92 protein-coding genes and 1 pseudogene (2 of these 93 cut by a window edge) are annotated in these 115,343 nt (G+C 34.7%); 41 read left to right on the top strand and 52 right to left on the bottom strand.

The annotated features are described in order from the left end of the window. The 8 genes from DKK79_RS05625 to DKK79_RS05590 all read left to right on the top strand — a co-directional run. Window positions 1-580, top strand: partial view of a LexA family transcriptional regulator gene (locus DKK79_RS05625; protein WP_181415238.1) — the 3' portion only. Its footprint begins 107 nt before the window's first position; only the last 580 of its 687 coding nucleotides appear in the window; its start codon lies beyond the left edge, outside the window; it ends in the stop codon at window positions 578-580. Window positions 581-802: 222 nt separating this feature from the next. Then, the gene (gene mnmA, locus DKK79_RS05620; RefSeq protein ID WP_110423207.1) at window positions 803-1,921 is read left to right on the top strand and encodes a tRNA 2-thiouridine(34) synthase MnmA; all 1,119 of its coding nucleotides are present in this window, start codon (window positions 803-805) and stop codon (window positions 1,919-1,921) included. 1 nt (window position 1,922) lies between these two features. Further along, window positions 1,923-2,561 (top strand): high frequency lysogenization protein HflD, encoded by a 639-nt coding sequence (gene hflD / locus DKK79_RS05615; RefSeq protein ID WP_181415237.1) that lies wholly within the window; start codon window positions 1,923-1,925, stop codon window positions 2,559-2,561. A gap of 41 nt (window positions 2,562-2,602) precedes the next feature. Then, entirely contained in the window at window positions 2,603-3,970 is a 1,368-nt protein-coding gene (purB, locus tag DKK79_RS05610) for an adenylosuccinate lyase (protein ID WP_110423205.1), read from the top strand. Between the two features lie 186 nt (window positions 3,971-4,156). Then, the gene (hemC, locus tag DKK79_RS05605; protein WP_110423204.1) at window positions 4,157-5,074 is read left to right on the top strand and encodes a hydroxymethylbilane synthase; all 918 of its coding nucleotides are present in this window, start codon (window positions 4,157-4,159) and stop codon (window positions 5,072-5,074) included. Further along, entirely contained in the window at window positions 5,074-5,814 is a 741-nt protein-coding gene (locus DKK79_RS05600; protein WP_110423203.1) for a uroporphyrinogen-III synthase, read from the top strand. The genes hemC and DKK79_RS05600 overlap by 1 nt, the downstream gene beginning before the upstream one ends. A 9-nt stretch (window positions 5,815-5,823) precedes the next feature. Further along, window positions 5,824-7,236 carry a uroporphyrinogen-III C-methyltransferase gene (locus tag DKK79_RS05595; protein WP_110423202.1) on the top strand — a complete coding sequence of 471 codons (1,413 nt, stop codon included), beginning with the start codon at window positions 5,824-5,826 and terminating at the stop codon, window positions 7,234-7,236. A gap of 11 nt (window positions 7,237-7,247) precedes the next feature. After that, window positions 7,248-8,147, top strand: a complete 900-nt coding sequence (locus tag DKK79_RS05590) for a heme biosynthesis HemY N-terminal domain-containing protein (RefSeq protein ID WP_110423201.1) — start codon at window positions 7,248-7,250, stop codon at window positions 8,145-8,147. A gap of 55 nt (window positions 8,148-8,202) precedes the next feature. Here the strand turns inward: DKK79_RS05590 and DKK79_RS05585 are convergent, their stop codons facing one another. Next, window positions 8,203-8,526: an AzlD domain-containing protein gene (locus DKK79_RS05585; RefSeq protein WP_110423200.1), complete on the bottom strand. Its 324-nt coding sequence runs from the start codon at window positions 8,524-8,526 to the stop codon at window positions 8,203-8,205. Beyond that, entirely contained in the window at window positions 8,523-9,218 is a 696-nt protein-coding gene (locus DKK79_RS05580) for an AzlC family ABC transporter permease (protein ID WP_110423199.1), read from the bottom strand. Before DKK79_RS05580 ends, DKK79_RS05585 begins: the two co-directional genes overlap by 4 nt. Before the next feature lie 228 nt (window positions 9,219-9,446). On the opposite strand from DKK79_RS05580, the gene gmk reads away from it, so the two are divergent. Continuing rightward, a complete protein-coding gene (gene gmk, locus DKK79_RS05575) occupies window positions 9,447-10,076 on the top strand; it encodes a guanylate kinase (protein WP_110423198.1) in 630 nt (209 codons plus the stop codon). Between the two features lie 56 nt (window positions 10,077-10,132). Here gmk and gloA read toward each other — a convergent pair whose 3' ends face one another. Both gloA and DKK79_RS05565 read right to left on the bottom strand, forming a co-directional pair. Further along, window positions 10,133-10,540 (bottom strand): lactoylglutathione lyase, encoded by a 408-nt coding sequence (gloA, locus tag DKK79_RS05570; protein ID WP_110423197.1) that lies wholly within the window; start codon window positions 10,538-10,540, stop codon window positions 10,133-10,135. 226 nt (window positions 10,541-10,766) lie between these two features. Beyond that, entirely contained in the window at window positions 10,767-11,243 is a 477-nt protein-coding gene (locus tag DKK79_RS05565; RefSeq protein ID WP_220019011.1) for a glycine zipper 2TM domain-containing protein, read from the bottom strand. A 374-nt stretch (window positions 11,244-11,617) separates the two neighbouring features. Between DKK79_RS05565 and DKK79_RS05560 the strand changes: the two genes are divergently transcribed. Both DKK79_RS05560 and pgm read left to right on the top strand, forming a co-directional pair. Continuing rightward, a complete protein-coding gene (locus DKK79_RS05560) occupies window positions 11,618-12,121 on the top strand; it encodes a replication initiation regulator SeqA (protein ID WP_110423195.1) in 504 nt (167 codons plus the stop codon). An 80-nt stretch (window positions 12,122-12,201) separates the two neighbouring features. Further along, window positions 12,202-13,839, top strand: coding sequence for a phosphoglucomutase (alpha-D-glucose-1,6-bisphosphate-dependent) (gene pgm / locus DKK79_RS05555; protein WP_110423194.1), 1,638 nt, complete (start codon window positions 12,202-12,204; stop codon window positions 13,837-13,839). Window positions 13,840-14,052: 213 nt separating this feature from the next. Here pgm and DKK79_RS05550 read toward each other — a convergent pair whose 3' ends face one another. Next, window positions 14,053-15,537 carry a hypothetical protein gene (locus DKK79_RS05550; protein WP_110423193.1) on the bottom strand — a complete coding sequence of 495 codons (1,485 nt, stop codon included), beginning with the start codon at window positions 15,535-15,537 and terminating at the stop codon, window positions 14,053-14,055. Window positions 15,538-16,069: 532 nt separating this feature from the next. On the opposite strand from DKK79_RS05550, the gene DKK79_RS05545 reads away from it, so the two are divergent. Then, window positions 16,070-16,999 (top strand): hypothetical protein, encoded by a 930-nt coding sequence (locus tag DKK79_RS05545; RefSeq protein ID WP_110423192.1) that lies wholly within the window; start codon window positions 16,070-16,072, stop codon window positions 16,997-16,999. A 514-nt stretch (window positions 17,000-17,513) separates the two neighbouring features. On the opposite strand, the gene DKK79_RS05540 is transcribed toward DKK79_RS05545, so the two are convergent. The 4 genes from DKK79_RS05540 to DKK79_RS05525 all read right to left on the bottom strand — a co-directional run bounded on the left by DKK79_RS05540 (window position 17,514) and on the right by DKK79_RS05525 (window position 22,282). Next, window positions 17,514-18,929 carry a hypothetical protein gene (locus tag DKK79_RS05540; RefSeq protein ID WP_110423191.1) on the bottom strand — a complete coding sequence of 472 codons (1,416 nt, stop codon included), beginning with the start codon at window positions 18,927-18,929 and terminating at the stop codon, window positions 17,514-17,516. A 630-nt stretch (window positions 18,930-19,559) separates the two neighbouring features. Beyond that, a complete protein-coding gene (gene guaB, locus DKK79_RS05535; protein ID WP_110423190.1) occupies window positions 19,560-21,023 on the bottom strand; it encodes an IMP dehydrogenase in 1,464 nt (487 codons plus the stop codon). Window positions 21,024-21,146: 123 nt separating this feature from the next. Then, window positions 21,147-21,857, bottom strand: a complete 711-nt coding sequence (gene ubiG, locus DKK79_RS05530; protein ID WP_110423189.1) for a bifunctional 2-polyprenyl-6-hydroxyphenol methylase/3-demethylubiquinol 3-O-methyltransferase UbiG — start codon at window positions 21,855-21,857, stop codon at window positions 21,147-21,149. A 215-nt stretch (window positions 21,858-22,072) separates the two neighbouring features. Continuing rightward, the gene (locus tag DKK79_RS05525; protein WP_110423188.1) at window positions 22,073-22,282 is read right to left on the bottom strand and encodes a hypothetical protein; all 210 of its coding nucleotides are present in this window, start codon (window positions 22,280-22,282) and stop codon (window positions 22,073-22,075) included. A gap of 579 nt (window positions 22,283-22,861) precedes the next feature. On the opposite strand from DKK79_RS05525, the gene DKK79_RS05520 reads away from it, so the two are divergent. The 9 genes from DKK79_RS05520 (at window position 22,862) to DKK79_RS05480 (ending at window position 34,706) form a co-directional block, all read left to right on the top strand. After that, window positions 22,862-24,235, top strand: a complete 1,374-nt coding sequence (locus DKK79_RS05520) for a sodium-dependent transporter (RefSeq protein WP_220019009.1) — start codon at window positions 22,862-22,864, stop codon at window positions 24,233-24,235. Between the two features lie 236 nt (window positions 24,236-24,471). Further along, window positions 24,472-26,346, top strand: a complete 1,875-nt coding sequence (htpG, locus tag DKK79_RS05515) for a molecular chaperone HtpG (RefSeq protein ID WP_110423187.1) — start codon at window positions 24,472-24,474, stop codon at window positions 26,344-26,346. Between the two features lie 200 nt (window positions 26,347-26,546). Further along, window positions 26,547-27,386 carry a BglG family transcription antiterminator LicT gene (gene licT / locus DKK79_RS05510; RefSeq protein ID WP_110423186.1) on the top strand — a complete coding sequence of 280 codons (840 nt, stop codon included), beginning with the start codon at window positions 26,547-26,549 and terminating at the stop codon, window positions 27,384-27,386. A 178-nt stretch (window positions 27,387-27,564) separates the two neighbouring features. After that, window positions 27,565-29,448, top strand: a complete 1,884-nt coding sequence (locus DKK79_RS05505; RefSeq protein ID WP_110423185.1) for a beta-glucoside-specific PTS transporter subunit IIABC — start codon at window positions 27,565-27,567, stop codon at window positions 29,446-29,448. 3 nt (window positions 29,449-29,451) lie between these two features. Next, entirely contained in the window at window positions 29,452-30,843 is a 1,392-nt protein-coding gene (locus DKK79_RS05500; RefSeq protein WP_110423184.1) for a glycoside hydrolase family 1 protein, read from the top strand. A gap of 82 nt (window positions 30,844-30,925) precedes the next feature. Further along, a complete protein-coding gene (locus DKK79_RS05495) occupies window positions 30,926-31,747 on the top strand; it encodes a histidine phosphatase family protein (RefSeq protein ID WP_110423183.1) in 822 nt (273 codons plus the stop codon). Window positions 31,748-31,923: 176 nt separating this feature from the next. Continuing rightward, window positions 31,924-33,279 carry an OprD family outer membrane porin gene (locus DKK79_RS05490; RefSeq protein WP_110423182.1) on the top strand — a complete coding sequence of 452 codons (1,356 nt, stop codon included), beginning with the start codon at window positions 31,924-31,926 and terminating at the stop codon, window positions 33,277-33,279. Window positions 33,280-33,291: 12 nt separating this feature from the next. Beyond that, window positions 33,292-34,056, top strand: a complete 765-nt coding sequence (locus DKK79_RS05485) for a histidine phosphatase family protein (protein WP_110423181.1) — start codon at window positions 33,292-33,294, stop codon at window positions 34,054-34,056. A gap of 113 nt (window positions 34,057-34,169) precedes the next feature. Then, complete coding sequence (locus DKK79_RS05480; RefSeq protein WP_110423180.1) at window positions 34,170-34,706, top strand: methylated-DNA--[protein]-cysteine S-methyltransferase; 537 nt, start codon at window positions 34,170-34,172, stop codon at window positions 34,704-34,706. A gap of 360 nt (window positions 34,707-35,066) precedes the next feature. On the opposite strand, the gene DKK79_RS05475 is transcribed toward DKK79_RS05480, so the two are convergent. The 10 genes from DKK79_RS05475 to ilvI all read right to left on the bottom strand — a co-directional run bounded on the left by DKK79_RS05475 (window position 35,067) and on the right by ilvI (window position 51,532). Next, window positions 35,067-36,311 (bottom strand): hypothetical protein, encoded by a 1,245-nt coding sequence (locus DKK79_RS05475; RefSeq protein ID WP_110423179.1) that lies wholly within the window; start codon window positions 36,309-36,311, stop codon window positions 35,067-35,069. 638 nt (window positions 36,312-36,949) lie between these two features. Then, entirely contained in the window at window positions 36,950-37,858 is a 909-nt protein-coding gene (locus DKK79_RS05470; RefSeq protein ID WP_110423178.1) for a lysine exporter LysO family protein, read from the bottom strand. A 110-nt stretch (window positions 37,859-37,968) separates the two neighbouring features. Next, the gene (locus DKK79_RS05465; RefSeq protein WP_110423177.1) at window positions 37,969-38,913 is read right to left on the bottom strand and encodes a VirK/YbjX family protein; all 945 of its coding nucleotides are present in this window, start codon (window positions 38,911-38,913) and stop codon (window positions 37,969-37,971) included. A gap of 213 nt (window positions 38,914-39,126) precedes the next feature. Beyond that, window positions 39,127-40,428 (bottom strand): phosphopyruvate hydratase, encoded by a 1,302-nt coding sequence (gene eno, locus DKK79_RS05460; protein WP_086358974.1) that lies wholly within the window; start codon window positions 40,426-40,428, stop codon window positions 39,127-39,129. 46 nt (window positions 40,429-40,474) lie between these two features. After that, the gene (gene pyrG, locus DKK79_RS05455) at window positions 40,475-42,112 is read right to left on the bottom strand and encodes a glutamine hydrolyzing CTP synthase (protein WP_110423176.1); all 1,638 of its coding nucleotides are present in this window, start codon (window positions 42,110-42,112) and stop codon (window positions 40,475-40,477) included. A 204-nt stretch (window positions 42,113-42,316) separates the two neighbouring features. After that, window positions 42,317-44,593 (bottom strand): IgaA/UmoB family intracellular growth attenuator, encoded by a 2,277-nt coding sequence (locus DKK79_RS05450; protein WP_110423175.1) that lies wholly within the window; start codon window positions 44,591-44,593, stop codon window positions 42,317-42,319. A 45-nt stretch (window positions 44,594-44,638) separates the two neighbouring features. Beyond that, entirely contained in the window at window positions 44,639-46,918 is a 2,280-nt protein-coding gene (locus DKK79_RS05445) for an IgaA/UmoB family intracellular growth attenuator (protein WP_110423174.1), read from the bottom strand. Between the two features lie 75 nt (window positions 46,919-46,993). Next, window positions 46,994-49,162, bottom strand: coding sequence for an IgaA/UmoB family intracellular growth attenuator (locus tag DKK79_RS05440; RefSeq protein ID WP_181415235.1), 2,169 nt, complete (start codon window positions 49,160-49,162; stop codon window positions 46,994-46,996). A gap of 157 nt (window positions 49,163-49,319) precedes the next feature. Next, window positions 49,320-49,814, bottom strand: a complete 495-nt coding sequence (gene ilvN / locus DKK79_RS05435) for an acetolactate synthase small subunit (protein WP_110423172.1) — start codon at window positions 49,812-49,814, stop codon at window positions 49,320-49,322. Then, window positions 49,814-51,532: an acetolactate synthase 3 large subunit gene (ilvI, locus tag DKK79_RS05430; protein WP_110423171.1), complete on the bottom strand. Its 1,719-nt coding sequence runs from the start codon at window positions 51,530-51,532 to the stop codon at window positions 49,814-49,816. The genes ilvN and ilvI overlap by 1 nt, the downstream gene beginning before the upstream one ends. A gap of 319 nt (window positions 51,533-51,851) precedes the next feature. Between ilvI and ygfZ the strand changes: the two genes are divergently transcribed. Further along, window positions 51,852-52,727: a tRNA-modifying protein YgfZ gene (gene ygfZ / locus DKK79_RS05425; protein WP_110423170.1), complete on the top strand. Its 876-nt coding sequence runs from the start codon at window positions 51,852-51,854 to the stop codon at window positions 52,725-52,727. 79 nt (window positions 52,728-52,806) lie between these two features. Here the strand turns inward: ygfZ and DKK79_RS05420 are convergent, their stop codons facing one another. From DKK79_RS05420 to ppdD, 5 genes are all read right to left on the bottom strand, one after another. Further along, window positions 52,807-53,973: a M20 aminoacylase family protein gene (locus DKK79_RS05420; RefSeq protein ID WP_110423169.1), complete on the bottom strand. Its 1,167-nt coding sequence runs from the start codon at window positions 53,971-53,973 to the stop codon at window positions 52,807-52,809. A 179-nt stretch (window positions 53,974-54,152) separates the two neighbouring features. Beyond that, the gene (locus DKK79_RS05415; RefSeq protein WP_110423168.1) at window positions 54,153-54,893 is read right to left on the bottom strand and encodes a prepilin peptidase; all 741 of its coding nucleotides are present in this window, start codon (window positions 54,891-54,893) and stop codon (window positions 54,153-54,155) included. Continuing rightward, entirely contained in the window at window positions 54,893-56,062 is a 1,170-nt protein-coding gene (gene hofC, locus DKK79_RS05410) for a protein transport protein HofC (RefSeq protein WP_110423167.1), read from the bottom strand. Before hofC ends, DKK79_RS05415 begins: the two co-directional genes overlap by 1 nt. 11 nt (window positions 56,063-56,073) lie before the next feature. Then, complete coding sequence (locus DKK79_RS05405; RefSeq protein ID WP_110423166.1) at window positions 56,074-57,183, bottom strand: ATPase, T2SS/T4P/T4SS family; 1,110 nt, start codon at window positions 57,181-57,183, stop codon at window positions 56,074-56,076. 27 nt (window positions 57,184-57,210) lie between these two features. Further along, window positions 57,211-57,642: a prepilin peptidase-dependent pilin gene (gene ppdD, locus DKK79_RS05400; RefSeq protein ID WP_110423165.1), complete on the bottom strand. Its 432-nt coding sequence runs from the start codon at window positions 57,640-57,642 to the stop codon at window positions 57,211-57,213. Between the two features lie 183 nt (window positions 57,643-57,825). Between ppdD and ampD the strand changes: the two are divergent. Both ampD and DKK79_RS14875 read left to right on the top strand, forming a co-directional pair. Continuing rightward, window positions 57,826-58,368, top strand: a pseudogene (gene ampD, locus DKK79_RS14880) (1,6-anhydro-N-acetylmuramyl-L-alanine amidase AmpD); the annotation flags it as partial. Window positions 58,369-58,383: 15 nt separating this feature from the next. After that, the gene (locus DKK79_RS14875) at window positions 58,384-58,692 is read left to right on the top strand and encodes a YqcC family protein (protein ID WP_375537972.1); all 309 of its coding nucleotides are present in this window, start codon (window positions 58,384-58,386) and stop codon (window positions 58,690-58,692) included. Window positions 58,693-58,754: 62 nt separating this feature from the next. On the opposite strand, the gene mltG is transcribed toward DKK79_RS14875, so the two are convergent. Both mltG and alr read right to left on the bottom strand, forming a co-directional pair. Next, the gene (mltG, locus tag DKK79_RS05390) at window positions 58,755-59,774 is read right to left on the bottom strand and encodes an endolytic transglycosylase MltG (protein ID WP_110423163.1); all 1,020 of its coding nucleotides are present in this window, start codon (window positions 59,772-59,774) and stop codon (window positions 58,755-58,757) included. Between the two features lie 2 nt (window positions 59,775-59,776). Continuing rightward, window positions 59,777-60,862 (bottom strand): alanine racemase, encoded by a 1,086-nt coding sequence (gene alr / locus DKK79_RS05385; RefSeq protein WP_110423162.1) that lies wholly within the window; start codon window positions 60,860-60,862, stop codon window positions 59,777-59,779. Between the two features lie 227 nt (window positions 60,863-61,089). Here alr and DKK79_RS05380 point away from each other — a divergent pair, with 227 nt between their 5' ends. Then, window positions 61,090-63,225: a TonB-dependent receptor plug domain-containing protein gene (locus DKK79_RS05380; RefSeq protein ID WP_110423161.1), complete on the top strand. Its 2,136-nt coding sequence runs from the start codon at window positions 61,090-61,092 to the stop codon at window positions 63,223-63,225. Between the two features lie 551 nt (window positions 63,226-63,776). On the opposite strand, the gene DKK79_RS05375 is transcribed toward DKK79_RS05380, so the two are convergent. Beyond that, entirely contained in the window at window positions 63,777-65,183 is a 1,407-nt protein-coding gene (locus tag DKK79_RS05375; RefSeq protein WP_110423160.1) for a hypothetical protein, read from the bottom strand. A 531-nt stretch (window positions 65,184-65,714) separates the two neighbouring features. Here DKK79_RS05375 and DKK79_RS05370 point away from each other — a divergent pair. The 3 genes from DKK79_RS05370 (at window position 65,715) to DKK79_RS05360 (ending at window position 67,486) form a co-directional block, all read left to right on the top strand. Beyond that, window positions 65,715-66,071, top strand: coding sequence for an ArsC family reductase (locus DKK79_RS05370; RefSeq protein WP_110423159.1), 357 nt, complete (start codon window positions 65,715-65,717; stop codon window positions 66,069-66,071). 13 nt (window positions 66,072-66,084) lie between these two features. Further along, entirely contained in the window at window positions 66,085-67,218 is a 1,134-nt protein-coding gene (gene dapE, locus DKK79_RS05365; protein WP_110423158.1) for a succinyl-diaminopimelate desuccinylase, read from the top strand. An 82-nt stretch (window positions 67,219-67,300) separates the two neighbouring features. After that, window positions 67,301-67,486 (top strand): YpfN family protein, encoded by a 186-nt coding sequence (locus DKK79_RS05360; protein WP_110423157.1) that lies wholly within the window; start codon window positions 67,301-67,303, stop codon window positions 67,484-67,486. A gap of 8 nt (window positions 67,487-67,494) precedes the next feature. Here DKK79_RS05360 and cysZ read toward each other — a convergent pair whose 3' ends face one another. The 8 genes from cysZ to DKK79_RS05320 all read right to left on the bottom strand — a co-directional run bounded on the left by cysZ (window position 67,495) and on the right by DKK79_RS05320 (window position 74,557). Continuing rightward, window positions 67,495-68,313 (bottom strand): sulfate transporter CysZ, encoded by an 819-nt coding sequence (gene cysZ / locus DKK79_RS05355; protein WP_110423156.1) that lies wholly within the window; start codon window positions 68,311-68,313, stop codon window positions 67,495-67,497. 81 nt (window positions 68,314-68,394) lie between these two features. After that, window positions 68,395-70,329 carry a GNAT family N-acetyltransferase gene (locus DKK79_RS05350; RefSeq protein WP_110423155.1) on the bottom strand — a complete coding sequence of 645 codons (1,935 nt, stop codon included), beginning with the start codon at window positions 70,327-70,329 and terminating at the stop codon, window positions 68,395-68,397. 3 nt (window positions 70,330-70,332) lie between these two features. Beyond that, window positions 70,333-70,788 carry a DUF441 domain-containing protein gene (locus tag DKK79_RS05345; RefSeq protein WP_110423154.1) on the bottom strand — a complete coding sequence of 152 codons (456 nt, stop codon included), beginning with the start codon at window positions 70,786-70,788 and terminating at the stop codon, window positions 70,333-70,335. Continuing rightward, the gene (gene purC / locus DKK79_RS05340) at window positions 70,788-71,498 is read right to left on the bottom strand and encodes a phosphoribosylaminoimidazolesuccinocarboxamide synthase (protein ID WP_110423153.1); all 711 of its coding nucleotides are present in this window, start codon (window positions 71,496-71,498) and stop codon (window positions 70,788-70,790) included. The genes DKK79_RS05345 and purC overlap by 1 nt, the downstream gene beginning before the upstream one ends. A 256-nt stretch (window positions 71,499-71,754) precedes the next feature. Further along, window positions 71,755-72,450 carry an outer membrane protein assembly factor BamC gene (gene bamC / locus DKK79_RS05335; protein ID WP_110423152.1) on the bottom strand — a complete coding sequence of 232 codons (696 nt, stop codon included), beginning with the start codon at window positions 72,448-72,450 and terminating at the stop codon, window positions 71,755-71,757. A 35-nt stretch (window positions 72,451-72,485) separates the two neighbouring features. Continuing rightward, window positions 72,486-73,364 (bottom strand): 4-hydroxy-tetrahydrodipicolinate synthase, encoded by an 879-nt coding sequence (dapA, locus tag DKK79_RS05330; protein WP_110423151.1) that lies wholly within the window; start codon window positions 73,362-73,364, stop codon window positions 72,486-72,488. Between the two features lie 96 nt (window positions 73,365-73,460). Further along, entirely contained in the window at window positions 73,461-74,219 is a 759-nt protein-coding gene (locus DKK79_RS05325) for a Nif3-like dinuclear metal center hexameric protein (RefSeq protein WP_110423150.1), read from the bottom strand. Between the two features lie 8 nt (window positions 74,220-74,227). Next, entirely contained in the window at window positions 74,228-74,557 is a 330-nt protein-coding gene (locus tag DKK79_RS05320; protein WP_258363434.1) for a helix-turn-helix domain-containing protein, read from the bottom strand. Between the two features lie 246 nt (window positions 74,558-74,803). On the opposite strand from DKK79_RS05320, the gene DKK79_RS05315 reads away from it, so the two are divergent. Then, the gene (locus DKK79_RS05315) at window positions 74,804-75,568 is read left to right on the top strand and encodes a tetratricopeptide repeat protein (RefSeq protein ID WP_110423149.1); all 765 of its coding nucleotides are present in this window, start codon (window positions 74,804-74,806) and stop codon (window positions 75,566-75,568) included. 106 nt (window positions 75,569-75,674) lie between these two features. Further along, window positions 75,675-76,322 carry a ribonuclease T gene (gene rnt, locus DKK79_RS05310; RefSeq protein ID WP_110423313.1) on the top strand — a complete coding sequence of 216 codons (648 nt, stop codon included), beginning with the start codon at window positions 75,675-75,677 and terminating at the stop codon, window positions 76,320-76,322. 62 nt (window positions 76,323-76,384) lie between these two features. On the opposite strand, the gene DKK79_RS05305 is transcribed toward rnt, so the two are convergent. The 6 genes from DKK79_RS05305 to DKK79_RS05280 form a co-directional block, all read right to left on the bottom strand. Next, the gene (locus tag DKK79_RS05305; RefSeq protein ID WP_110423312.1) at window positions 76,385-76,711 is read right to left on the bottom strand and encodes a Grx4 family monothiol glutaredoxin; all 327 of its coding nucleotides are present in this window, start codon (window positions 76,709-76,711) and stop codon (window positions 76,385-76,387) included. Window positions 76,712-77,023: 312 nt separating this feature from the next. Next, the gene (locus tag DKK79_RS05300) at window positions 77,024-78,190 is read right to left on the bottom strand and encodes a hypothetical protein (RefSeq protein WP_146211987.1); all 1,167 of its coding nucleotides are present in this window, start codon (window positions 78,188-78,190) and stop codon (window positions 77,024-77,026) included. Window positions 78,191-79,083: 893 nt separating this feature from the next. Next, entirely contained in the window at window positions 79,084-80,541 is a 1,458-nt protein-coding gene (locus DKK79_RS05295; protein ID WP_146211986.1) for a hypothetical protein, read from the bottom strand. A gap of 842 nt (window positions 80,542-81,383) precedes the next feature. Then, window positions 81,384-82,871, bottom strand: coding sequence for a hypothetical protein (locus DKK79_RS05290; RefSeq protein WP_110423146.1), 1,488 nt, complete (start codon window positions 82,869-82,871; stop codon window positions 81,384-81,386). A gap of 665 nt (window positions 82,872-83,536) precedes the next feature. Further along, window positions 83,537-84,847 (bottom strand): hypothetical protein, encoded by a 1,311-nt coding sequence (locus tag DKK79_RS05285; protein ID WP_110423145.1) that lies wholly within the window; start codon window positions 84,845-84,847, stop codon window positions 83,537-83,539. Window positions 84,848-85,642: 795 nt separating this feature from the next. Beyond that, entirely contained in the window at window positions 85,643-86,986 is a 1,344-nt protein-coding gene (locus DKK79_RS05280) for a hypothetical protein (RefSeq protein WP_146211985.1), read from the bottom strand. A gap of 935 nt (window positions 86,987-87,921) precedes the next feature. On the opposite strand from DKK79_RS05280, the gene DKK79_RS05275 reads away from it, so the two are divergent. Genes DKK79_RS05275 through DKK79_RS05255 form a run of 5 tightly spaced genes read left to right on the top strand, consistent with a single transcriptional unit; the run spans window position 87,922 to window position 92,986 of the window. Then, a complete protein-coding gene (locus tag DKK79_RS05275) occupies window positions 87,922-89,097 on the top strand; it encodes a pyridoxal phosphate-dependent aminotransferase (protein ID WP_110423143.1) in 1,176 nt (391 codons plus the stop codon). Continuing rightward, window positions 89,082-89,900, top strand: coding sequence for a MetQ/NlpA family ABC transporter substrate-binding protein (locus DKK79_RS05270; RefSeq protein WP_110423142.1), 819 nt, complete (start codon window positions 89,082-89,084; stop codon window positions 89,898-89,900). The genes DKK79_RS05275 and DKK79_RS05270 overlap by 16 nt, the downstream gene beginning before the upstream one ends. 2 nt (window positions 89,901-89,902) lie before the next feature. Further along, window positions 89,903-90,922 (top strand): methionine ABC transporter ATP-binding protein, encoded by a 1,020-nt coding sequence (locus DKK79_RS05265; protein WP_110423141.1) that lies wholly within the window; start codon window positions 89,903-89,905, stop codon window positions 90,920-90,922. After that, the gene (locus DKK79_RS05260) at window positions 90,922-91,593 is read left to right on the top strand and encodes a methionine ABC transporter permease (protein ID WP_375537964.1); all 672 of its coding nucleotides are present in this window, start codon (window positions 90,922-90,924) and stop codon (window positions 91,591-91,593) included. Before DKK79_RS05265 ends, DKK79_RS05260 begins: the two co-directional genes overlap by 1 nt. Window positions 91,594-91,606: 13 nt before the next feature. Then, the gene (locus DKK79_RS05255) at window positions 91,607-92,986 is read left to right on the top strand and encodes an FAD-binding oxidoreductase (RefSeq protein WP_110423140.1); all 1,380 of its coding nucleotides are present in this window, start codon (window positions 91,607-91,609) and stop codon (window positions 92,984-92,986) included. Window positions 92,987-93,139: 153 nt separating this feature from the next. Here DKK79_RS05255 and DKK79_RS05250 read toward each other — a convergent pair whose 3' ends face one another. Next, window positions 93,140-93,508: a nitrous oxide-stimulated promoter family protein gene (locus DKK79_RS05250; RefSeq protein ID WP_110423139.1), complete on the bottom strand. Its 369-nt coding sequence runs from the start codon at window positions 93,506-93,508 to the stop codon at window positions 93,140-93,142. A gap of 72 nt (window positions 93,509-93,580) precedes the next feature. Here DKK79_RS05250 and DKK79_RS05245 point away from each other — a divergent pair, with 72 nt between their 5' ends. Then, window positions 93,581-94,411, top strand: coding sequence for a shikimate 5-dehydrogenase (locus DKK79_RS05245; RefSeq protein WP_110423138.1), 831 nt, complete (start codon window positions 93,581-93,583; stop codon window positions 94,409-94,411). Window positions 94,412-94,890: 479 nt separating this feature from the next. Here the strand turns inward: DKK79_RS05245 and DKK79_RS05240 are convergent, their stop codons facing one another. Together DKK79_RS05240 and ycaO are read right to left on the bottom strand one after the other, a co-directional pair. Next, window positions 94,891-95,847: a carbohydrate kinase family protein gene (locus DKK79_RS05240; RefSeq protein ID WP_181415233.1), complete on the bottom strand. Its 957-nt coding sequence runs from the start codon at window positions 95,845-95,847 to the stop codon at window positions 94,891-94,893. Window positions 95,848-96,318: 471 nt separating this feature from the next. Continuing rightward, window positions 96,319-98,079 (bottom strand): 30S ribosomal protein S12 methylthiotransferase accessory factor YcaO, encoded by a 1,761-nt coding sequence (gene ycaO / locus DKK79_RS05235; RefSeq protein WP_110423136.1) that lies wholly within the window; start codon window positions 98,077-98,079, stop codon window positions 96,319-96,321. 125 nt (window positions 98,080-98,204) lie between these two features. Between ycaO and DKK79_RS05230 the strand changes: the two genes are divergently transcribed. After that, a complete protein-coding gene (locus DKK79_RS05230) occupies window positions 98,205-98,534 on the top strand; it encodes a DUF4282 domain-containing protein (protein ID WP_110423135.1) in 330 nt (109 codons plus the stop codon). 89 nt (window positions 98,535-98,623) lie between these two features. On the opposite strand, the gene tsaD is transcribed toward DKK79_RS05230, so the two are convergent. Genes tsaD through coaE form a run of 4 tightly spaced genes read right to left on the bottom strand, consistent with a single transcriptional unit; the run spans window position 98,624 to window position 101,222 of the window. Next, on the bottom strand, window positions 98,624-99,634 hold the full coding sequence (gene tsaD, locus DKK79_RS05225; protein ID WP_110423134.1) for a tRNA (adenosine(37)-N6)-threonylcarbamoyltransferase complex transferase subunit TsaD: 1,011 nt from the start codon (window positions 99,632-99,634) through the stop codon (window positions 98,624-98,626). Continuing rightward, window positions 99,634-99,852, bottom strand: coding sequence for a DNA gyrase inhibitor YacG (yacG, locus tag DKK79_RS05220; RefSeq protein WP_110423133.1), 219 nt, complete (start codon window positions 99,850-99,852; stop codon window positions 99,634-99,636). Before yacG ends, tsaD begins: the two co-directional genes overlap by 1 nt. Window positions 99,853-99,877: 25 nt before the next feature. Beyond that, window positions 99,878-100,615: a cell division protein ZapD gene (locus DKK79_RS05215; protein WP_110423132.1), complete on the bottom strand. Its 738-nt coding sequence runs from the start codon at window positions 100,613-100,615 to the stop codon at window positions 99,878-99,880. After that, window positions 100,608-101,222: a dephospho-CoA kinase gene (gene coaE / locus DKK79_RS05210; RefSeq protein ID WP_110423131.1), complete on the bottom strand. Its 615-nt coding sequence runs from the start codon at window positions 101,220-101,222 to the stop codon at window positions 100,608-100,610. Before coaE ends, DKK79_RS05215 begins: the two co-directional genes overlap by 8 nt. A gap of 315 nt (window positions 101,223-101,537) precedes the next feature. Between coaE and lexA the strand changes: the two genes are divergently transcribed. The 3 genes from lexA (at window position 101,538) to yccS (ending at window position 105,167) form a co-directional block, all read left to right on the top strand. After that, window positions 101,538-102,164 carry a transcriptional repressor LexA gene (lexA, locus tag DKK79_RS05205; RefSeq protein ID WP_110423130.1) on the top strand — a complete coding sequence of 209 codons (627 nt, stop codon included), beginning with the start codon at window positions 101,538-101,540 and terminating at the stop codon, window positions 102,162-102,164. A gap of 51 nt (window positions 102,165-102,215) precedes the next feature. Further along, entirely contained in the window at window positions 102,216-102,593 is a 378-nt protein-coding gene (locus DKK79_RS05200; RefSeq protein ID WP_110423129.1) for a hypothetical protein, read from the top strand. Between the two features lie 477 nt (window positions 102,594-103,070). After that, complete coding sequence (gene yccS / locus DKK79_RS05195; protein WP_220019007.1) at window positions 103,071-105,167, top strand: YccS family putative transporter; 2,097 nt, start codon at window positions 103,071-103,073, stop codon at window positions 105,165-105,167. A gap of 10 nt (window positions 105,168-105,177) precedes the next feature. On the opposite strand, the gene DKK79_RS05190 is transcribed toward yccS, so the two are convergent. Continuing rightward, window positions 105,178-105,633, bottom strand: a complete 456-nt coding sequence (locus DKK79_RS05190) for a hypothetical protein (RefSeq protein WP_110423127.1) — start codon at window positions 105,631-105,633, stop codon at window positions 105,178-105,180. Between the two features lie 229 nt (window positions 105,634-105,862). Between DKK79_RS05190 and DKK79_RS05185 the strand changes: the two genes are divergently transcribed. After that, window positions 105,863-110,503, top strand: coding sequence for a hypothetical protein (locus tag DKK79_RS05185; RefSeq protein ID WP_110423126.1), 4,641 nt, complete (start codon window positions 105,863-105,865; stop codon window positions 110,501-110,503). A 218-nt stretch (window positions 110,504-110,721) separates the two neighbouring features. On the opposite strand, the gene DKK79_RS05180 is transcribed toward DKK79_RS05185, so the two are convergent. The 3 genes in view from DKK79_RS05180 to DKK79_RS05170 are tightly spaced (at most 8 nt apart) and all read right to left on the bottom strand, a layout consistent with a single transcriptional unit that may run on beyond the window. Further along, entirely contained in the window at window positions 110,722-112,854 is a 2,133-nt protein-coding gene (locus DKK79_RS05180; RefSeq protein ID WP_110423125.1) for an SWIM zinc finger family protein, read from the bottom strand. After that, window positions 112,851-114,026, bottom strand: coding sequence for a VWA domain-containing protein (locus tag DKK79_RS05175; RefSeq protein ID WP_110423124.1), 1,176 nt, complete (start codon window positions 114,024-114,026; stop codon window positions 112,851-112,853). Before DKK79_RS05175 ends, DKK79_RS05180 begins: the two co-directional genes overlap by 4 nt. 8 nt (window positions 114,027-114,034) lie before the next feature. Continuing rightward, a protein-coding gene (locus tag DKK79_RS05170; RefSeq protein WP_110423123.1) for a DUF5682 family protein crosses the window boundary here: on the bottom strand, window positions 114,035-115,343 show its 3' portion. Its footprint extends 1,247 nt past the window's final position; only the last 1,309 of its 2,556 coding nucleotides appear in the window; its start codon lies beyond the right edge, outside the window; the stop codon is at window positions 114,035-114,037.

Here is a 115,343-nt window from a genome sequence, read left to right as displayed (position 1 = left end):
TTCTGGTAATGCTTTCGCCAAAAAAGTGGGTATGTCAGAAGCTGTCATCCGTGATTACTTATGTGGTAAAACCTATCCATCACTCAATCGACTTGCAATTATTGCGCAAAAATGTGATGTGCCAATTGAATGGTTAGCAACGGGTAAAGGAGGATGTAGATTAGCAGATGAAGGCTCTGGTCAAGTTTCTGTTCATATACCGTTTCATAATGTAAATGAAATCAATAAAGCATTTTCAGTTATAGAATCGATCCCCTTTGATCTAACCTTAATTAAACATCATAATTGTGAAACTGGTGATCTAGCGGCGGTTTGGGTTAAAGGCGATAGTATGGAACCAACCATATCCAATCAGGATATTGTTATTGTTAATAAAGCGAATTGTAAACCAACAGATGGCTTTCTTTATGCCGTACAATATGATGACCAGATATCTGTCAAACGTATTCAACATCAAGGTTCAAATCTAGTTTTAATTTCAGATAACCCGAAATACCCCAATATCATTGGAGATAAAAACGACTTACAAAACTTTAAAGTTATCGGTCATGTAATTTATTTACTAAAAAATCTTGATTAGAATAACTAACATCATTAATTTTTTTATTTCTTACTGCATTGATGGTAATCAATGTTCATTTCTATTGATAAATAATTCAGTTTTTTCTGCGAATTATTTATCAATTAACTCGCTATCAACAAATTTACGTCATCTATCCATATCAAAAACGGCATAACCTTATACTTTTTACCTCAGTTGTGTTAAAATTAACTTAATATTTAGTCCACTAATTTAGTTATTATGCCAAATGTAAACAGTCGAAAAAAAGTCGTTGTCGGCATGTCTGGCGGCGTAGACTCTTCCGTTTCTGCTTATTTATTACAACAACAAGGTTACGATGTTGTTGGTCTATTTATGAAAAATTGGGAAGAAGATGATACCGAAGAATATTGCTCTGCAGCAGTCGATCTCGCTGACGCAAAAGCCGTTTGTGACAAATTAAATATCAAATTATATACAATAAATTTTGCTGCTGAATATTGGGATAATGTATTTGAACATTTCTTAAGTGAATATAAAGCCGGACGTACGCCAAATCCGGATATCTTATGCAATAAAGAGATCAAATTTAAAGCTTTCCTAGAATTCGCAGCCGAGGATTTGAATGCCGATTATATTGCTACCGGTCATTATGTTCGTAAACGCGAAAACGGCAACAAAGTCGAATTACTACGCGGGATCGATAATAATAAAGATCAAAGTTATTTTTTATATACACTTAGTGAAGACCAAATTCGTCAAAGCTTGTTTCCTGTTGGAGAACTTGAAAAACCACAAGTAAGAAAAATTGCTGAAGAATTAGGCCTAATAACCGCAGATAAAAAAGACTCAACTGGTATCTGCTTTATTGGTGAACGAAAATTTAGTGACTTTTTAGCACGTTATTTACCTGCACAGCCTGGTGTCATTCGTACCGTAGAAGGAAAAGTTATTGGCCAACACCAAGGACTTATGTATCACACTTTAGGACAGCGAAAAGGATTAGGCATTGGTGGTTTAAAACAAGCCGATGACACTCCGTGGTACGTGGTTGATAAAGATATTAATAATAACGAATTAATTGTTGCTCAAGGACATGACCATCCTGCACTATATTCAGATGGTTTAATTGCCCAGCAACTGCATTGGGTTGATCGTAAAGTGGTGACTCAATCCTTCCATTGCACTGTCAAAACCCGCTATCGTCAGCAAGATATCCCTTGTTGTGTCACACCAATAAATGAAGATAAAATTGAAGTGAAGTTTGCCCAACCCGTTGCGGCAGTCACACCAGGACAATCAGCGGTATTTTATCAAGGTGAAGTTTGCCTAGGTGGCGGTATTATCGAGGAACGAATTAAAAGCGGTAAGGAGCATTAAAGTGAACAATAAATACCACCATATTGCGATAGCGCTTGCCGGTGTTACGCAAAGTGCGACACTTATACCCCAGCTTGCCAATACTGGGGTTTGTAATAGTACCCTTTATCAAATATCATTGAAAAGCATTTTTAATACATCACCAAAAACCACTGATGATGTGTATGATGGGATCAACAATATTAAAACGGGTTTAGAAACACTCATTTCCCTACTATCATCTTCTCAAAAACAGCAAGTTGAACTTATTCGATATCTTTTTGGCACGTTAAGTATTACGAGTAAACTATTAAAAAATAACCAAGCGCTAGACAAAATAGATCAACGTTTACAAAGAATTTCAGGTCTCTATTCTGCAATGAATGACGAAATAATAAGCGAACATGTTGATGACTTATCTTATTCATTAGCAGGAATCTATTCAGATATCATCAGTCCATTATCAACAAAAATCAAGGTGGTGGGTAAAGCTGAATATCTACAAAATACATTAGTTCAAGCTAAAGTTAGGGCTTCACTATTAGGTTGTGTTCGTTCAGCCATATTATGGTATCAAGTTGGTGGTAACCGCCTCCAGATTCTATTCAGTCGTAAACGGATAGATAATGCCGCACAAGAATTATTAAAAAAGATTAATTAATAACGTTATTAGATTTAAAAAATAACAATGGAGTAAAACCGATGGAATTATCTGCTCTAACCGCCCTATCACCAATTGATGGTCGTTATGGTGACAAAACAACAGAATTACGTCCCATTTTTAGTGAATATGGTTTATTAAAATACCGCGTTCAAGTTGAGGTTTGTTGGTTAAAAAAATTAGCTAGCCAAGCAGATATTCTAGAAGTTCCAGCTTTAAGTAATCAGGCTATCAATCACCTTAACCAAATTGTTGAGGACTTCAACGAACAAGATGCACAACGGATTAAAACAATCGAAAAAACGACAAATCATGATGTTAAAGCCGTTGAGTATTTTTTGAAAGAAAAAGTCAATAGCAACCAAGAATTACAAGCTATTAACGAGTTTATCCATTTTGCCTGCACATCAGAAGATATCAACAATTTATCTTATGCATTAATGTTAAAAACAGCTAAAGATACGGTAATCGTCCCTTATTGGAAAAAATTAATAGCTACTATTACCGCTCAAGCAAAAGCTTATCGTGATCTGCCCTTGCTATCGAGAACACATGGACAACCGGCTACTCCATCAACTATTGGTAAAGAGTTTGCCAATGTTGCCTATCGCCTAAATCGACAACTTAAACAATTAGAGTCAATCGAAATTCTTGGTAAAATTAATGGTGCTACAGGTAACTATAATGCTCATATGGTTGCTTATCCGAAAATAAATTGGCATAAATTTAGTGAAGAATTTGTTACTTCATTAGGTTTAAAATGGAATCCATACACTACACAAATCGAACCTCATGACTATATAGCTGAATATTTTGATTGTATTGCCAGATTTAATACCATCATGATCGATTTTGACCGTGACATTTGGGGATATATCGCATTAAATCACTTCAAACAAAAAACAGTCGCTGGTGAAATTGGCTCTTCAACTATGCCACACAAAGTTAATCCAATTGATTTTGAAAACTCAGAAGGTAATTTAGGTATAGCGAACGCCATTATGGGACACCTAGGTAGTAAATTACCTATTTCTCGTTGGCAACGTGATTTAACTGACTCAACTGTTTTAAGAAATCTAGGTGTCGGGATTGGTTATGCAATCATTGCGTATCAATCAACACTCAAAGGTTTAAATAAACTTGAAGTAAATTATGAATATTTACTTGAAGAACTTAATCGCAATTGGGAAGTGCTAGCCGAACCAATTCAAACCGTGATGCGTCGTTATGGTATAGAGAAACCATACGAGAAATTAAAAGAGCTCACTCGCGGTAAACGTGTTGATGCACAAGGAATGCAACAATTTATTGATTCCTTAGCGTTACCGGAACACGAAAAAGAGCGATTAAAACAATTAACACCAGCAAACTATATTGGATATGCCATTAATTTTGTCGATGAACTTTAAACTGTGATCTTTAAACCACGTTTTTAAAACAATGTTTTTTAAACAATGATCTCAAAAAAATAGTTTTCAAAGATTAATAAAACGTATTGATACCTAAAGTCATTAAAGTATTGGCTTTAGGTAAATCGATAAAGGCTTAATATAAAAAGTTAATACAATTGAAGCTTTGCAAGATAGGAAACCTCATTGAAAATCCGTATCGCAACAAGAAAAAGCCCTTTAGCACTTTGGCAAGCTAACTTTGTAAAAAAACAACTGATAGACATCCATAAAGATCTAACTGTTGAACTGATCCCGATGGTAACCAAAGGGGATGTGCTTTTAGATAGCCCTCTAGCGAAAATTGGTGGTAAAGGACTTTTTGTTAAACAATTAGAACAAGCTCTATTAGACAATAAAGCTGATATCGCGGTTCACTCAATTAAGGACATTCCTGCCCAATTTCCAGAAGGATTAATGCTAACCACCATCTGTCAACGTGACGACGTTCGTGACGCATTAATATCAAACCAATATCAAAGTTTGGACGGCTTACCACAAGGCGCCATTGTGGGCACTTCAAGTTTAAGACGCCAATGTCAAATACGCGCCAAATACCCACACTTAAAAATTGCCGATCTACGTGGGAATGTAGGTACACGATTAGCTAAATTAGATAATCGAGAATACGACGCCATTATCCTCGCTGCTGTTGGTTTAAAGCGTTTAGGATTACAAGAACGAATTAAACAATATATTACCACTGACTTAATTTTACCGGCAGTTGGGCAAGGAGCGATTGGTATTGAAACACGGTCAAATGATAATACGATTTTAAAATTACTTGCACCACTTGACGATAAAAACAGTCGAATATGTATTCAAGCAGAAAGAGCAATGAATCAAGCCTTACAAGGTGGTTGCCAAGTACCGATTGCCTGTTACAGTCAATTAACTAATGATTCATTAAGTTTAAATGGCTTAGTTGGCAATATTGATGGTAGCAAAATTATCAAAGTTACCGTAACAGGAACCGCAACTCAACCTGAAGCATTAGGTCAACAACTGGCATCAGCATTATTAGCCAAAGGGGCTGATAAAATATTAGCGGAACTAAATAACTGATGATTTATATTACTCGCCCTTCTCCCGAAGGGGATATTTTAACTCAGCAATTAAATCAAGCGAATATTCCAGCAACTCATCTCCCTTTTTTTAAAATCTCAGCTGGACAAGGACTAAATAATCTTCAACAAAAGCTCAACCAACTTACTGCATCTGATATCGTTATTGTGGTTTCGCCACAAGTTAGCCACATGATAAGCCGACATCTACCAAAACTAAGTTTTCCTAAGCATCTACGTTATTTTGCCATAGGCAAAAAATCGGCCGAATTATTTAGTCAGCAAAATGGTGTTCATATTGATTATCCAAGTGAAGAACATAGTGAAGGATTATTACCACTATTAACTGACCTACAAGGTCATTCGGTATTAATTCTCGGTGGAAATAATGGACGGCAACTGCTATCCCAAACATTAGCCGAAAAAGCAAACGTAACATCAGTTGAATGTTATTTTCGCCAACCAATTACTTACCCTGCCACAATATTAGCTAATAACATTGATCAACAAAACATACTGGTAACAAGCGTTGATCATCTATTACAACTTGACACTTACTGCCAAAACAAACATAAGTGTGAAGCCCAATTAATTGTAACCAGCCCTCGGATATTTGAAAAAGCTAAACAACTTAAATGGCATAAAATTTTACAAATTGTTAGTGCAAATAATCAATTTTTATTTAAAACAATATTAACTCTATGTCATAATGCAGACAATATTTCTCAAGAATCTAAATGAGGTTAGTTTATGCCATCAAGATATTATGGTGCCAATGCAACACTTTCCAACATCAGCACCACTTCATTTAGTCAAACGCCAATAAAAAACAGCAACAACGAAGCGAATAAGACGATGAACATAAATGAAAAAGAATCAATCAAAAAAACTTCTAGTCCTAAAAACGACTCCCAAGTTAAACAATCTGCTATGACTAATAAAGTAAAGACGCCAATATCAAAACTATCGCTACTAGCTATAGCATTGACAATTGGATTAACTGGATTGATGTATTATGAAGGACATAGGCAAATTGAAAATCAAAAGCAGACAATTTCAACCCTGCAAACTGAAATTGCCAATTTGAGACAAAATAATCAAGCCAGCGTAATTACTGACCTTCAAAATAAAATTAATGAAGCTGCCAATAAACAAAAACAAGATTTCTCATTATTAACCCAAAACATTGATCGTCAATTAAGCGAAAACCAAAAAGCTCAACAGCAACTTAGCCATCAGATAGACGATATCACTAAACTAAACGAACAGAGTTTAAATAATATTAATGAACGGTTATCCGCTTTAGACTCACCCAATAACAATGATTGGTTAATCGCACAAGCTAAATATCTGGTTAATTTAGCTGGCAGAAAGATTTGGAATGATCAAGATTACACCACTGCAAGCTTGTTACTTAAAAGCGCTGATGAAAGCCTTGTAGAAGCCAATGATTCTAGCTTACTAAAAGTTCGACAAGCTATTAGCAAAGATATCAATTCACTATCTAATGTCTCATCAATTGATACTGATGGTATCATTTTAAAACTACTTGGTTTAACTGAATCATTAACCGAATTACCGTTAGTTGGAAATTATAAAGATATCGATCTTGGTATGAATCAATATGACGATACTATTGCGAATAATGACCAAAATAACCACACCTCTCTCTCGGTAGATAATAGTGATATTAGCAATTCGACAAACAATTGGTCACATAATTTGTTAGCAAATGCTAAGGTCTTTATGGATAAATTCATTAAAATTGAAAAGTTAGCAGCTAAAGATAACTATTTTTCCGAATGTTTAGATAAGGCTGGTAGTGATGAAAAACAAATTGTTAAATGCCAAATCCTAAAAACACCACTTAGTGCTGAGCAATCATTCTACCTACGCGAAAATATTCGTTTCCGTTTATTAATTGCAGCGCAAGCTGTACCAAGACATCAGGAACTTATCTATCAACGAGCATTAAATGATGCGTCCATTTGGGTTAATGCATATTTTGATGGCAACGCTCCAACGGTAATCGCATTTCAAAATGAACTTGAAAATTTACAAAGCCAACCAATCACTAACCAAAATATCCCTGATAAACTCGATAGCATTACCGAACTTGAAAAATTAATGCAAACTCGCGTTAAATCGCTATCAGGTAAATAAGGAGAATAATAATGTTCAGAATACTCATTATATTCTTAGTATTAGTTGGTGGATTTATTCTTGGTCCATTACTTGAAGGTAATCAAGGTTCAGCGGTATTTGAAATTGCCAACTATCGCATTAGCATGTCTTTTAGCGCATTTTTCATATTGCAGCTAATTGGCTTACTTTGCCTTTATATACTCTATAAAATCTTAACTAAAATCTTTAACTCAAAAACATTCATCGGTAGCTGGTTAGGATTAAGTTCACCAAAAAAATCTTTTAAACGCATTGAGCAAGCACAATTTTATTTGTTAGAAGGTAATTATCACCAAGCGGCAAAATTATTTATGAAGAGTGCTAAAGGAGCTCAAAATACCACGTTATCCTACTTGCTTGCAGCTCAAACACAAATTGATGATGATCAATTAATTGCCGCAAATGAATCTTTAGAACATGCAGCAAAGCATTGTCAACCTAATGAATTATTTGCTTTTCAACTTGTACAAATTCGGTTGCAACTAAAAAACCATGAGTATGATAAAGCTAAAATCTCAATTGAAAAACTCTTAAATGAAAAACCACGCAATATTGAGGTATTAAAATTAGCTGACCAGCTATATTATGAAATTGAAGATTATCAAGCTGTTATAGATTTATTACCTACCTTGTACAAGACCAAGGCTTATTCTGATTCACAACTTGATCAATTTAAACAAGCAGCCTATATTGGTCGTATCAAACAGTTATCTACTGATATCGATCCACTTGCACTAATAAAATGGTGGAAACAACAACCCAAAGCTATCGTCAATAATCTAGCTAATCAAAAAGCTATGGTTAATTACCTAACACAATTAGGACAAACAGCGGAAGCTGAAGAGTTAAATAAAAACATAATGCGTTTAACTCAAAAAGAACGAACATAAAAAACAGGGCTACTGCCCTGTTTTTCTTTGCTATACATTAGTTTTTATATTTTAATTAGATAATAAAATATCGAATCAAAGCCATACAGCTCATGCCTGCAATGACTATCCACATCAAATTCCTTGTCAAAATTGCTACAATAATGGTTGGCACTGCTGCTATACAATATTCCAAATTAAAACTTGGAAATTCACCTTGCTTAACTATAAAAAGATTTTGTACAAATAACGCAGTTAAAATACAAATTGGTACATAGGATAAAAAGCGAATTACCACATCAGGCAATTGCAATTTTCTTACTAACAAAAACGGAATGATGCGTGGTAACCACGTCACTATGCCACTACCTAAAATAATCAGCAAACTATAAGTACTCATGCCTTACGCTCCACAATAATTCCCATAAAACAACCAGCAAAAGTACTAAATAAGATTGCCATTTCTGATGATACAAAACGCAATAAAAAAATTAACATAACAGTGACTGTCAACATGGCGATAATTCGATTTCTTATACTTTTTGTTTTATCGCCAATCAATTGCAAATATAACAAGCCAATAAACATCGCTACTAATGCATAATCCAAACCAAATTGCGCAGGATTTGGCAACCATTCACCAATTAATGCTCCTACTAAACAAGATAATATCCATGCAACATAGGCGGTAACATTTAAGCCATGCATCCAAGGCGGGGTAATTGGTGCTTTATTTGCAATAGCATTCATGGCAACAGCAAAACTTTCATCGGTTAATAAGCTGCCAATACCAATATTATTTATAAGCGAAAACCGCCGAAAAGCGGGGGCAGTTGCCATGCTCATCAAAAAATGGCGTGAATTAACCAAAAACACCGTAAATATAACAGCTGTAATTGGTGTCGCCACCATCATTAAACCAGTAATAATAAATTGCGATGCACCAGCATAAATAATAATCGACATTAATGTAACTTCTAAAACTGATAAATTTGAAGCTTTACCCACTACACCAGCTGCAATACCTATTCCGATATACCCCAATAAAGTAGGAACACATGCGCGTGCACCATCTTTAAATGTTAATGACATTTTCCCTTCCTTAACAAAACAAACACTATTTCCTATTTTGAATAATGGTAATAATAAAAACCAACCAATTTGATGATTTCTTTGTTTAAAAAAGATTAGAATACAAATAATAAAATCAACTTAAACAATAAGCCACATTCAATAAGCAAATTTTGCTATAATAGCGCTGAACAAGTTTATGTGACAATTAAAATCACTAATTATCTTACTAATACGGTAAAATTATTTATGTATACTGGCACTTTATTTATTATCTCGGCCCCAAGTGGTGCAGGAAAATCAAGCCTAATTCGAGCCTATTTATCGCAAACAGGTCACCATCCGGCCAAAGTTTCAATCTCACATACAACAAGAAAACCAAGACCTGGTGAAAAACAAGGTGAACATTACTACTTTGTTGAAAACAAGGAATTTGAATCACTTATAAAACAAAATGCCTTTGTCGAATATGCCCATGTTTTCGACCACTACTATGGTACATCCAAAAATGAAATTGAACGATCTTTGCAACAAGGAATTAATGTTTTTCTTGATATAGACTGGCAAGGCGCACAACAAGTAAGACAGCAGATGCCTGAGTCAAAAAGCATCTTCATCTTACCGCCATCACTAAAAGAATTAGAAAATAGATTAATCAAACGTGGCCAAGATGATGTTCAAGTAATTAGTAAAAGAATGCACAAAGCTCAATCTGAAATATCGCATTACAATGAATATGATTACATCATCATTAATGATGATTTTGATGAATCATTAACCGCATTAAATGCCATCATGATAACCGCAAGCCTGGAACTATCAAAACAAACGACGACACATAAACAATTGATTACAGATCTGCTTAGACCTGAATATTAATAAAGCTAAATTGATAAAAAAATATCGCCAAATAATGGCGATATCAACAAACCTAATTAGTTACCTAATGCTTTATCTGATTGGTTATTTTGAATTAACTCAAGTTTATAACCATCTGGATCTTCAACAAAAGCGATAATAGTCTTACCACCTTTAACTGGACCAGCATCACGCGTCACTCGACCACCAGCTTGACGAACGTTCTCACACATTTTAGCAACATCATCAACACCAATAGCAATATGACCAAAGGCGGTACCAAGATCATATTTATCTGTACCCCAATTATATGTCAATTCAATTACCGAACCTTCTGACTCATCACTATAACCTACAAAGGCGAGAGAATATTGATATTCAGGATTTTCACTAGTTCTAATTAACTTCATCCCCATCACGCGAGTATAAAAATCAATTGAACGTTTTAGATCACCAACCCGGATCATTGTATGTAAAATACGCATTGCTATATTGTTCCTTATTATAATTAAACATCCTATTCGAGTTTATCTATTTGTGATTAACCAAGCAAATTTTTATGCTGACAAAATAATCAATTAAGATCCATAGAATAATAAATTGGCAATAATATTAATGAGGTAGAGTTAACTAAAAAAAGCTTTCACTCATTATCGTAATAAGTGAAAGCAAATCAACAGGAGAATTTATAAAATAAATTGTATATCAGTATTAGTATCGAGGTGCAGCGTTTATACGTTGCCCGTTAGTGATTAATTTCACTTTTTGACCTGGATAAAACTGTTTAACATCGCCTTTTTGTACAATAACAATGTTAGAGCCATTTTCTTGTTTAATTTCTAATTCAACAGCTGCGGCTTGATTAGATTGGTTTTCAATAGCATCACCTAAAATAGCACCACCAATAGCGCCTGTTGCTGCGGCTAAGATTTGACCGGTACCATTACCAATCGTATTACCTAAAACTCCACCAATCACTGCGCCACCTAAAGGACCAGCAACATTACCATCTCTATTATTTGTGTTTGCTTGAATCTTAACAGCCCTTACACCCACAACTGTACCATAACTCACTTGCTGAACTTGTTTTGCTTGATCAGCGGTATAAACATCGCCAGAATAAATATCACTATTACTACATCCAGACAAAATTGCTGCAAGAATAGCTAATGTGACGATTTTTTTCATAATTAATTCCTCATATAATTGGGTATAAATTTTTATACCATGTTTAGCATAATATTCTTTTATAAAAACGACAATATCATTTTCATTATTTTAGCGATAGATAATACAATTTATTGCCAACTTAGGTTATACTCAGTTCAATACTTAATCTACCATACAATAAGTACATGAAACGGTTATTTTTTCCTTCAGTTTTATCAGTTATGATAACTGCCTCTAATGATGAAAATCAAAAACTGATGACTTAAAATGAAACCGTCATTCATCAATCAAAATAATTTTGATTGAATGACAAAGCATAAAAAAATTTAGATCTTGACGTTATCCCTAATGATAATTGTCAAGTCAAATAATTCAATAGGCAAAGTAACAAAATGAAAACTATCGAAATCGACGAAGAACTTTATCAATTTATTGCAGGTCAAACTAAACATATTGGTGAAGATGCCTCAAGTATTTTGCGACGTTTATTAAACTTCAACCAAACGGTACCAAATAAAACTAACCAAGCACCACACAAAGAACATCACTATTCTCTTTTTGATGATTTACTCCAAAGTGACACCTTTACTAATGAAAAATCTATCATCAGTCGCTTTATATTATTACTAGGTGCATTATACAACTACAATCCAGCGTTATTTTCAATTGCCGCAACATCACTACACGGCAGTAAACGACAATATCTAGCTAAGGACAAACAATCGTTAGAAACTTCTGGTAAAAACACCAAACCAAGAGAAATTATTGGTACTCCATATTGGGTTATCAGTAATACCAATACCGCTCGTAAATTACTAATTATCGAATCGATTATGAGTGACATGGGTATATCAGAAAACATGATTAATCAAGTAACTCTTGCTTTTTTACCATAAACTAAATGACAATTTCACCAACTAAAATGAACACAATTAACCAAATAAATAATAAGAAAATTGTGTAAGAGGAGTAAAAAATGGCCAAACCAAGTCGTGCAGGATTATTAGCGCAACCATCAGACCTAATTGATCTTGGAACTTTAAAAAACAATTACTACCAAATCAAACCAGATACTAACAATGTTAGCCAATTAGTTATTTTTGGTACATCAGGCCATCGTGGTAGCTCCAATAAAGGTACTTTCAACGAAGCTCATATTCTGGCTATTGCTCAAGCGGTAGCTGAATATCGAAAGTCAAATAACATCACTGGACCTTGTTTTATCGGTCAAGATACTCATGCCTTGTCTGAACTTGCTTTAAAAACAGTACTTGAAGTTTTTATTGCCAACGAACAAACGGTAGTTATCGCCAAAGATTGGGGGTACACACCAACACCAGTAATATCGCACGCCATCTTGACTTACAACGAAGGAAGACAATCTCGATTGGCTGATGGTATTGTGATTACGCCATCGCATAATCCACCTGAAGATGGCGGAATCAAATACAACCCTACTAACGGGGGGCCGGCGGATACCGACATCACCAAACAGATCGAAAATCGCGCGAACGAACTCCTCAAAACCAACCTAAATGATGTTAAACGCGTTACAATAGATAAAGCGCTCAAATCTGACTACCTGCATACCAAAGAATATGAAACTGATTATGTCAACGATTTACAAAACATCGTTAATCTATCACTGGTCCAATCATCAACACTAAAAATTGGCGTTGACCCTCTTGGAGGTGCATGTATCACCTATTGGCCTCGTATTGCCGAAAAATATGGCTTAAACCTTGAAATCGTCAACAATAAAATTGATCCAACCTTCAGTTTTATGCATCTAGACCATGACGAAGTGATCCGCATGGACTGCTCTAGTCGCTGGGCAATGGCTGGATTATTAAATCTAAAAGATAAATTCGATTTAGCCTTTGGTAACGATACCGACGCTGACCGCCATGGCGTTGTCACACCAACAGGATTAATGAATCCAAATGCCTATCTTTCAACTTGTGTTAACTATTTATTCCAAAATCGACCACAATGGCATAAAGATGTGGCAATAGGTAAAACGCTAGTTACCAGCTCAATGATCGACCGAGTAGCTAACAACTTAAATAAAAAATATCTTGAATATCCTGTCGGTTTTAAATGGTACGCTGATGGACTTTATCACGGTAAACTAGGCTTTGCTGGTGAAGAAAGCGCTGGCGGATCATTCTTAAGAACTAATGGCAAAGTTTGGGCAACTGACAAAGATGGTATCATTTTATGCCTATTAGCTGCTGAAATGACAGCAAAAACTGGCAAAAACCCACAAGAACAATATCAAGAGTTGGAGGCAAAATTTGGTGTTTCTTACTATGGTCGAATTCAAGCACCAGCCACATTTACTGAAAAACAGAAACTAGCCAAACTTGATGCAAACCAATTAACTACCGATAAACTAGCCGGTGAGGAAATTACCCAATGCTTAACTACTGCACCAGCGAATAACGCACCAATAGGCGGTTTAAAAGTTATCACGCAAAACGGTTGGTTTGCCGCTCGTCCGTCTGGTACCGAAGATGCCTATAAAATTTATGCCGAGAGTTTTATCAATAATGAACACTTAGCAACCTTACAGCAAGAAGCACAGCAAATTGTCGCTAAAGCCATAAAATAAAACCCCAAAAACAGGTAGGTTAAAGTAATTAACTTACCTGTTAAAAATATAACTAGGTAATGTAGTTTGAAATTTGATTGCTAATTTTTTTAACGTTAAAATTCCTTAATCAACAATTAATTGTTGTTCCATTTTGAGCCTGTACGCAACTTTTTTTAGTAGTTTTACTTTATTTTTTCTCATGATCTTAAACTAAAAAATCAGTTATAAAAACTATGGCCATACACAGAGCCCGAAAGTAGAATGATTCTGTTGGCTATGTATGTCCCCTCTATGTGAGTCGATAATAAACTGTGAACCTTGACTATTGGTATCACTAGTCCAATAATAGTAACGATCGTGGAAATTAGCTTCTGGATATAAGTACACGTATCCCCACTCCGAAAAAAAACCCCCACCAATTCGACGTTGATAATAGTTATCAGGAGATGCAGGCATAGCACCAACCGCATCTTGACAGAAAGATAAAGGATATTGGCTGATTCCCCTGCAAGAAGCGTTAGTTAAATCTTTTACCTTAGGTAACCGATAGCCAATATTGTCACACCATGAAGAAATACTACTATAATTATATTCATTGGTACCGCGATTAACCACCCATTGTTTTAACTGAAAACCATACTTGACAACCGCATCACCGTTACTATTCCTACCGACTAACTCAAAAGATTTAGGTAATTCAGCTTTAGATATTACTTTTATATTATTCGGTGCATTAGATTCCCATTGTTCTTTAGTAGCAAAAGGTCCTTTTAGGGTAACACGAAAGCTTGTGCCTGAAGAATCACCTGGCGTAGGGGTTATTATAGTAGTAATTTTACCTTCATCTATGCCCTCCCATGTTAAAGATCGAGCACCACCTATATCTAAATCAAAATATAAATTATTTGCTCCAATAGTCGGAAAATTCAAATTATAAGATGATGGATCAGTAGACTGAATAATAAATCCTTTATCTTCATTCCAAATATCACGAGAACCACCAAAGTCATGTTGTTCAAAGTAATTACCAAACACTAAAATAGGTTTAGCAAAACATACCTTTGGCGAATCCTTAGGGTTAATATAATAACTCTCACTACTACCGTTGAAATTACTATTATTAGGAATACCGTATAGAGTGTTTAGCGTTCCATTTGTACTTGTTAATGTCACTTTATAAGGCGCATTACAAATTGTTGGTACATCACTACGTGCAACAGCATTGTTATTTTTATCAACTATGGATAAACTTAGAGTGCCACTAGCTATAATACCATTTCTACCTTGACCATCTCCATCATCATCACCCCAATAATTATTAGGTTCCCCAATAATCAAATTTAGTGGTATTGAGTTGGTATTTGTTGGTACCAACATACCAATATCAGCGAAACTTTCGCCAATATTTGGCAAGACTATTGGTGTAATTGATGAATTATTTGTTGTCGGAGTAAAATTACTCCCATTTGATAAGGTAATCCAAAGCAAACCGTTAGTATCAGTCACACGGGTGCGACCATCGTCGAAGGTTAAATAAGGAGCACGACCATAAACAGGACTCGATGTTGACGATATTAACGCTTGACAAGAATAAGATGTTAGAAATAAAACAATAAAAATAACCAAAAACAAGTTATATCGAGTTACTAAACTTAGAATATTAAAACCGACTGAATTTAGAGCTCGATCTGAATTACATCGCATTTTTAAATACATATAGACAACCCTGCATAGCAAGTTTATGTTAGGTTTAATTACTCTATCTGATTGATTGATTAATTAATTGACTGATTGATCACTTTTCAACCATATTCGGGCAATTATAATTATTTGAGTCAACTAAGCAAATCATTTTTAAAATTTAAATTGTTAAATTTTGTAAATAATTAATGCTGAATAGTTTCAAAAAGCGCGTCTTTAATAATAATCAAATCATATGCGCAGGTTGTCATTTTTAAGTTAATTTTGCTTAAATTCAGTTGATTTTAAACTTCAAAAAAATTTTTTCTAAAATTTCCTTAATAAAACAAATTTAATTTATTTCTATAGCATCTGATAAAACAAAAATCACTTTCCAAATCAATCGTTATTGTGTATCTTGCATAGCAAAGGTAACCGCCAAAATAAATACTCTTTACATTAAAGAAAATAAAAATAATTGTGTATTATCTTTTTTACTAACAATCAGAATTACCCAACTATATAAATAATAATTATTACTTTTTCATTAAGTTAAATAGGAGAGATGATGAAAGACCTAAAAGTGCTTGCACTTGTATTAGTAGCCAGTTTAGCTTTGGCTGGATGTGAAGAAAAAAATCAAGAGTACTATTCAAAACATATTGATTCCGCTAAAGAAAAAATGGATGAGTGCAATAAAACTTTAGACAAAGCTGTGGAGGGAAATGATGAAAAATTGTTTATAAAAATAACACAAGACCCAGAATGTCTAGCGGCAAGTGGTGCTATTAAGGAAGATCAAATACAACAAGCAAAATTAGAACAAGAACGTAAAGAAGCAGAGCAAAAACAAGCTCTAGAAACCGAATTAACAACGATTAAAAACCAAATAGCTGGCAAATCATGGCAAGAGTCGATCAATGAATATTTGAAAGTTGAAGGGTGCAATGCCTTATTCTCAACTCCTTCTCCTAAATGTAAAGCTTGGAAAATAATCTATAATGAAAAAGTTGATGAAGGTAAAAAAGAGTTAATAAAATTACCATTTGAGGGTATTAAAGAGCAAATGGCTTCTTTATGTAAATTAGATAAACGACCAAATTCAAACTGTAACGTTGCTGAATTAGTTTTAGAAGAAAAAGCAAAAGAAGATTTAGCTAACGATGATATTCAAACAGTTGAAGCCAAAAAATCAATTTATTGTGCTGAAGATATCTCCTCTTCCAACGCCTGTAGAAAGAGTTGGGAAAACGCTTGGGATAGAGAAAGTGATAAACATGTAAAACTCTTCATTGAAAATGATGAGGAATTCATTAATACATTTAACTCATGTGCTGATAAAGTAACCGCCGTTGAAGCGCAAAAATTAGAATGGAGTCAAAAAAATAATTTAGAACGGCAAATTACCGAAACTTATCCTTGTTATCAAGCTAAAAAGGCTTACAGTAAAAGAGGAATGGGCTACTCCGTCAAATTTGAAAAGAAAATTGAAAAATAAATATATTCAAATTACCTTTTGGGATATTGTGCTTATTAGTCAAGAATATGATGAGCTAATTGGCTTAGAAGACCGAGTCGGATAAAGACGCGGTCTTTTTTTTATCACTCTCCGATTAAATCTTTCTCGACTTATAGATAAAAAACGCTCGCAGTCATATCAATAATCTATTGTATTAGTTTTGATATCGTTTTAGCACCGCCAGGGCGAATAATAGCAGCACTCGAATAAAAAAGCGTTGTTTAAAGGCTCATTGATAAACTTTGCTGCTTTCATTGAAATTATAAGCTATTTATGCAACCAATACATAGACGGAATATGGCCTAGAAACACTTTTCAAAAGTCGTTGATAAACTAATTCTGTTTTTCAGTGTTTATAACTAATACTAGTTGATTTCATGATACCCCCATGCCATTTCACCACAATTTCGTTAAAGATCAATTGTTTCTGTTATGGAATAACTTATTGGTTCAAACATCGATGACAATAAAGCACAACATAATTTAAAAAATATTATTTTTTACAAGCTATATACGCTAAATTATCTCCTGCGGAATCTCCCGGTGGACGAGGAGCTGGCAATAGCCCACCATCATGTAGATAAACAACAAAGTATTGTGTAGCAGAATTAGGATCTTTAGTAAAATAAGTCGTTGCATCCCACTCCCAGTTGGAATTTGGATAACTACGACGATTTATAAATCCCCATTCAGGATAAAGTCCTTGATTAATTGCCCGAGTAGAAAAATTCCATTTACCATCACGATTCCAATTAGGACCAACATTAGCTACAGGCGAGTTAGAATAATCTTTACGAGTCGGAAAGCCATCAATTCCTCCGCAAAATAGGTTAAATGCAGTCTGCCAATCATAACGCCCCGCACTCTGAGGTTCAATCCAAACGGAAGTTGGATTAAATTTATAATCAAAATATTTATTAGGAGATGATTTTAATGTAGCTCGGACAACGATATCACCATTACCTACTGGTGGTTTAGCTTTCAACAGAACATTACCTGTTTGATCAACTGTTGCTACATTACCAGGATTAACCGCTACACGATAAATATAATTATCTTGAGAATAATTCATTATTAATTGAAATTCTGCTCCAGGGAAACCTGTTGTAGGAAAGGGTTTATCTGAAACAATTGGTCTAGCTCTAAAACCTTTATCAACAATAAAATCTTCACTATAACCACCACCATGATTGGGATCTCGTTTTATTGGACCTGAATTCCATGGGTACATATTCCCTTGTGCATCACTACCACGCCATTGCGTTGAAGGATAAACTTTAATTGAATTTGGTTTAAGATAACATACATCACCTGTAGGTGCGATTTTATATATTTTAGTTATCTCTACTACCTCGCTTTCATTTGGGTTACCATATTCAGAATAAGTTTTTACTGAGGTTGTTATTGTCAACATTAACGGCATCGCATAACCACTTCCGCAGCCAATCATATGCTGTTTATCGCTATCGGGTATTTTTTCACCATTGTTATCAAACCAATTGTAAATCGTTTGTTCGACGACAAAGGGCATATTATTGCGAATACTATCGCCATCAGAATCAATATAATTAGACGAATTATCTAAATCATTTGCAGAATAGTCCTTAATAAGAAAATCACTAAATTTTGTTAAACCATCAAATTCATTAACACCTGTATCGCTTAAATTATGTGTGTTTGAGCTATAAAAAACACCATTTAAGCTAAAGCCATGTTTTTTTGCAGCTACTTCTATATCGACAACTTTCGGTTTACTACCAATAATGGTATTTACAGTATGTGCTGTGATTGCTTGGCTTTTTTGGCTAATAGCTAAAAAAACTAAGGTAAATAAAAGCAAAAAGATTAGTTTATTACTCAAATTAGCCGAATTTAAATGATTGGTTTGGCGGGTGGTAAATTGTTCCATGTTATAATACACAATGACAATTATGTCAATTAACTTAATGATTTATAAAATATTTTTATGATAAAATGATTGAATGCCAACCTGATTTTGAATAAAAAATAATTAATAAGTATAGTAATTGAAAAAATCTATGCAACAGCTTTTAAAATTTAAATTGTTAACTTTTGTAAATGTTATTATTAATATAAACTTTTAAAGTACGGATTTTAATCTTAGAAAAACATTCCTCAACTTTTTTGAAAAGTAACTGCCTACACGGCAGTGAACTATCAATACTTAGCAATCGTACCATATCCGATTTTCTAAAGTACCTACACGGCAGTGAACTACCGAAAAGCTGGTCGAGCTTGGTTTAGATTTTTCTAAAGTACCTACACGGCAGTGAACTAGAACACAGCATACTATAAACATTGTTGGCAAAAAGTAAAAGCGCATTTTTATTTGCAAAAACCCTTTTTTGGAGCAACCTTACATTCTTTTGATTTTTAATAGTTTTATTTTTTGTTAAAAAAAAGGGTTAACAATTAAGGAATGTTAGTTTTCCAAAACTTCGCTAATTAACATTTTATTGAATATTTTTCAAAAATAAAAAAAAGGATTGTTTTCAATCCCTTTTTTTATTTGTTGTTATTAGCCTGCCCGATAGTTAGGTGGCTCTTTGGTGATTAGAACATCATGAACATGGCTCTCTTTCATACCTGCGCCAGTAATACGGTAGAATTTCGATTTTGTGCGTAATTCATCGATAGTGCTACAACCTGTTAATCCCATACATGAGCGTAAGCCACCCATTTGTTGATGAATAATCTCTTTTAATAAGCCTTTATAAGCAATTCGGCCTTCAATCCCTTCAGGTACCAGTTTGTCAGCAGCATTATCAGATTGGAAGTAGCGATCTGATGATCCTTTTGCCATAGCACCAAGTGATCCCATACCACGATAAGATTTATAAGCACGACCTTGGAACAATTCGATTTCGCCCGGTGCCTCCTCTGTTCCAGCAAACATTGAGCCAACCATAACACAAGCTGCACCCGCTGCAATAGCTTTAGCAATATCGCCTGAAAAACGGATTCCACCGTCAGCAATAACTGGTATATTGTGTTGTTTCGCTACTTCGACAGCATCCATTATGGCGCTAATTTGCGGCACCCCTACCCCGGTTACGATACGAGTGGTACAAATAGAACCTGGACCAATACCCACTTTTACCGCACTAACACCCGCATCAATTAGTGCTTTAGCACCTTCTCCTGTAGCAACATTACCACCAATAATTTGTAGGTCTGGATAAGCTTGTCTCGCTTGGCGAATACGTTCAAGTACGCCTTCTGAATGGCCGTGAGATGAATCGATAAGTAAAACATCAACCCCTGCCTCAACCAAGGCGGCTATACGCTCTTCGTTACCGGCACCAGCACCAACAGCGGCACCTACCCGCAAACGGCCTTTTTCGTCTTTACATGCATTTGGTTTTTGTTCCGCTTTGTTATAATCTTTAACCGTTATCATGCCTTTTAAATGGAATCTGTCATCGACCACTAAAACCTTTTCAACACGATGTTCATGCATTTTTTTCAATACGCTTTCTCGTGATTCACCTTCTTTAACAGTAACTAAGCGCTCTTTCGGTGTCATCACAGCCGTCACAGACAATGATAAGTCGGTTGCAAAACGAACATCACGAGCCGTGATAATACCAACTAATTCTTGTGTTTCAGTCACAACTGGAAAGCCGGCAAAGCCATACTCTTTAGCTAGGTCGATCACTTGTTTAATAGTCGCCGTTGGTAGTACCGATACTGGGTCTTGCACAATGCCGCTTTCATGTTTTTTAACGCGCTTTACATGTTCAGCTTGAGCTTCAAGAGACATATTTTTATGGATAAAACCAATGCCACCTTCTTGAGCAAGAGCAATAGCAAGTTCGGCTTCGGTAACGGTATCCATTGCAGCAGATAACATTGGAATGTTTAATTTGATGGTTTGCGTCAGTTGAGTTGTAATATCAGCAGTATTGGGTAAAACAGTTGAATGGGCTGGAACTAATAAAACATCATCGAACGTGAGGGCTTCTTTAACTATACGAGACATGACAATATTCACCATTGAGTTGGATTGTTGATAAAATATTGCCGATGTATTCTACTCACTTTCAATATAAAAGACCAGTAGAATTTAATATTTATTTTTCAGGAGTTAACTATCGCACTCTTTTTAATCACTCGCGTTTTTTTCAGCCATTAAAATATAGTTCACATCAATATTACGGCCTAAACGAAATTGGTTACTAAGTAAATGATACTCCATCCCAATAATATCTTTAACGGCTAAATGCGCATGTTCGACCCAATCCATTAATTCAGAAGGACGAATAAAGCGATCAAAATCATGCGTGCCTTTTGGCACTAAGCGTGCAATATATTCCGCGCCATAAATCAGCATAAGTTTTGCTTTATTGTTGCGATTGATAGTGGATAGATAGAGTTGCCCGTTCGGTTTAAGCAGTTTGGCACAGGCATTAATAATAGAAAACGGATCAGGCACATGTTCTAACATCTCCATACAAGTAATCACATCATACTGTGCTAGATAGTGTTCTGCGTGTTGTTCAACAGTCTGTTTTTGGTAATTAATTAAAAGGCCATTTTGCTCAGCATGTAATTTTGCCACCATTAATGATTCTTCAGCAAGATCAATTGCAGTTACATTAGCCGCTAGTTTTGCAAGACTCTCTGACAAAATACCACCACCACAACCAACATCTAATACATTTTTTCCATTTAGATCACCGGATTGTTGTTTTATATAATCTACTCGTAATGGATTAATAATATGTAACGGTTTGCATTGACCATTAGGATCCCACCACTGGGCAGCAAGTTTAGCAAACTTATCTATTTCGTTTAAATCGATATTTTGTGTCATGATTATTTTTTATAAAGAAGTGAATTTTTTATGTAATATATGCGATGAACTGATGATTAGCAACATTACACAATTTTTAACAATGTGTTCTTCAATTTTTTTGAAACTAAAATCATAATTATTCAAAATTCATATAATTATCTTTCTACATTTTTATTTTTATCCACCGTCAGAATAACTATTGTTGAAGTACCTATTTGATTCTCTTTTGGAAGCTATTCAAATGACAAAGATACAAGATTAACAGATTTACAATCAAATAAAATTCCTGCACTTTCGTCTTCTATTTTTTTGCTGTAATCCACAACCATAATTTCTACATCTTTCTTTTTAGTAATAGGATCTGTTTGAGTTTTTATAGTCCATACAACAAGACGTGCTAGTTCATAATCGCTGAAAACAAAAAAAGAGCAAAAATCATCCATAAAATAAGTTTTATACCATCCTCCCTTAAATTCCTATTACTGATGGTAATAGATTATTTACAATTTTCGCTAAATAAATAATTTTTTATTAAAAATTTTATAATTCAGCCTACGACAGTGAACTTATGGTTGGATCCGTCCTCCCGATTCTATTTTTTCTAAACTACCTACACGGCAGTGAACTAGAACACAATATACTATAAATGTTGTTTGCCAAAAGGCATAGTGCATTTATTCTTTTGCCAACCCTTTTTTTAGTATATTTTCAACAATATGATTTTTGTAATCTTTATTTTCCCCGCAAAAAAGGGTTGTCACTAATATAAATTTAATCGCCCTAAAAGATATTTCTACTATTTTTATTGATTGTTTTTTACACTAAACCATTTCAAAACAGCATTCAACTCCACTTTAACGATTTAATTTTTTATTGACTATCGTTATAAATGATAATGTCTTCTTGTTTATAGACTTAATTCATGGCATGATTTAGCGCTTAATTTATCTAAAAATAGTTAGGCTTCGGCTGATGCTAGAAATTAAATATTTAATCAAAAAAACTCAAGGGAAAATATATTCATGAGTACAGGTACTATGAAGAAAAGTCATTCACAGTGGAGCTCTCGCATGGGATTTATGCTTGCAGCTGCTGGTTCTGCTGTGGGTTTAGGTAATATTTGGAAATTTCCATATATGGCAGGTGAGATGGGTGGTTCGGCATTTGTACTCACCTACTTACTATTTATGTTTGTAATTGGCTTGCCTATTTTAGTTTTAGAATGGTTAATTGGTCGCCGCGGACAAAAAAATCCAATCCATACTATGGAAGATGTTGCAGTATCAGAAGGTCGCTCAAAATTATGGCGTTGGGTTGGCATCATTGGGGTACTTGGCTCATTTTTAATTCTCTCGTTTTACAGTGTAATTGGTGGCTGGGCGACCGATTATATCTTTTTAGCTATTAATGGTACGTTTAATGGTGTGGATGGCGAAGCCACTGGACAAATCTTTAGTAGCTTCCTTAGTAATACCGATAGTTTATTAACTTGGCATACCGTATTTATGGCAGCCAATACCATCATTGTTGCAATGGGTGTAGGCGCTGGCTTAGAGCGTGCTTGTAAAGTAATGATGCCAGGTTTAGGGATTCTATTATTAATCTTAGTTGCTTATGCAGCAATCGTAAGTGGATCATCATTTGGCAAAGCATTTGATTTCTTATTCACACCAAACTGGTCTGCATTAAATGGCACAGCAATTTTAGCGGCCTTAGGCCATGCATTTTTTAGCTTGTCATTAGGTATGGGGATTATGATGGCTTATGGTTCTTATCTTGGGAAAGATGTGAACTTACTATCTACTGCTCGCACTGTGGTTATTTTAGACGTTATCGTTGCGATGTTATCAGGTATGGCTATCTTCCCATTAGTATTTGCTAATGGATTAGAAGCGGGTTCTGGTCCTGGCCTTATCTTTGTAACCTTACCAATTGCCTTTGGTAATATGGCTGCCGGTTCGATTTTAGGTTGCTTATTCTTTATCTTTCTAACTTTTGCCGCATTAACTTCGTCAATTTCACTACTTGAACCAACAGTTGAGCTTTTAGAAGAAAAAACTCACATGGGCCGTAAAACAGCAACAGTTGTCAGTAGTGTGTTAATTTGGGCTTTAGGTATCGCTTGTATTTTATCATTCAATGAATGGGCAGACGTTAAACTATTTGATAAAGGTATTTTTGACCTACTTGATTATCTAACCAGTAAAATTATGTTGCCTGTGACAGGATTAGGTACCGTTATCTTCGGTGCTTGGATGATGAATCAAAAAGTTATTCGTAAGGAACTTAACTTAAGCAACTTCTGGTTCGTCGTGTGGACTGTGTTAACTCGCGTCGTTATTCCGGTTGCCGTGGTTCTAATTTTAATTTGTGGATTTTTACCAGAAACTCGATAATTTAATTATCAGCAACAGCCCTGATAACTATCAGGGCTTTTTTTTGCATGATGAATTAAAAAATCAGCAATCAATTGTTTATAACAATATTGTCTCTTGAAATTGTTTTTTTTATTCCCATATAGCATTACAACAATTAATCAAAACATTATGTCAAAGTTAATCAATTAAAACTTAACTCATCGTTGCCGATGATTTTTAATTGAGTTTACTAAATATAGTTGAGGTATTAGTCAATGAGTAAGCAAGGAACTGAAACGCGTGGATTTCAATCCGAAGTTAAACAAATTCTGCATTTAATGATTCACTCTTTATATTCAAATAAAGAAATTTTTTTAAGAGAACTTATTTCAAACGCTTCTGATGCAGCCGACAAACTGCGTTTTAAAGCACTGGAAAATGCAGATTTATATGCGGGTGATGCTGAACTTGGTGTTCGTATTTCAACCGACAAAGAAGCCGGCACCTTAACCATTGCCGATAATGGTATTGGTATGACACGTGATGAAGTCATCGAAAATTTAGGGACGATCGCCAAATCAGGTACTAAAGCCTTTTTAGAATCAATCGGTAGTGATCAGGCTAAAGACAGTCAATTGATTGGTCAATTTGGGGTTGGCTTCTATTCTGCATTTATTGTAGCTGATAAGGTAACAGTAAAAACCCGTGCTGCTACAGCAAATGCTGATCAAGCTGTTATGTGGGAATCAGCAGGTGAAGGTGAATACACTATTTCTGATGCGGAAAAAGAAACTCGCGGTACTGAAATCACTTTACATTTAAAAGAGGATGAAAAAGAGTTTCTAGATGACTGGCGCCTACGTTCAATTATCAGCAAATATTCTGATCACATCTCATTACCAGTTGAAGTGCAAACCACTGACGAAGAGAGCAAAGAAGTTAAGTGGGAAAAAGTCAACAAAGCACAAGCACTTTGGACACGCAGTAAGTCAGAAGTAAGTGATGATGAGTATAAAGAGTTTTATAAACATATTTCACACGATTTTGCTGAGCCACTAAGCTGGAGTCACAATCGTGTTGAAGGTAAACAAGAGTACACTAGTTTGCTTTATATTCCATCTAAAGCACCTTGGGATATGTGGAATCGTGATAATAAACACGGTTTAAAACTATATGTGCAACGTGTGTTTATTATGGACGATGCTGAACAATTTATGCCGAATTATTTACGTTTTGTGAAAGGCCTAATTGATTCAAATGATTTACCATTAAACGTATCTCGCGAAATCTTACAAGATAACAAAGTCACGCAAAACCTACGTAATGCATGTACTAAACGTGTTTTACAAATGCTAGACAAACTTGCCAAAGATGATAAAGAACAATATCAACAATTTTGGAGTGAGTTTGGCCTAGTCTTAAAAGAAGGTTCTGGTGAAGACTATGCAAATCGTGAAGCGATTATGAAATTATTACGCTTTACAACCACGCAAAGCGATAGTGATGCACAAACCGTATCGCTAGAGGATTACCTCAGCCGTATGCAAGAAGGTCAAGAGAAGATCTATTATATTACTGCTGATAGCTACGGTGCAGCGAAAAATAGCCCTCACCTTGAGTTATTCCGTAAAAAAGGTATTGAGGTGTTATTGCTTTCTGATCGTATTGACGAATGGATGATGAGCAATCTAACTGAATTTGATGGCAAACAGTTCCAATCTATCAGTAAATCTGACGAATCAATCGAAAAGTTAGCCGATCAAAATAGTGATGAACAAAAACAAGTTGAAAAAGAGCTTGAACCATTTATTGAACGTGTCAAAAAAGTATTAGGCGACAAAGTTAAAGAAGTTAAATTAACCCATCGTTTAACTGATACACCTGCGATAGTGACTACTGCTGCTGATGAAATGTCAACCCAAATGGCTAAGCTATTTGCCGCAGCAGGACAAAAAGCCCCAGAAATCAAATATACGTTTGAAATTAATCCAGATCATCAACTGGTCAAACGTGTAGCTGATACTCAAGACGAAGCCGCATTTAGCGATTGGGTTGAATTACTATTAGATCAAGCTTTACTGGCTGAAAAAGGTTCGTTAAGTGATCCAAGCAAATTTATTCAAACTATGAATAAACTGCTTGCTCAATAATAAATTAAGTTATTCCGTTAACCCTAAACCCGATATGGCCTACCTGTCGGGTTTTTTTGTTTGTTTTTGATATTTTTTTTGAGATTAATCAATTTATTTTTTTCAAAATTATGAAGTTAATCACACTTTTTTATATTACTGCTTTCCATTTTGATTTAGCGATAGATAATAATCCAACCTTAAAATTCAGATAGAATCTAATGAAAGTTCATAAAATATTAAATAATAATGTTGTAGTGACTTTAGATCTCAAAGGAAATGAATTGATTGTTACTGGCCGAGGAGTTGGCTTTAAAAAACGGGAAGGTGACCTAATCGATCCTAAACTTATCGAAAAACAGTTCTCTTTGCATAATCAAGAAATACTGCCAAAATTTGCTGAACTGCTTTCTGAGATCCCGATCGAAGTTCATACCACATCTGATATTATTATCAATCATGCCAAGCAATTTTTAGGCAGTAAATTACAAGATAGTATCTATATTTCATTAACCGATCATATCTACTTTGCCATAGAGCGACATAAGCAAGGATTTGATATTCCAAATAACTTTATTTGGGAGATAAAAAAATTCTATCCCAAAGAGTACGAAATTGGGTTATATGCCTTAGATGTAATTAAAAAGCGTCTTGGTGTACAACTACACGAAGATGAAGCTGGATTTATTACGTTTCATATTGTGAATGCAGAGCTTAATGATACCATGCCAAATATCGTCAATATGACCAAAATCATGCGCGAAATTTTAAATATCGTTAAGTATCATTTTCGGTTTGAATATGACGAAAATAGCCTTTCCTATCAACGATTTGTGACACATTTAAAGTTTTTCGCGCATCGCATTCTAAGTCAAGGTAAACCTGTTCAGCAAGATTCCACATTGTACGAAATTATCCGCGAAAAATATGAACAAGCCTATTTTTGCACCAAACAGATAGATTTACATTTAATTCAACAATATCAACATCCGCTATCTGATGATGAAAGTTTATACTTAACTATTCACATCGAACGATTGAGAGCGGAACTAAAAAAATAATTATGTGATATAAGTCACAAAATAGCTAACATCTTATCAACAAGTTGGCTCTTTTTATGTTAATTTAATATCAAATTTTGGATTGTTATTGCATTCGTTAATTTTAACGATGCAAGCAAAACCTAAGCCTATGACTATTAGGCTTAGGTTTTTTTTTGCGCTTAAATAAGGATAAGCTATGAAAAATAAACAACTTGCCGAATCAATCATTGAACACATAGGTGGTAAAGACAACATCGTTAGTTTAGTGCACTGTGCGACTAGGCTTCGATTTGTATTAAAAGATGAATCGAAAGCAGACCCAGAAATTATAAAAAAACAAACAGGTGTTATAACTGTTGTTCAAAGCGGTGGGCAATTTCAAGTAGTAATTGGCAACAATGTTGCTGATGTATTTAATGTAATTATGGATATTACAAACCTTAATGAAAAATCGGTTACTGAAGCGACTGGTCCTAAAAAAGGGATTGTGTCACAGTTGATTGATTTAGTATCAAGCATTTTTATTCCGGTTTTAGTGGTACTGGTTGCAGGCGGTATTTTCAAAGGGATTATTGCATTATTACAAGTATGCAAAATTGTTCACGAACAGACGCCAACCTTTAACTTCTTATCAGGGATTGCTGATGCACCATTTTACTATTTACCGATTATTTTAGGTTTTTCTGCGGTTAAAAAATTCGGTGGTAACCCTTATGTTGGTATGGCTATAGGTGGTGCTTTAATCCATCCTGATATTGCTGATATGTTAGGAAAACAAGCCATTGAATTACAAACTGAATTTTTTAATATCCCAATTAAGTTAATTCAGTATAAATCATCTGTATTCCCTGTAATTTTAGCAGCATGGTTCTATTCACTACTTGAACGCAACTTTAACAAAATCATGCATGACTCATTTAAAAAATTCATTTCTCCACTATTAGGTATCATGATTACCGTACCATTAACTTTCGCACTTATTGGACCAGTAGTGGCATTTTTAAGTAATACTGTAGCTAGCGGGATTATTTACGTTTATGAACTTAATTCTGTTATTGCTGGTATGATTTTAGCTGGGCTTTGGCAAGTGATGGTGGTGTTTGGTATTCATTGGGGATTAGTTCCATTTGCAATAAACAATACTATAGTTTACCAACAAGATTTTATGTTACCAATCTTATTCCCTGCTGTATTTGCCCAAGTTGGAGCTGTATTAGCGGTTATGTTACGCAGTAAAGATCCACAAGTTAAAGCCTTAGCAAGTTCATCAGCACTATCAGGGGTATTTGGAGTAACAGAACCTGCCATCTATGGTATTAACTTACCATTAAAACGCCCATTTGTAATTGGATGTGTCTCAGCCATGGTTGGCGGTGGTATTATCGGTTATTTCAAATCTGTTATCTTCTCATTTAGCTTTACGAGTATATTTGCATTTTTACAAATGATTCCAAAAGATGGGTTAGATGATAAATTCTTTGCTGCCGTAATCGGTTCGATAGTCTCATTTGTCATAGCATTGATCGTAACTTACCTATTTGGTATCCCAAAAGAGGAAAAAGTTGACGATACTCTTCAAACGCAATCAGATACCCATGCTGCTAAAGTTAATAATATCATCACTATCTCAAGTCCAATGACGGGTAAACTTATTGACTTAAAAGAAGTGAATGACGCTACCTTTGCTAGTGGTTTAATGGGTAAAGGTGTCGCAATTGTTCCTACCGTTGGCGAAGCGGTAGCACCAGAAGATGGTGAAATCGTCTCATTATTTAGAACCAAACATGCAATCGGATTTCAAACAGATTCTGGAGCAGAAATGCTCATCCACATTGGTATCGATACTGTTAAATTAGATGGTCAACATTTTGAAGCGCATGTTGAAGCTGGTCAAAAAGTGAAAAAAGGTGAGCGACTTGTAAGCTTTGATATTGAAGCAATCAAACATGCAGGCTTTGAAGTCACCACTCCAATCATTATTACTAACAGTGATGACTATCTTGATGTGGAGTGCATCTTTAAACAAGATGATGTTCAACAAGGTGACGCATTATTAGCGTTAAGTGCAAACAAGGAGTAAAACATGGCAAATACTTTTCCAACTGATTTTTTATGGGGTGGCGCAATTGCCGCCAACCAAGTTGAAGGTGCATATTGTGAAGATGGCAAAGGTCTATCGACATCTGACTGCACGCCTAACGGCCTATTTGGTGACATCGTCGATCGCAATAAAGTCGATATTACCAGCATTAAAGATCGGGCTATCGACTTTTATCATCGTTATCCCGAAGACGTAGCACTATTTGCCGAAATGGGATTCACCTGTTTAAGAACATCTATCGCTTGGACTAGAATCTTCCCAAATGGTGATGAAGAACAACCAAATGAAAAAGGGCTAGCCTTTTATGACAAGCTGTTTGACGAAATGTTAAAACACAACATTACGCCACTTGTCACTTTATCGCATTACGAAATGCCCTACTATCTTGTAACTCAATATGGTGGTTGGGGAAATCGTAAAGTCATCGAATTTTTTACCCGCTATGCTAAAACCGTGTTTGAACGTTACAAAGATAAAGTGAAGTATTGGTTAACTTTTAATGAAATTAATATGTCACTACACGAACCATTCACCGGAGTTGGTTTAGCTCGTAATAGCAGTAAGGCTGATATTTACCAAGCGATTCATCATCAATTAGTCGCAAGTGGGCGAGCGGTAAAATTGTGTCATCAAATCATTCCTGATGCTAAAATTGGTAACATGTTACTTGGCGCTATCGCCTACCCGCTTACCCCAAAACCTGAAGATGTTTGGGCGACACATCTAGAAAATCATGGTTGGTTATTTTTTGGTGATGTACAGGCTCGCGGTTATTATCCAACCTACATGAATCGTTACTTTAAAGAGAACAATATTGAGTTAACGATAACCGATCAAGACCGTGACGATCTAAAAGAAACCATCGACTTTATCTCGTTTAGTTACTATATGAGTTGTTGTGGAACAGCAGACGATTCTCTTCGCCAAAAAGGTAATATTCTTGATATGGTACCAAACCCTCATCTAAAAGCATCTGAATGGGGCTGGCAGATCGACCCGATTGGCATTCGTTACCTTTTAAATCTACTTTACGAACGTTTTCAAAAACCGCTGTTTATTGTTGAAAACGGCTTAGGAGCTAAAGATAAACTTGAAACCGATGGTACAGTTAATGATGATTATCGTATTAATTATATGAACGATCACCTTGTACAAATTCGCGAAGCCATAAATGACGGTGTTGAAGTTATGGGATATACCAGTTGGGGGCCAATTGATCTCATTAGTGCGTCAAAAGCTGAAGTTACTAAACGATATGGTTTTATTTATGTGGATTTAAACCAAGATGGTTCTGGTACACTAAAGCGCTATAAAAAGAAAAGCTTCTATTGGTACCAGTCTGTTATTTCATCCAAAGGAGCGACATTAAAATAATAATGATGCAGGTAGGGTTTACGTGCCTTTACCTGCGACTTTATTCAGTATAACTATAACTTAATGCCACACGGGGCTAATGATGAAAAATAAAACCATTAAAACATTACTCACCACCAGTTTACTGGTATTAACAGCAATCTCTACTGGATGCAGTAGCCATCAACCAAGTAAGGCTGCTAATGCTAATAGTGATGATGCAATCACCATCTATTTTGTTAGACATGGTAAAACGCTATTTAATACCTATGATCGAGTTCAAGGCTGGGCGGATTCACCATTAACCGATCAAGGAATTAAAACTGCTCGCTATTTAGGCGAAGGATTTAAAGAGAAACAAATCGAATTTGATGCTTATTATACTAGTGATGCCGGTCGCCAACGTGAAACCATGCAAGTATTGTTAAAACAAAAAGGCGTGGAAGATTACAAAATCAATGAATTAAAAGGGTTAAGAGAAGTCTTTTATGGAGGATTTGAAGGTGGTAGCAATGCCAATATGGTATCGGCAGCGATGAAAACACTAGGTTATAAATCGGTTGATACCTTCTATAAAAGCTATGCACAGGGACAAATTCCAGTAGCAGAACTGACCAACGCTATTGCTAAAAGTGATTATAAACATGACGCGGAGAACTTCGTTCGCGTTAAACAACGAACACAATACGCATTGAATATGATCGTAAAAAATGCTCAGTATCGAAATCAAAAAAATATATTGGTGATTTCATCTGGGATGTCAATGCAAGCCATGATTTCAGATTTGACTGATAACGCTGAAAAAAATAAACCATTATCCAATGCTACTGTAATTAAAATTGTTTACCAAAATGGTAAATATAATGTCGTTGAAATTGGTAATATGGACTACGTTAATCAAGGAAAATCAGCACTAATTGATTAAATCATTTAACATAAAAATAAACTAATACCACAATAAAATCAGTTAAATAATAGGATTAGTCGAATAGGATTGTTACTGTTTTTGCAGGCAAAACCTAAATATCAACTCAAGCAATATTGTTTGGGTGGTATTTAGGTTTTTTTTTGGAGAATTTTTTTAAAGGATAGGAAATAACAATGAAAATAAAATATGTTTCATTAGCAGTACTTAACTTTATATGCTTTGTAGCGATGGCTGCAGATTCAAATTCGGCGAATGCAGAAAAAAGTCTTTCAGATAAAAGTTTTTTAGACCAAAACTTTTTTAAAGATACTAAATTTGAATTCTCAACACGTAACCATTGGAAGTATTTAAAGGAAAACGCATCCCAACCTAAAGAAGTTCACAGTGCATGGGGCCAAGCATTCACGTTTAACTATAAATCTGGTTATTGGTTAGATCTCCTCGGATTCGACTTTACATACGACAATGTTATCAAACTTGGCGCCAGTGATTACTTTGCTACTCGTAATTTACTTTATAATGATGGCAAAAAAGCAGATAAACATAATGCTCACGGTTTTAACAAATTTACGCAACGTTATGCTAAAGTAAAACTTGGTAATAAAGATATTAATTTTAATGGTAAAGCAGGTTGGCATAGTTTAAAAGATATGGGGATAATTAGTTCATCGCAACATTTAACCCGTAACAGTTATCTCGGCTATAGTGGAACACTTAAATACTCTAATTTGGCGTTATCACTAGCTTATATAGATAGTACTTTACCTCGTGAATCGGCTAAAAAAGTGCATTTTTATAGTTTAGATAGAAAGTATGTAATTGATAATATCAAAACTGCTGAAATCGCCTATAACGATAAAGTAATTAAACTTGACTACTCTTATGGTGTAGCAAAAGATTACATTAAACGTCATGCGATTGAGTTTTCTTATAAACCGATGGAAAAACTAAGCTTTGGCTCACAAATCTATGGCAGTACTGCTCTTAAAAATCATGACAAAATGAAAGCCAATGTTCGTGATTTTGATGATTCAGCGTGGCATTATGCAGCCGATGTTGAATGGAAAGAAGCTGACTGGAGCGCTAAATTCGGAATCGCTTATACTGATGCTAACCGTAAAGGAGCTATTGGTTTTTATGGACGACATTTAGGTAAAAATAATCGTGGTCGCTACAACGGTATGGCAGCAGCCGGAGCTGACTATATGCGTGATGGCGAAATCGTATTATCTAGCGTATTAGGTTACAACTTTTTTAAAGATAACACCACTGGGTTGTATCTAAACTATGGAGAATTTAACTATAAACACGAAACTCTAAAAAATGGCGAAATCAATGTGTTTAACATTTTTAAGCCAACAAGTGGCACATTTAAAAACCTTTCGATTTTGTCAAAATTTGGTTACGGTTGGTCTTATAAAACCATGAGCAGTAAAGACGTTACCCCTAAATTAAGGGACGGTAAAGCTCAACGTTCACCGACATTATCAGCAGAAACCGTTATTGATTATCGATTCAACTTGTTATAAAAGGACGAAACTATGAAGAAACTTATTAAACTTATTGGCTTAACCGCTATTCTTACAGCGTCAGTTGCGCAATCATTTGCTGCCGATGTGAATATCTATTTTACTCGTCACGGTAAAACTATGTTCAATAATGTACATCGTGCTCAAGGATGGTCAGACACCCCACTAACCAAACCTGGTATCGAAGTGGCAGAACAACTTGGTCGTGGTCTAAAAGGTATCGACTTTATTTCGGTATACTCGAGTGATTCAGGCCGAGCAAGACAAACTGCACGCATCGTGCTTGAATCTAAAGGTGAAACCAAATTTAACATCAACGAAATGGAAGGATTGCGTGAAACTTGTTTTGGTGATTTTGAAGGTGATCTTGATCCAAACATGTGGAATCCGGCAGCACAACACCTAGGTTATGAATCTGACAAAGCCCTAATGGCAGATTTAGCTAAAGGTAAAGTCACCCTAAAAAAAATGATGGATGCCATCAAAGCTGTTGAAAAATCAGGCGAAGCTGAGGACTACAATGCTGTTAAAACTCGTATGCAAGCATCACTAAAAGCGATTGCAAAGTCAGCTCAAGAAAAAGGTGGTGGTAATGTTCTTGTTGTTTCACACGGCATGGCAATCATGGCGATGGTTGAAGAAATGATGGACAAACCAATCACTAGCGGACTTGGTAACGCAAGCGTAACTAAAATTCGTTATACTGATGATGGTAAATTCATTGTTGAATCACTAGGCGACATGAGCTATGTCGAAAAAGGCAAAGCTAACAAATAACTTGCCTAAAAAGACTCATCTAGGTGAGTCTTTTCTTTATAACATCGCCATGTTTACCGTATAAAAATCCGCTATAATAAAACAGTTGATAATCGCCAAAGTAAGGATTTTTTATGTTCTACATCAGTCACTATTCCTCACCAATGGGAAAAATCACCCTCGCTAGTCAACACAATAAGTTAGTTGGTGTCTGGATTGAAGGACAAAAATATTTTGGTCAAATGCTAAACGCTAACAAAAAAGAAATGGCTAATTTAGCGATCTTTAACCAAACCAAACATTGGTTAGATGATTACTTTTCCGGTAAAAGACCCGCAATTAGCCAATTAACTTTGGCGCCACAAGGTAGTGAGTTTAGACATATGGTGTGGGACATATTGATAAAAATTCCTTACGGCGAGGTGACCACCTATGGTGATATTGCTAAACAGATAGGTTCAAAAATCAATAAACCCCGCATGTCTAGTCAAGCAGTAGGTGGCGCCGTCGGGCATAATCCACTATCTATAATTATTCCTTGTCACCGCGTAGTAGGAGCTAATGGTAATTTAACCGGTTATGCTGGAGGGATTGATAAAAAAATTTGGTTACTTAAACACGAGAAAGTTAAAATGCTTCATTTTGAATCCAAATGTAGCATCGCTATTTGATAGTAATCTAAATCCAATGCCATTAAAAATTTAAAAAAACTTACCTCTAGCTTTTTTCGGCTGAAAAAATGATGTAACTATCGTTAAAAATTCTTGATAATTTTCACTTGTTATAATTAATTATTAGATTTATAACATATGATTTAAAGCCAGAAATAAAATTTCAATCAAATTAACTAAATAACAACCTAGATCTTAAACTCACAAAGGTAGTTTCATAAAATAGCAATATCTCACCATATCGAGAGTATTGCATTAATTTTTAGAGATTTTAATATCAAATCATTACAGATATTGAGGACATTAGATAAATAATTTTGTAGATTATTATACTTAACGTCCTCATAAAGCTGATTAATTTTAGTTAACATCAACCATACAGACTATAAAATCAGGACAATGCTCACATCTTGAATCAACACCTAAATGCCCAGAACTTGCATCTACATCAACCCGTCTTGCTGGATTATTCGGATCGATGTCCTTAGTCCAATACCTATCGGTTGTAACCGAAGACCAACGTGATTCAGGATAAGCTTTTCGAATTGTATAACCCCACTCAGGTAATACGCCTTGACCGATAGCTCTTGTATAGCCATTATTCATAAGAAAATCCATGTTAAGTATAGCTGGGTTCATTGGAGCATTGGTTAAATCTTGGTATGACGGTAAATTGTCTTCGCTACATATAGTAATAGCATTATCCCATTGTGTCTTATAATCACCAGTTGGATATCTAGGATTATATGGATAAACCCAGATTCTTGTAGGATTAAAGGTATAATTAACTTTGAACGATGGTTCTAGCTTCGATTTTATTTGAACAGTTATTGAACCATTTGGTTTTCTTTCAAGAAGAACTTTGCCATTTTCATCAACTGATACACCTGTGGAATCACCAACAAATGAATATTCATAATCCGTTTGTGCACCACTAACCACTAAGTGAAATGAAGCACCAGGAAAACCTGTTGTCGGAAAACGTTCACCAGATGGATTAACTTTAAAACCATAATTAGGCACATAGTCTGAAGAATAACCCCCACCGACTGCACTCCTTCTTGATATTAAGGTGGTATTATTCCAACCTTTATGCTCATTCATATAATTAAAACTCAACCATTGAAATTGAGGAAATTTTTTTAATGAGTTTGGTGCTACATAGCATAATTCTGGATTCGAAGCTATTTTATACTTTACCAAAATATCGCTAAAATCTCCTTGACGAGGAACTCCATATTTTGAGTTAGGTTTTACACCAATATGAATTTTTAATTGCAAAGGCATTTTAAATCCACTACCACAGCCAATAATACTGCCATATTGACTCCTAGATATTTCTTCACCCTCCGCATCATACCATTCATAAGAAACATTAGAATTAAGCGTAAACGGCTCCACATCATCAGCAATATCCCCATTCTCATCAAAATAATTCAAAGATCTGTCTAAATTACTCATTAAATAAGAAGGTTGGATAACAAAATCACTTAATTGATAACTACCGTTAAATTTTTTTATCTGATCACTTATTATATTTCCTTTCTCTTGACTATAATATATTCCACCAACCGTAAAGCCTAATTTTTGCCATGATGTTCCCATAATAAATTCTGGTTTACTGGCGTGAATTATATTAGTCGTATGAACGGTAATAGCATACGCTGTAGAAAATAACGACAGAAAAATAGGAATTATAAGCACGAAAAAGATTTTATTTATATTAAAAAATAAAATATTAATTATTTTGAATATTGTTTTGTACATAAAGGATAACTAAGTAAACTAAAAAAAGAAATTAAAGAAAAGGCACAAAATATAGATTTGTAAATTAAATGATAATTTTTTTGACTAATTATCCTATGCAGGATTATAGAATATTGATTAGGATTTGATTTTAACATATCTTTGCTGCTCCATATCAGGCCTTAACAGTAAATCACAAATATATACAATAATATATATTTTTTATGAGATACTTTACCAGTAACTTTCCTAAGCTTCATCAACTTAAGCGAAATAGTATGTTAAATTAAAATAAAGTATTTGTATTTTTTTTAGTGTAAAGATTTGTTAACCCCATTGAATATAATGCATTTTTGCGTCATAACTATCACCATCATTTATTGAAAATAACTCTTTTTAATATCACAAAATTAGCAATTCTTTATAAAAATTTGAATTTTAATTTAATGTTTTAAATTATGATATATATTTTTTATATTAATACATTATAAATCTGGTTAAATCCCACCATAATTAAACAGTGTCATAAAAATCGGCATAATTAAGGTTAATAAAAAACCTTGAACGATTGCGGGGGGCACGATGCTGACGCCTGCACCTTTTTGTAACATGGGTAAAGTGAAATCCATTGAGGTAGCACCGCATAAACCTAATGCAGTGAGTTTGTAACGTTTAATTAAAGTTGGAATTAGAATGATAGCACATAACTCGCGTAAAATGTCATTTAGGAAGGTTGCGCTACCTATGATTGGCCCATGAGCTTCCGTCATGAGAATCCCTGACAATGAATACCAACCAAATCCCGATGACATTGCCAACCCCACTCGCATTGGCTGGGACATTATTAGTGCAGCGACAATGCCACCTAAAAACGTGCTTAGTATTACAATTACTGTGGTGGCTATCCCAACCTTGTTGAGTAGGATCTGTTTTAGTGAGATGTTGTTACTACGAAGTTGTATACCAATAAGGAGTAGTAAAAAGACCAAGACAACTTTAGTTATATCTTCACTATATTGCCAAATAACAAGTGGAAAAAGTCCAATAATAAAACCAGCAATTAGTGCAATACATACTTTTAGTGATTCTAAGATCATTTTGAGTCGTGACTCGTACGTTTGGACACTGTGAGTAGTGCGCCATGGTAAGAGCAAGTCAACTAGTGCTAAGAAGATGAAATTACCACCAAAGGTGCAGATAAAGATAATGCTGGTATAAAATAAGATGACTTTTAAGTTAGTGACAAGGTTATCGAGGTGAGCCAATTCGGTCCCCATTATAAACAAGATAAAATAAACCATCCAGCTTAGAACTTGGTTTATTTTGGCGATCCATTTTTGCTCTTTAAATCTAATCAAATAACCTAGACATAACGGTACTAAAGCAATAAGAATACCAAAATACATGTTCTATTCCTTACAAATATTTTTATTTTAAAATGTAAAACTTGGGTCTTTTATAGATCGCTTGCCATTTTGGGCAAGCAACTTTCTTATAAATACAGTAATTGATACAATTAAGTTAATGATGCTAATTGTGTTTCAATTTTATTCTGAAGTTCATCCAATAATGCATAACGGTTACGATACTCAGAACGTTTTTTACTGGCAATCTCTTCGATTGATTTTCGGTTGATTTGTGTTGGTAAGATAAATAACGATCTTTCGTCTTGTTTGCCGTCAATGGTTAACCAAAAATCATCATAGTCAGATAAGATTCTCTCTTGTCGACTGTTATAGCGCCAGTTGTTGTAGACATGAGTTTTATTACCTACAGCAATGATCTGCTCTAGTTGAAAAAAACGAGCAATGATTAATGCTGCTTCCATCACCACACGTTTAGGAAATAGACCATAACATTGTTTTGTTGCTTGTTGTACTCTAGTACGGGCCTCGTGATGACCGGTGCCTTGTAATCCTGCAATAAACAGTGTCGGTTTTTGTTGATGTTGAGTGATGGTGAAAGTTAACGTGGCTAAATCAATGCCATCATTGTCATAAAAATACAAACTTAGCTCGCCTTCACGTGCAAATTTGTTACGCGCTTGGATAGCTATTTTTATATTGGCTTCGTTTTTAGCTGTAACGCTTGCCAGTTCAAATGCTAAATCTGGGTTGTAGAAAGCTTTAGTCATGCTATCAGGACGATTAGCTAAAAAATCATAATGATAAGCCAGCGCCTCAAACCGTTCTTGTTGACTTAAACAAGAAGATAAATAAGGACGTTGTAATTTACACGGTAAATTGCTTTGGCATGATAGATAGTAGCCAAGTAGTGGATATTGTCTTAATTTATCCAATAATTTCAGCGTAATATGACTTAAAAATAAAGTTCTGAAAAAAAATTTATAACGATAAGTCGCTTTAAGCCAAAGTTCATTAAGCGGGAGTTTACCTGTACAAAGCCAGTTAAAAAGTTGCCATTTACTTTTAGGCTGGGACATATTCGTAATATTGTTCATAAGCAGAAAAATGTATTCGTAAATTTATAAAAAACTATATGTGGCTAAATTATCAAATATCAATTTGATATTAATATGAAATTTAGATGTTTTTAAGTAAGCTAATAAGAGTACAACACAACCTCAGTCAACGCAACCCTTGCGAGGCTATGTAATAAATAAAAAACGGTGAACTAGGTCACCGTTTTATTTATCGTTGAGTTAAAAAATCAATTATTGACCTTTAACTTCTTTTAAACCGTTAAATGGTGCTTTTGAACCTAAAGCTTCTTCGATACGGATTAATTGATTATATTTAGCAACACGGTCAGAACGGCTCATAGAACCAGTTTTAATTTGACCAGCAGCTAAACCAACAGCTAAATCAGCGATTGTTGAGTCTTCTGTTTCACCAGAACGGTGTGAAATTACTGCAGTGTAACCAGCGTCTTTCGCCATTTTAACTGCTGCGATAGATTCAGTTAATGTACCGATTTGGTTAACTTTAACTAGGATTGAATTAGCGATGCCTTTTTCAATACCTTGTTTAAAGATTTTAGTATTAGTTACAAATAGATCATCACCAACTAATTGGATTTTATGACCTAATGCTTTAGTTTGGTATGCCCAACCTTCCCAATCGCTTTCATCTAAACCGTCTTCAATTGACACGATTGGATATTGCTCAGTTAAGCCTTCTAAGTAATGAGTGAATTCTTGAGCAGTAAACTCTTTGTTGCCTTCACCTTTTAATACATATTTACCAGTTTCTTTGTTATAGAATTCAGAAGCGGCACAGTCCATCGCTAAAGTAATGTCTTTACCTAAAACGTAACCAGCTTTTTCAACTGCTTCTTTGATACAAGCTAATGCTTCAGCATTTGAATCTAGGTTAGGCGCAAAACCACCTTCGTCACCAACAGCAGTGTTCATGCCTTTAGCGTGAAGTACTTTTGCTAAGTTGTGGAATACTTCAGAACCCATACGGATTGCTTCACGTACAGTTTTAGCTCCAACTGGTTGAATCATAAATTCTTGAAGGTCGATGTTATTATCAGCATGTTCACCACCATTGATGATGTTCATCATTGGTAATGGCATAGAGTATTGACCTGGAGTACCATTAAGATCAGCAATATGTTGATAAAGAGGTACACCTTTAGCTGCTGCTGCTGCTTTAGCTGTCGCTAAAGATACGGCAAGAATTGAGTTAGCACCTAAGTTTGATTTGAAATCAGTACCATCTAAATCAAGCATGATTTGGTCGATTGCCGCTTGATCTAACGCATCTTTACCAACAACTGCTTTGGCGATTGGTCCATTAACGTTTTCAACAGCTTTAAGTACGCCCTTACCTAAAAAGCGAGATTTGTCACCATCGCGAAGTTCTAACGCTTCACGTGAACCAGTTGACGCACCTGATGGAACGATCGCAAGACCAACGAAACCACCTTCTAAATGAACTTCAGCTTCAACAGTTGGGTTACCACGAGAGTCGATGACTTCACGACCATGTACTTTAACGATTTTTGCCATGTTATTTTCCTCTATATGACAGATGTATACCTAATGTAAATATAAACTATTTTTGCTGCTGATCTTGATAATCTTTGGCAGCTTTAACAAAACTACTAAATAATGGGTGTCCATCTCGTGGCGTTGATGTAAATTCTGGATGAAATTGACAAGCAACAAACCAAGGATGATCTGGTATTTCAATAATTTCAACTAATTTTTTATCAGTTGATAACCCGGTCACTTTTAAACCAGCCTTGACAACTTCTGGTAATAAGTTGTTATTGACTTCATAACGGTGACGGTGACGTTCAGTTATCGACTCTTTTTTATACATTCCAGCAACTAGTGAATTTGGTTCTAAATGGCAGATTTGCGAACCTAAACGCATAGTGCCACCTAAATCACTATTTTCACTACGCTGAACAATTTGACCCGATTCGTCACTCCACTCAGTAATTAGAGCTATAACTGGGTTTGGACAATCTTTAACAAATTCCGTTGAATTAGCATCTTTAATACCTGCAACATTACGTGCATATTCAATTAATGCTACTTGTAAACCAAGGCAAATACCTAAATAAGGAATTTTGTTTTCGCGAGCATAACGTGCCGCCATAATTTTGCCTTCAACACCACGATAACCAAAGCCACCTGGGATTAATATTGCATCTAAACCTTGCAATATTTCGCTGCCGCGAGATTCAAGATCTTCTGAATCAATGTAACGGATATGAACGGTTAAACGATTTTTTAAACCACCATGTTTTAGTGCTTCATTCACTGATTTATAAGCATCTGGTAAAGCAATATATTTACCAACCATACCGATAGTTACTTCACCAACTGGGTTAGCTTCTTCGTAAATGACTTGTTCCCATTCAGATAGATCCGCTTCTTTACATTCAAGATGGAAGCGATTGCACACAAAAGTATCTAAATTTTGTGATTTTAATAGTGCAGGGATTTTGTAAATCGAATCAACATCTTTAAGTGAAATTACCGCACGTTCAGGGACATTACAAAATAGCGCAATTTTAGCTCTTTCGTTAGCAGGAATAGCCCGATCAGAACGACAAATTAATACGTCAGGTTGAATACCAATTGATAATAACTCTTTAACTGAGTGCTGTGTTGGTTTGGTTTTTACTTCACCTGATGAGGCAAGATAAGGCACTAATGTTAAGTGCATAAATAATGTATGTTCACGACCAACATCAACCGCTAATTGACGAATTGCTTCTAAAAATGGTAGTGATTCGATATCACCAACTGTACCACCTACTTCAACGATAGCTACGTCGTAACCTTTGGCACCATCAATAACTCTATCTTTAATGGCATTAGTGATATGAGGAATAACTTGGACTGTCGCGCCTAAATAGTCTCCACGACGTTCTTTGCGTAAAACGTCAGAATAAATACGTCCAGTTGTAAAGTTGTTTTTTCGGCTCATTTTAGTGCGGATAAAGCGCTCATAATGACCCAAATCGAGATCGGTTTCGGCACCGTCTTCAGTCACAAAAACTTCACCATGTTGAATTGGGCTCATTGTTCCCGGATCGACGTTGATATAGGGATCAAGTTTTAGCATGGTGACTTTTAAATTGCGGGCTTCTAAAATTGCAGCTAATGAGGCTGCGGCAATGCCTTTACCTAAAGAAGAAACGACACCGCCTGTAACAAAAATATAATTCGTGACCATTAATACCAGACCATTATTAATTTAATTGAACAATATTACATCAGTTCAAATGATAAAAACCCATGTAATATATGATGAATCAGACGGGAAGTTAGTATAACAGAATATGGCTTCTCTCACAATTGAATAATTATGTTTAATTGATAAGCTATTTATTTTATCACTAATATTCGGATAACCTAGCCTAATATTAATCCAAAACCATTAATTCCTATCTATAAAAATTTTATTATTATAATTACTAATAATTTTTTCTAATCGTAATTGATTCACAGCTTTTTTCCAAATAATTAAAATACTATTGATTAACGTAATCAAAATAACAAATATAAATACTAAATTGTTAATCAAAATAGGCGACGAAAATGAGAATAACTGATTTTTATCAATATTATACATGGGATTGGTTGAAATCGTTAATTTTGAAACTTTCCCATTATGATAACCTACATCAATTACTTTACCGATAATTTTCAAGTTTGCACTATCACCTGATAAAATACCATTATAGTAATCAAGTTTTTCTTCAAAATTTTTATTATTATACAAAATGTTATAACTTTTATCGTAAAGATAAATTGAGTTGGTTAATTGGATACTAAGGTTATTTTCATCATTTTGTAGCATTACCACTTTTGCTTCTGCATCTAACATAAATTGCTTAAGAACATTTTGTCGATATTGAGCAATTAATTGGGCAATATTTTTAGCCTCCGTTAAATTTTCGATTTTTTGAATATTGGATCGCAATTTTGCGTAAGCCACCACAGTAGACCAATCTTTGGCATCAATGTTGCTATCCTCTGGCAATAAATTAGTTAATCTATTTTTAATTTGATCACAAGGTTCAAGGTTTAAATAGTTGCAACTGTCATTAATGGTTAAAATAGCTTTGTTGATATTATAGATTTTTACTAATTTTGGAGCATATTTACTTTTCACATATTGCTTATTTTCGGGAAATTTCTTATATATCGGTTCATTTTCTAGGAGTTCATCTATAAGCACTTTATTTAAAGCGGTCAATACATCTGTTACAAAATCATTTTTTACTTTAATAATGTTTTCATAATAAATCGCTTGTATAGGTTGAGGCCATAAAGAAAAGCGATAAAGTTTACTACTATCTAATGGATTGATATTAACAAATATTTTATCACATTTAGGCGGATAATCTTGATAACTAAGCGTATTTTGAATATCGCATGAAACACTTGATAAATCGAGATTAACTAGATCCATAACCTGAATAGCCGATTTCTTTAACTTTGTTTTATCATCAATTTTCCAAATAGTGACTGGTGCGCTTAATTGCTGATAGCTAAAATCAAATTTTTCACCGGCATTGGTAAAACAGAAAATTAATATAACCAATATTAATCCTGTAATAGCCAATAAAACATTATGGGCGATAAATTTTGGTGCACCATAATTTTCCACTTCTTCACTTATTGATAAATAGTCGCCATAACTGAATAATTTTCGAGAATTAATTCCGACCTCCATATCAATTGGAGTGTCACTTTTATTTGATGTGAACATTCTCCAGTGTTCGGGAATATTAACATAAAAGTTTGATTTAATACCCAATTTTTGCGCTTTGATATGGTTGACATATTCAGTAGGTATTTCTCGTTTAATATGCGATGCTATCATAGCTAATATAAAGCATATGATTGAGAAAACTGCCAACAAAAACGATTGAAAATGCTCTAAAACCAATAACCCCATCACACCTAATATAAACAAATAAATCATTAATTTGCCGGAGTTACTTTGGTCTTCCATTGCAGTTTCAAATTGATTTCTCTCTCTTTTGTAAACAATCTCAAAAGGAGGTGCTTTTTCTGATTCTTCTGTTAGAATTTGGGTAATAGTTTCATTAGACTTTTCAGCGCTACTCAAACCGATAGGTTTCAAATTGCCTGTCTGCCAATAATCTTCAATTTGCCCCTCTTTTCGACCAGATAGATTTAGACCTGCTTCCAATAACTCACAAGTGTTTATTTTAACGACAATGGCATAACTTTTAGTAAACACAACTTCAGCAGTATTGATATAGTCAGACTTATTGCTAGGCAGTTCGCTATCAAAACTATCACGAAGCCCTAAAATACGGTAATACATACGGTAAGGAAAGAATAACCGAATATAACCCATCTTGTAATAGTAATTATTATTTTGTTTATCAGGATAATCTTTTTCAATATACGCTTTAATTCTCGTAACATCATAATTGATTAATGAACTTTCCCATTGATAAGGAGGTGGAATATGATCTTTATTATCAAGATAAGGTTGAAGAAGAAGAATTTCTTCTTCAGTTAACTGTCGGATAGCATTTTCACGAATAAAAGGATCAATTTCGGCTCGCTTTTTTTGGGAAAGTTTATCAAATTCTTTTTGAGTTAAGATACCTATGCGTAGCACCAAGAAAGCAACAGCTGGAATAACGATAAAACAGATAATGTTTGCTAACATACTATTGATATCTTTTTATTAAAACCTGTTAATAAAGATTAATACCTAAATTAATCTATCTTGATAATATTTAATAATTTCTTTAGAACGATTTCGATTAATTTTCGTTTTCTGAACTAGTTTTACAGCATTAATCGTGGCGATTAATATCGTCACAATAAACATAATAACATTAATAATAATCAACAAATTTGATGATAATTGTTGATTTTCGTCCAAATTATAATGATGATTTGCGTTCACTTTCAGACCAGAAATACTCGGTGTTTCAAGATTATGTCTATCAGAGTTTTCACTCTTTTGATTTAGAATATCACTCACCGAACCAACAATATTAATATTTGCAGGGATACTGTTGTTTAAAATAGCAAAATAATAATTAATATAACTATTTTCATCGAATCTCATCGATTTACTCAAAACCAATGGTGCCATGTCAACATAGCTTTGATTGGTTAATGTAATTTTCACACCTTTGTCAGATTGATATTTAGAAATGACATTCACCAATTCACTTTGAAGTTCTGATTTAAATGGTTCTACCGCCTGTTTGAGACTACGCATTCTGCGGGTTTCGACTATTTCACTAAAACCTGGATTTTTTGTAGACTCAACCAATAAATCATCCCATGTAATGTTTGCCTTGCTCCTATTGGTATCAAACAAATGAGTCAGATTGTATTTGACATTGTCACATTCTTTAACCGGTAAAATCTTACAAACCTTGTCAATATCAATTACCATTTGACCAATACTTTCTATTTTAGAAAATGAATTTTTAACATAACGTCCATCATTTGAACTGCGGTTAAGCATATCAACATATAGGCTTTGTACATTTTGAAAACGCAACATTTCTGTATCGACCACGTCATTAACAAATTTCGTATCAAAAATATGTTTTAATGAACCTTCGATGGCCATGACATTATTTTCTTTCAAAGCCATTGGTTCATTATTGATAAAGAAGTTATGACATTGATATTCTTCGTTCAAATCATTGACATCACATGATGTATTTTTGATGGTGATATTCACAATGTCACCCGGCTTGATATCACTATTTTTTAAAGTATTGAAATCTTTAATTTGCAGATTTTCTGATTGTTGACTGTAATATTGATAAGCAAAATAACCATTATTAACTGGATCAGTATAATAATAGAGAACAACAGATAGAATTCCTCCAATTACGAATAAAATCTTATTTCGTGAAACTAGCTTAGGTGGCCCAAATTGTTCTACTTCATTATTAATGGATAAAGTCTGACCATAGCGAAGTAATTTTTTATTATCATTACTGATGACCATTTCAGTCGCGGAATCTGAAGTCCCAGGGATAAAATTCAACCAATACTTAGGGTATTCTAAAACCATAAGATTACCTATCTCTATGGAACAAGTATTAGGATCTTTATCATAAATTTTTGCCTTAACGACAGATACTTGTTGTGGGTTTAAATAATGTTTAGGTTTATACCAAGCAAAAAAGGCAGCAGCACCAAGACAAATTAAGATTAAGATGGATATCTGATCATTTTCACCGAACCATGAGCGTATCAAGAAAACCGTTGCGATAATTAAGCAAAGCGATGTCAACAAACCAAGGCTATGTTTACGGCGAATAGCGGCTTCAAATTGAGTTTCTTCACGTTGATAAAGGAGTTTATAATAATTTTTTGACGCCTCTAAATAAGCTTCATTATTATCTAGATTTTTACTATTATCATAAATACTGAGTGATTCAACATTAGATGAGTTAATACCATCTTGACGATTGGAACTATTGTGTTCTTCAAAGAGTTCATTTTCAAAAATCTTTTCTTTGGATTCAGTTTGTTCTAAATCTCTGAATAAATATTCCTCATCTGGATTATAATTTTCGAACGCCGTTTTGATATCATAATCATTGACTTTAATAACAATCCCATAATATTTGGTAAATACAACTTCAAAAATATTTGATTCATCAATATGCATATCCATATTATATGGAAAGAATAATTCTATATTGTCGACATCATAATAATAGGCGATTTCATCTGTGTTGCTATAAAGACTTTTACGAGTACAAGCACCAAATACATACGATACTTTATTATCAACCAAGGAAGATTGGAATTTATAAGGATAAACCGCTAATCTACTAGTTAGAAAAGGTTGTAACAGTTCTAACTCTTCATCGGTTAAATCTCTTATTCGTTCACGATGTCTTATGTGATCGTTTAAAACGTTCTTATTGATACCACGATCACTTTTATAAAGTAACCAACTAATTAATCCAAAAATTAAAATACCTATTTTAAAGACTAGATACAAATCCATTGTTATTCCTTAAATCTGAAATATTCATTATTTTTTATAAAAATATTGAGTACTTAATATTCCCTTTACTAATAATTAGCCATAATAATGTACTACTCTATCGTCATAATATTTGGTGATTAGTTTAATACGACGTTGATTAAATATAATTTTATAAAGTAGTGTGACCCCATTAATTAATGCTACTGCGGCCATTGTAATGAACATAATAATATCAATAATGACTGGCGACGTTAATGAAAATAGTTTTTCTGAATCGACTTTATAATAATCTTTAACATTAAGCTTAAGTTGTGAAATGCTACCATCTTCGCGATAGTTAATATCGCCCACTAGTCCAATCAAATTAATTGCATCACTTGCATCAGTTTCATTAGTTAAAATTTTATAATAATAATCTAATGATAATTTCAAATCTTCCTTAGAAGATGCATTTTTAATACTATTTGATTGAGCTATTTTAATATAACTATTTTCTATTAATACAATTTCAACTCCTGAGCCATTAAATTGATAATTATAAACAATATTTTTTAATTCATTTAAAATATCTTTTTTAATCTTATCAATATATGGAGTAAGTTCTTTAATTTTTGATATTTCTATTGATTTTGAAAAATTTGGATTAAGTTCAGCTTCAGTTACTAATTTAGTCCATTCTGTTTCATCATAGCTTCCTTTATTAGTATATAATTGAATTAATTTATATTTAACCGATTCACATTCAATTTCAAGGATGTTACAAATTTTATCTATATCAATAACCATCTGCCCCATATTTTTCAAACTTAAATAAGATTCACCTTTATAAACTAACATTTGGAGCGTATTTTGATCTATCACTGCTTGAATGAATTTTTCATCAAATACTTTGTTTATAGTATTAAACGAAAGCATAAGTTGATTATCCTCATTTTCCAGTGGTTTATCCTTGATAGCCAAGTGATGACATTTAGTATCAATATTTTTATTTCTCTCTTTAATATCACATGAAATACCGTTGATAGAGATGTTAATAAGATCACCTCGCTTAATATCACTATTATTTAAGCTGGTTAGATCATTGATTTGCCAATTTTGTAATTGATGGCTGTAATATCGATAAGCTAAAAAACTATTGTTAATTGGATTAGAAAAAATATAGAAGACGATTGCTAACATTAACCCTACAAAAAATAACACGTTATTGCGAAATATAAATTTTGGTGGTCCGAATTGTTGTACTTCCCGATGAATTGATAAAATATTCCCACAACGCAGTAATGTATTAAGATAACCTCTGATGTCCATTTCGGTGGTTGTTTTTGATACTTCAGGTAGAAACCGTGACCAATACTTTGGATAACGTATATTCGTTTTATGATCGACAATTAAGGTGTGAGATTTAGAATTTTTATTGAAGGTATTAACTTTAATGATTTTCACTTGTTGTGGTTTTGATTTTAGCTTAGATTTATGCAAAGCAAAAAATGCAGCTACAACAAAACATATTATCACTTTGATCAGAGTAGATAATATTTGGTCATTTTCAGTTAACCATTCACGAATGAAGAGAATAGTTGCAAATAATAAACAAAGTGAAGTTAATATGCCATAGTTGCTTAGGTTGCGAGATTTTACTTCCAATGGTGTTTCTTCACGTGTAGACAAAGTTTTATAATCAACTTTTACGTCATTGTTTACTGAAGCGAAATCGGCGTTCTTAGAAGCTGTCTCTGATTTTGAAACATCAGTTGTTTTTATTCTATTAGGATCATAATTGTCGAAAGCAAACTGAATACCACAATTGTTGACATTAATTACATATGCATATGTGTCCGTAAAAACGACTTCAACAACATTATATGTTGAAAGATACATATCTAAATCATATGGAAAGAAAAGATCAATATTATCGATTTCATAGTAATAACACTTTTTGTTGTTTTCGGTGATTACTTTTCTACGAATATAAGCACCTTTTATTACCGATACTTTACAATCAATTAACGGTTGGGGTTTATAAGGCCGAACAGATATTTTATGGCTTGTGAAAGGTTCTAATAGTTTTAATTCTTCATTAGTTAAATCTCTATATGACTCACGATTTGCAATAAAATCTTTTATTTTTTTCTTATTTTTATTACGATTTTTGCGATCACTTCTTACAGCAAAATAACCAAAAATGAAAATGAGTATAAATATAAACACAATTACACTGGAGAAGATACTAAATATCGTGACAATCCAAAATAATGCATCCAACATTCTTTATTTCCCTATATTATTGCGAATGTTAAAAAATAGACAACTATATCATTTGTTTGATATTTATCCAATATTTTTTCAAAATTTATTTAATATTATTAAATGTTTATAAAAAAGGCGCTTAGTGCGCCTTTTGTTTTATTTAGAAGATTATTTATTTAACCGTTTTTTCGCTGCGAGATAAACCGATGATCCCTGAACGAACAATTTCAACTATATTGCAGGTTTCACGAATTGAAGCTAAGAATGACTCTAATTTTTCACTGGTACCTGACATTTGAACAATATAGTGAGTTGCTGTCACATCAACGATTGCGCCTCTAAAAATATCAGCACAACGTTTAACTTCATCTCGTGCATCAGCCGTTTTAGCGGCAACTCTAACTAACATAATTTCACGCTCAACATGTGGACCTTCGGTTAAATCGTTTACACGATAAACATTAACTAATTTATGTAACTGCTTTTGGATCTGTTCTAAAACATGTTCATCGCCTGAAGTTTGAATCGTCATGCGACTCATGGTTGGATCTTCAGTTTGTGCGGTTGTAATGGATTCGATGTTAAACCCACGTTGTGAAAATAAACCTATAATTCGTGACAATGCACCCGGTTCGTTCTCAGTTAAAATTGATAATATATAACGCATTAGGTTCTCTCCGTTTTACTTAACCACATTTCATTCATTGCTCCGCCGCGAATTTGCATTGGATATACATGTTCTGTGGCGTCGGTCATGAGATCAATAAAAACTAAACGATTTTTTATTGAAAGTGCTTCTTTAAGTTTTGGTTCAAGATCTTCACGCTTATCAATCCTCATGCCTACATGACCATAAGCTTCAGCAATTTTCGCAAAATCAGGTAAAGACTCCATATAAGATGAAGAATGACGGCCGGCATAAATCATATCTTGCCACTGTTTAACCATACCTAAAAAACGGTTGTTAAGATTTAAAACAATCACCGGCAAACCATATTGCAAAGCAGTTGAAAGTTCTTGAATATTCATCTGAATACTACCATCGCCTGTCACACACACCACATGCTTTTTAGGAAATGCAAGCTTAACACCCAATGCCGCAGGTAAGCCAAAGCCCATCGTGCCAAGACCACCAGAAGTAATAAAGTGACGTGGTTTGTCAAATGGATAATAGAGTGCGGTAAACATTTGATGTTGACCAACATCAGTAGCAATATAAGCATCACCTTTGGTCAACTTATATAAAACTTCAATCGCCTCTTGAGGTTTAATACTCTTGCCCTCATGACTATATGCTAGACATTTACGCGCACGCCAATGGTCGATCTGTTTCCACCAATCGATTATCGCATCTAAATCACGATCAACATTAAGTTCATCAAGTTGCGATAACATAGTTTCAAGCACTTTTTTCGCATCACCCACAACCGGAATAGCGGCCGATACCGTTTTCGAAATTGACGTTGGGTCGATATCAATATGAATAATTTTGGCTTTAGGACAATATTTTTCTACATTATTAGTGGTTCTATCATCAAAACGAGCACCAACGGCAAAAATCACGTCGGCATTATGCATAGTCATGTTTGCTTCATAGACACCATGCATACCTATCATACCTAAATATTTTTTATCGGTCCCTGGAAAGGCGCTGATTCCCATTAAGGTTGATGTAACAGGCAAATTTAATTTATCCGCTAAAGATTTAACTGCCTCACTAGCATTGGCACTAATTACCCCTCCACCAATATAGAGAACCGGTTTTTTAGCCGATAATAATGTAGTTAATGCTTTTTTGATTTGCCCTTTATGCCCTTGAATAGTCGGGTTGTAAGATCTCATCGTTACGGATTTTGGATAATTATAGTTATATTTATTGGCCGGATTAACGATATCTTTTGGCAAATCAATCACGACCGGGCCCGGCCGACCAGTTGATGCAATATAAAACGCTTTTTTAATCGTTTCAGGAATATCTTTGCTATCTTTTATAAGAAAGCTATGCTTAACAATCGGTCGAGAGATGCCAACCATATCACACTCTTGGAAGGCATCATTACCAATTAAATTACTAGCAACTTGGCCTGACAAAATAACTAATGGCACAGAATCCATATAAGCGGTGGCAATACCCGTAATGGTATTGGTTGCCCCCGGACCGGAGGTGACTAAAACTACGCCGACATCACCTGTTGATCGGGCATAACCATCAGCCATATGCACGGCAGCTTGTTCGTGACGAACCAAAATATGCTCAATTCCACCTAAAGTATGCATTGCATCATAAATATCAAGAACACTGCCTCCTGGGTAACCAAAAATTTGCTTAACTCCTTGATCAATCAAGGACTGAATGACCATTTCTGCGCCTGACAGTTTTGCCATGGTTATTGCCTCCATTTATAACTAATTTGTCATTATTAGTTCCATTTTGCATGAACTAATAGAGAAAATCAATAAAGTCAATAATCTAAGTTTTATTCTTCCTAATTTTGTTGGTTAATACTCTTTTTTTGCAAGAAATAACTTGTAAAACTTCATTTTATCTATTTTAATGCAATAATAAGGATAAATTAATTGGTGAGTTAATTGATTAATTTTGAATAATTAAAAGCTTTATCGCTTATGTTTTTTGCTCTTTTATAGCTTATATATGGTATTCATATTGTATTAGAGTACTTTATTTTAAAAAAAGGTGTTTTTGATGGCCAATTCTTATTGTAAACCAACTTCCTTATCTGATTGGCAATTAGTCAAAGTATCAGGTGTGGATAATCGTACATTTTTACAGGGACAAGTTACTGCTGATCTTAATCGTATTAATGAAAACTCAGCATCATTTGCCGCTCATTGTGATGCAAAAGGACGTATGTGGAGTAATTTTATATTATTTCAACGTCGTGAAGATTTTTTTTATATATTACGTAAAAGTGTTGCCGAAAGACAAATTACTGAATTAAAAAAATATGCTGTGTTTTCTAAAGTAACTATAGAACCCGTTCAAGATTTAAATATAATTGGTTTAGAAGATGAGGCAATTGATCCATTAGTGGTTTCAGCTCTCGGGGATAAAAATTGTATAACTATTGATGATGCGACTTATATTAAACTCACAGCTCCTAAACTGAGAATGATAAAAGTATCATCTGAACCGTTACCAAATGACTTACTACCATCTGAGCATTGGTTGAAACTTGAATTAGAAGCTGGTCACGCTATTATCGATGCACCTAATATCGATAGCTTGCTTCCACAGGCCTGTAATTTACAACATTTTAAAGCAATCAGTTTTGACAAAGGTTGTTATTGTGGGCAAGAGATGGTTGCCAGAGCACAATTCCGTGGTGCCAATAATCGCGGACTTTACCTATTAAAAGGTCACAGTAAGGTTTTACCGATAATCGGTGATAAGCTTGAATACGAATTAGATGGTAATTGGCGTGAAGGTGGTCAGGTTACTGCTGCATTAAAATTAAGTCAAAATGATGAAGTTTTTGTTCAGGTTGTATTAGCGAATGGTATTGATAGTGAAACGAGCTTTAGAGTAAAAGGTCAACCGGACAGCTTATTAAATTTATAATTTAGAATTAACCAATAATATTTATTTATTAAACAGGAATAATTTTATAATCATTCCTGTTTTCTTATACATTAAACTCCTAACACCCCAATTCTTGACTAACTATTTCAACAAAATATTCGGCACCTAGCGTAAGGATCTCATCATTAAAATTATACGAAGGATTATGCAGGTTAGCTCCGTCCCCTGCACCAATTTTAATATAAACCCCAGGTACTTTTTGTAACATAAAAGCAAAATCTTCTGATCCCATTGTGGGCGGTGAATCAATAATAATCTTATCATTGCCCACAAGTTTTTGCGCAACTTTTATTGCAATATCGGCTTGTTTAGGGTGATTGATGGTTGCCGGATAACGACGTTGATAATCAACTTCCGCTTTGGTACAAAATGTTAAAGCCGTTGCTGTTGAAATATGTTTGATTCGTTCTTCTGCTAAATTTTGATCTTCAACATTTAAAGCCCTAACTGTGCCTCGGATTACCGCGTGTTGAGGTAGCACATTCCAAGTATCACCACTATGAATTTGTGTCACACTAATAACTAACGAATCAGTTGGATTTAAATTGCGGCTGATAATAGTTTGTAAATTATTAACAATATGAGTAGCAGTTAAAATAGTATCTTTACCTAAATGCGGTGCAGCCGCATGCGCACCGACACCGGTGATTTTGATTTCAAACACATCATAAGATGCCATCACTGGACCATGATTAATCAAAAAATGGTTTAACTCTAAATTAGGTTGATTATGCATACCGTAAACGGCTTCAATCGGAAATTTGTCAAATAAACCATTTTCTACCATCACACGCCCCCCGCCTTCGTTCTCTTCAGCAGGTTGGAATATCGCCACTACCGTACCGTTAAAATCACGGTTGGCACTTAAATATTTTGCCGCACCTAATAATATAGCAGTATGACCATCATGTCCGCAGGCATGCATTTTACCGGATATTTTTGAACAGTAATCGATTTTATTTTCTTCAAAAATATCCAATGCATCAATATCTGCACGAAGGCCAATCGTGCGACCTTTAGTTTTACCATGAATCACTGCCACCACCCCTGTTGGAGCAAACTTGGTATATAGTTCGGTGATACCAAACGATTTTAACTTTTCAATAATAAACTGTGTAGTCTGTTTTTCTTCGAAGGCGGTTTCTGGGTAAGCATGAATATGATGACGCCATGCAATCATCTCATCTTTTAATGCAGCAATTTTTTTCTCGGTAGTATTAATCATTGATTATTCCTTACATTTAGCCATAAATCTAAAAGATTTTACTAGCACTATAATCTTACTTGTAACGAAATAAAAATAACTAATTATCCTAACGTTATCCTTTTTAGTTATAAGCAAAATAGTAAAATAAATTGATCAGCAATGAAAGAAATAAAGATTTGAATATCAATCGATTAAAACTATAATCTAGATTGGTAAATAATCAAATAGCCGGATATTAATAAAAACGGACCAAAAGCAATATGCTTTCGCGTTCTACATTTTGTCAAAATAATATAGAGTATGCCTAATAATGATGCCATAATTAATAATATCGGCATAGATTGGTAAGGTAACCAAGCCCCCAAAGCCGCAGCAAGTTTGATATCACCACCACCTAATCCAACTCTTTTAGTCAAACAAAAATAACCGACAGCCGGCAATTTAAGCATTAAATAACCGCAAAAAATTCCCATTAATGAATCAGCGATAGTCAATGAATTCAAATTTAAATACGACATTATCACCCCACCCCACATTAATGGTTGTGTAAAAAAATCAGGAAGTAAAAAATAACGAAAATCAATCTGAGCTAAAATCCAAAACCAAACAATAAGAAGCATCAACAAACCACTTTCAAAATTAAGTCCTCTGTCCAAATAGATTAATAAAAATAATACTGCTATAGTCAATTCCATAAATGGATAATAAAAAGCGATTTTATGCTGACAAAAATAACAACGTCTTCTCAATATGAACCATGACACCAGCGGAATTAACTGCCAAGCAGAAAGTGGCTGATGACAATTCGGGCAAGAAGAACGAGGAACAGAAATAGCTATTAGATAAGCAAAAAATGATTGCGAAGGTGAATAACGCGAATAAGCAACTGACAAAAAACTACCAACCACTAGTCCAATACAAAAAACCACGATTGCCATTAATGGATCACATCCGCCATTTGAAATATTGGTAAATACATCGCAATTACTAGGCCGCCAATGATCAAAGCCAAAAATAACATTAATAATGGCTCAAATACTTTTACTAAATTATCGGTTACAGTTTGATTTTGTTGTTGATAGTAGATAAATAAATTTTTAAGCATGACATCTAACGCCCCAGACTCCTCACCTACATGGATCAATTGTACACAAAGTTTAGGAAAATCGGACGATAACATGTGACTAAATGCATTACCTTGCTCAATACCATGAATAATTTTACTAATGATCTCTCGATAGTAAAAATTTCTTATACTATTTGCTGAAGCGATTAGTCCCGTTAATAGTGGAATCCCTGCTTGCTGAGTGATCGCTAGAGTATGAAAAATTTGCATTAAGTTTTGTGTCTGAATAACTTGACCAATCAGTGGCAGCATTAATTTCCGTCGATCAATAGCTAGCTTATAACGTTTTTTAAAAAAATGTTGGTAGAAAAAATAACTAAGCGCAACTATTAACAATACAATTAATCCACCTTGTTGAATCTTATGTGCAAGCTGAATAATCAATTGAGTAAAATAGGGTAATTGAGTATCAAAGCTTTGATAGATGTCGGCAAATTTTGGCAATACAATAAACATCATCACCATAATTACCATCATAGAAACGATCAATAAAAATAACGGATAGCGAATGGCCTTTTTAATCTGTTTTTGCAATTCTAATGTTTTTTCAAGATGTAGACTTAGCTGCTCAAAACTATGATCCAATTGCCCAGTTAATTCACCAACGGCTATTATTTCACAATAAAGTGCGGGAAATATCCAATGATGTTGTTTTAGAACTGCCGATAAAGATTCACCTTTAGTTATCTGTTGACGAATATCGGTCAATAAAAATTGCCATTGCGGTTTGGGTTGATCATCTATAAGTAATCTTAAACTATCAACAATTGATAAACCTGCCTTTAACATAGTGGCTAGTTGCTTAATAATTATCATTAACTCGCTAGACTTAAAACTTTTAGAGGTAATTACGCTACCCGCACGAATTTTAATCGCTATTTGGCCTTGCAATAATAGTTGTCTTTTAACATCTTGCTTTGATGTGGCAATAATCTTATTTGGATGAAAATTAATATCATACCAAAAATAGAGTCGCTTCATTTTCCATAACCTTACTTACCTAAAACCCGATTTAACTCAGCAAGCGTAGTAATACCTTGTTGCACTAATAGATAGCCGGCTTGCATTAAGTTGACTCTATTTTTCGGTGAGATTGGTTGATCATTTAAAATCTGCTGCTGCACTTCGGGCGTTATTATTAACAATTCATATAAGCCTATGCGCCCTAAATAACCACCGACACATTTTTCACACCCCATGGCAATAAAGTGTGGCGAGGGTTGATTATCAATTAAGGTGAGTTCACTAGCCACTACCTTACAATGTTGGCAAAGTTTACGTACTAAGCGTTGAGCAATAACCAACTTTAAACTGGAGGATAGAAGATAATTTTTAATCCCCATTTGATTTAATCGAACAATCGCTTCAACACTGGAGTTCGTATGTAAAGTTGATAATACCAAATGCCCTGTTTGTGCCGCTTGAATGGCGATTTCAGCAGTTTCATGATCACGAATTTCACCGATCATCATCACATCAGGATCTTGGCGCAACAAAGCGCGCAATATTACTGAAAAACTCAAACCTGCTTTAAGATTAATGGCCGTTTGATTGATACCCTCTAAAGGAATTTCGATGGGATCTTCAACACTACAAATATTACATTCCGTTTTATTTAAACGTTTTAAAGCACTATACAATGTCATGGTTTTGCCGCTACCAGTTGGCCCAGTAACCAAAATTAACCCTTGTGGATAATCCAATATCTGTTTGAACGTGATGAGATCTTGTTCGGTTAATCCTAAATCATCAATAGTCAGTTCGGATTCATGGTTATCCATAACCCGCAAAACTATTTTTTCACCGTTAATCACCGGCAATGTGGCAATTCGCATTGCATAGTTATTAATCACCAATTGACCATCTTGCGGCAAACGATATTCAGCAATATTTAGATTTGCCATAACTTTTAATCTGGCTGAAATCTGTTTGGCAAGAGTTAGTGGCGGCATTTGCATATTTTGTAATACACCATCAATTCGCATGCGGATTCGATAATTGTGTTGATAAGGCTCGAAATGAATATCAGAGGCCCGCTTTTCCAATGCGGACAACAATAATTTATCGACGCTTTCCACTATTTGATCTTCTTGAATAATCATCGCCTTTATTACCTAGTTTTACAAAAATTAAAATTTAAACACATCTTCACAAGCTTTATTTAAATTGACATCAACAGGATTAGTTACACAGGTACGGGACCAATCTACATTACCTAACGACGTATTTAACTTTGGAGTTAAAGTTGTAGTTAAGCTTGATAATGCACTTTTCCCAACTATTGTAATAACACCTTTATTGACAGAAATCGAAGCAACATAGTTGGTCGTTCTTGTGGTTGGTACACCATTAACCCCACTATCACATTCATTTAATGAACCTTGCTCAATAACACATATCTCAATCGCAGTTTTATACGCTGTCATCGACTGAAGCATATCAGTTAAAGCCGCCTTTTTGACATAACTTTGATAAGCTGGCAAACCGATAGCTGTTAAAATGGCGATTACCACAATGGCGATCATTAACTCAAAAAGTGTAAATCCATACTGCCTACGCATAAAAACCTCGAAAGATTAATCAAATGATGGATGGTATGACTTTATAGCAAATAGAAAAAATGAAATAATGATCAGATAAAAAGTGGAAACAAAAATACAAATTGATTATCACATTCAATATGGTATTAAGCAAAGTTGTGAACTAAATCACAACAACAGCAAATTTATACGCTTGGAGTAATTATGTCCGCAAAAATTATTGATGGTCGAATTAAAAATATTAAACAAGTCAAATCGCCCTATTATAATGATCGGCCAATTGATCAACCCATCTCGTTATTGGTTATTCATAACATTAGTCTACCACCTAATCAATATGGTGGGCCTTATGTTGAACAACTCTTCACTGGCAAGCTAGATCCAAATGAACATCCCTATTTTGCGGAAATTTGTCAACTACAAGTATCAAGCCATCTATTTATAAGACGTGATGGTGAAATTATTCAATTTGTACCGTTTAACAAACGCGCTTGGCATGCTGGTAAATCAGTATTTGAAGGTAAAGAAAATTGCAACGACTTCTCAATAGGTATTGAAATGGAAGGATGTGATAGTGATGACTTTACTGAGGCGCAATACCAACAACTCGCTAACGTAACAACCCTATTAAAACAAAGCTATCCAATCCAAAATATAACCGGACATAGTGATATTGCACCTGGTCGTAAAACCGATCCTGGTCCCTATTTCAATTGGCATTATTATCAAAGATTAGTTAACCAGCAAACGCAAATTAATGCCATGATCAACCAAATTAACTTAATTAAACACGAACTACAAAAACTCAACTTATGGCAACCATCACCACCTGCTGCGGAAGCTTTTTTAAGTGAACAACCATTTGCGCTCGACACAATGCAACCTCATGAATGGTTACAATGGATCTTTATTCCACGTATGCAAGCATTGATCGATGCAAAACGTGAAATACCAAAATTCGCCCTGCATCCTTATTTTGAAGAAGCATTTAAAGAAGTTCAAGAAATTGAGATAAATAAATTATTAATATTGATTAAACAGCTAGACGAATTAGCAACTAGTTGCCAATAGTTGAATAAAATTATTTTTTGAAAAAATAGCCACATCAAACATGTGGCTATCAGATAGCAAGGTTAATTACCTCTAGTCAATCGACGGTATTCCCTTACTGCTTGCTGATGCCCTTCATAGGTGCTACTAAATGTATGACCTCCTGAACCATTGGCAACAAAAAACAGATAATTAGTATCAGCCGGATGAGCTGCTGCTTCAAGTGAAGCTAAACTTGGCATAGAAATTGGTGTTGGTGGCAATCCTTCAATCACATACGTGTTATAAGGGTTATTTTTATCAGTTAAATCAATACGTCTAATCTTACCGGTATAATTATCACCTAACCCATAAATAATGGTTGGATCAGTTTGCAACTTCATATTTGATTTTAAACGATTGACAAAAACCGAAGCCACATTAGCTCGTTCTGAACTGACCGAGGTTTCTTTTTCAATAATGGAGGCAATAATTAATAATTCATAGGGAGATTTATAAGGCAGATCACTAGCTCGATTATCCCAGACTTTTTGTAAATTAGCCTTCATGGTCAAATGAGCACGTTTCAAAATATTGAAATCTGAACTATCTGCTGTATATTGATAAGTATCAGGTGAAAACCAACCTTCAAGCTCACCTTCAATTCCTAACAATTTAGCAATTTCATCATGTGACTTATCTGTCAGTGTTTGCTGAATATAAGGAGTATTACTTAGTACTTTAAACCAATCTTTAGCTCGTTTACCTTCAACGAATTGTACAAAAAATTTGCTATCTTTACCGGATACTAATAACTTTAAAAATTCCTCAACAGTCATATAAGGATGTAATTGATAAGTTCCAGCTTTGATCGAACCTAAAGAAGGATCTAACTTATACAAATATGGCAACAAATAAGCTTGTTGCATTAAATCATTTTCCTTAACCTGTTCAACTAATTGGTGTAAAGATGTCCCCTTTGCCAATACAAACATCTGATTATCAGCTGTAACATTCATATGTTGCTTCGAAAATTGTTGCAAATAATAATAACCAATACAAAACGAAACACAGAAAACTAAAACTAAGGGTAGTAACGTATACAAAAATAATTTTTTAATCATAACTAATCTTTATAACGAATTTTTGCGCGTGAAGTTAAGCGCGTTAATAACTCATAAGCACTAATTCCAGTGTGCTTGGCGATCTGTTCAACGGGCAATTCTTTGCCCCATAAAATAACTTCATCTCCGGGTTTGTCATGGCAATCATTGCCCAAATCGACCACAATCATATCCATAGAAACCCGACCAACAATCGGCACAAGACGATTATTAATACTCACAGGGGTATTTTCAGGAATACTGCGTGGATAACCATCACCATATCCCATCGCAACAACCCCTAACATAGTATCACGCTGGCTAGTCCACGTTTGGCCATAGCCAACAGTTTCGCCTTTTTTATGCTTACGGACTGAAATTAATTCAGACTTAAACGTCATTGCCGGATGTAGATCAGCAACTGCATCATCAAATGGAGAAACCCCATACAATGCAATACCAATTCGAACCATATCACGGTGAGAATCAGGCCAAGCAAGAATACCACCGGATGCCGCTATCGATTGCTGATAACCAATTAAATTACTATCGATTGAATTAATAAACTTATCAAATTGAGCTATTTGTTTATTGGTTTGAGATGAACTTAACTCATCAGCGTTACTAAAATGACTGATAATATTTATCGGTTGACGGATTGCTTTGCAGCTAGCTAACCGATTAAATTCGGATATAGCTTCATCAAAATGAAAACCTAAGCGGTGCATACCGGTATCAATTTTAAACCAAGCTACAATTTCATTAGGAAAAGGGATAGTATTTAAAACATCAATTTGCCAACTCGAATGGATAACCGGTTGCAAATTGAAATCAAGTAAATCATTAATATCATCATGAGGAAAAAAGCCTTCCAAAAGAACGATTGGACTGCGAATACCGACTTGGCGCAATGTAACTGCTTCAGAAACACGGGCAACGCCAAAACAATCAACTTTATCATCCAGTAATTGAGCAACGCCTTCCATACCATGACCATATGCATTAGCTTTAACAACTGCCATTAAAGTAACATCTGGTAATTTTTCTCTAAAAAACTCAATATTAGATAAGATTGATTTACGATTAACTTCTACTACAGCAATAGACATTTTACAAACCTAACTTATATATTAGATGTTTATTGTAAAATTTGTTATCAATAATGACAAATTTTTCTTTTACAAAAGATCTTCCCTAAAGCGAAAATTACCACAATTCTAATTAATTTAACTATTTACACACCTAATAATAATGATTATCATTAGCGTTAAATTTGCTAGCTAATAAAAAATGTAATAAAAAAGTTGTTCAAGATAAGATAGTATAGAGAACCATTATGGCAAAAAATCCCCTTAAACCAAACTATTATATAGCAATATTAACTCTCTGCTTTTCTGCAGATCTTTTGGCTGAAGAACGAAAAAGTAATCCACAAGATACCATCATCGTTACTGCTGACCGTAACGAAAAAAGCGTATGGGACAGTTCGATATCCGTTAACGCGGTCAATCGCGATGAAATTGAAAAACTTAATGGTGACTCGGTGGTCGAAGCACTACGTGACATTCCTGGGGTTGAAATTACCGATAACGCATTAGCCGGACGCAAGCAGATCATGATCCGTGGTGAAGCCCCTTCACGTATATTAATGTTGATTGACGGACAGGAAGTTACTTATCATCGTTCAGGACATGGTTCGAGCGCTGGAGTATTAATTGACATGGAATCCGTTGAACGCATAGAAGTCATTAAAGGGCCTCACTCTGTATTATTTGGTTCACAAGCTATTGGCGGTGTGGTTAATTTTATTACACGTAAAGGCAGTAAGGATGGGAAACCATTTAATGGTGATGCAAAACTAGTCTATAACCAGTCAACCGATGGTTTTACTGAAATGGGTACAGTTAACGGCACCATCGATGGAATATTCGATTACCGTATTAGTGGCACTTACTCTGAAAACAATGATCGCAAAGCTTATCAAGGTAAACTACATGATACTGATTTTGATAATAACAGCTTAAGTTCATGGTTTGGACTCAACCTTGATAAACACAAATTTGGTCTATCACTCGATCGTTACAAACTTAACACTAAAACTTATACCGACAAAGATGACAACTCACCAGAAGTAAAAGAGTTTTGGGTAAAAATACCTAAACTAAAACGTGAAAAGATCGGATTCTTTTATGATTATGATGTCGATGGTGACTTGTTGAAAAAACTGCATTATGATGCTTACGCCCAAAAACTAAATCGTCAATTTAGAAACCATGTTGTTGTATCACCGGCTCCGATTATGAAAGTAACCACCAACACGGCTACCAATGACGAACAAAAAACCTATGGTATGACATTCCAATCCGACATTGAACCACGTAAAGATATGAAGCTCATTACTGGTATACAATATCAACAAGATAATGTCGATCAAGACTCACACAATATTGTTATAGCAAAAATGCCTTCACCAAGAGCAAGCTATACCCAACACAAATACTTAACCAATAAATGGCAACAATCTAGTATCGCACTATTTGGCCAAAATGACTGGAATATCACCGATGATATTTCTTGGAATTTGGGTGCTCGGCAATATTGGGTCGAATCAAAACTAAAAAATGGCCACACTACTATCAACAAAATCCCGGCTATGGGTTCAGCAACCTCTAGCTATAAAATTGATGGTAAAAAGAAAGATCATGACAATAACTTTGTTATATCGTCAGGATTAACTTATTCAGGCATTGAAAACACTCAATTAAGGGCCTCTTTTGCCCAAGGATATGTTTACCCAACTCTTGCTCATCTTTATGCAGTTACCTCGGCGGCTTCACAAACCATCTATGGAAATTCTCATCTAAAAGCTGAAAAATCGAATAATTACGAAATTGGTTTGCGTTATAATAACAACAAATGGTTAGTTGATGGTGCTATCTATTATTCAGATGCAAAAGATTACATTACGCAAATGAACTGTAATGGCTCAGCAATTTGCGATGGTGCATCGGGACGTAATGTTACTTATTATGGTAATGCCAACAAAGCCAAGACCCATGGTTTAGAATTAAGTCTTGAATATCTCGACCTACCGATAAACCCTTATCTCAAAGGGAACTACCTAAGCCGTAAAATCGAAACCGAAACCTACAGAACACGAGACACCGGCAATCCCCGCTTTACAGGCAACGCTGGGATAAAACACACTGCTTATTTTGAAAAATTTGATATTGATTCTGACCTATTTATGCGATTTGCTACCAAAGCCACACAACGCAGTGATTCAGCCGTTTACCACTACAGTGGCTGGTCCACATTGAACTTATCAACTACTACGTCGTTTGGAGCTGATCGCCAGTACCATATTGGATTAGATCTCAACAATATCTTAAACAAAAACTATACCACAGCTTACGAATCCATTCCTGCGGCCAAGTTTCACGCAATCGTCAGCGCCAGCATGAAATTCTAGTAATTGCTATACTCGATTATATAAGAGAGTGAACTGGGGGTATCAAAAACCCTGGTTCACAGTTTTTTTACTATAAAAAACTTCAATCCAGAAAAAATAAACTCGCCCCAATTGGCGCGAATAGTTCACTCATTTTTTGACGATAAGATATTGTTTTAAGGTTGAAATTAGTGTTTTTTTCGCTTGAATCAATTGTTACCAAGAAGCCGAAATTGTCAACCCTTTAACCTCACAGGATAATTCGATAACATGTGATCCACTCAAATTATTAATCAATGGTTAGGAACCTAGTTTTGTTTGATTTTCCAAACAGACTGTTTTGTCAATAATAGGTGTGTAACAACTATCATAAGTTAAATACAATGCATCTAACAATAGTATTTGGATAACCATTGTTAGGTGAAATGGATATTTTTAATATAATGTAACCTTTATATCACTGAAACGCTCCAACCGATTATATATATCTACTAATGCAAAATCGGTTGGTTTTTATCAATTATCTTTTCTCTTATTACTCAAAACTGTTTTTTATATTTTACCAAGTTGATTTAGTTATAAGGATAGACACACACGCCTAGCGCATCGTTTTCTCGAGGGTAATCCCAACCAACGGTGCCATCAAGTGTGTAAACATCAAAGAATGCTGCTGGTTTATTAGGATCAGGGTTGGGTTCATCACCTATATCTCTAGTCCAATAGCCGTATTCGTAAAAGTTAACTTCTGTTCCGTAGAATTGGTTGTAACTCAAGTTTCCCCACTCCGAAAAAAAGCCTGCACCGATTATACGTTGAAAAAAATTACTGGTTGATGAAGGGGTAGCGCCTTTAACGCCTTCACAGAACCCAAGAGCTCCAGCTCCACTGCAAACTGAATTTGTTAAATCCTTAACTTGAGGAAGACGATAACCTATTTTTCTACACCAATTTGCCATCTTCTCATTATTTGCGTATATTCTGTTACGATTAACAAACCATTTTTTTAATACAAAACCGTATTTGACAATTGCAGGACCGCTATCATCGTATCTACCGACTAATTCAAATGTCTGTGGTAAATTAGGTTTGTCTATTTCACTACTAGGCTCATCGGCCTCCCATTGTGGTTTGGTAGCAGCTGGACCTTTTAGTGTAACTCGAACCATTGTAGCATTAACTATTTCACCATTACTATCAACATCGTATCCAGCTTTAACAGTAATACCCTCCCGTTTAACTTCTTGCCATTTCAATTGTTGAACACCACCTATATCTAAATAAAAATGCAGCTCATTAGCACTAGTAGTCGGAAAGTTTAATCTATAAGTAGCTTGTGGGATGTAACCTTTATCAGGATTCCACATGTCAACGGGACCGTTAAAATTATGAACATTCGAAACCCGAGGGTTATTAACTAAATTTGGTCTAACAAAACAGATCGATGGACTGGCTTTAGGACTGATATAATAAGTCACACTCCGTGTGCTAATATTAGTTCCATTGGGAACACCATACCTAGTTTTTAACAAAGCATTTGTATTACTCAATGTAACTTTATAAGGTGCGTTACAAATTTCTAATCTAGTGTTACGTGGCACAACCTGATTATTTTTATCAGTAATAACTAAATTTAAATCACCTGAAATTGTGAAGTCATCATCTCCGTCATCATCCTTCCAATAATTGTATGGTGCGCCAATGAGAGAACTTAATTTGACTGAGTTTGAACCAATTGGTACCGCCATATTAATATCTGCGAGAGTCTCCCCAAGATTAGGCAATTCAATGGGTATAGTTGATGAACTGTTTGTGACTGGAGTTATCTCTCTTCCGTTAGATAAAGTAATTTTGAAAAACTCATCATCTAAGCTAGTAACCTTAGTTTGACCATTGTCGAGTGTTAAATAAGGCGCATTACCATTAATGGTATTAAACGTTTGGGATATTAATGCTTGGCTACTGAATGAAAATGACAACATAAACGCCAAACTTAAAATGATCTGCCGAGATAAAAAAGATCTTAATGATGATATTAAAAGTTGATATAAAAATAAACTATTGTGGAATAGAGAACTATGATTACTAAAATTACGCCAATTTAAATCATAAATTGGATAGCGGTTGTGCAATGTTTGCTGTTTGCTGTTTGCTGTTGAAAATTATAGTGCATTTCGACGTTCCTGTCAAGTAACTTAATGATTAATTGAAGTTTTTTATATATTAAATAAATATTACTTGATTATTTCACTTAAGAGTGTGTAAAGAGTATAAGGACGGAAAAAGAACTGCGCAACCTTTTTATAATTTAAATTGTTAGCTTTTGTAAATTGTCTGGTTAATTTACGCTTCATTTAGTTCATTAAAGTTGATAATTTTGCGTTTAAAAACTAGTCTTCAATTTTTTTAATGAAAAAAGTCATCTATTTAAAAAAACTGGCTTTTGCCCTTTATTTGCTGTCTTATAGAATTAGCTGTTATAATCAATTTTTCTATTTTTTAGGAAGATAGTTATGTATATTATTTATGGGATTAAAAACTGTAATACCATGAAGAAAGCATTTACTTGGCTTGATGATCATCAGATTAGTTATCAATTTCATAATTATAAAACTGAAGGTTTGTCGGCTGAGTTGTTAAGTCGTTTATTAGAACTTGTTGATTGGCAAAGTTTGTTAAATACTCGCGGTACCACTTGGCGTAAACTTGATGAGGAAATACGCCATAAAATTGATAATCAAGATGCCGCTATGAAGATTATGTTAGCTAATCCGTCGATTTTAAAGCGTCCATTACTTGTTGATGGTAAACGGGCTCTATTGGGCTTTTCTGACGAGAGCTATTTGAAATTTATTAATCCTAAACCATAAGATCGAGATCACTATGACCGAACCTGTTATTGCATTAACCAAAGCATTGATTGCCGAAAGATCCATAAGCCCCGATGATAAAAACTGCCAAAAGATGATCATCGATCGTTTAAAACCGTTAGGCTTTGTGATTGAAGAGGTGAATATAGGTAAAACCAAAAATCTTTGGGCTTATCATGGTAACGGTAAAACTCTAATGTTTGCCGGTCATACAGATGTGGTGCCAGCCGGTGATGAAAGTAAATGGCGTTATCCGCCTTTTGAACCAACTATCGATGAAAATGGCGTACTTTATGGTCGTGGAGCGGCTGATATGAAAAGTGGTGTAGCGGCAATGGTTTGTGCCGCCGAGTCATTTGTCAAAAAATATCCTAATCATACAGGTCGAGTAGCGTTTTTACTAACTTCGGATGAAGAAGCTGAAGCGACTGATGGCACGGTTAAAGTGGTCGATTTACTAATTAAACGCCAAGAAAAGATCGATTATTGTATTGTCGGAGAACCTTCCAGCGATAGTGTACTGGGTGATCAAATCAAAAATGGTCGTCGTGGTTCTTTAACTGCAAATCTCGTGGTGCATGGCATTCAAGGCCATGTTGCTTATCCCCATCTTGCGGATAATCCAGTCCATAAGTTTGCCCCAGCTTTAAACGAGTTAGTAACCACCGAGTGGGATAATGGTAATGAGTATTTTCCTCAGACGACCATGCAAATAGCCAATATTAATGGTGGAACTGGTGCCGAAAATGTGGTTCCAGGTGATTTATCGGTACAGTTTAACTTTCGTTATAGTAGTGAATTGACAGATGAAATGATTAAAGCAAAAGTCAACGCGATTTTGCAAAAACATAATTTGAACTATACTTTGAAGTGGCGATTATCTGGTCAACCATTTTTAACCCCACAAGGGGAACTTACTGAGGCAGCAGCTAGTGCTATAAAAAACTTTACTCAACTTGATAGCAAATTATCTACCAGTGGAGGAACTTCTGACGGACGGTTTATTGCAAAATTAGGTTGTCAAGTGATTGAATTTGGCGTGTTAAATAAAACTATTCATAAAGTGAATGAAAATGTGAATTTCCAAGATGTCATTACATTACAAGCTATCTATATCGACATTTTAGAAAGATTGTTACTTGCTTAGTTGGTCGATTTTATTGTGATGAGGCGTAAATTGTAAAGACACGATATGTTAATTGCTAAAATCAACTTTTAAGGGGATTTAAATGGAGTGGCTTAAAGATTATTGGTGGGTAATTCTAATTATCTTAGTAGGAATCTTTATTAACACAATTAAAGCGCTGAATAAATTAAACTATAAACATTATTTGGATAAAAAGAAAGGAATTAAACCTATTCCTTATAATGATGATGAGGACGACGATTGGCCAAGTCGTCCTCAACAAAAATAATTTACCGTTTATTGATAATTATTTTTTCTTGCAAAGATAGTTTGATTTGAATAACGATCAACCCACATCGCTGTGGCACCACAAACCGCTATCGGCATAATAATCAGATTTAATAATGGTACCATGGTAAAAAAGCTGATTAAAATACCAAACAGTAAATTATCGAAGCGATCATACCTTAATATCTCACGCATACGTTTAAAAGGAATTTTGTGGTTATCAAAAACGTAATCAGCATATTGGATATTGATTTGCCAAGCTGTAAATAAAAACCACACAATCGGTGTTACCAATTGCCCGACCACAGGAATCAAATAACTAATCAAAATTGGGATAGCCCATAATAAGTAATAGCCAAACTTTTGTAGTTCACGTTTTAATATCCGTGGTAAGTCTTGTATCAAACTCATTAAAGAGACATCCGGCACCGCAACACCAGTTAATTTTGCTTCCACCTGTTCAGCAAGCAAACCATTAAATGGGGCCGCGATAATGTTAGCAACGGTACTAAAGAAGTAACAGAATAAGATGACTAAAGTTAAAATCACGATACCACTTATTATATACCCCAACCAATGTAACCAACTCGGTATGAATGATAATCCCCAATCAGTCAGACCAGTAATCGATACAAAAAACCAATAAAATAGTGCTGACATAATAACAATATTAGCTAATAACGGTAAAAACACAAAACGTCTTAAACCTGGACTAAAAGCTAAAGACCATCCTTTTATAAAGTAATCAATACTTGATTTAGGTTTTTGGTTGTTATCAGAGGTGGAATATTGATGTTGTGATTGGTGTTCTAACTTAGGTGTTGTCACAATGAGTTCCTCTTACTTAATATTGATGTCATTTTAACCATAGATTAAATCAGACAACAACTTACTTTTTTTAATCAAAAATCAATCAATTTGGCATACTGTTTGATAATTTTTAAGCCACATTTTTACCTCTTGTTTAATGGCTAGCTGTAGTTCATTTCTACCTGTTAATTGATATTGTTTAATCAATGACCGTTCACTATTTTTGTTTTGCAATAATGCAGCTAATAATGGCATTGGTATTTTACTATTATTTTCGTTATGTTTCAGTAAACGACAAAGTGAAGGGTACGATGCTTCAAATGGTCGATGGTAATGACAAAATCCTTGTAAGTCTTGGTAATCTTGCGGTGTTAATGCTTGCTGCTCATCAACGGTTACTAACTCACTAATCGGTAAATCAATAATAACATTAAGCCAATAACCATTTCTCATTAAATTTTGCGCTAAACGTTGAGATAGTTCATGACCTTGCTGGGAAATAGGCTTTATCATTATCACAGAATGGCTACCTGAACTGGCTTGTTTATGGCTAGCAATATGTACTAAGGTAAAACCACAAATACGCCAAAATTGATAATTTGCTTCATTGTAAGCAAAACTTACTGAGACAAAATCATTATTCTGTCTCTTTGCTTGTTGATAGATCTGCGCTACTAAATTTTTTGCAATTTGTTGGCGTCGATAAGGTTCAATTACAGCAATACGATTAATTCTAACCGATTTTAATTTAGCCGCTAATTTGTCACCTGCATGTGCAACTAATGATTGTGCAACAAGATTACCTTTAGGTCGGCGTAATCCTTTCCATACAGCATCAATTAATTCTTCTGACAAACTACCTTCATCAATGGTAACAGCCGCAGCAACTAGTTGCTCAGCCCTTTTTGCTTGCCAAACCAATAAGTTCTCTGCATCAAATAATCGTCTTAAATCCACTAAGGTTGTTTGATAATGTGCTATTTTTAATAAATAATAGACTGATTTAAGTGTGTCTATATCTTTTTTTTCAATAAGAGAATAACTAATATTGTGCCCATTAGTTTGCGATTTTATATTTTCATCAATTATACCATTAAGTACTAATTTATCACATAGTTGCTCAAGCTGATCATTCTCTTGCCAGCGAATAGGTGAACTCAGATAAAATCGCTTCACGATATAGTTGTCCAATAATTTTAATAAAAAACCTTGGCCTGTTCCTTCATAACCTTCGACTGTAGTGGTTAACAAAATTTTAGTTTGTTTAGTTAATGCTATTTGTAATAGTTGCTCTAACATTGGCAATGGAATCATTGCCGCTTCATCAATAATTAACCATTGAGGAAATGCATAATCGTCCATTGTGATTAATTGATCAGGAGCATAAAACGGCGAGCTTGGTTTAGCAAAGCGATAAAAAGTTGTTAACGCATTTTTATTTGGTGCAGTAACCCAGCAATCATGATGATGAGTAAACTGACCTGCTAAAGCTGATTTACCTCGCCCACGTTTGGCAACAATTAAATTTAAACGATTATCGCTTTGTAATAGTTGGGTCAAGACCCCCTGCTGTTGAGTTAAATCGCTTTGCGTATCATTCAATGAGGTAAACATTGGTGGTTTTTCTGTAGCAAATTCTGAAAAAGTTTGTTGCAGATGACAGACAAAATTGGGCACAGCAATCGGCATAGCGGATTCATTCCAACGCAAACTATCTTGGTCAACCCAATGAGTAAAATCACTGGGTAAAAATAATATTAGCACACTACCTTTAACTAAAGTTCCCACTAACATCGCAAAAGCTTCTAGATTAAAGCTTTCGGTAGCGTCAAAGATAGCATGCTTAAATTCTTGTCCAAGTAATGATTTAGTTTGATTGGGTTGAATGTGATTTCTAATTGCTACGGGCAAATTGACTTGTTTCGTAATCGCAAGCCAATCTCCCGGGTGCTGTTGAATGATTGGACTAATTTGATGAAATAAATGGGTATGTGAACCATTTAATACCCAAAGTTTTCTGGTGTTATTTGTCATTAATTAACTTTTTCCAATCAATAGCGATAAAATCCCCGCTGCAATCAACGGACCGACCGGTATCCCTTTGAAAAAAGCCACACCAATCAACGTACCAATAATTAAGCCATTTATTATGGTTGGATGAGCGCCAATTAATGATACACCGCGTGTCCCAAGCCAAGAAACTAAAATCCCAACTAAAATAGCTAGCAATGATTGCCAAGTAGTGAATGATTTTAAAATATCAGTAATATTTAATGAACCATCAGCCAATGGCACCATCATTGCCGCCGTTAAGATAACAATACCAATGGTTAATCCATATTGATTTAAGAACGGAAAATAGCTTGCTAGTGGCGTTAATTTAAATAACAACAGTAACAAAACGGCAAAAGTCACTGTGTTATTATGCGTGATATAACACAGTGCAGCTAAACCTAATAAAACAAAGAAAGATATATCAAATTGGGCAAACATTAAAGCGGAACACCAATACGTTTGGCAACCTCTTCGTAAGCCTCAATCACACCACCTAGACCTTGGCGGAAGCGATCTTTATCCATTTTTTTCAGGGTTTGTTTTTCCCATAAACGGCATCCATCCGGTGAAAACTCATCACCTAAGGTGATTTCCCCCTTAAATAGACCGAACTCTAATTTATAATCAACTAGAATTAATCCGGCTTTATCAAATAGTTCGGTTAAAACGCTATTGATTTTAAAGCTTAGTGCCTTCATGGTAGCTAACTGTTCATCAGTTGCCCAGCCAAAGGCTTTACAATGTGATTCATTAACCATTGGGTCATGCAAAGCATCATTTTTTAAAAAAAGTTCAAATGTCGCTGGATTGAGTATTTTACCTTCTTCAACTCCCAAACGTTTAACTAATGAGCCCGCAGCACGGTTACGCACTACACATTCAACCGGCACCATTTCAAGTTTTTTTACTAATACTTCATTGTCTGACAATAAGGCCTCAACTTGGGTGGGAATGCCTGCTTCACGCAACTTAGTCATAATAAAATAGTTAAATTTATTATTTACCATTCCTTTGCGATCTAATTGTTCAATGCGCAGTCCATCAAACGCCGAGGTATCATTACGAAACTCCAGAATCAATAGATCAGGATTGTCAGTGGTGTAAACAGTTTTTGCTTTACCACGATAAAGCTCAGCCAACTTTTTCATGTTTATAACCTTATATCAATTTACCAATAAATAATTAAGGAGCTATACGCCCCCTTAATTTCAAATCTAGTTTTGTTACCTTGCTATTTCAATCTTAAGCTAAGATACCTAAAATTAATCCGCTATTAGGTTAAAATAGACTAGATAACAGCTGCGTTTTAATTCGTTTAAATGAAAAATTATTCAATCATTAACCTACCGACATTTACTGATTCTACCTTTAAGGTTTTATTTTATATCGATATGGATTTAATCATTAATCATTTTTTTTATTTTCATCTGTACTGTCTTTAACCGGCACTGTCCATAGCGATTCAGGAGCGACATCATTCATTATGTGATTAAATAATCCAACCACATAACGCTGGACCTCAATTGGTTGTGACATAAGATTTTCACCACCACGAGTTAATGCACTTAACACAATAGTGATAGTTTCAGCATTGCCATGCATTTGGCGTGTCACGACAAAAGAGGCATTGACTGGTTGTTGTTCATCTTTACGAGTAATAATCGCATCATTGATTTTAATGGTTGTACTATCGCTCGAACTCACCAAAATGTTCTGTTTGTTTAAAGTATTCGGAATATTATTCCAAATACCATAACTGACTGGCACATTAAAGGTGACCGTACCATTTTTATAAAGTACAAAAGCATCTGGTATAGTAGAAATAGTTAAAACGGGAGGACGAATATCTAGCTGTTTACCAACGGCACCTTCAACATTATTATTAATAACATAATATTCACCCACCTCTTGTGGTACGGAAACGCCTTCAGGAATAATTAACGATTTTAAAGCGGGTGCATTGAGATAATCCTCATTGCTATCAACCTCGCGTTTATAACGTTGATCGTTACTACATCCAACAAGAAACATAGAAGTAATAACCGATAAAACAGCTATTTTCTTTAAGGTTTTGCTTTTCAATTCAGTTTTATTCAACATAGATTTCTGCTTTTTAATTAAGGTTATAGTCAATATTAAAGTAATTTAGCATCTTTCAATGCTTGCTCAACCACTGGGATAGATGCGTCACTTAATTGCACTAGCGGTAAACGGATAGTACCATTAGCCATTAAACCTAAGCGAGTACACGCCCATTTAGCTGGCGTTGGATTAGGTTCTATAAATAAATGGGTATGTAGTGCCATTAGAGAATCGTTCAAATTTCTTGCTTGTTGGATTTGGTTATTAAACGCCAATTCACAAACGGTTGCGACTTGTTTTGCCGCTACATTAGCTGTGACCGAAATAACACCGTCACCACCTAAAATAATAAAGTCCAAGAAAGTTGCATCATCTCCACTTAATAACTTAAAGTCATCGCCAACTAATTTACGTGTCTTATAAACACGAGATAAATCACCTGTTGCATCTTTTAGTGCAATAATATTTTTAATTTTAGCTAATCGTCCTACCGTTTCAGGTTTAATGTCACTACATGTACGACCAGGAACATTATAAATAATTTGTGGTAACGGTGAGCTTTCGGCAATAGCTTTGAAATGTTGGTATAAACCTTCCTGAGTTGGTTTATTATAATAAGGCGCTACGGTTAAACAGCCAACCACACCAATATTTTCAACTTGACGCGTCAATTCAATTGCCTCTTTGGTGGCATTTGAACCGGTACCAGCAATAATATCGATTCGACCTTCTGCATAATCGATAGTGCGCTTAATAACATCAATATGTTCATTATGATCGAGCGTTGCTGATTCGCCAGTAGTTCCCACAGATACAATGGCAGAAGTGCCGTTTGCAATATGATATTCGACCAATTTTTTTAAGCTTACATGGTCGACATTTCCTTTCGAATCCATTGGAGTAACAAGTGCGACCAAACTTCCTGTAAACATAAAGTGACCTCTCATATTTTTGATTGTAATAACAACTTAAAGATTAAAAAAACTGCGAATAAGTATGCGATATTTCTTATTTAAATTCAACTTTTGTTATGCAGGATTATCAATATCCACAAAAATAATTTGTAAGTCATAGTGGTTAGCTAACCATTCACCTAATCTTTTAATGCCATAGCGTTCAGTTGCATGATGACCGGCGGCATAAAAATTAATGCCATATTCTCGTGCAATATGAATTGTACGTTCAGATACTTCACCGGTAAAAAAAGCATCCACACCTTGTTGAGCGGCTGATTCAATAAAATCTTGCCCACCGCCACTACACCATGCCACTCGATTAATCACCTCTGGTGCATTATCTCCACAAAATAAAACGGAACTACGGCCATTATGGAGTTTTTGTTCAAGTTGTTGTTTAAATTCAAGCGCAGTTAAAGGACTATTGAGCGTCCCTTTAAAAAGTAGATCGGTAATATCCTCACGCGCATCAACCGTAATATCAAACATGTTCCCAAGTAACACATTATTGCCCAATACTGGATGACCATCTAACGGAAGATGGTAACTATATAAATTAATATCGTGACTGAGTAACGTCTTCATTCGATTATATTTAATACCAGTGATAGTTTCAGGCTCGTTCTTCCAAAAATAACCATGATGAACCAAAACCGCATCAGCACTAAGCTCGACCGCTTTATCTAACAACAATTGACAAGCCGTTACCCCAGTAACAATTTTCTTAATTTCCGGTCGACCTTGAACTTGTAAACCATTAGGCGCATAGTCACGATATCGCGACACTTGTAATTCGTTATTGATAATCTGTTGAAGTTCTAATTGATGCATAATAGCCTCTATGCGAATTGAGTATCAGTTTTATTGATTTCCCGAAGTACTTCAGGATGAGTATTTGCAATTTTAATCAATACTTTTGCTGGTCCCTGAGGTTCACGCCTTCCCTGTTCCCAGCCTTGTAGCGTTTTTTTAGATATACCGAGTAAGTTGGCAAACTCTGATTGGCTCATACCTGTTTTTTGTCTAGCTTCGGCGGCGGAGGTTAATTTAACTCTAGCGGTTTTACCATTTTGACCAGTTAACATCTTATCCACTAAAACACTTAGACGTTTGCCGAGTTTTTCATCAGTACAAATACCATTTTCCTGGAGTTTTCTATTTTGCGTCATAGTTAAATTCCTTCTATATTAAGAGTGTCATCTAACGTATTTGGTAAATATGAGCTTCTCAAGAATCAGATCATTGTACCTCATTGACGTATAACCTCAACTATTATTCAGCGATGCGAATAATATATTATGATTAATCAAACTTCGAGAATTAACTTACTTACAATTTAAGATTTATTTTAACCGAATTAAATGATAAATTGTCGCATCTTTAAACAGTAACATTGATTAAAAAAGAGAATTATTGTGCCTATTTTTGGAATTGGTTTAAGTACGCTTTTTGCGGTATTTTTTGCGATTCATGCGATAAAAAACAATCAGGATCGTTATTGGATATACCTTTTATTTATGTTCCCAATTGTTGGGTGTCTTGCTTATTTCGTTGTTTGCTACTTACCTGATATTCGGGCAACCCGCACTGGTTATGAAATTGAATCATTGTTACGAAAGGCTATCGATCCACAACGTGAACTACGCGAAGCGCAGAATAAATATGACTTGTCACCAACCGTCGATGCCCAGATTCGCTTAGCGAAAGCGCTGGTCGACAACAATCGTGCTAATGAGGCCCTAGCCTTTTATCAACAAGCATTATCCGGCATTTATAAAACCGCACCAGACATCTTGTTGCAATTTGCTAACGCTTTATATCAAGATAAACAATTCAACAAAGCCAAAGAAACACTCGACTACCTTCGCGAAACCAACCCCAACTACTATTCGGATGAAGGTCATCTACTTTACACTAAAATTCTGGTTTCGCTCAATCAAATCGAGCAAGCCAAAGAGGAGTTTGAAGCACTTATTGATTACTATCCAAGCTTTGAAGCTATCTCTTACTATTTGCAAACACTGATTGATTGGAATGAGATTAATAAAGCAAATCAAGTTTTACAAATTATCGATCACCGCTTAAAGCATTTACCTAAACATGCTAAAAAACTTAACAATCAATGGATTAGAGAGATTAATCAATCACGACAAAAATTGAGTTCAATTGATCGTCAATAATTTATTGATAACGGATTTAATCTATGTTTAATGTTTTAAATTGATTCTAGTCGAAATAGCTAAAAACTGGCATAATATCATTAATTTTCGTAAAAATAAGACAACTATTGTGCCGAACGCTAAATTATGTGAACGTTTTCGTGGATTTTATCCAGTCGTTATTGATATTGAAACTTCGGGCTTCGATCCCCAGCAAAATGCAATTTTAGAAATTGCCGCCATCACTTTAAAAATGGATGAGGATGGTTTTTTATTGCCGGATCAAACCTTACAATTTAACGTCAATCCTTTTGAAAACGCCATTTTAGAACCAACCGCTTTAGCCTTTAACGGCATTGACCCTGATAACCCTTTACGTGATGCCGTTGATGAAAAAGTTGCATTAGAAGCAATATTCAAAGTGGTTAGAACCAGCATTAAAGAAAATGAGTGTACCCGAGCGGTGATTGTTGCCCATAATGCCCATTTCGATCACCGTTTTTTAATGGCTGCATCAGAGCGAGCGGGGATTAAACGTAATCCTTTTCACCCTTTTGCCACTTTTGATACAGCTTCACTTTGTGGATTAGTATTTGGTCAAACCGTTCTTGCCAAAGCCTGTGAAGCAGCACAAATTCCCTTTGATCATAAACAAGCTCATAGCGCTTTATATGACACCGAAAAAACCGCGATTCTATTTTGTGAAATCGTGAATCGTTTTAGACGATTAGGAGGTTGGCCATTAGCGGTTGATGAGTCGGAAAATGAAGAATAGTAAGATTCCATATCAAGAAATAAAAAAGAGAGCTTGAATGCTCTCTTTTTTTGCATCATCAATTATGATTTATGCTTTTCAGCTGTCTCTTTAATTAATGTTTGTAATTCACCAGCTTGGAACATCTCAAGCATAATATCACAACCACCAATCAACTCGCCTTCAACCCAAAGTTGTGGAAAGGTTGGCCAATTAGCAAATTTTGGCAATTCAGCACGAATATCCGGATTTTGTAAAATATCAACATACGCAAACGGCACACCACATTGCGATAACACCTGCACCGCTTGAGCAGAAAAACCACAACTTGGTAATTTTGGCGACCCTTTCATATACAGTAGAATTGGATTTTCAGCAATTTGCCGTTTAATCTTATCAAGCGTTGTCAATTCAGTTGTCATTAGGTTGATTCCTTAATATACGATAAAAATAAAGACGCTATTTTAGCGTAGAACTATTGCAAGTTATATAGATTTCAACTTTCACTCTAATAGATAAATATAACTTAATGGGCATTTTTTTATTGAGGACTAATTTTAACAAAATGATAGCTAAAAAAACGAATTGTTCAAATTTTTAACGCTAAAACCTTTTCTTAAATATTAACCATCTCAAATCAACGGTCACATCAGTTTTTCATATTGTTACTGTTGTTTAACTAATTATTAGTGTTTATTTCTATAGTTCTTTTTTGACCAAAACTAAGGTACAGTACAAAGACCTCGGAGTAGTATATCGCTGGAATGCGAATTGATATGACCATTATTTGAGTGAACGGAAAAATACCCTCCCATATTTGAAGGATCAATCGTCCAGTAGTTATGATTGTCTTGTTGATTACCATTATAATAGTCCATATAACCCCACTCGGCGAAGAATCCTGCAGCGATTATACGTTGATAATTATTACCGTTTGACGGTGGAGTAGCGCCAACCGAACTCTGACAAGAAGGGCTGCTCCATGGTCCAGCACAAATCGAATTAGTTAAATCTTTAACATGAGGAAGCCGGTAGCCTATATTGTTACACCAGGATAAGGTACTATCATAAGTGTAATAGTTATGATCACCACGATTAACATACCACTGTTTTAATTGAAAACCATATTTAACCACCACATTCCCGTTGCTATCTCTACCTACTAACTCAAACGTTTGTGGTAGTACAGGTTTGGCAACTCGTCCTGGTGTATTTGAGTTAAATTGTGAATCTTTAGCGGCTGGTCCCGTTAATGTCACGGTAACTCGTGAACCCGTAGAATCAGGTGTTATCTCAGCGTTGATACCTTCATGTTCAACCTTATCCCATCTTAAAGGTCTAGCCCCACCTATATCCAACTCAAAATACAATTTATTCATTCCTGCGGTAGGAAAATTCATAGCATAAGATGATAATGTTGTAGACTGAGGAATAAAACCTTTATTAATGTTCCACATTGAAGATGGCCCACGAAAATCAATACCACTAATTTCGGTATTTGAACCATAAGCTAATTGTGGTCTGACAAAACAAATTTTTGGTTCTATCTTAGGATTAATGTAATACGTTGCATGACTACCCGTAAAAAGACTCCGATTAGGAATACCATATTGAGTTGTTAATTCACCACTGGTACTAATTAATGCTAGTTTATATGGTGCTCTACAGATATCCAAAGCTGCATTACGCAATACTGTTTGGTTATCCTTATCAGTGATAGTTAAACTTAAATTACCGGTTGCTGAAATACCCAGAAGGTCATGACCATCACCATCATCATCTCCCCCAAAATTATATGGCGAACCTATCACTGAATTTAATGCGATCGAATCATTATCAATCGGAATATACATATTAACATTAGCTAATGTTTCACCCAGATTTGGCAAAATTATTGGTTTGATTGACGAATTATTATTGGCTGTATATTTTCTTCCATCAGATAAACTGATACTTAATAAATAGTTGGTATTATTAACTCGAGTTTAACCGCCATCGAAGGTGAAATAAGGTGCATTTCCTTGAATAATATTCGTTGTATAAGCCGATAAAGCTTGGCAACTAATTGAAAACGATAGGAATAGCAGTGGTGCTACAGCTAAATAAATCCTTGAAAATAAAGATAAAGTATAAGGGATATTTAAAAATCGATGAAAAAACGGACTATAGGAGAATTTTAAACATTGGTCACCTGAATTAGCTAACTTTATAATATAGGTTAGACAGGTTGTGTGTTGTGTGTTGTGTGTTTAGAATTATAAATCATTCCGACGTTCCTGTCAATTAACTTTATGTTTAATTTGCATTTTATAACTCTGACGGGCTAAATTGTAGCCGTTCAATTCCTTTAAAAGGTTAAAATAGTATAAAGACCAAAAAATATCCCCGCAACATTTTTAATCTTTTTATTATCTATTTTTGTAAAAAAGATCATTGAATTAACCGCATATCGAAACATAATATACTGAGGCTAAACAAAAAAATAACGCCTGTATTCTCGCCACAAATAGTCACTCTTAATGATAAAATTTATAATTAAAAAAACGCACCTTAGTTTAATTATTAACTATTTTGATAATTTAGTGACTGACTTTGATAATTTCGAGGAGAATTATAAAGTACAAAAATCCCTTTCCTTAGCTGGTTTGTTAGCACAAACATCGCACCTCAATAATACCCCCCTGTTGGGGTAGATAATTAAATTGTTCTACAACATCGCCGTAATCCAGCATTCGGATATTGAATTTATGAATTAATTATAATACTTAACTCATTTAGTTTTTTAGTCAGTAGGAATAGGTGCATGATCTGTTACGCAAAATGCCGTTCTTAGGAAAATGTTAGGAGCATATCCATAAATGCCGCCACCTTGATGGCCTACAAGAAAACCATAGGTTATATTGTTATATTCAACTATTCTCCTCGTCCAATAGCCTGCATTTGGATCAATACTTTCATCATATTTCGATATTATTCCCCATTCAGCTAAAAGACCCCCGCCGATTTTACGGTGGTAATTATTACCTAATGAGAGAGGTTTAATACCAGATTGGGCTCGGCAACTACCATCATTAGTTGAACCGATTGTATCCGAGCAATACGCGTTAGTTAAATCCGTAATATCTGAAAGTTTATATCCTACTTTTTCACACCATGATTTTTGTGCAAGAGCAAATGCAACTCCAGGTACAGGATTAGGATTATTATCCTCATCAGCTAGGTCAGACATAAGTTGATCATCTTCCGCACTTCGTTTCTTATCTCCTCGATAAACGAACCACCGCTGCAAATTAAAACCATACTTGACGACTTCTCTATTATTACTGTCACGACCAATTAACTCAAATACCTTAGGTAAAGATGGCTTCTTGATGATAACACCTGGCTCCGGATCTCTTATTTGTGAATAAGTCGCAGAAGGTCCAGTTAGGGTGACACGAACACTGTTTTTTGTTGAATTGTTCATAGTAGCAGTAATTCCATCATGAGAAACATTTTCCCAAATTAAGGCCTTATCATTACCAGCAATAATCAAATCAAAATATAAATTATTAGCGCCAGTAGTCGGGAAGTTTTTATTATATGTTGACTGTATGAAAAAGCCATTATTAGGATCCCATTCATTTTCGTTAGGCAAACCAGCATAGGGGCCTTTACCTAACTCTAAATTTGGTCTCGCAAAACAGATTGAAGGTGTTGGCTTAGGATTAATATAATAAGTCACATTACTTGCGGCAAAATCAATACTTTTAGGAACACCATAACTCGTTTCTAATTTACCTTCTGTATTAGTTAATTTAACTCTATAAGGTGCATTACAAATCGTTGGAACGGTATTACGTGATATAATTTGATTATTTTTATCAACAATAGACAAACTTAAACTACCGGTGGCTGTTATACCATTAAGGCCTTGACCATCACCATCATCATCACGCCAATAATTATAAGGTGCGCTAATAAGAGAATTCAATTCAACTGAATCCGAGTCAGCTGGTATCACCATACCAATATCAGCAAAACTCTGACCAAAATTAGGTAAAACGATAGGATTTGTTTGACTTGAAGTATTGGTTGCAGGGGTATATTTATCCCCATTAGAAAGGGAGATTTCAAGTAGACCATCGGCATTTATTACTGGCGTACGACCATCGTCAAAAGTTAAATATGGTGCACTACCATTAATTACATTCGTAGTTTTAGACGTTAATGCATGGCTAGAATAGGCAGTTATTATCAAACAACTAAACATTATCCCCAGAAAGAATCGATATAAGGATTTCGATAAAACCCTAGTAATTCTGCGCAATTTAGATAAAAAATTATTTTTGACGAGAAATAAAAGTTGGGAACTTAATTTTAACGAATTTAAATTATAGGTTGGCCATGTTGGGTGTTGGGTGTTGGGTGTTTAAAATTATAAACCATTTTGATGCTCTCTGTCAATTAACATTCTGTTTAATTTATATTTTATAATTCTAATAGACTAAAATATAGCCGATAATTACCTTTAAAGTTCCGCGATAGTATAAAGATCGAAGAAAACCTCCGCAATCTATTTTCATCGATTAATTGTTAACTTTCGTAAAGATGATCATTTAATTATCTAAAATGACAACCTCTAATGTTTATTGTAACTGAGGAATAAGCGCTTTACCTCTTCTTACAAACTTAAAGGATTCAACAATAAAAAGTTTTATTTTAGTGAAAAATAGTTGTTTTTATGCGTATATAAAAAAATCTTGGTTTTTGGGTTGGGTTTTTGGTCAGTTTTAGAACTATAAACAGTGTATTCTTCAACTTTAAGTTGCTTTATTTAATTCTTCAGTTTCGATGAAGTTTTAATAATTTAATCTCTAGAATGATAAATTTCCTCTGTTACTTATATACGTTTACTGTAAAAAACACCATCCTCAAATATATAAATCCGCCCAATTAGAACGGATGGCTGATTTGCGTTAATGTCATAAAATCGCTATTTATCACCCATTTCGTCAACACCATTGCCTTCGCTAGGAGAATCCTAACTTTACTTTTGCTTGTTCCCAACCAGACCAAAGCTTAAGATCTAAAAAATAAGGGTTAAGGATAAACGCAAATTACGCCAGTGGGAAAAGTACTCCAATTCACCGATCCTTCGTACGTAACTATATAAATGCTAGAATAACTGGATTTATCAGCCGTCCAATTGTAAGTCTCATTGAAGTTAGTACCAGGGTAAATACTTATTACACCCCACTCGGGGATGAACCCTGCACCAATACTACGTTGAAAATAATTACCTGATGATGCAGGTGTACCACCAACAGCACCATCAAAACTCGCGTTAGTTAAGTCTTTTACATTAGGCAGCCGATAATCCCCAATTTTTGTACACCACGATGTTGCATCAACATACTCGTATGATTTGTTACCTCGACTGACGAACCACTGTTTTAAAACAAAACCATACTTGAGGACTTCGTTATTATTATTGTCAAGGCCAACTAACTCAAATACCTGAGGTAAAGATGGCTTAACTATATTGCTCGGATTACTTGAACCCCATTGAGTTTCATCAGTAGAAGGACCTGTCAGGGTGACTCGAACGCTAGTATTTGTTGAATTGGATATCGTCGCCTTAATATCACCATTAGGTGAAACTTCTTTCCAAGTTAAAGGTTGAACAACACCGCCTAAATCTAAATCGAAAGATAAATTATTAGCACCTGTAGTCGGAAAGTTTAAACCATAATTTGATGAAACAAATGACTGAGGCAAAAAACCCTTTCCGGCATACCAATCAGAACCAGCATAAATACCCCAACTGGTACTCGAGTAGGGTTTAACAAAACAAATCTTTGGTGCTGCCTTAGGATTAATATAATAACTGATATTACTTGCGCTAAAATGACTTTCATTTGGTACACCATAACGGGTTTTTAGTGTACCTTCACTATTAGATAAGGTTAATTTATAAGGGGCATTACAAATTGTTAGCACGGTATTACGTGATACAGTCTGATTATTTTTATCAACAATGGATAAGCTTAAACTACCAGTAACAGTTATACCATTAATCCCCTGACCATCGCCATCATCATCCCCCCAATAATTATAGGGAGGGCCAATAAGTGAACTTAATGCAATAGAATCTGTATTCGTTGGCACTAACATACCAATATCCAGAAAACTCTGACCGGCAACAGGTAACTCAATAGGATTGTTATTTAAATTAGGGGTTGCGGGCGTGAATGTTCTACCATCAGAAAGGGATATCCCGAATAGCGCTTCGGTATTAGTCACCCGGGTTTGACCACCGTCGAAAGTTAAATAAGGTGCTGAACCATGAATAATATTGGTCGTCTTAACGGTTAATGCATGATTAGAAAAAGAAATAGAAAGTAAAACAACCACGGTTAACGCGAAAACAATCTGCTGAGATAAAAAAACTAAACCAACAAATTTTGAAAAATTTTGTCGTGTTTGCTGAAAAAATAAATGGTAGTAAGTTAATAAACTATCTAAGCTTAACTTTAACGAATTTAAATTATAAGTTTGGCAGATTGAAGGGGGGTGACTACAATACATATTGACATTCCTGTCAATTAACTTAATGATTAATTGACGATTTTAAACTAACTTGGTATGAAATTATCCATTCATATAAATATGTTATAAAAGTATAGTGATTGAAAAAAACGATGCAACTTATTTTGACTGTTTAATTGTTAACTTTTGTAAAGTTCAATGAAAAATTATAATTCAAAACCAAAGTGTTAACGATAAAAACACCAACAAATTAAAAATTTGGCCCCTCAATTTTTAGCTCTATTTTGAGTTGTTTTACTATTTTTTGCTATTTTTATCAATTAAGAACATTTTAATCATTGAGCATTTTAAGTTCAAAAAACCGCTCCTCGTATTTTAGTTTATTTAATTTCAAATGCTTGTTAGTTTTAGCGGTTTTGTGGCTATTTCTATATAACGTTTACAACCGAGTAAAGAGGATTTGCGCGAACCATCTTTACCAATACCCTCAGCAACCATGCAAGTGATTACGATGTGGCTACCTTCTGTCTTCGTTCGCTCTTAACGCATCGGTTGTGATTTGTTCCTGACAAACTACAGCCTTGTCAAACTTCCCTGTTTGCCATGCTAACCTTACTCAGTTGTCAGCACTTTGCTAATATCGCACCACTAAATCGCTTTTTTCATATACCTAACTCTACAACCCCAGAGCTAAGAACTAAGTCCTAAGGATAGGTGCAAAGCCCGCTTTCGGTCGAATTATTGTGTGACATCCAAGCATCTGACCCAGCAACGGTGAACATGTAATCATTATACGATACATCACTCGTCCAATAATGATAGTTATGGAAGTTGGCACCCGTGTAACGCCTCATGTCCCCCCACTCTGTGAAGAACCCGGCGCCAATTCGACGCTGGTAATGATTATCAGGTGACGATGGTGTAGCACCAACAGCATTTTTACAAGCGCCATATTCTTCCTGACAAGTCGCGTTAGTTAAATCCTTTACCTTAGGCAGCCGATAATCACCAATTTTTGTACACCACGATGTTGTACTTGAATTAGAGTAAAAACTAGTACCACGGTTGACGAACCACTGCTTTAATACAAAACCATACTTGACGATGACATTACCTCGGCCATCAGGACTATCACGACCAACTAACTCAAATACCTGTGGCAAAGATAGCCTACCGATACGAGTTGGATTATCTGAATTCCATTGCGAAGCGTCAGTAACAGCCGGACCAGTTAAAGTGACACGAACACTAGTTTGGGTTGGAGATGTCATCGTCGCCGTAATACCACCATGCGAAACGGGCTCCCAATATAAGTCCTGATTATTTCCACCTATATCTAAATCAAAATATAAATCATGCGCCCCCGTAGTCGGAAAGTTTAAACCATAAGACGACGGCATAACTGACTGAGGAAGAAACCCCTTATCAGGGTCCCATATGTTAGCAGGACCAGCATAATCATCTGTACCGTATCTGACGACAGGTTTTGCAAAACAAATTACTGGCGTTGCCTTTGGATTAATATAATAAGTGACATTACTTGCACTAAAAGGACTTTCGTTAGGTACACCATAACGTGTTTTTAATGAACCTTCACTATTAGATAGAGTTAATTTATAAGGGGCATTACAAATTGTTAGCACGGTATTGCGTGATACGGGCTGATTATTTCTATCAACAATGGATAAGTTTAAACTACCAGTAGCAGTAATACCATCAACTCCTTGACCATCACCATCATCATCACCCCAATAATTATAGGGAGGGCCAATAAGTGAACTTAATGCAATAGAATCGGTATTAGTTGGCACTAACATACCAATATCCAAAAAACTCTGACCGACAACAGGTAACACGATAGGATTTTTATTTGAATTATTAGTTGCGGGAGTGAATGCGCTACCATCAGAAAGGGATATTCCAAGTAGCGCTTCGGTATTAGTCACCCGGATTTGACCACCATCGAAGGTTAAATATGGAGCGTTGCCATTAATTATATTCGTAGTTTTAGACATCAAGGCGCAACAAGAATAGGAAGCTATTAGTAATAAGCCGAACGTTAAAAGGAACTGGCAGAAAAAAGAGGAACGACACAGGGATCGCGATGAAATCACCGGAATTTCGCGCAATTTCGATAAAAAACAAGACTCGGTAAAAAATAAACGGTAGGAACTTAACTTTAACGAAATTAAATTATAGGTTATCCATGTTGCGTGTTGCGTGTTGCGTGTGTAAAATTATAATGCATTTTGACAATCCAGTCAAGTAATATGTTGATTTATTTGTTTTTATACTCATCATTTAGGTTTTACCCGTTTACATTAAACGGTACCAAAAGTATAGTGAGTGAAAAAACACCATGCAACATTTTTTTATTTTTAATTGTTAACTTTCGTAAAGAACATAATAAACAATTTATGGATTAAAACTTTTCATGAAAATAAATTAAGTGGTAACGGTTTCTTTAAAACGGTATCCTTAATACAACAACTATTTCAAATAACCAACAATAAACAATTGACGTTAAATACATTTATTTTCGTTTTATAAACAAATAATATTTTTGTAAAATCATCAAGTAGTCAATACCATCCGCGGATATTTATGGATTAAAAATATTTACAAAAAACTATTCCTCAAAAATAAATTAATCCACTTAGAGCTGATAATTTACATTAACGTCACGAAACCTGTTTAGTCGCCCACTTCATCAACTACTCCGTTTTTGCAAGGTAATTATTCTTTAGTGAACTGACGCAATTTTTCAAGTTCATACTGCGTCTGCCTTAATATTAAGCATTAAGAATTAATTAAGGATAAACACAAATCCCATGGTCGCTGGATGTATAGCGAGCTGCATTACCACGGTTCGAGCTAACTACAAACTGGTGATTACTCGTACTTTGCACATCACTCGTCCAATAAGCATAATAATTGAATTCAGCAGAGTCGTAATAAGACACGGATCCCCACTCTGCAAAGAATCCCCCACCAATGCGACGCTGGTAATAATTATTAGGTGATGAAGGTGTTGCACCAACTACACCTTCACACCAATAACCTGAATTCGCTCCTTGACAAGACGTATTAGTTAGATCCTTAACATTAGGCATGCGGTATTTAATATTAGCACACCAAGATGATATATTAGGATAATCAAATTCCTGATGACCACGATTAACGAACCACTGTTTTAACTCAAATCCATATTTGACGATGGCATTACCATGACTATCACGACCAACTAATTCAAATACCTGAGGTAAAGATGGTCTGTCGATTTCACCTGGATTATCTGCTGGCCATTGCAATGGCTTCGCTACTGGGCCGGTTAAGGTAACTCGAACGCTGGAATTAGTTGAATTGGTCATAGTTGCCATAATACCACCGTGAGAAACAGGTGCCCAAGATAAGGCCTGATTAATACCACCTATTTCTAAATCAAAATACAAATTATTAGCACCCGTAGTCGGAAAATTTAGATCGTAAGATGAAGGTATAACCGACTGCGGAAGAAACCCCTTATCAGGATTCCACATAGAACCCGGACCGGCATAATAATCACTTCCATTAATTAAAATTGGTCTAGCAAAGCAGACCGAAGGCGATTCCTTAGGATTAATATAATAACTGACATTACCTGCCGTAAAACGACTTTCATTAGGTACCCCATAACGTGTTTTTAATATCCCTTCAGTATTTAATAAGGTTAATTTATAAGGCGCATTACAGATAGCCAGTACTTCATTACGAGTAACAGCTTGATTATTTTTATCAACAATGGATAAGCTTAAACTACCCGTAGCGGTAATACCATTCCCCCCTTGACCATCGCCATCGTCGTCACCCCAATAATTATAAGGTGTGTCAATAAGTGAACTTAATGCGACAGAATCTGTATTTGTTGGCACTAACATAGCAATATCCGCAAAGCTCTGACCGGCATTAGGTAAAACGATAGGATTGACTAAACTTGAATTATTGCTTGTGGGCGTATATTTATCACCATTCGAAAGGGATATCCCAAGCAAACCGTCAGTATTTGTTATTCGGGTGCGACCATTGTCAAAAGTTAAATATGGCGAATTGCCATTAATTATATTCGTAGTTTTAGAAGTTAAAGCAAGGCTTGAATAGGAAGTTATTAATAACAAGCACAATGAAAACCCTAAAAAGATCTGCTGAGATAAAAAGGAATGATGCCTGAATGCCAATGAATTTCGCGGAATTCCATGAAATTTCGATAAAAATTTGATTGGAGCAAAAAATAAAAATTGCGAGCTTAACTTTAACAAATTTAAATTATAGGTTGTCCATGTTGTGTGTTGTGTGTTGTGTGTTTAAAATTGTAATGCATTTCGACAGCCCTGTCAAGTAATTTTTTGATTTATTTAGACTTTATACTTGTTATTTAAATTTCAACCGTTGGCATTAAAGGGTTAAAAAAGTATAGTGACTGAAAAAATACTATGCAACATTTTTTTATTTTTATTTGTTAACTTTCGTAAAGAACTGACAAAAGGATGGGAATAACTAACCTTTTTATAAACAGAATTCTCTTTACCATTATCAAGATTTCCTTCAGAAAAAATAATGAGTTAAATAAACTAAACAACCTATTCTATAAGTTATAAAAATAAACTGATCCCAAAAAACCAAATAGGATAAAAACGAATAACCAGAAAATGAACCTATACCAATGATTTTTAGATAATAGATAGAAAGATTTTATTAATAAGCTCTCCCTTCCCTGAATGAGTTGTAGAGTATAAGTTGATGTCATATTTTATCGTGGACATGAATGCTGATGTTATTACCTTTAATTTAAATTAGATAAAAGTGGCAAAATAGGCTTATCGGTTTGTAATATTATAACTTTTATTATTAGGTTATTTAACATTGCTGGCATTAAATAAACCGTTTCCATTTAATTTTATTCTATGAAAAAGTGTAGATGTACCATATCTAACTTTTAACTTAACTGAGTTATAAGAAAAAAGTATAACGATATATAAATATATTATTTAACGGTTTAATAAAGATTTTATATTATAATTTTCGACCTCATAATTTTAATATATAAAAAACAATGCATAAACTAGCCAATCGACTCGATCACTTTTCAGATTCGGTTATCCGTCGGATGACTCGGATCGCTAACCAATATCAAGCTATCAATTTGTCACAAGGATTTCCCGATTTTGATCCACCTAAACCGTTAATCGATGCGTTAAAACAAGCTGCTGATTACGGCCCTCATCAGTATGAAATCACTTGGGGCTCGGCTGAGTTTCGGCGTTTGTTAGCTAAAAAGCAACAAAAATTAATGCAGATTGATATCAATCCCGATGAGAATGTGTTGGTAACATGCGGTAGTACCGAGGCGATGATGTGCGCGGTGATGACGGTTTGTAATCCGAAAGATAAAGTTATCATTTTTTCACCGTTTTATGAAAATTACGGCGCTGATGCTATTTTGTCAGATGCGACGCCAATCTATGTGCCACTCATTCCACCTACCTTTGAATTTGATAAGCAACAACTTCGTGAAGCGTTTGAGCAAGGGGCAAAGGCGCTAATTCTATGTAATCCTAGCAATCCTTGTGGCAAGGTGTTCACTAAGAGTGAGCTTGAATATATTAGCCAATTAGCGATTGAATTTGATGCCTATATTATTACCGATGAAGTTTACGAACATATGGTTTATGCTCCACATCAACATCTTTACTTAGCCAACTTTGCCAACATGCAAGAGCGCACTATTTGCTGTAGCTCGTTGTCTAAAACCTATTCGATCACTGGTTGGCGACTTGGTTATATTATTGCTGATAAAAGAATTATTGATGGTTGTAAGATGATCCACGACTTTCTAACCGTTGGTGCAGCTGCGCCATTGCAAAAAGCGGCTTGTGCCGGGTTAGCATTAGGGGATGACTATTATCAACAATTAACTGAAACCTATACCGCTAAACGTCGTCTATTTTTAAAAGGATTAGATGACTTGGGGCTTGCTTATTATGAGCCACAAGGGGCTTATTATGTTTTAGTGGATATTTCGGCGTTAAATCCATTTAAGACTGATTTTGAATTTTGTGAATGGTTAATTAAAGAAGTCGGCGTAGCGGCAGTGCCGGGGTCGGCCTTTTTTAAACATCCCGAATATCGTTATATTCGCTTCCATTTTGCTAAACAAGAACCGACGCTAATTGTAGCTTTAGAAAGACTCTCCAAACTCAAGGAAAAATTATCATGTTTAAAAAATTAATTGTGGCAAGTTTAGCCATTTTAACTTCACTGTTGGTATTAACTGGTTGTGACAGTGCTAAAAAAGAGAATCAAATTACTGTTGGCGTTGCCGCTGGTCCTTATGGTGATATGTTTAAACAAGCTATCGCCCCAGGTTTAGAGAAGAAAGGCTACCACATTGAAATTCGTGAATTTAGCGATTATGTTCAACCAAATTTAGCGCTAGCTAATAAAGATATCGACGTTAATTTGTTTCAACATTTGACTTATCTTAATAACTTCAAACAAGCTCGCAATTTAGACATTATTGCGATTGGCTTTGTTCCGACTGCTGGCGCCGGTATTTATTCAAACAAAATTACTGACTTTTCACAATTAAAACAAGGCGATCAAGTGACCATCTCTAGCGATGTAACCAACGAAGCTCGTGCTTTACGTATTTTGGAAGCTGCGGGACTAATTAAACTTGATGCAAATGTAGATAAAAATAACTTAACACCTAAAGATATTATTGAAAATCCTTATGGGTTAGAGATAGTGCCAATTGAAGCACCACAAACACCACGCTCTTTAGATAATGTTGCATTATCAGTCGTTAACGGTAATTATGCCATAGGTGCTGGTTTAGATCTTTCTAAAGCGCTTTATCATGAAGTATTAGATAAGGATCATAAAAATGTTATTGCCATTCGTGCTGAATCAAAAGATAGCTTAGGTAAAGACATTATTGAGGTGCTGCAATCACCTGAATTTGATCAAGTGATTAATGATAAAAATGGTATTTTCTATACCTTCCAAAAACCTGATTATCAGTTATTTTAATTATGCAAACTAATCCGTTAATTCAAGTAAAAAATGTTTCGGTAAAATTTACAGCCAAAGAGCAAGTAGTTGAAGCAGTTAAAAAGGTCTCATTTGATGTGAATCAAGGCGAGATATTCGGTATTATTGGCTCAAGCGGTGCAGGTAAAAGTACGTTAGTAAGAACACTGAATCGACTTGCTGAACCTTCTTGCGGACAAGTGATTATCAATGGTGTTGATATTCAAACCTTACGCGGTCGTGAATTACAGGCGTTTCGGTTTCATGTTGGCATGATTTTTCAAAACTTCAATTTGGCATCATCGAAAACTGTCTATGAAAATATTGCCTTTGTGCTTAAAGCTGCCGGTAAAAAAGGCGATGCTGTTAAAAACAGAGTCAACGAATTGCTTGCTTTAGTCGGATTAAGTGATAAAGCTAATGCCTATCCTGCCGAACTCAGTGGTGGGCAAAAGCAGCGAGTCGGCATTGCCAGAGCGCTAGCTAATGACGCAAAAATTCTATTGTGTGACGAAGCAACCAGTGCATTAGATCCCACCACTACTAGCGCAATACTTGATCTACTAAAGCAGCTTAATCAAGAATTTGGATTAACCATTGTGCTAATTACCCATGAAATTGATGTGGTTAAAAAAATCTGTCATCGGGTTGCAGTGATGTCGCAAGGTGAAATTGTCGAAATGAATAGCACCTTCAACCTTTTTGCCTGTCCGAAACAACCGTTCACGCAACAATTTCTCAATATTGATGAAAACACCCATTTACCGGATATTATCAAACAAAACGTTAAAGGCAAATTGGTCCGTTTACGTTACATTAACGAAAACACCACCCAACCAATACTGTATCAATCTGCTATTGAAACGCAGGTTGCATTTAATATTTTGCATGGTTTTATTGAATACTTCGACAACCAAGCTTTAGGTAATTTAGTGATTGAGCTTATTGGTCAACCAGCAAATATTGAAAATCTGATAACTAAATTGGCTGATCAAGAAGTCATTATTGAGGAAATAAATTAATGATAAAGCTCACCATTGCCGAAATAGCGCAAATGTTATGGAAAGCCGCTTACGAGACATTCATTATGGTAAGTTGGTCATTATTAGCTGGTTTAATATTTGGTACATTAATCGGTTTAGTGCTGTTTTTAATGTCGAATCAATTCTTCTTCAAAAATAAAATCATCAATAGTATTGCTAATTTTATTGTCAACGCGACTCGTTCCATTCCCTTTTTAATATTAATGGTGACAGTACTGCCTTTAGGGGCATTATTGGTCGATACCGCAGTTGGTCCTAAAGCAGTGATCTTACCGCTTTCGATTGCGGCTATCGCCTTTTATGCCCGATTAGCGGAAAACGCTTTTAGCCAAATTGACAAAGGGGTAATTGAGGCAGCGGTAGCCAGTGGAGCATCACATATACGAATTATATTTGGCATTTTGTTTCCTGAGGCGATGGCACAATTAATTCGTCATGCAACTGTCACCACCATCTCACTTATCAGCTTTAGCTCAATGGCAGGCGTTGTTGGTGGTGGTGGCATTGGTGACTTAGCCATCAGTTATGGTTATCAACGTTATGTGACCGAAGTGCTCATTTTATGCGTTGTTATTCTTATTTTTATTGTAATGGTGATTCAATACCTTGGTGACAAGTTAGCCAACCACTTTGATAAAAGCTATAAATAGTCGGTAATTCAACATGAACAAACTAACAGATATTATTAAAGACCCCGAACGTGTCGTCTTACAAAATGCCATCCCACCATCACACCTGACTGATGGTTTACAGCTAAAATACGGTCAGGCGGATATTTTAGTCTACCCCAAAACCACTGCCGAAGTGGTTGAGGTGGTTAAATTTGCAAATGCAAACAATCTGAATATTACTACTCGTGGCGCGGGGACTAACTTGGTTGGATCTACCATTCCTAATGGCGGTATTATTCTTGATTTATCATTGATGACTAATATTGTTGAGCTAGATAAGCAAACTTTTACCGTTACCGTACAACCTGGTATTTTGCTGCAAGATCTGCAACAGTTTGTCGAACAACATGACCTATTTTATCCGCCCGATCCTGGCGCGAAAACCGCTACTGTTGGCGGAAATATCAGTACCAATGCTGGTGGAATGCGAGCAGTAAAATATGGTGTGACCCGTGATTATGTGCAAGCCCTAGAAGTGGTAATGGCTGATGGGAGAGTGTTAACTATTGGCAGCAAAAATGTTAAGGACAATACCGGACTTGCCTTAAAACATCTGTTTATTGGTAGTGAAGGCACTTTAGGTATTATCACTCAATGTACACTAAAACTGATAGCCAAACCGAAAGTATCGCAAACGTTTATTGTCGGTTTTAATACGATTGAACAAGCCATTGCCAATATTACCACCGTATTAAATACCCTAACCCCAACAGCGTTAGAATTTGTCGAGCGTAAAGTGGCACAATGGGGGGAGCACTACTCGGGTTTTCAATTTCCACTACCTAATAGCCAAGCTTATTTGATTATTATGCTTGATGGTGCCGATCTGCAAACCATTGAACAACAACGCCAGCAATTATTAGCGAATTTAGGCGATTGTGACTTTTTTGTTGCCGAAGATCGTGAACAAACCAATCAAATTTGGACGATTCGCGGATCATTAGTTCGTGCAGTTGAAGCAGTAACCCAGCAAGATCCAATTGATATTGTGGTACCAATAAGTCGTATTGCCGATTTTATTAACTTCACCAAACAGCTCGAACTACAAACAAAAGTACGCATGTTAGCCTTTGGCCATGCGGGTGATGGGAATATTCATCTGTGTATTTTGCGTGATAACCGTGATGAATGCCAGTGGCAAAACGATCTGCAACAAGTCCATCAATTACTGTATCAAAAATGCTTGGAACTTGGTGGCTTACCTTCAGCCGAACATGGTATTGGTACAGCAAAAGTTAGTTATTACAACGACGCCATTCCCGAAACAAATCGCCAACTTATGCGAGCCATCAAACAGCAGTTTGATCCTAAAAACTTGCTGAACAATCAGGTCTATACAACTATTATTAAGTATAGCTATGATTTAATATAACTATGATTTAATCTAATTAACATCATTATCCCAATCATGAAGCTTGAGATGGTGATGTAAATTAGAATTATAACGATTTTAATCGTGAGAATAGTCTATAAACAGAGCTAAGAACTGATTATATATAAGCATCCTTCGATATTTGTCTCAATTTTATTTCGTTTTAAATGAATGCTTTTCTCGAAATCTCTTCAAGATAGTTTTTAAGTTTTTATAGAGATGTTTAACCGCCATTATTGGGTGATGGATCATCATTCTTGGGCCTGCGTGACGCATGACTTGTTTGATTTTTTGTTTGTAGTCTCTGCGATAGCAATGTTTTGGGCAGAGTTCGCAAGTGGTTTTTTGTTCGCCAAATCGGCACATAGTTAAGCGTTGCATGGCATATTGCAACAACTCATTACACTCGTCACAAAGCTGATTTTTCAGAGTATGATGTTTCTGGCGGCAATAAAGGGCTATCATCACTCTTACTGTGGTTTTTTCTTGAGTAATTTTGGGACCAGTGTTATTTGCAACCATAATTTGATAAAGTTAAATTTAAAAAATGTTAGAATACTAAATTAGTTAATATAATCACAAGGATTTTGTTTAATGGCAAGAATTATCAATAAAGATACTACCGTTTGTATGTCACTTTCAACTAGACCTAGTAATTTTGGAACTCGTTTCCATAATTTTTTATATGAAAAGTTAGATTTGAATTATCTTTATAAAGCATTTACCACCAATAATTTAAAAGATGCAATTTATGGTATCAAAGCATTGTCAATTCGTGGTTGTGCTATTTCAATGCCTTATAAGCAAGCTTGTATCGAATTTATTGATGAATTAGATGTCTCAGTACAATCTATTCAAGCGGTCAATACCATTGTTAATACCGACCACTATCTGAAAGCCTATAACACTGATTATATTGCTGTTGAGAAGCTGATTAAAGCCAATCATATTAATAACAATACACCATTTGTTTTAAAAGGTAGCGGTGGGATGGCAAATGCTGTAATTGGTGCTTTTTATGATGCTGGTTTTAAGCATGGAATTGTCTGTGCGCGAAATCAGCAGAAAGGCCAAGCTTTAGCTGAGCGTTATCATTACAAATGGCTCAAGGATGAATCAACCATTACTCCTGAACAAGCAAAATTAATTATTAATGTTACCCCAATTGGTATGCAAGGTGGTATTGAGGCTGACCAGCTATCGTTTAGTGAAGCAATGATTAACCAAGCGGATATTATATTTGATGTAGTCGCCCTACCGGTTGAGACACCACTGATAAAATATGCCAAAAAGTTAAATAAAACGATTATTTCCGGTGCAGATGTTGCTGTGTTACAAGCGGTTGAGCAATTTATTTTGTATACTGGCGTGACGCCTAGTGATGAACTCATCAAACAAGCTGGTGAGTTTGCCAGACAAGGTTAGTCGTAATGAGAAATTATTGAGAACTTACCTATACTGTGGGATGCATCAGTCGCTACGTTGTAACTAAATACTGTTGATCAATAGCGATTAGTGTCATCCAACTATTTGTAATAACATCGAAAATCAAAACCGAACGGAGGAAGATGCTAGTAGTAATACAGTGGACAGGTTATCGCACTCATAAACCATTTAGACTGGAAAATTTGTTAATATGATCTAGTCAAACTAGCTTTAACAAGATATATCTTTGATCAATCCCACTAGTTCGAGAGGAAGTCGTTCCCCCTCTTCAACTAGACATCGTTACCGTTTAGAAATAATCATGAAAAGTAAAAACCATCCAAAAACAACCAACTAAAATGCCATTTAATAACAAAAAATCAAGGGAAAATATTTAAATGAAAATATAGGAATGTTTTTTTGGCGTTTATATCGCCTAAATAAAAATAATATAGGCTGTTAATATACTATCTTAAAAATTAAAAATACTGATTAAATTTATTACTGAACCTTTTACCTACACGATTTATATCAACCAAGGTTGGCATTGCGTTCCGCCCTCTTTTTTGCGGATTGGTTGCGGCGAGCGAAAGGTTGGCAAATAATATAGTTTTTTCTAAAGACCAACCATAACTGATTCCATATGCAAAAGCACCTTGAAAAATAGCGACATCAATCAAGTAATCAAATGATTGATTCTCAAAACCAGGGATGATGACCACTTGTTGGCGATTAAGATATGCACAGCCTTTTGTGTCCAAGCGAATAATGACTTTACCATTGGTTAAATTGCGTAATCTTTTAAGTGCATTTTTAATCTCTTCTTGATGGCTAAAGCTTTTTAATTTTAAAAATGCACTAGCAAATTTTTCCGTCACAATAAAATAATCTGCATGTTGCGCTAAGTATAGGCTAGAATCAGATAGATTATCTATACACATAATCACTTTAGTTTTAGGTAAACGCTCGATGAGATATTCACTTAATTCTGCTTCATATCCATCAACTAAGATAACAATATCGTGTTTAATACCACTTATGGTTTGCATAAAATGGTTAAGTTTATTTTTTTCTGCCATGGTTAAATTAGGTGGTGTAGTTAATCGATGAGATATCACACTATGTGTTCCTGCTTTCTCATCAATGGTGATAGCTTCTAAAGGGGTAACCATTTTTTCAGAAAAGATAAATTGTTCAGTATTGACACCAACATCGGTAAGTTCTAACACAATCTGATTACCATAATTATCGTTGTTTAAATGACTAATATGATAAATCGTCTCTCCCCAAAGGGCTAATAAATAAGCCGCATTAGCACATGCCCCACCACCACTACGCTCAATATTATCAGATGATATTGAACCACTTTGTTCTAAATTAGGTGAAGTAACACAAACTAAATCTAAACAAGCAAAACCTACGGTAAGAATTGTCATCATTTAGCCTCGATAAAAAAGTTAATAAACAATACTAAAAGTTGAAAATGATCTGATCTAGCTTTTATGATATAGCGCTTTATGATTTAACTTTGTTCGACTTGATTATGTTTTTGCTAATTATGCTAGCGATAAAAAATGATAGAGAAAAAATGAAAAGCAACAAGAAAACTAGACTTATTGCTTTAAGTAATAAAACGATGCCTCACAGGACTTTATTATGTTCAAAAACTATAATTTGATTTATCAGTTATAGAATAATCCAATTAAGGATTGTTTTTATATTAAGCGAATTATATAAACTTGATAAGCACAAAACCTAAATTTTGTGATACATATCTCAAATATATTTTTTTATTACTAAATATCAAACCAAAATCGTTACTAGATAATCACTAATAACGATTCAAGACAATTATTGCTGATAACTTTTTTTTTTATCTCATTTTATGTTCATAATAAGGTATCATGTTACATAGTTTGTTGTAATTTATGATAAACCGCTAGAAGTTTTTGGTGCATAACAAATTGATCCATTGGATTTTTATCATATTCAGCATTCTTCAACTCAGTTAGACCGAAAAATTGTTTTTTAGCGGTTGCATATTGCCACATATCATCAACACAGTCTTTTCCATACATTTTATTAAATGCCTTTTGGTAATCAGTAAATTGGTTCTCTCCGCGTTCAATAATAAAATTGACTAAAGTTTGTAAACAACGATAAGCGTGATTACGTTCAGGTGTGAAAATAGATTCGTTCATTTCAACTGTCCAGTCAATCCACAATTTTGCTTGCGGTAAATCAGCCGCAGCTAACGCTAACATGGCTTTTAACTCACCAATTCTTAAGGTTAACCACGCATTATCTTTACCCGTTGCAATGCCAAGCAATTCACGAACTCTCGCAAAATCATCTAAACCTTCATCATCAAACTGTTCAATAATCGCCAGTAATTGTTTTGCCGTGTGTTTTTGTTGAGGTAGCGATAGGATCAGTTCACGCAGATGGATCGCCATATTATTATTAGCGATTAATAGATCTTCCGGCGGATAGATTTCTGACATGCCGACAGCTAAAATACGGCACGCATAAACACCAAGATGCTGGTAATCCATGATAAGCACTTCGATTTGATGATGCTCAAAAATAGCCATTAAATTAGCAAATTCCTGTTCGGTTGTGCCCGAAAAATCCCAATCTACAAATTCATAATCCGATTTTTCATTGAACAGATCCCACGAGATTAAGCCACTTGAATCAATAAAATGGGTTTCTAAGTTACTTAAATCCGCCACATCATCATTATCGAAACTTGGCGGTGAAAACACATCCAGATCTTTAAGACTTCGACCTTGCAGTAACTCGGTAACTGTTCGTTCAAGTGCAACGCCAAAATTAGGATGTGCACCGAAAGAGGCATAACAAGTACCATTTTGTGGATTAAATAACACTACACAGATAACTGGAAATTCGCCGCCTAAAGAAGCATCAAAGCAGTAAATGGGAAAACCTTGTTTTTCCAGTGCATCAATTGCTGCTAACACAGTTGGATAGCGATTGAGTACTTCGTCAGGAATGGTTGGCAGGCTGATTGCTTCGGAGATGATCTTATTTTTAGTGTAACGCTCAAATATTTCTGATAAGCCTTGAACGCGCGCTTCGTTAGGCGTGTTACCTGCAGACATTCCATTAGAGGCATATAAGTTAGCAATTAAATTAACCGGTACATAAATAGTTTTACCATCGGATTGTTGCACAAATGGTAATGCACAAATTCCACGTTCGCCATTACTTGATTGTAGATCGATTAAATCGGTCGCGGTTAATTCGTTATCCGGATCATAAAATTTCATTAATTTTGGTGATAACAACCCTTTTGGCAAGCTGTTATCTTTCGGAATTGCAAACCATTTTTCAGATGGATAGTGAACAAATTCACCATTAGCCGCTTTTTCACCTAAATAAAAATCTGAAAAAAAATAATTAGTTGAAAGTCGTTCAAAATACTCACCAAGTGCCGATGCTAACGCTGCTTTTTTGCTAGCACCTTTTCCATTGGCAAAACAGAGTGGACATTGGGTATTTTGGATATGTACCGACCAAACATTAGGCACGGGGTTGAGCCATGAAGCCTCTTTGACGGCTAAATCATATTTATCTAGTTGTTGATGAAAATAGTTAATGGAATCTTCTAATGCGGCATCTTTACCGGGAATAAATGTTTTCATATTGAATTTAAGGAAACCTTTGTTGAAATTAGCGTTGATTTATTGATTCAATTGTTATTAAATGTATCGTTTTTTTTCGTAAAGTAAAAGTAATTAAATTATTAATTTTTAATTAAGGAAATAAAATGAAAAATATAATCGATACGGATGGCCTTTCTTTTAAGGACTTATTCTTTTTTAACAAGATGATTACGCCGAAAATTATTACCATTGTCTATTGGATAAGCTTAATTCTTATCGCTATTTCAGGTCTGGTTATAATCTTCTCTAGTCTTTTTTTGTTTAGATATAGCTTTGGTACTGGCCTAATGGGCATCATAAGTGGCATCCTAACAATTATTGTAGGTTCAGTGTTTACTCGTATTGGATATGAGTTAATTTCTATTTTATTCAATATTAACAAAAATATCGAAAAACTTGCTTCAAACAAATCTATTGATAATAAAAACCCATGATTCAAAACAATGTAGGTGGGGAATTTTCCCCACTAATAAAGTGTAATAAGTTCAATCATTGAGTTATTAAGTTAGAAATTATCCCTCGTTTACAACTCACTTAACGGCCACCTTGGTTTAACCTCAATAGCAAGATCTGCAAATTGTGATGCTTTAAGATGAATCATACCCGCATATGCAATCATCGCACCATTATCAGTACAAAATTCCAATCGAGGATAATAAACCTGTCCTTTTCGTTCAGCCATTAATTGAGTTAGTTTACCACGCAAAGTCTTATTGGCACTAACACCACCGGCAATGACTAAGCGATTAAAACCAGTTTGATCTAATGCACGACGTGATTTAATTAACAAAGTATCGACTAATGCATCTTCAAATGCCCTTGCTATATCGGCTTTAGTTTGTTCATCAAGATCCTGCTTTTGCTGATTAATAGTATTAGCCGCAGCAGTCTTCAGACCGGAAAAACTAAAGTCTAACCCTGGTCTATCGGTCATCGGTCTTGGGAAATGAAAGCGTTTTACATTCCCTCGTTCAGCGAGTTTGGATAATTTTGCGCCGCCGGGATAATCTAATCCCAATAATTTTGCAGTTTTATCGAACGCTTCACCTGCGGCATCATCAATTGATTCACCCAGAAGCGCATATTCGCCAATACCTGTAACTTTAATTAATTGGGTATGCCCCCCAGAAACCAGTAAAGCAATAAAAGGAAACGCTGGTGGATTATCTTCCAACATCGGTGCCAATAAATGACCTTCCATATGATGTACTGCAACTGCAGGCACCCCCCATGCATAAGCCAATGAACGCCCGATTGAGGCTCCAACCATCAGGGCCCCGATTAAACCAGGTCCAGCGGTATAAGCTACACCATCAATATCACTTGCCTTTAAATTTGCTTGTGTTAGCGCAGCTTCAATCAATGGTACAGTTTTACGTATATGATCGCGCGAAGCCAATTCAGGCACAACACCGCCATAATCAGCATGTAATTTAATTTGTGAATAGAGTTGATTTGCGATAAGTCCTTGCTTGTCATCATAAATGGCAACGCCAGTTTCGTCGCAAGAGGTTTCAATGCCTAAAATCTTCATTAATGTTTACTCATTAGATCGGAAATTTCGTCCTCGCTCCAAAGATCTTGTTCAGTCAGTTCTTTATCAGCAATACGATGCTCTTCCGTCGCCCAATCACCTAAATCAATGAGTTGACAACGTTTACAACAAAATGGGCGATATGGGCTTTTTTCGGACCACTCAACATCTTTGTGACAGGCAGGACACTTTACAATTGTAATGGTATTGTTATTCATTTGAACATTCTTAAATAATAGTTAGCTAACAACATGCAAGTTCAAATTCTATTGCATCGTTATTGGTATAGTCGCCAGCATGAAGCGGTAAAAAACGAATACTATAACGAGACATATGACCAGAAACTTGTGGATACGTATTTTTATCTAAAGCAACACGAATCCGAATCAAATTTACCTCGCCATTCGTTTCTTGAAAAAAGTTATTGGTATAAATAAAGGAATGAAACTCCCCTAACTGCCTAATAAACTGTAAACATGTTTTTAAAAGTTCATCAAGCAAAGCAAAATTCTGTAACCATTTATCAACTTGTTTATTACGTACTTCTTGAGGTTGATTCAACCATAAGTGGAACAAAGGCAAATCAAAACTACAACAGCCGCCGGGTATCATTAAACGTTGCCGTATTGCCGTAATAAAACGGTCATCTTTCAAAACTTGACCTAAGCGTAAATTTGAATCAAATTGAGTTAAGTAAAGATCATATCTTTCAATCATCTCATTAAGTAACTCTTTATTAACGCCATCAAGTTCGATCCAAGATAAAAGTTTTTGTTTTTGGACTTCAAGTTCTTTAAGTAAATCGCCCTTAATATCATTACGTTCAATAATTTCTAACAATTCTGATAATAAATGAAAAAACAATAACGCATTAGTTTGTTGAAAATGGCGATTTAAATATAACTGATTAAGTAAGAACTCAATACGTAACCAAGTACGCATTCTTTCATTTAATGGATGTTCAAAAATAATATTATTCATAGCTATTCTTAACTTTTGAGTTATGTAAATATTGCTTGTGTAAATGATCAATTTGAACTGTTAATGCTGCTAAATTACCATCATTAACAATAATATCATCTGCAAATGGCAAACGATCGGTTAAAGATACTTGTGTTTCTATCATTCTTTTTGCTAATGACTCACTGATTCCATCTCGATTAATTAAGCGCTCTAATTGTAACTCTTCCGGTGTATTTATTAGCAAAATCCGATTTGCCAATTGTTGTAAATTATTTTCAATTAATAATGGCACTACCCAAATCACATAAGGTGCTGTCTGCTCGGCAAACTGTCTTTGCGTCTCTTGTGCAATAATGGGATGCAATAAATTATTTAACCATAATCTTTCGTGATCATTATTAAAAATAATTTCCCTCAACTGACTGCGATCCAACTCACCGTTTGTTAACAAGATTTCTTGACTAAAATGCTTAACTATTTGCGTCAAAGCAGGGGTTCCTATTGCAACCACTTGACGAGCAATCACATCAGCGTCAATAATTGGCACACCTAATTGAGCAAATAGATTGGCGATGGTACTTTTACCACTAGCAATACCACCACTAAGTGCAACAATATAAGACATAATCTAAATTCCAACTAAAGACAACTGATGAAGATTATAACATACAACTTCACAACAGAATATATAACAATCTATCCTTAAAATAATGTTATCAATAGCCCTAAGGCTGATCAGACAATTTAATCACCAAACTCAATTATTATTGAGATAGCACTTTTATAAAAAATATCATCTCATTTTGCGATATAACTCGTAAATCTAATCTTTTTTTGTAATTTTTAACATCAATTAACAAAAAAATCAGATAAAACAGTTGTTTTGTTTATTTAGCTGTATATAATCACATGTATCTGTATATAAAAACAGGAATTGATTATGAGACCATTAACCGAACGTCAGCAACAGATCTATGATTTAATTAAAGAAAACATTCAAACTACCGGAATGCCACCTACTCGAGCGGAAATAGCTCAAAAATTAGGATTTCGATCAGCCAATGCTGCTGAAGAACATCTTAAAGCATTAGCTAAAAAAGGGGCGATTGAAATGATAGCCGGATCATCACGAGGTATTCGTTTATTATTGGAACAACCTGAAAACTTATCGGAATTTGAAGGAATCCCACTTATTGGTAAAGTTGCCGCTGGATCACCAATCTTGGCACAAGAACATATTGAAAGTCATTACCAAATGTCGCCTGCACTATTTAAACCACAAGCTGACTTTTTATTAAGAGTCCAAGGTATGTCAATGAAAGACATTGGTATTTTAGATGGTGATTTGCTTGCTGTACACAAAACCCAAGATGTAAAAAATGGCCAAGTGGTTGTGGCACGCATTGATGATGAAGTCACGGTTAAACGATTATCACAAAAGGGTCGACATGTAAAACTTCTTGCTGAAAACCCTGAATTTGCACCAATCGATATCGATTTAGAGCAACAAAGTTTTGCTATTGAAGGTATTGCTGTTGGTATTATTCGTAATGGTTCGTGGATGTAATCCTAAAGTTAGTATAAAATACCTACTAATTGTTGCTTAGGAGATAACAATATGTGGTTATTTTGGTTATATGAATTTTTAGGATTCGTCGGAGTTATTTTATTAGTTTTCGCTTACTGTCGTATCCGAAAACAAGGTTTTTGGTCTTTTTTGTGGCACAATTTAAAATGGATTTCCATTGGCGTTGTGAGCGTTTGGTTATTAATTGCACTTATTTGTCGAAATGACTTATACAACGCGGCAAAATGTTATTTCCGCGGTGAAAGTATGCATGCAAACACCAAATATTCTATTTTTTGGAGCGAATGTCAAATCGAAACCTCTAATGGCAACTACTTACCAATTGATCGCACGCGTGCGTTACCAGGTGCAAAAGATAATGGTAGTCATGATGGTGGCGTTCCTGCTGATGATTTAATCATTAACTGATCGTTTTTAAATATAAACACAGGCAATGCAGTGCATTGTCTATGTTTATTTGCAACCTCTCAATTGGCTTTTTTTGCTTCGCTTTAATCTTATTAACTAGTATAAACGAAGTAACGTTTTTTATTTGAATTATAAACTTTTGTAAAAATTATCGCGAAGTTTTACTGTGAAATTAAGGTTTTAAATATGACAACAATCAATTTTTAAACATCCAATAATTTAAAATAGAACATACAAATAAATTTATGAAGGTAATAAAAACAGTAATAAATATAAAATAAGATTTAAATAATTAATTGTTGTTTCATAATTCAATCATAAATTAAAGATATCATTATTAGCTGATAAAAAAGAAAGAAGCTTTGTTTGATTTAAAGATTATAGTATTCTTATCTTAATTATATTAATTCACTTCGAACACTCAATAACGTGCATTCTTTTATCATATCTTTACGCAAAGTGTTTTATAGCAGTAATTTGCTATTTAGTATTCGTATGCTAATGAGCTTAACTGGCTCGACGCTAGTACCATGGTATTTTGGTTCGGTCTCGTTGGTAATTCCGCTTACTTTAGGTGTGGTTGCCGCTGGATTGACTGAAATTGATACTCGTTTGTTGAGTCGCTGTATTAATATTTTGCTTACACTAGTTTGCTTTGCGATTGCAACGTTTTCCGTTGAGTTATTGTTTGATTTTCCTCTACTGTTTATTGTTGGTTTAGTGAGTTCAACATTTATGTTCATCATGCTCGGCTCGCTTGGGCAACGTTACGGGGTGATAGCTTTTGGTTCGTTGTTGATTGCCGCTTATACCATGCTTGGGCATAATTTGTTTGAAGATAACTATACCCTTCCTTGTTTTCTGCTATTGGGCGCACTTTGGTATAATGTGGTTTCATTAATTGAGTCGATTGTGCAACCAATTCGCACAACTCAACAAACGCTAACAAATTGTTTTATAAAACTATCACTCTATCTTGATGCCAAAGCCGCTATGTTCGATCCTGATGAATCGGAAGGTTTTAAACGGCAAACTCTTGAGTTAACGGAAAGCAATACTCAAGTGATTAAGGTGTTTAACGATGCTAAGCGTTCGCTGTTTAATCGTTTGAAAGGATTTCGTGGACAAGCTTATATCAGGAAAATGTTAAGCTATTATTTTGTTGCCCAAGATATTCATGAGCGAGCGAGTTCATCTCATGGTGATTATCAAGCGCTCAGTGAACACTTTAAACATAGTGATCTATTATTTCGTTTTGCACGAATTCTAAATTTACAAGCTAAAGCTTGTGCCAAGCTAGCGGTTTCGATTAAATTAAATCAAACTTATCATCATGATCCGTTATTTGCTCGTTATTTTACTTATCTTGAAGAAGCAATCGTTCAGTATCGACAACAATCTAATGCCAATTTGTTATTAATAAAGTCGCTGCAAAATCTTCACCAAAATTTGCTCGCCATCGATTTATTATTGGCCAATATTGATACCGAGCAACATCTGTCTAAAGCTCAAGAAGATAATCAATTAATTGATGAAGAGCTAACTCGCTTCCATGATATTTTTGCAAGAATTAAGCAAAATTTAACGCTAAAATCATCACTATTTCGTCATGCAATTCGTATGAGTATCGTACTTTTTATTGGTTACATGGTGATTTACTTTTCTCATCTTTCTCATGGTTATTGGATTATTTTAACCAGCCTGTTTGTTTGTCAGCCTAACTATTCGACCACAAAATACCGCTTAAAATTACGGGTGATCGGCACGGTTTTAGGCATTGTTGTCGGTATCCCATTAACTTATTTATTCCCAAGTGTTGAAGCGCAATTAGTATTAATAATTTTGACCGGTTGGTTGTTTTTCTTATTTAAGAATTCACAATACGCCTATGCGACCGCTTTTATCACTTTATTGGTGTTCTTTAGTTTTAGTTTGATTGGTGAAAGCAGTGTTTCGGTAGCAATTTCGCGCATTATTGCCACATTAATTGGTTGTTTTATTGCTTGGTTGGCTGTTAGTTTTATTTGGCCGGATTGGAAGTTTAGAAATTTGCCTAAATTACTCGATCGAGTTTGCCATGATGATAGTCATTACTTAGCGTTAATTGGAAGCCAATATGTATCTGGCAAAACCAATGATCCTAAATATCGAGTTGCGCGACGAGCTGCTCATGACAGTAATGCCGATTTATCATCCTTAATCAGCTTAATGACCAAAGAGCCTCATGTAAAACCAGATGTCATTGAACAAGGTTTCCGATTATTAACACTTAATCATACGTTTATTAGTTATTTATCGACGCTCGGTGCTCATCGCGATAAAAGTATTTCTACCCACACGCTTGAGCTTTTTGATGATGTGTCGGTATATATAATTAATATTTTAAGTAGCCAAAAAATCGATGGTGAATATCAAGCCCTAAAAAAAGTGGTTACCAGTTATATTGAATCATTGTCGTTTAATGATGATCAAATCAATAATGATCTACTGGTAATGCAGCAATTAGCTTTAATTTTAGATATTCTGCCAGAAATAATGTCTCTTATTGGTAAATTGAGTAATCAAAGCGTCTAATAGAACAGTTTTAAATACCTTTAATAAAGACAGTATTATATTTTTGTATATTTTCATCAAACCACTCAATAATCTGGCTAATCATCTGAGAGAGGTTAACTTTGTATTCGGCAAATTTTATAACCATATCTTGTCGCCAATCTTCATCGAAAATGAATTGAAAATCATACAAAACGGTTTTTAACTGGTGGAAATACTCTGCTTGTTCAAGTTTATTATTCAACTTTTGCAATACTAGTCTGATATGAGACCAATGTTGTTTACTCACTTCGGTTGTTCCCCAATGACCAAAGTTCTGATAATTAGGTAGATGATAAAAAAATACACCTTCAATAAAACTAAATGCACTTTCAGCTAAATATTTTGACGTTTTACTTCTACATTCATCTTTAAAAGTGGGTAAAGCAAACTCAAAAGTAAGTCCACTCATCTCCTCTTGCCATGATTGCAAATTAAAATTTATCATAACCGGTTGTTATCTTTTGCAATGAAATAAACAACATTATATTAATGTAATTTCTTCAATATAACTATTAAATCAGATTGTTTATAAAAGTATGATCATTAATAAAAATAGTATTCATTAAATTTAGGTCATAATCAATATTTGAAAAAAACTTAATCGAAATTTCCTTGAAAATAATTTAAATGAGCTCATATTTTATAGGATTGGAAAAGATTTAGGATATAAAATAATGGCGTCAGAAGCTGGTGGATTCGCTGAAAAAATTGGACATCGATATGAAGCAAATTGGATAGCCTATCAATTACTTCTTTTACTTGAAGAAAAAGTCAATTGGGTGATTGTTGAACCTATTGGTGATGATGAAGTAGGTGTTGATGTCATAACCGAACTTAAGGATGGCACAAAACGATACTACCAATGTAAAATTGGTGCAGGTAATAGCGAATATTGGACTCTTTCTAAACTCAATGAGTATAATATTTTAAAAAATGCTCTATTCCAAATTCAACGTGATCAAAGCGAATACCACTTAATATCACCATTACCATGTAAAAAGATCAATGATCTTAGAATAAGTGCACTTAATAGCAATAATCCCAAGGATTTTTTAAAATACCAAATCAATGTCAGTCAAGAGCGGATCAAAGATTTTAATACTATTTGCCAATATTTGAATTTTAATGCTGCAGTTGAATCAGATTTACAACAGGCTATAAATTTTTTGCAAAAATTTCATATTATTGCTTATGATATAAATATTAAAACCATAGAAGAACTTGAGAGTAGAGCTGGTAATTTATTTACGGATGATCCTAGCAAACTTATCGCTTTTCTAAAAAACTATCCTGAAAATTTCAATAAATTACGACAAACAATAACCGCAACCGATTTATTAACTGATTTAAAAGACAATGGTTTTGAACCCAAAATTATTCCTGATGATGATAGAATATCAACGGTAATCACTTCTTTATCTGATGAATTTCAACAATCAATAGAACCTTTTCTTATTAGTGAGACATTAATTAAAAGAGGTGAATTAACTTCAGTTATTAACTCAATTGAAAGTCATGCCATTACTCTAATTTCAGCAGAAGCAGGCAGTGGAAAAAGTGTGCTACTGTTGGAATTACATAATTACTTAACGACAAACAAAATTATTTCAGTACCGATTCGATTAGATAGACGCCGTCCCGAAAATAATATTAATGAGTTTGGTAAGTCGCTAGGTTTTCCTTATTGTCCAATCGGAAGTTGCAGTAAATTTTCTTCACAAAAAAAAATCGTATTTATTCTTGATCAACTTGATGCCATAAGATGGACTGGCACTCATTCGAGTAATGCTTTAGAAATCTGTCGTAAAATGGTGGATCAAGTTCAAAGATTAAGAAAAGAAGGAAAAGATATTAGCATCGTTCTGGCGTCAAGGGACTTTGATTTAAATGAAGATATTGCTTTATCTAAATGGTTAGAAAGTGTCAAAGAGGATCGTTTTGACATCAAGTTAACACTTTTAGATGAAGATACTATTAAACCATTAATTTCCCCTTATGAAACTTTTAGTTCGCTTTCTGCACAAAAACAAGAGATATTAAAAATTCCTTTATGGTTGGGAATATATTTAGCAATAGCTCAACGCAACCAAAAAGCACCTCAGTTTAGTAGTAAATTAGAATTAATTAAGAATTTTTTGGAAGATAGATTAGATAACATTAATAAACTTGGTATCAATGAACAATCAGCTTCGGAATTTATCAATACGATAGTTTCATTGATGAGTGGTTCATCACAACTATCAATTTCAGAACATACACTTGATGCAAGTACAAAAAAACAACTTGATGCTTGCCTTTCAGTAGGACTACTTAGTAAACAAAATAATCGAATCAGCTTTCGCCATCAAGCGTTATTTGATTACCACGTCGGCCTTGCACTTTTTCAAGCTGGAATTCAATCACCTCAGACTTTATTGAATCACATTGGTAATTATGAAGAACAAACGTTAACCAAAAGAGAACATCTTAAATATACGTTAACTATGCTACTTGACCATAGCGAAAAAGCTTTTTGCAATTGTGCTGAGGCTATTTTATTCAATAACAATATTCGTTTCCATTTAAAAATTTTAGTTTTAAATACAATCAAAGAAATTAAACGTATCAAACAACCGATAAAATTACTTATTCACAAAATTCTTGAAACACCTGAACTAGTTGACAAATTTTTAAATATCACCTGTGTTTCGAATATTACTATTATTTCTTACTTATGTGAGCAAAGAATTATAGAAAATTGGCTCAAGAGTGATAATGAAAAGTTAATTAATCATGCTATCCAACTGCTTCGTTCCACTTCAACAGTTGAACCTGACTTAATTATTAATAATTTGACTGATTTTATTGGTAAGTCTGATTTATGGAATCAAAGAGTATACTCTACTCTTCCTTTGAGAGCTGCAGAAGACAGCGATGAATTATTCGAATTTAGAAAACAATTATTTAATTATGGTTATGTACCACATTATATTGACTGGAATATATTAATTAAAATAAAACCATTGCGTGCATTTTATTTCATCAAAATAGTAATGGAACATTATAAAAATATTGTACATAAAGATTCATGTTTACATGCCTCAAATAATATTAATAATGCAACAAATTTATATTATTGGGATAATGAGGATATTGAAGAAATAAAACAACTATCTCAATTCATACCCAACCTACTGATTGAATTGATTTTGAATTATCTAAGCAGTATTTTTAAATCAGATTGCGATAGTTCCACTGATGAGTGGCTGATTGATGATAGATATATGAACAATGGCTTTGCTAGTAGTTTTCGTAAAGGTCTAATTATCATACTTGAAAATTCCGGGAAACAACTTTACCAACAATCTGATACATTATTTGATATAATTTCTCCTTATATGAAAAAAGACAATAAGGTTATCGCTCACCTAATTGCAAAACTGCTATTAAATTTATCTCCAGAATACGCAGATCAAGTTATAAGTTGGTTATTAGAGTCTCCAAATGAACGTTTAACGTGTGGCAACGGATCGGAAGAACCGATCTGGTTACTCCCTGGTGAACTTATCAATAAGTTTTCGCCATTTTGTTGCAATGAATTATTTAAGCAGTTAGAGGAAAAAATTTATAACTTTCCTAAAACTAAATCGATAACTGAAATAGAAATACAACTTAAATATACTCGAAATGGAATATATTTAAGTTATTGGGGAGAGTTACAATATTTTCTATTACCGGCATTAGATAAGCATCGAATTTCTTTAGAATCAAAACAGTTAATAGGTGTTTTAAATCGTAAATTTAGTTCTTATACAAGCTCAGATTTTTGTGAAAATTATACGCCTATTGGCGGTGTTATAACATCGCCTTTACCTAAAAACCATAAACTCTCTAATAAAGCATGGCGAAAAATAGTTTTATCATCAAAAATTCCTCTAAAAATAAATAGGTTATTTCAAATAACTGATGATTTAGCCTCTGAAGCAAGTATTAGACAATTTAGCCGTAGTTTAATGGAAAGTGTAACAAAAGAACCCGACCGTTTTGCTCAATTTTCACTAACATTGCCTAGGAATATTGATCCCCAATATATCGATGCGATATTTGATGGTTTAGCTGTGAGTAATAACCAACAAAATAACAGTGATGAGAAAGAAACTTGCCCAATATCTTTGATTGAACAAGTGATTTTTCATTTTAATAGAACAGAATGTGAATATTCTTTAGTCCAATTAATTAAAAGTAGAGCTGAGCGTTATTCTAAACCAGTAATTGATTTATTAATAGATCTTGCTAAAAACTCTAGCAATCCAGAAGCCGGTAAATTGAGTGTTAGATCTATTAAGGACGAAGATTCTATAAATAACGCTAATGCCGATTCCTTAACAAGTAAAATGTTAAATTGTGTTCGAGGCATAGCATATCTGGCTATCTCAAAAATTTTTTGGCATAACCAAGAATTTGCTTTACAACACTTAGGCATAATTGACAACGCGATCAATGACAATCATCCCGCAGTTAATATTGCAGCCGTTTCTCTCTTAGCACCAATCCTCAATTATAATAATGATTATGCTCATCAAAAATTTATTGAATTATGTCATAAAGATCTGCGTATGACCTGTGCTAATGAAGCATATCGATTTTTCAATCAAGGTTTCGAAATAAAATACCAATCACAATATATTGATCTAGTAATAAAAATGGCCAATTCACACATAGATGAGGTTAAAGAATTAGCTGGAATACAAATTTATGCTCGCTGGTTTTTTAATGATTTATTCATACAACAGCAACAATATCTTTTACAAGATGCTATTTTGAAAAAAGGTTGTGTATCCATGTTATGTCAATTATTACGGCAAGATAATTATAATGATAAGATTCATAAAATTGAAAATATTTATCAAGTTTTATTGAATGATGATGATATAAACATATTAAAAAGGATCGGAGGCTGTATAAATTATGAAAACTATTGGAAAAAACCAAACATTGATAAACTATTTAACCTATTTATTTCATCAAAAGCAGCTATCTATTGCTTTGAAGATTTAGTTTATTATTTAAATAAAACACCTAAAAGTTTAATAAGTTTTGGGCAACCTATATTTAAATTACTTGAAACTTTCATACAACATCATGATAAAACTAACTTTTATGTTAATGAAGATCACTTAATAAATTTCCTACAAAGATTATATGATGAAGCGCTAGAAGATGAAGATTACAACACAATTAATACCTGTCTTGATATTTGGGATAGTTTATTAAAATCAGATATACCTTCGGTAAATAGTGCTATAGATAAATTAGATACTGGGCTACTTAATTAAACTAATAATAATGCTTAATAGAATTGTTGATTACAAAATCTAATCAAAAATCTTGAAAAAAATATAAAGATATCCATACCGTTATAAAATTATTTATTAACGGTAGACAAGATTTAGCAAAGCAAATGGTAATTAATATCTTGATTAGTTAGTTTATAGACAGATCATTTCATATAATTGCTCTTTTATTTGTTCATTCCCCTAATTAAATCAGCCATTCATAATTCATCCATTAATACTATTGGCAATTGATAATGAGTTTTGCTCATTAGATGGCAGAGATATGCCGTTTGTAGAATATGGCCAATTTTTAATGGTTGATTTTGTGTTAGTTTATTTAGCGTATGGCTTAGCGTGGTTAAACCAAGTGAATTACAGTGAAATTGTAACGCCTCGATTTTTTGTTTATCGCTACTAGATAATACTAGCCGACCAGAACTGGTTATTGCTTCAAGTAAGGTTAGGGTTGGTTTTATAATATATGTTGCAATGGGATCTTGTTGGTAAGCAATTTGCGCATTGAGCTTTTTCTTGTTTGATAATTTTAGTTTTTCAAATAGATGATTGAATTTTTCCCAAAATTTAAGGGTATTATTTTCAATAAATAAACTTTCGTTATCAAAATCCAAATATAGTAAATTAATCTGCTTGGTTTGCGACTCTTGATAAAAAAGCGCAAAAGGCTCTAGATCTAAATTATTGTCATTTTTTATGCATTTTACCAAGACAGTTAAAGGTTTATGTTCTGTTTTTAAAAAACAATTTAATATTCTAATACGCTGCTCATCTATACCATCCCAAAATAGTCTCAATTGTAGTTGATTGTTTTTATTATCTTTAATACACCAAACTAGGCATTGTCTAATTTCATCTAATGCTGGTGTTTGTGAATTGGTGATATGAATAGCCAATATATTGTCAAACAGAGAATCATTTACATCATTTTTTTGCAGATAATCGGACAACTCTGACCAATCATGAAAACCATTATTGGTGCGAAACACTTGATAATTCTGATCACTCCAACCGGTCTTTTTTATGGTTACATTAGAACCCAAAGCAGATAAATTATTACCATCAGCTAGGCGTGGATTATGCAAGGTAAACCCTCTTTTCATCAGCATATTTGGCATTGATTGCCATAGAGAGACAGTTTGCCAGATCGCTTCGCGATAGAAATTGATATCGGCATCGTTGGGTCTAGCTATTGTTGTTTGGTAATACTGATTATCCTCAGGTTGCCAAAAGTAGAATGTGGCACCTTGAGCACCGGTTTTGCTTTGCCACCAATAACCACCTAGTGGCAATAAATCTAACGTTTGATTTTTGGTTTGATATTGGCGTTTTTGATTACCGCGCATATCTGTAAGCTGTTGACCATGGCTATTTAATAGTATTTGCAAATGCGCGGTTAAACGGGCTAAAAGTAATAAAATATCTTGTTCTTCAATAGAAAAATGTCGATTAACTTGTAATTCAATTAACTGACAAATTTGCCTAAGCATAGCGGCTAACATAGGTAACCCTTGTGCTCTGGCGGACATATTAAGTAGCTGTAGCTGGTTAGATTGACTTTTGCTAACATGAGATAAACCATGTTCTATCAATGAGTTAATCTGTGACTGCACCTGTTTAATCAAGAGAATTTCATCATCACTAAGCTGATTTTGCTGATTATTTTGCTGATGTTCGGTAATAATCTGATCTGGCCATTGCCAACTTTTTTGATTCTGTTGAAATAGATAAGCAATAACCGCTAAATGTACTGCCTGTTTTTGCTTATCTGGTAATTCAGAAATGATACCAGCAAAGCCCGTACCCGCTGTATAGATAATTGGTGTGGTACTGAGTGGAACTTGAATACGAAGTTGAACGCCCTGCTTTTGCACGCTGACCGCATCGTTTTGTAACCAATCAAATAAAAGTTGATAGGCTAATCTTATATTGGCCTTACCCACTGTTTTAAATAATTGGCTACTATCAATTGTTAATAGTTCGGCTAAAGGATCACTATAGTGGTTAGATGATTCAATTGGCTGATTAGATGTGTCACTATTTGCTTTAGCAGCAACTTGATCAATAACGGGATTTTCTTGTAACCATAACACTGCAGCGATTATGTGTTTACAATGTTCACTGGCTGGACAGCTACAGTTAGCCGTTTGGATGCCTTGTGGTGTCAGTTTGACTTGTTGGCTATCAACCTCGAATAACAGATGTGATTGCTGGTGTTCGATTAATTTGACTTTATTGGCTTGAATATCTTTAAGTGCACGTCGAATGACGCCAACATTAGCATAGACAGCTAAAGCATCTTGATCGTAATTTAAGTAGATTTGCGACCAACTCATTTCATCACCTCAGCAAGCCAAGTAGCAAAATGTTCGGGTGTTAAAGCCGCAATTTGCATCCCTCGATTAGCCAGTTGTTGGGATACTTGCAGATCATAAACCGGAGTTGCATCGTAATCTAAAGCGGCTAAGCCAAGCATTTTAACGCGATTAGCGTTGAGGCGCGCAACGGTGTTATAAAGATTGGTTAAGCTCACCCCTTCATAAAAATCACTAACAATAACCATAATTGTACGCGATGGATTAGTTATTTTTTGTTCCGCATAATTTAATGCATAGCCAATGTTGGTACCACCACCGAGTTGTACTGTCATGAGTATTTCAACTGGATCGCTCGCTAAATGGGTTAAATCCACCACTTGAGTATCAAAAACCAATAAATGTAAGTTAACAGCCGGTAACTGAGTAATAATACTGGCACAAATAGCCGAGTAGAAAATGGAGGTATCCATTGAACCACTTTGATCAACACATAAAATGATATCCCAAGGAAATTGGCGAGTAGCGCGAGAGTTAAAGATGGCTTTTTCAATAATGATTCGTTGTTTATCCTGATCAAAATGTTTTAAATTAGCTTTAATGGTTGCTCGCCAATCAAAATTTTGATTGCTTTTAATTGATGAACGTCGAAATCGATTTTTTTTTCCAGTCAACGCATTAATAAAATTGGTCTTAATTTTTTGCAGAATTTCATCCACTACTTTTTTGATAAGCGCTTTTACCTCTTCTTGCACACTGTTATTGAGCTTACCACGTAAGTTCATTAATAGTCTCACTGAATTGAAATTGGGTTGTAACTCTTTTACGGCATTAGGATCGTTTAGAATACCTTCGAGCTGATATCGTTCAATTGCTTGGTTTTGCATTCGTTCAAAGGTACTTTTAGGAAATAATTTGCGTGTCTGTCTTAACCAATTTACAGTGTTGTAAACCGAGTTATCTTTTCCTCCATATTTTGATTTTGAAGCGTTTTCGTCCTTAGTTAATAAACCTCGAGAGCGATATTCATTTTGATAGAGATAATTTAAGGCTTGATCAATTTGCCGATCATAGGGATTTAAATCATTATTGGGATTGAGATGTTCATCTGCGTATTGACCTAAAATTAAACGCCAACGCTTAATTTGTTCGTCTGGTTTGCTATCTTCTTTGGTTTGTTTATCGTTATTCATGCCAATACCTAGTGTTTGAACCAATCGGTGAGTTGTTGCTGTTTTATATGTTCGCTAATTGACAATTCCAGCGAGAGTGCTTTTTGTAGCTGAGTTTCACTAAATTGATATTGTTGAAGATGCAAATCAGCATCAGTAATATGATATTTTTTGGCAATTTTTTCTGCCAAAGAGGCATTTTGATTTGGATTTAATTGGCTAAAAGCTAAACGCAAATCAGGTAAGATTTTGATAAACTGCTCTGCTGACCAATCTATCAGTAATTTATCTAAACTGTCTAATAGGATAGATGAATGGATAACCAATTCTGGCGCACATGACATAATGCCAATAAAATAGTTAATAGTTTGTTCATTTTGCGCAGTTAAACTAAAATTGATATTGATATTTTCTTCCAATTGTTGTTGACTAAAATAGGAATCCAAATAGCTAATACTATCAATTGCCCCTCGGATTAATGAGACCTCATTTAACTCAGATTGTAAACGATGCAGATTCTGGTAAAAATCTTGTTTAAGTTGTTTAATATCAAGTTGATCTGGCAAATAGTTTAATAAGTCTCTAAACGAAAGTAATATTTGCAAATTTTGCTGTTGATGCTCAATTTCTGGTTGTTTTAATTTATTTAATAGAAAAAAGCCTTGTTGAACAATTTTATTTAATAAAGTAAGTAATGTCGATGTCGCTTTAAGTTGTAAAAAAGTTTGCCCTTGCCACAAGTAAACCATACGATGGCCACAATGAATGAGCGAATCCAATTCACCTTCACTTAGAATAAAATCAGCTAGATTATCAAGTATATGGTTAAAATAATCATCTAGCCCCATTAACGCCGCTTGTGTCAACTGCTCAACCGCCAGAAAACTTGCTGACTCCATGTTATTTTCTATAAATTGTTTGGCGTCCATTTGCATTTTACTTATGGCAATGTGTTCCAGCTTAGTTCCCTGTTGTGATAACTCAATCAATCTCGCTTCCACCATTGGTGTCCAAGCATAACGCCAATCTTCAAACATCACATTTAAACGTTGACCATGAATGTAATCAGGACCATCAACTCGACTAGCAAAACCGACCTTTAAAAAAGTCATCAAGTGTAAAAAACGACTACGTTGTCGATGATCAGGTTTACGATAAATATCGATATGAGTGAGTTTTTGATTGGTATCATCCAATTTGAAACGATATTTTTTTAAAGTTAAATAGACATCATTAACCAGTGGTGGTTGTGCTATTCCGATTGGCACTTCGCCCAATAAATTGCCTGATAGACAATCTCGAATTGTTAACCAAAACTCACTACGCGCATTGTCAATG

This window comes from Gilliamella apicola (assembly GCF_003202915.1).
Classification (GTDB): Bacteria; Pseudomonadota; Gammaproteobacteria; order Enterobacterales; family Orbaceae; genus Gilliamella; species Gilliamella apicola_Q.
Note: the sequence above shows the minus strand (reverse complement) of the source record. Positions and strands in the feature narration are given on the sequence as shown.

What these genes read in the sequence shown, in the direction of transcription:
- eno (WP_086358974.1), bottom strand. Translation starts at nt 40,428, where the DNA reads ATGGCAAAAATCGTTAAAGTACATGGTCGTGAAGTCATCGACTCTCGT.
- DKK79_RS05500 (WP_110423184.1), top strand. Translation starts at nt 29,452, where the DNA reads ATGGCAAATACTTTTCCAACTGATTTTTTATGGGGTGGCGCAATTGCC.
- DKK79_RS05475 (WP_110423179.1), bottom strand. Translation starts at nt 36,311, where the DNA reads ATGGGAACATCATGGCAAAAATTAGGCTTTACGGTTGGTGGAATATAT.
- gloA (WP_110423197.1), bottom strand. Translation starts at nt 10,540, where the DNA reads ATGCGTATTTTACATACAATGATCCGGGTTGGTGATCTAAAACGTTCA.
- pgm (WP_110423194.1), top strand. Translation starts at nt 12,202, where the DNA reads ATGGCCAAACCAAGTCGTGCAGGATTATTAGCGCAACCATCAGACCTA.
- lexA (WP_110423130.1), top strand. Translation starts at nt 101,538, where the DNA reads ATGAGACCATTAACCGAACGTCAGCAACAGATCTATGATTTAATTAAA.
- DKK79_RS05490 (WP_110423182.1), top strand. Translation starts at nt 31,924, where the DNA reads ATGAAAATAAAATATGTTTCATTAGCAGTACTTAACTTTATATGCTTT.
- DKK79_RS05350 (WP_110423155.1), bottom strand. Translation starts at nt 70,329, where the DNA reads ATGACAAATAACACCAGAAAACTTTGGGTATTAAATGGTTCACATACC.
- ubiG (WP_110423189.1), bottom strand. Translation starts at nt 21,857, where the DNA reads ATGACACAAAATATCGATTTAAACGAAATAGATAAGTTTGCTAAACTT.
- ppdD (WP_110423165.1), bottom strand. Translation starts at nt 57,642, where the DNA reads ATGCGTAGGCAGTATGGATTTACACTTTTTGAGTTAATGATCGCCATT.
- bamC (WP_110423152.1), bottom strand. Translation starts at nt 72,450, where the DNA reads ATGTTGAATAAAACTGAATTGAAAAGCAAAACCTTAAAGAAAATAGCT.
- DKK79_RS05595 (WP_110423202.1), top strand. Translation starts at nt 5,824, where the DNA reads ATGCCATCAAGATATTATGGTGCCAATGCAACACTTTCCAACATCAGC.
- purB (WP_110423205.1), top strand. Translation starts at nt 2,603, where the DNA reads ATGGAATTATCTGCTCTAACCGCCCTATCACCAATTGATGGTCGTTAT.
- DKK79_RS05580 (WP_110423199.1), bottom strand. Translation starts at nt 9,218, where the DNA reads ATGTCATTAACATTTAAAGATGGTGCACGCGCATGTGTTCCTACTTTA.
- DKK79_RS05370 (WP_110423159.1), top strand. Translation starts at nt 65,715, where the DNA reads ATGTATATTATTTATGGGATTAAAAACTGTAATACCATGAAGAAAGCA.
- hofC (WP_110423167.1), bottom strand. Translation starts at nt 56,062, where the DNA reads ATGAAGCGACTCTATTTTTGGTATGATATTAATTTTCATCCAAATAAG.
- DKK79_RS14875 (WP_375537972.1), top strand. Translation starts at nt 58,384, where the DNA reads ATGATCAACCAAATTAACTTAATTAAACACGAACTACAAAAACTCAAC.
- DKK79_RS05345 (WP_110423154.1), bottom strand. Translation starts at nt 70,788, where the DNA reads ATGTTTGCCCAATTTGATATATCTTTCTTTGTTTTATTAGGTTTAGCT.
- DKK79_RS05465 (WP_110423177.1), bottom strand. Translation starts at nt 38,913, where the DNA reads ATGAACAATATTACGAATATGTCCCAGCCTAAAAGTAAATGGCAACTT.
- DKK79_RS05185 (WP_110423126.1), top strand. Translation starts at nt 105,863, where the DNA reads ATGGCGTCAGAAGCTGGTGGATTCGCTGAAAAAATTGGACATCGATAT.
- DKK79_RS05375 (WP_110423160.1), bottom strand. Translation starts at nt 65,183, where the DNA reads ATGTTGTCATTTTCATTCAGTAGCCAAGCATTAATATCCCAAACGTTT.
- DKK79_RS05255 (WP_110423140.1), top strand. Translation starts at nt 91,607, where the DNA reads ATGAACAAACTAACAGATATTATTAAAGACCCCGAACGTGTCGTCTTA.
- DKK79_RS05505 (WP_110423185.1), top strand. Translation starts at nt 27,565, where the DNA reads ATGAAAAATAAACAACTTGCCGAATCAATCATTGAACACATAGGTGGT.
- DKK79_RS05485 (WP_110423181.1), top strand. Translation starts at nt 33,292, where the DNA reads ATGAAGAAACTTATTAAACTTATTGGCTTAACCGCTATTCTTACAGCG.
- DKK79_RS05480 (WP_110423180.1), top strand. Translation starts at nt 34,170, where the DNA reads ATGTTCTACATCAGTCACTATTCCTCACCAATGGGAAAAATCACCCTC.
- coaE (WP_110423131.1), bottom strand. Translation starts at nt 101,222, where the DNA reads ATGTCTTATATTGTTGCACTTAGTGGTGGTATTGCTAGTGGTAAAAGT.
- DKK79_RS05320 (WP_258363434.1), bottom strand. Translation starts at nt 74,557, where the DNA reads ATGACGCAAAATAGAAAACTCCAGGAAAATGGTATTTGTACTGATGAA.
- purC (WP_110423153.1), bottom strand. Translation starts at nt 71,498, where the DNA reads ATGAAAAAGTTGGCTGAGCTTTATCGTGGTAAAGCAAAAACTGTTTAC.
- DKK79_RS05545 (WP_110423192.1), top strand. Translation starts at nt 16,070, where the DNA reads ATGAAAGACCTAAAAGTGCTTGCACTTGTATTAGTAGCCAGTTTAGCT.
- DKK79_RS05600 (WP_110423203.1), top strand. Translation starts at nt 5,074, where the DNA reads ATGATTTATATTACTCGCCCTTCTCCCGAAGGGGATATTTTAACTCAG.
- DKK79_RS05560 (WP_110423195.1), top strand. Translation starts at nt 11,618, where the DNA reads ATGAAAACTATCGAAATCGACGAAGAACTTTATCAATTTATTGCAGGT.
- DKK79_RS05200 (WP_110423129.1), top strand. Translation starts at nt 102,216, where the DNA reads ATGTGGTTATTTTGGTTATATGAATTTTTAGGATTCGTCGGAGTTATT.
- DKK79_RS05265 (WP_110423141.1), top strand. Translation starts at nt 89,903, where the DNA reads ATGCAAACTAATCCGTTAATTCAAGTAAAAAATGTTTCGGTAAAATTT.
- guaB (WP_110423190.1), bottom strand. Translation starts at nt 21,023, where the DNA reads ATGTCTCGTATAGTTAAAGAAGCCCTCACGTTCGATGATGTTTTATTA.
- DKK79_RS05325 (WP_110423150.1), bottom strand. Translation starts at nt 74,219, where the DNA reads ATGCATCAATTAGAACTTCAACAGATTATCAATAACGAATTACAAGTG.
- DKK79_RS05260 (WP_375537964.1), top strand. Translation starts at nt 90,922, where the DNA reads ATGATAAAGCTCACCATTGCCGAAATAGCGCAAATGTTATGGAAAGCC.
- DKK79_RS05585 (WP_110423200.1), bottom strand. Translation starts at nt 8,526, where the DNA reads ATGAGTACTTATAGTTTGCTGATTATTTTAGGTAGTGGCATAGTGACG.
- alr (WP_110423162.1), bottom strand. Translation starts at nt 60,862, where the DNA reads ATGTCTATTGCTGTAGTAGAAGTTAATCGTAAATCAATCTTATCTAAT.
- pyrG (WP_110423176.1), bottom strand. Translation starts at nt 42,112, where the DNA reads ATGGTCACGAATTATATTTTTGTTACAGGCGGTGTCGTTTCTTCTTTA.
- DKK79_RS05520 (WP_220019009.1), top strand. Translation starts at nt 22,862, where the DNA reads ATGAGTACAGGTACTATGAAGAAAAGTCATTCACAGTGGAGCTCTCGC.
- DKK79_RS05450 (WP_110423175.1), bottom strand. Translation starts at nt 44,593, where the DNA reads ATGTTAGCAAACATTATCTGTTTTATCGTTATTCCAGCTGTTGCTTTC.
- DKK79_RS05285 (WP_110423145.1), bottom strand. Translation starts at nt 84,847, where the DNA reads ATGTCTAAAACTACGAATATAATTAATGGCAACGCTCCATATTTAACC.
- DKK79_RS05190 (WP_110423127.1), bottom strand. Translation starts at nt 105,633, where the DNA reads ATGATAAATTTTAATTTGCAATCATGGCAAGAGGAGATGAGTGGACTT.
- DKK79_RS05525 (WP_110423188.1), bottom strand. Translation starts at nt 22,282, where the DNA reads ATGGATGATTTTTGCTCTTTTTTTGTTTTCAGCGATTATGAACTAGCA.
- DKK79_RS05470 (WP_110423178.1), bottom strand. Translation starts at nt 37,858, where the DNA reads ATGTATTTTGGTATTCTTATTGCTTTAGTACCGTTATGTCTAGGTTAT.
- DKK79_RS05175 (WP_110423124.1), bottom strand. Translation starts at nt 114,026, where the DNA reads ATGAATAACGATAAACAAACCAAAGAAGATAGCAAACCAGACGAACAA.
- DKK79_RS05180 (WP_110423125.1), bottom strand. Translation starts at nt 112,854, where the DNA reads ATGAGTTGGTCGCAAATCTACTTAAATTACGATCAAGATGCTTTAGCT.
- DKK79_RS05550 (WP_110423193.1), bottom strand. Translation starts at nt 15,537, where the DNA reads ATGTATTTAAAAATGCGATGTAATTCAGATCGAGCTCTAAATTCAGTC.
- DKK79_RS05540 (WP_110423191.1), bottom strand. Translation starts at nt 18,929, where the DNA reads ATGGAACAATTTACCACCCGCCAAACCAATCATTTAAATTCGGCTAAT.
- DKK79_RS05230 (WP_110423135.1), top strand. Translation starts at nt 98,205, where the DNA reads ATGAAAAATATAATCGATACGGATGGCCTTTCTTTTAAGGACTTATTC.
- DKK79_RS05290 (WP_110423146.1), bottom strand. Translation starts at nt 82,871, where the DNA reads ATGTATTGTAGTCACCCCCCTTCAATCTGCCAAACTTATAATTTAAAT.
- dapA (WP_110423151.1), bottom strand. Translation starts at nt 73,364, where the DNA reads ATGTTTACAGGAAGTTTGGTCGCACTTGTTACTCCAATGGATTCGAAA.
- DKK79_RS05215 (WP_110423132.1), bottom strand. Translation starts at nt 100,615, where the DNA reads ATGAATAATATTATTTTTGAACATCCATTAAATGAAAGAATGCGTACT.
- dapE (WP_110423158.1), top strand. Translation starts at nt 66,085, where the DNA reads ATGACCGAACCTGTTATTGCATTAACCAAAGCATTGATTGCCGAAAGA.
- DKK79_RS05270 (WP_110423142.1), top strand. Translation starts at nt 89,082, where the DNA reads ATGTTTAAAAAATTAATTGTGGCAAGTTTAGCCATTTTAACTTCACTG.
- DKK79_RS05250 (WP_110423139.1), bottom strand. Translation starts at nt 93,508, where the DNA reads ATGGTTGCAAATAACACTGGTCCCAAAATTACTCAAGAAAAAACCACA.
- DKK79_RS05405 (WP_110423166.1), bottom strand. Translation starts at nt 57,183, where the DNA reads ATGATTATTCAAGAAGATCAAATAGTGGAAAGCGTCGATAAATTATTG.
- DKK79_RS05495 (WP_110423183.1), top strand. Translation starts at nt 30,926, where the DNA reads ATGAAAAATAAAACCATTAAAACATTACTCACCACCAGTTTACTGGTA.
- yacG (WP_110423133.1), bottom strand. Translation starts at nt 99,852, where the DNA reads ATGAATAACAATACCATTACAATTGTAAAGTGTCCTGCCTGTCACAAA.
- tsaD (WP_110423134.1), bottom strand. Translation starts at nt 99,634, where the DNA reads ATGAAGATTTTAGGCATTGAAACCTCTTGCGACGAAACTGGCGTTGCC.
- DKK79_RS05245 (WP_110423138.1), top strand. Translation starts at nt 93,581, where the DNA reads ATGGCAAGAATTATCAATAAAGATACTACCGTTTGTATGTCACTTTCA.
- htpG (WP_110423187.1), top strand. Translation starts at nt 24,472, where the DNA reads ATGAGTAAGCAAGGAACTGAAACGCGTGGATTTCAATCCGAAGTTAAA.
- DKK79_RS05360 (WP_110423157.1), top strand. Translation starts at nt 67,301, where the DNA reads ATGGAGTGGCTTAAAGATTATTGGTGGGTAATTCTAATTATCTTAGTA.
- ycaO (WP_110423136.1), bottom strand. Translation starts at nt 98,079, where the DNA reads ATGAAAACATTTATTCCCGGTAAAGATGCCGCATTAGAAGATTCCATT.
- DKK79_RS05275 (WP_110423143.1), top strand. Translation starts at nt 87,922, where the DNA reads ATGCATAAACTAGCCAATCGACTCGATCACTTTTCAGATTCGGTTATC.
- DKK79_RS05380 (WP_110423161.1), top strand. Translation starts at nt 61,090, where the DNA reads ATGGCAAAAAATCCCCTTAAACCAAACTATTATATAGCAATATTAACT.
- DKK79_RS05420 (WP_110423169.1), bottom strand. Translation starts at nt 53,973, where the DNA reads ATGATTAATACTACCGAGAAAAAAATTGCTGCATTAAAAGATGAGATG.
- licT (WP_110423186.1), top strand. Translation starts at nt 26,547, where the DNA reads ATGAAAGTTCATAAAATATTAAATAATAATGTTGTAGTGACTTTAGAT.
- ilvI (WP_110423171.1), bottom strand. Translation starts at nt 51,532, where the DNA reads ATGGCAAAACTGTCAGGCGCAGAAATGGTCATTCAGTCCTTGATTGAT.
- DKK79_RS05415 (WP_110423168.1), bottom strand. Translation starts at nt 54,893, where the DNA reads ATGGCAATCGTGGTTTTTTGTATTGGACTAGTGGTTGGTAGTTTTTTG.
- mnmA (WP_110423207.1), top strand. Translation starts at nt 803, where the DNA reads ATGCCAAATGTAAACAGTCGAAAAAAAGTCGTTGTCGGCATGTCTGGC.
- ygfZ (WP_110423170.1), top strand. Translation starts at nt 51,852, where the DNA reads ATGGCCAATTCTTATTGTAAACCAACTTCCTTATCTGATTGGCAATTA.
- gmk (WP_110423198.1), top strand. Translation starts at nt 9,447, where the DNA reads ATGTATACTGGCACTTTATTTATTATCTCGGCCCCAAGTGGTGCAGGA.
- DKK79_RS05240 (WP_181415233.1), bottom strand. Translation starts at nt 95,847, where the DNA reads ATGACAATTCTTACCGTAGGTTTTGCTTGTTTAGATTTAGTTTGTGTT.
- ilvN (WP_110423172.1), bottom strand. Translation starts at nt 49,814, where the DNA reads ATGCGTTATATATTATCAATTTTAACTGAGAACGAACCGGGTGCATTG.
- DKK79_RS05590 (WP_110423201.1), top strand. Translation starts at nt 7,248, where the DNA reads ATGTTCAGAATACTCATTATATTCTTAGTATTAGTTGGTGGATTTATT.
- DKK79_RS05445 (WP_110423174.1), bottom strand. Translation starts at nt 46,918, where the DNA reads ATGGATTTGTATCTAGTCTTTAAAATAGGTATTTTAATTTTTGGATTA.
- DKK79_RS05565 (WP_220019011.1), bottom strand. Translation starts at nt 11,243, where the DNA reads ATGAAAAAAATCGTCACATTAGCTATTCTTGCAGCAATTTTGTCTGGA.
- mltG (WP_110423163.1), bottom strand. Translation starts at nt 59,774, where the DNA reads ATGATTAAAAAATTATTTTTGTATACGTTACTACCCTTAGTTTTAGTT.